Genomic DNA, 115,343 nt, shown 5'->3' with positions numbered 1-115,343 from the left:
GCGGGGGTCGAGGTGAGCGTGGGTGCCGACCGCCCCGGACAGTTGACCGACCCGAACGGTTTCACGTGCGATTTCAAGGCGGCGCTGGACGCGGCCGAATTCATCATACATCAACGCCATTTTGAGGCCGAAGGTGATTGGCTCAGCGTGTACGCCGTGAGACCGGCCAATCATCGGGGTGTATTTGTGCCGCCTCGCCTGAGCGGCGGCCGCTCTGCGCACGGCCTTCACGTCGCTGATCAGCAGGTCCGCCGCTTGCACCATCTGGACGGCCAGCGCGGTGTCAATGACGTCCGAGCTGGTGAGGCCCTTGTGAATGAAGCGGGCGGACGGTCCGACGTTTTCAGCCACACAGGTGAGAAACGCGATGACGTCATGGTTGACCTCGCGCTCGATTTCCTCGATGCGCGCGGTATCGAATCGTGCCTTTTTGACGATGTTCTGGAAATCCCGGTCGGGAATCTGGCCGAGCCGGTGCAGCGCCTCGCAGGCGAGCAGCTCGACCTTGAGCCATATCGAAAATTTGTGCTCGTCGGTCCAGATGCGGCTCATCTCGGGCCGCGAGTATCGAGGAATCATCGGCAGCAACCCCTTTTGGCGCTTGCAGTCCTATCAAACGCATCGCGACGCGGAAAAACAATTTTTCCGCGGCGGCTTGGCCGGCGGCCGATCATTCCACGAATTGCCCGTCTTTCTGAAACAGCCGCCCATCCACATAGATCGCGCCTCCTCGGCGGAGGTCTTTGATCATGTCCCAATGGAGACCCGATTTGTTTCGGCCGCCAGTCTCAGGGTAGGATTCCCCGAGGGCGAGGTGCACGGTGCCGCCGATTTTCTCGTCGAACAGAATATTCTTGATGAAACGCTGAATGTCGTAGTTGGTGCCGATCCCAAGTTCGCCGAGCCGCCGGGCGCCCGCGTCCATATCCAGCATTTTGAGCAGATATTCCTCATTCTTGGAGGCGGAGGCCTCCACGACGCGGCCTTTGCGAAAGACCAATCGGATGCCATCGATCTCTCGGCCCCCTTCGCAAACGGGAAAGTCGTACCGGATATGGCCCTCGACGGAATCTTCCACGGGACCGGTGAAGATTTCGCCGCTGGGTACGTTGTGGGTGGCCACCGAGGGGACAAAGGTTCGCCCCTTGACCGACATGCGAAGGTCCGTATCAGGGCCCACGATCCGGATTTCGTTCGCGTTGCGTAGACGGGCAATAAGCTTTTTCTGCTTTTTTTCCTCCTCTTGCCAGCCGCGAATAGGGTCCTCAAGGTGCAGGAGATTTGCCCGGAATACGAATTCAGCGAATTCCGACAGGCTCATTTCCGCATCTTGTGCATAAGCCTCGGTGGGGAAGAGCGTGAGCGACCACTTTTTTCTGAGAAGGATTCGGCGGACCGGTCGGCGGGCTTTTGTGAAACGCGCGATCCGCGAGGGGTCTACGCTGGAGAGCGCGCGGGTGTTCGTGCTGCCCATGATTCGGATGGTGCCGTCCACGGCTTTGGCATACGCGGTTTCGAACCGCGGCACGGTGTCAAAGTGCTCCGGCTGCCCGTGTTTGAAAAAAATTTCGGTGGCGGCGGCCGGTACCATCCGAATGACGGGAAAAGCGCCCGCTCTGAGAAGTTCTTCATATACGTCCTGAATGAGGGGCGCGGCGGTGTCGGGTCCCTCCACTCCAATGGTTTCGCCCTTGCGGGCATAAATGGAATAATGGACGAGCAGTTGCGCAAATTTTCGGATTCGCGGGTCGGAAATCATTCGGTTACTCCTTCATTTCGTTCAGAATATGAAAAAAGTTGGAAATTTCCACCGCAGACCTTCTTTTCGACGGGTCAGCTTCGAAAACGGGTCGACTTGTCCCGACTCGGAATGTCACGACCCCTCGGAGGTAGGTACCGGCATACGGCAGATTATTTATTGGGACCCAGAACGAATGCGAGAAAGCATGAACTCCCTATCGATTCCGGCAGGCCCCGACGCACTTCCTCGCCGCTACCGATACTCGATCAAGCTAGTGGCCATTAGGAGTGTTGTGTGTAATCTACGAGTACAAAAATCAGCTTGAGGGTCCACGCAACGGTTCGGATCCAGTTCGTTTGTATCAATTTTTCGATGGCTGTAAGAGCAAAACCTCTTTCAACGACTTGGTGCAGAGGAACTTGAATAAAAAAAGTTGAAAGCCACAGTATCGCGAGACAGCCGATCGCTCCGCATCGTGCGACAGAAAGGACCTCCGCTTGAATCCAGAGTGCAATGCCGGCGACAGCTTCCAGGAGCATCAGAGGGGCGACTAGGAAGGTGATCCGCCTCGTGTGGCGTCTGTGATAGAATTCCCACTTGTCAGACCTTACGTCGCGGAATGACGGATAGACTAGGAGTTGAACCATCCATATCACGCCAAACATGGCAGCTGAGGCTGTCAGCTCAATCGTATTTAACCAATGCTCGACCATTGACATGAGGGGGGATAAAAAGTATAAGTTCCTCTGACTATTTCGATTTTTTTTAACGAAATGCAGACAAAATTTGTCCGGAATTATGCTGTCGTTGACCAAACGGGTGGAATACGCGGTGATGGCGATCCTGCACATGGCTGAGGCGAAGCCATCCGAGTGGTGTTCGTCGAAGGGCATTGCCGAGCGCTATCAGATTCCTGCTGAATTGTTGGGCAAGGTTCTTCAGGCGCTGGCGCGGGCGTCGATTGTACAGTCCACGCCCGGCGTGCGCGGCGGTTATCGGCTGGCACGGCCGCTCGAGAGCCTAAACTTGGGAATGGTCATCGAAGCCGTGGAGGGTCCGATCCGATTGACGGACTGCCAGGCAAATCCGTCGGATTGCGATCAACTTTGTTATTGTACGATCCGAGAGCCGATGCAGGCGATGCAATCTCGGCTGCAGCAGTTCATCTATTCAATTCCGCTCGAGCAATTTCGTGGCTTTTCCAGTCAGGGAATGGTTCGATGACTGATCAACTTCAAGATTCCATATCGCCAGAGCAGACGGGCGCCCCGTCGGAGGGGGCTGGCATGCCCTCAAACGATGTGGTGTGGACGCCGGACCAGGTCCGCGAAATCCTTCGCGGCATTTTTGACCCGGAACTGCATATGAATATTGTCGACCTTGGTCTCGTTTACGATATCCGCATAAGTGGTCCGTCACTCGAGGTGGACATGACCTTGACGTCGCCCGGATGCCCCTACGGCCCTTACTTAATCCACCAGGTCAAGGACACGCTGAAAAGCTTGAAGGGCATCACTGACGCCAAGGTGAATGTGGTTTGGGACCCACCGTGGGGACCGGACAAAATGTCGGAAGAGGTGAGGCTTGAACTGGGATTTGATTTGTAAGGCTCAGGCGCCGGACGCGATGCAATAAATTCGCAGTCAGGCGGCACGTTGACGAGAGAGGAGATGAAATATGACGACCGATCAGACGCCATTCTTTGAAATTCGAAACCTTCGCGCGAGAACGGAAGAGAAGGAAATCCTCAAGGGCGTGGACCTCGTGATCAATCCCGGAGAAATCCATGCCCTGATGGGTCCTAACGGGTCGGGCAAAAGTACATTGTCCAGCGTGATTATGGGCCACCCGGCCTATGAAGTTACCGAAGGCGAGGTGATCTTTCGCGGGCGGAACATCCTCGAGCTGGAGCCGGACGAGCGCGCGCGTCTGGGCTTGTTCCTGGCCTTTCAGTATCCGGTGGCCATCCCCGGGATCAGCGTGGCCAAATTTCTCAAGAGCGCAGCCGAAGCCCGATTTGGGAAGGATGCGGTCAAGCCCGCTGAATTTTTGAAGGAGCTTCGGGAAAATCTGAAGTTCTTCGAAATGAATGAGGAGTTTTTGAACCGGTTTTTGAATGACGGGTTCTCGGGTGGCGAGAAGAAGCGAATGGAAATTCTTCAGATGCTGATGCTGAAGCCTTCGCTGGCGATCCTCGACGAGACCGATTCCGGTTTGGACATCGATGCGCTGCGGATTGTCGCCAAAGGAGTGAACCGGATGATCGGCCCGAATTTCGGGCTGTTGGTCATCACGCACTACGAGCGGATTCTGAATTATATCAAGCCTGATCATCTGCACGTCCTGATCGACGGCCGGATTGCGCTCTCCGGCGGCCCCGAACTAGTCAAGGAGGTCGAGCTCAACGGGTATGACTGGATTCGCGACCGATTTGGCAAAGAAGTCCTTGTCTAACGAGTCTGCGGAGGGAGATGGCATGAATACGGCGGAGACCGCTCACAAACTCGAAACCGATAGCAAGCTGGTTCAGGAGTATCAGTACGGCTTTGTCACCGACATCCCAACCGACGAGCTGCCCAAAGGCCTGAACGAGGACATCATTCGGGCCATTTCGGCGAAAAAGAATGAGCCGGAGTGGATGACCGAGTGGCGATTGAAGGCCTTCCGAAAGTGGCAGACGATGAAGGAGCCTCATTGGGCCAAGGTTAACTATCCGCCAATCGATTATCAGAACATTCGCTACTACTCGGCCCCCAAATCGGCGTCCGCGGGAGGTGTCGAGGCTGATCCCGAGCTGTTGAAAACCTTTGAGCGGCTCGGCGTGCCTCTCCATGAGCGAGAGCGACTGGCGGGCGTGGCGGTGGATGCGGTGTTCGACAGCGTGTCGGTTGCCACCACGCACCGCGAAATGCTCGCGGAGCTTGGAATCATTTTTTGTTCGATGTCCGAGGCAATCCAAAACCACCCAGAGCTAGTTCGTAAATATCTGGGCACCGTGGTGCCGCCCGGCGACAACTTCTTCGCCGCGCTCAACTCCGCGGTCTTCAGCGACGGTTCCTTCTGCTACATCCCCAAAGGCGTCCGGTGCCCCGTGGAACTCTCGACCTATTTCCGCATCAACGCGCGGGATACGGGGCAGTTCGAACGCACGTTGATCGTCGCAGAGGAGGGGGCCTACGTGTCCTACATTGAGGGCTGCACCGCGCCGATGCGCGATACGAACCAACTCCATGCGGCGGTCGTGGAGCTGATTGCGCTCGACCACGCGGAGATCAAATATTCGACTGTGCAGAACTGGTATTCCGGCGACGAGCAGGGCCAGGGCGGCATCTACAATTTTGTGACCAAGCGCGGGCACTGCCGCGGCCGCTATTCTAAAATCTCCTGGACGCAGGTCGAGGTCGGCGCCGCCATCACGTGGAAGTATCCGAGCGTAATCCTCGAGGGGGATCATTCCGTTGGTGAATTTTATTCCGTCGCTTTCACCAACAAGAAAATGCAGGCGGACACCGGCACGAAAATGATTCACATCGGGGCGCACACGAAGAGCACGATCATTTCCAAGGGAATTTCCGCCGGCGAATCGGTGAACACCTACCGGGGTCTCGTGCAAATTCTCCCCACCGCCCTGCACGCGCGAAATCACACCTGCTGCGACTCCATGCTCATCGGGAGCAAGTGCACGGCCAACACCTATCCCGTAATCGAGGCCGAGACCTCGACCGCGATCACGGAGCACGAGGCGACGACGTCGAAGATCAGCGAAGAACAATTATTCTACGTACAGAGCCGAGGGATCGATGAGGAGAGCGCCACCTCGCTCATCGTCAACGGCTTTTGCAAGGAGGTGTTTAAGGAGCTGCCGCTCGAGTTTTCCGTTGAAGCGGTCAAGCTTCTGGAGATCAAGCTGGAACACAGTGTCGGCTGATCGGAGGACTTTATGACCACGGCACAACTTGAGAGTCTTGCCCACGTCATCCCCGGCTTCAGCGAGGGTGCGCGTCCCCGCGTGGCCGAACCGCCGCTTCTAAAATCGAAGCGGGACGCCGCCTTCGCGGCCTATCTGGAACTTCCCGCGCCCACCGCGCGGGATGACGAATGGAGGCGGACTGACCCGTCCCTGTTTCCGTTTGAACAGTTCTCCCCAGCCCCGGTTCCCGCCCGCCAGGATAGCGCGTACGCGCCCGGACCTTGGGATGCGGAGTTTGATGTGGTGGTGAGTGTGGGCGACGAGGCCCTGTCTATCCTGGATGCCTCAGGCGCGATTGCCCGGGGCGAGATTGTGGTGACAACGCTCGCGGATGCGGCTGTTCAGCACCCGGAGCTGGTCAGTCGCTATCTGCAAGGGCCGGCCCGCGTCAAGGAGGCGCGGAAATTCAGCCTGCTTGCGGATGCCTTTTGGCAAATCGGGTTGTTCATCTACGTGCCGCCGAATCGCGGCGTCGATCGCGGTGTTTTCGTTCGGTACTCGCATGCTCATGCCGGCCGAGCTGTCGTGCCGCGTCTGCTCGCGATCGTTGACCGCGGCGGTCGCTTGACTCTCGCGGAACATTACGAATCGCCCGCCGACAAAGACTTGCTGGCAATCTCGTCCCGGGAACTGTATGCCTGCGCGGGCGCCTCGTTGCGCTCGGCATCGCTCCAGGAGTGGGGGGGCCAAACCTATCACATTGGGGAGGATTGGGTGCGAGCGGAACGCGACGCCCGTGTGGAATGGGTCACGCTGCTACTGGGGGGCCGGGTCAGCAAGATGATGGTCTCCTGCGACGTCCACGAGCCCAACGCGAATGCCTTCATGAGCGGATTGTTTTTCGCGAGCGGGAATCAGCGCGTCGACCAGAAAACTCTCCAACTTCACTCCGCCCCTCATACCTATAGCAACCTCCTCTACAAGGGGGCTGTCAAGGACAGCGGGCATTCCGTATATCAGGGCATCATCGAAGCCGCCCCGGGCGCGATCAAGGTCGACGCTTACCAGATGAACAACAATCTGATCCTCAGCGAGGGCGCGCGCGCCGATTCACTACCCGGTTTGCAGATTGACGCCGACGATCTCAAATGCAGCCACGGCGCCACGATCGGGAACATCGACCCGAATCAACTATTTTATCTGCGGGCGCGCGGCCTGTCCGACGCGGAGGCCCGCCAGATGCTCGTCATGGGCTTTTTCGAAGAGGTGATCGCGCGTGTGCCATACGAGTTCATGCGCGAGCGGGTCCGCGAAGACGTCCGCCGAAAGGTGGGAGATGCTGTATGAGCGAGTGGCAGGAAGTCGCCCGGGTGTCCGAATTCGACCAGACCGATCGGAAAATGGTCGATTTAGGAGGTAGCCACCAGATTGGTATTTTCCGCCGAAGCGACGGCTTTTACGCCATCAGCGTGTGGTGCAGTCACCAGAAGGCGTCGATGTTTCACGGCGAGGTGACCGACCATCAGATTGAATGTCCTCTGCACGGCGCTCGTTTTTGCCTGAAGACCGGACGAAATTTGAGCCTGCCGGCGGTTCGGCCGATCCGGCGTTATGACTTGAAGGTCGAAGGAGATCGGATTTTCCTGAAGGTCTGAGCCGCCCATGAATCTAGCGCCGCCAGCGCATGCAAGGGGCCTCGATGTCGCCGCGGTTCGGAGAGATTTCCCGATCCTGGACCGCGAGGTGTACCCCGGGCGGCGCCTCATATACCTGGACAATGCCGCCACGTCTCAGAAGCCGCGCGCCGTTCTCGACGCGATGCAACGCTTTTACCTCGAGTCGAATGCCAACGTGCATCGCGCCATTCACCGCCTCGCGGAGGAGGCGACTGACGCGTATGAGCAGGCGCGACGATCGGTGGCTCGCCTATTGAACGCGCCCGAAGAGCGCTGCGTCGTTTTCACGCGCGGAGCGACCGAGGCGATCAATCTGGTGGCTCACGCGTGGGGCGATCGCCACATTGGCGCCGGCGACGTCATTCTCGTAACTGAGATGGAGCACCACAGCAACCTCGTGCCCTGGCAGATGCTCGCCCGGCGAGTCGGCGCCTCTGTGGCGGCGGTGCCGGTCACGGATCGCGGTGAGCTGGACCTCGACGCGTTTGATCGGCTGCTCACCGGGCGCGTCAAATTGTTCGCCTTCACGCACGTCTCAAACGTGCTGGGGACGGTCAATCCGGTTCGGGAATTGAGTCGGCGCGCTCGTGCGGTCGGCGCCGCGGTTCTGGTCGACGGCGCCCAGAGCGTGCCGCACATGCCGGTCGATGTTCAGGCGCTCGATTGCGATTTTCTGGCCTTTTCCGGCCACAAAATGTGCGGGCCGACTGGGATCGGCGCCCTCTACATCAAAGCGGAGCGCCTCGACGAGATGGACCCTTTTCTCGGCGGCGGCGAGATGATCAGCCGGGTCACGATTCCGGAGTCAACATGGGCTGAGCCGCCCCACAAGTTCGAGGCGGGAACGCCGAATATTGCGGGCGCCGTCGGACTTGGGGCCGCGGCGGAGTATCTGCTGAATCTTGGGCTCGAGGCGGTTCACGAATACGAGCGCGAATTGGCTGCCCATGCGAGGATGCGACTCGCTGAGATTCCCGGCCTGACCATTTACGGGTGCGCGCCGGAGCGCGGTGGCGCGATCTCCTTTGAGATGGCAGGAATTCATCCCCATGACCTTGCGCATTTTGTCGACCGCGACGGCATCGCGATTCGCGCCGGACACATGTGCGCCCAGCCTCTGCTTCGGCGACTGGGCGTCCAAGCCCTGAGCCGCGCTTCGATGTACCTTTACAATACGACAGACGAAATTGACGCGCTGGCGCGATCGCTCTTGCGCGCGAGGGACTTTTTTGGCCGTGGAACTGGATGATCTGTACCAGGACATCATCCTGGATCATTATCGGCACCCTCGCCGAAGGCGACCCATCCCGGATGGAGAGGCGATTGTGGACGAGGAGAATCCCGTCTGCGGCGACCGCATCAAACTTATGGCCCGCCTCCGTGACCGGAAGGTGGAGGATATCGCTATTGACGTTCAGGGTTGTGCAATCTGCACCGCCTCCGCTTCGATGATGGCCGAACGGGCGTACGGCGCCACGGTGGACGAATGCAAGCGGTTCGCCGGCGACTTCATCCGGATGATGCGGGGCGGTCCTGAATTGCCAGAGAGCGAGCTCGGCGAACTCGCGGCCCTCCGTGGCGTGCGATCGTTTCCCATCCGCGTCAAATGCGCTACAATGCCCTGGCACGCGCTGGAAACTGCCCTGTCGCGACTGGAGCGCGAATCGGCCAGTTAGTGCGCGGTGCGCCACCTGTGCGGTTGCCTCCCTCACGAGGTGGTCCTAACATGGCTTGAGGCGTTTGATGCTTCCGTTCGTTTATCGGTTCACTTCGTGGATTCGGGACCCGCGTCGCGCGGGATACCTCAAGCCCGTGTCGGTGACCGTCGCTATCACAGCGCTGCTGATGCTGCTTTACAAGGGGTTGGAGGAACGGTTTTTCCCCACGATGCCGGTGTGGCAGTCGCGCCTCAACGCGGTGGTCGTGAGTTGCACCATCACCGGGGTCATGGCCTTCCTCGCGTTGCAAATCTACCGCCAGATGGCGCGAGACACGATCGAAGAATTGACCAAGCGCCTGCGGCTGAACGAGGAATTGATCAAGGAACGAAATCTCATCGAATCCTTGATGCAGAGTTCGGTCGACCGAATTTCGTTCAAGGATTTGGACAGCCGCTATATTCGCGCGAGTCGGTCCGTTGCAGAAACCTTCAAACTGTCTCGTCCGGACGAAGTGGTCGGTCGGAGTGATTTTGATTTTTACACCGAAGAATGCGCCCAGTTCCTCCGGCGAGAGGAACAAGCCGTCATCCGAAGCGGCAAACCGATCGTCGGCAGGGCCGTGCGGGAAGAGTGGCTGGACGGACGCGAGACGTGGGCCTCTGTCACAATCGTTCCGTTGAGGGAGCGTCAGGGCGCTGTTGTTGGCACGCTGAGTATCGCGCGCGACATCACGGAATCGCGGGCAAAGGAGGAGAGGATTCGGCAGCTCTCGCGAGCGGTGGAACAGAGCCCTCACATGGTGGTCATCACCGACCGCGCTGGTAAAATTGAATATGTCAATCCGAGATTTACCGAAATCACCGGCTATACGCTGGATGAGGCGATTGGGCAGACGCCGCGGATCCTCCGCTCGGGAGCGCACGGCCCTGCCTTCTATCAGCAGATGTGGGCCACCATTCTCGCGGGCAACGAATGGCGCGGCGAAATACTCAACCGGCGCAAGAACAGCGATCTCTTCTGGGTGCGGACAGTCATTTCGCCGATTCGCAACTCCGCGGGCGAAATAACCCATCTTGTCAGCGTTGCCGAGGACATCTCGCGCGAAAAGGAGCAGGCGGAGCAGATTCAGCGCGAACAGGCCCGCCGAAAAGAACTGGAACACATCATCTCGCGCGGTCCCGCGATAGTGTTTCTCTGGCGCAATGAGCCAGGATGGCCAGTCGAGTATGTCTCCGAAAATGTGGCGCAGTGGGGATACTCCGCCGAGGATTTGACCAGCGGCCGCATCCCCTACGCACAGGTTATCCACCCCGATGACCTGGCGCGTGTGGCGGACGAAGTGCGCCACTACACCGAGGGAGGGATCGACAACTACATCCAGGAATACCGAATCATCCAAAAGGGCGGCGAAGTGCGATGGGTCGAGGATCGCACCTGGACGCGGCGCGGAGCGGACGGAAAAGTGTCCCATTACCAAGGCGTTGTCCTCGACATCACCGAGCGCAAGCAGGCCGAACAGGCGCAGCAGGCGCTCCTGGAGGGGCTTCGCACGGTCCTGGCCATGGCAGACGACCTGTTCGCCTGCCCGACAGAAGACGCGCTCTACCTGCGGGCGGTCGAACTTGCCCGCGAACGGTTGCGCCTGGAACGCTGTGGCATTCTTGTTCTGGAGGGCGACCGACTGCATGGCACATACGGAACCGGACTCCAAGGCGAGACCACGGATGAACACAAGCTCGTGTTCGCCGTCGATGAGGTTTGGCGTGAACGGTTGAAACCCCGCGGCTCTCATGAGAAGCGATGGATATTGTCCGTCGAACCACATCGCGTCTGGCGGACAGACCACATTGAAGAACTTCCGCCCGGGTGGGTGGCGATTACCCCCATTCAGTCCAGCGCCCAAGAGGTGATTGGCGCCTTTTGCAACGACACGGCGATCAGCCGCGCCCCGCCGGATTCAATCGTCCAGGAAATCGTGGTGGTCTTCTGTTCGCTTCTGGCGAACATGGTGCTGCGCAAGAGGGCGGAGGAAGAACAGCTTCGAAGCCGAGCGGAGCAACGGGAAATCATGGAGCGGGCCGACCGTTTGAATTCCCTCGGCCTGCTTGCGGCGGGGATCGCCCACGAAATCAATAACCCGCTGCAGGGCATGTTGAGCCATGTGCGGGCGATCGGTCGGGCCCTGCCTGGGGAGTCGTCCGCGCAACACAACCTCCAAATGGTTGAACGCGGCATCGAATCCATCGCGTCGTTGGTGCGCAAGCTGCTCTACCTGGGGTCGAGCGAAAAATCGGTCGAGTCCGCCGATGCGCGCGAATGCGCCGAATTCGTTCTCCAGCTCCTCGCCGAGCCGATGAAAAAGTCGAAAATCCTTGTCGAAAGCCGTTTCCCTGCGTCGCGCATGATTCTTGCGATCCCTCGGCAGGAGCTGATCCAAGTGCTGCTGAATCTGCTGATCAATGCCCGGGACGCTATGCCCGACGGCGGGCAGATCACGTTGGTGGGCGAGGCCGGAGCCCGAACCGGCACGATCCGCATTTCGGATACGGGGCCGGGGATCCCGCCGGACATTCTGAGCCGTATCTTCCTTCCGTTCTTTACGACAAAGGGAACAAAAGGCACCGGCTTGGGTCTCAGCGTGGCCGAGTCGTTGATCCGCAGTAAAAATGGGAAAATCACGGTCGAAAGTCAGGTCGGCCGCGGGGCGACTTTCATCGTCGAGCTACCCTTGCGAGAGGTAAATCCATGAACTCCACCATACTCGTCATCGACGACGACGAACTCGTTCGCACCGGTCTCGCGGCTGATCTTTCGCGCGAGGGGTTCTCGGTGCTGGTTGCTTCCGGCGGACAGCAGGCGCTCGAGATGCTCAGAACCCGCCGTGCGGACCTGGTGCTCTGCGACCTTGTCCTTGGGGATATGGACGGCATCGACGTACTTCGCCGGATCAAGTCCGAATGGCCTGAGACGGCCGTTGTCATGATCACAGGTCACGCGAGCATCCGAAATGTGATGGACGCACTGCGCTCGGGCGCCTCGGACTACATCGCGAAACCGGCCGACCCCGACGAAGTCGCCCATCGACTAAAGACCGTCCTGGATGCGGAGCGCCTACGGCGCGCCCTTGCGGAGGAGCGCGGGCGAGTGGAGGCGCGACGCCGCGAGATGCAGGATTTGCTCATTCGATCCGAACGGATGGCCTCGCTGGCCACACTCGCGGTCGGCGCCGCCGAGGAGCTGAAAAAATTGCTGGATCCCGCCCTAGAGCACTTGGCCTCGATCCGGCATGTTCTGCCGGCAGAACACAGCGTGCTCGAGCCGCTGCGCACGGCGGTCGACCAGATCGAAAGGGCGCGTGCCGCCTTAGCCGATCTCGAGGCGATCGGCCGCGTGACATCCTACGAAAAGGCGGCAGTCTCCCTGAATGAATTGATCGAACGCTGCGTCCGCGATGCGCAAAATCGCGGAATGTTTGGGTACAGGACCAAGGCCCTCATTGAACTGCGCCTGGACCCCTTGCTGCCCGCCGTGTACGGGTCGCAAAAGGCGCTGGAGAAGTGCGTCTTCCACCTGCTGGCGCTTTGCGCCGACCGGGTGTCGCGCGGAGGCATCGTGAGCGTCGAGACAGCGGCCGAGCAGCTCGAGCATTCCATCGGTCGATATGGCTCCGGCAAACCGGGTGAATACGTGTCCATTGCATTCCGGGACACGGGGCCGGAATGGGAGAACCAGGACTTGGATCGGCTGATCGAACCGTTCTATCTGACGCGGCGTGGCGGCTGGCGTTTCATCAGCGGGCTGTCCATGGCCCTTGTGCACCGAATTGTGTCCGACCACGGCGGGTTCCTGGATGCCCGCGTGAACTCGGAAAAAGGGAGCCTCATCGCTGTTTATTTGCCGGTCGAGTCGGGTGCGGAAATTCTTTCTCTGCGTCCCGATTATACGGGGGCGGAACGGATTTTGGTCGTGGATGACAATGCCGAACACCGACGCGGTGCGTGTGAAATCCTGTCCAATCTCGGCTACGAGGTCATCGGGGCCTCGAGCGGCCGTGAAGCCGTCCGGCTGTTCGAAAGTTCGATCCGGGACGAGTCACAGCGCATCGATCTGGTGGTGATTGATCTGGTTCTGGGCGACGAGTTCGATGGCGTGGAGACGTTCAAGAAGTTGATCGAAATTCGCCCCGGCCAGCCGGCGGTCCTTGTCAGCGGATTTGCCGATTTGTCGAGGATCGTCGAGGCGCGCAAGCTCGGCATCCGGCAAACGATCCAGAAGCCCTACACCACCGAGGCCTTAGGCGCCGCCGTGCGCGCCGCGCTTGACCACTAACTGGGATCGAAATTCGCGGACCTGCTGGCGTCCCGCTCGGTCGACGGAGCAGCCAGCGGCTCTCGCCGGGCCGAAGCCTGCTATTCTCCACCCTCCAGGAAACCCTCGAGCTTGCGGAGCCGGGTGGGGTGCCGCAATTTGCGCAGCGCCTTGGCCTCGATCTGGCGGATTCGCTCGCGGGTGACCTGGAACTTGCGTCCGACTTCCTCGAGCGTGCGCGAGTAGCCGTCGTTGAGACCGAAACGCAAGGTCAGCACCTCCTGCTCGCGTTCGGTCAATGTTTTCAACACATCCTGGAGCCGTTCCTTGAGCAGGCTGAACGCGGTCATTTCCGACGGATTTTCCGCCGTCTTGTCCTCGATGAAATCGCCGAATGAGGTGTCGTCGCTGTCGCCAACGGGGCTCTGCAACGAAATAGGCTGCTGGGCCATCTTGAGGACAGATCGAACGCGCTCCACCGGCAGGTTCATTTCCTCGGCCACTTCTTCCGGCGTGGGTTCGCGGCCGAGCTCCTGGACAAGGGCCTTTTGGACGCGCATCAGCTTGTTAATCGTCTCGATCATGTGCACCGGAATGCGGATCGTCCGAGCCTGATCCGCGATCGAGCGGGTGATCGCCTGGCGGATCCACCATGTCGCGTAGGTCGAGAACTTGTAACCTCGGCGATATTCGAATTTCTCGACCGCTTTCATCAGCCCCATGTTTCCCTCCTGGATCAGGTCCAGGAAAGAGAGCCCGCGGTTGGTGTACTTTTTGGCAATGGAGATGACGAGCCGAAGGTTCGCCTCGACCATTTCCGTCTTCGCGCGAAGCCCCTTCCGAAGCCAGGTCTTGAGTTCCTTGTAATGGGCCTGGAACTCGTCGGCGGTCATGCGCTCCTCGAATTCAAACTGCTGAATCTTCTTGCGGATTTCCTTGATGACCTCCGGCGCGTTCTTCGCCTTGGACGAACTGTACTTTTTGAGCTCGTCGAGGAGGTTCTTCAAAATCTGGTACCGCTCGTCGGCGACAGTAACGAAGTCCTCGATGGCCTTCTGCTTGAAATGGAGCTGATCGAGCAACGAAGCCAATTTGTCGCGCGCCTGTTCAAAGGCTCGGCGCTTTCGGTCGCGCTCCTGCTTGGAAGGGCCGGCGCTTTGCCACTCGAGGAATTTTTTTCCGACGAGCTCGTGTTGCCGCTCCGTCTCCCTCCGGAGGCGGACAAGGGCTTTCATGTAGCGGTCTCGGCTTTCGACATGTTTGTCGCTGACGATCCGGTCGAACCGCTCGCGGCCGTCCTCGAGGCGCTGCACGACGGCATAGTAGGCGTCCTTGGCGAATCCAAAGAGGCCGAACAGCTTTCGCGCGTTGATCTCCGCCTCTTCAATGCGCATCGAAATTTCCACTTCTTGTTCGCGGGTCAACAGGGGCACCTGGCCCATCTGCCGGAGGTACATGCGAACGGGGTCGTCCAATGAATCCAGCCGCTGAGCGGCCCGCGCCTTCTCCTCCTGTTCCGCACGGAGTTTGACCGCCTCGTCGTCAGACTCAACAACTTCGATGTTCATGCCCCGGAGGAGGATGAGAATCGCGTCGAATTCCTCGGGGCTGACAACGGTCTCAGGGATAATCTCGTTAATATCGTCGTAGGTGATGAATCCTTGGTCCTGCGCCAGCTTGACCAACTGCTTGATCTTTGCCTGGCGTTCCTCGCGGTTGACTTGAATTTTTACATCGGGCACATCCGCGGGGGCGGACGCTTGCGCAGGAACTTGTTCGCCGTGAGCCGACTCTGTTTTGTTTGCTGTTTTGGACTTGGACGATGAGGATTTGGCCATTCCAGATTCCACGCTATGATAGAATTCACCTATTATACCTAAAAGGAGCAGCATAGTAGGGAGAACCGCGAATTCGTCAAGGGCTTGCGCGGAGTTTTTGAGCGGGTCACAACAAGTCCAAAATCTGGGAGGCCCGTTCCCAGCCGCCGCGCAGCGCGTGCAGTTGGTATTTGAAGCTGGCAATTTCCTCAGTGAGCTGTTCGCGCTCCGCCGCGCCCGCTCGCTCGCGCGCCCGCTGGGCGGCCAGTAGGGCTCGCTCCAGTGCTTTTCGCCGGATAGCTACAATAAGGTCCTGTGCGGCACGCTCAACGGCTTGTTCGTCGCTGTCCGGGCGTTTGGCGTCGGTGAGAATTTCGCTCGCCACGTCCACACAGTCGCGTCCCGCTGCGCGTGCCGCGGCGAGGAGATCGCCATGTTCCAACAACACCGGCAGCAGCGTGCGGGTCCGTTCGTCAGCGAGGTGCTCGGCCGAGACATAGCGCCGGATGAGGTCGGCCGTGTCCGGGCGGTGCGCCAGAAGCCATAATAGTTCCCACTCCTCCGGCGGCAGCGGAGTTGCGGTCTGCGGCGGCTCGGCCGATTTGGAATCATCCGTCCGCGTGCCGGATTCCAGCCGATCCAACTCTTCCATGAGTCGATGCTCGGGAATATTCAACCGCTCGGAAAGCCGGCGAACGAGCCGGGTTCGCATAATCGGACCGGCCGCCCTCCGGATCACGCGGAGCGAATTGCGAGCGGCTATTCCGATCCCGCGGTCGGTTGCAAGGTCCGTCTCTCGGGCGGCCACATCGACCAGGTAGTCCACCAGTCCCCGCGCCCGGTCCAACGACTCCTGCAGGGCGGCCCCGCCGCGCTTGACGATAAGGCTGTCCGGGTCTTCGCCGGGTGGAAGCGAGACAAATTCCACGTCCAGTTCGGCCTCCAGAAAGAGCTCCGCGGCGCGCAGCGCCGAGGCCTGCCCCGCGGCGTCGGCGTCCATCAGCAGGATGACGCGGTCCGTGTAGCGCTTGAGGAGGGAGGCGTGCTCCTGCGTCACGGCTGTGCCCAGAGCAGCCACCGCGTGCTGGAAGCCGGCGCTGTGGCAGCGGATCACGTCGATTTGCCCCTCGCAGAGCAGGCACGCGCCCCGCTCGATGATCGCCTTCCGGGCCCGGTCCAGCGCATACAGTGTGCGGTTTTTTCGGAACAGGGGCGTTTCGGGACTGTTGAGATATTTTGGCACCTTGTCATCCTCGGACAGCGTGCGCCCGCTGAAAGCAATCACCCGGCCGCCAGGGTCGCGGATTGGAAACATCAGCCGATTCCGAAACCGGTCGTAACGCCTGCCAGACTCGGTTCGGGCGAGTAGGCCGGACGCCTCCAGCGCGTCGAGCGGAAAACCATGCTTTTTGGCGAGCCGTTCCATGGTGTCGTAAGCGTCCGGCGCATAGCCGAGCCCGAAGCTGTCAACCATCTCCGGATCGAGCTGCCGCCGGCGCAAATATTCGCGGGCGGCGTCTGCCGTAGGACTCCTGAGCAGGATTTCGCGGAAAAACGCTGCCGCCGCGTCGTGGATCCGGAACAGCAAATCTTTATGACCGGCGGCAGCAGGTTCTTCGCCTCCGAATTCGACCGGGACACCCGCGCGCGCCGCGAGCAGCCGGACGGCCTCGGAAAACGAAACGTTGTCATGGAGCATGATGAATTTGAAGGCGTCGCCGCCTGCGCCGCATCCGAAACAATGGAAAATCTGGCGCGCGGGATTGACAATGAATGACGGCGTCTTTTCCTTGTGAAACGGGCAGAGCGCCTTGTAATTCGCGCCGGCTCTCTTTAGAGAGACATAGGAGCCGATCAGTTCCACGATGTCGATTCGTTGACGGATTTCCTCAACCGTCTTGCGCGAGATCGCCATGTCCGCGATTCAGTTTTTCGTCGGCCCTAGGGGCGCCGCATCCCAGGAAGTCCCGTCGTTTTCGAGCCAGTCAATGGGCGGGTCGTCGGGCAAGGTCTCGCGGCGCGGAAGGTTCAACTCCGGCACCTTCTCGGCCATTCGATCGAGCCATGGCGCCGTATATGCGTACAAAGCGCGTCCGATCTTTGATTCGACGGCCACATGGCGGTGAAGCGGCTCATGCGGCAACACGCTCAGAAGGGTCAGCACCAGTGCCGCCACCAGGGCGGAGCGAATCAGCCCACAGAGCGCGCCCCCAATTTTTTCAGCGCTGCCCTTGAACGCGAACTGAAAGACAGCCGCGGTTGCGAGCCTCAGGAGCGTCAACGAAAAATACGCGGCCAGAAGCACTGCTCCGGCCGCCGTCAAAAGGGCGGCCGAGCCTGTCCATCCAGTTTGAGTAGAGACCCAGTCGGCTGCGGGCCGCGAAAAACGCCAAACCGCGGCAACACAGCCGGCTGCGATCAACATCCGTGTAAGCTCGCCCGAGAGCCCTCGGCGGATGCCCCCTGTAAGACCGAAGATCATAAACGCGAGGACAAACCAGTCCGCCAAATTCAAGCCCATCCAGCTCATGATGACAACCTAGGCGCCGGTGAACCCGGCTTCAAGCCCGAACCCGTCCCCACGGCGGTCAGTTCGCCGGTAGGCGGCGATCACCGGCGTTCCGAATCGCGCGGAAACGCCCAGTCGCTCCGGAGCCCATTCCAAGGCTTTTGACACGCCGAGCCGGCCGATTGCCCGATGAAGGCCCATCGGCCAGAAAAACTGCCCCGTCCGCCGCTCCGGTTCGAATCCGAACTGCCGGAACGCCTCCGCGACCTCCCCATGCCGGAAATTTCGCCACCGCCGGGTGTTTTGCTCGATTTTTTTCTTCGCTTCGAACAGGAACGGCGCCAGCAAATTGAAGCCGCCGGCCACCGGATAGTCGACGATGACCACTCGCCGCGCCACCCGCGCGCATTCCCGGATCAGCATCCGCCAGCGTTCGCAATGCGCCAGGAGTCGGACCGTCACGACCGCGTCAAACGACCGATCGGCGAACGGAAGCGCGATGACGCTGCCCACGACAAAACGGCATCGGTTCGATTGAACGAGGTCCGCGATTCGGGCCGCGCATATCGACTCGCTTCCTAGAACCGTGACGTCGTATCCTGCGTCCGCGAGCGGCCGGGCGAGCTGTCCGTGGCCGCCACCCACATCGAGCACGCTCCGCGCACCGGCCCTCTGCAACGCCTCCAGCACCAGGCGCTCCTGCCGCTCCAGCATCCACCGGCCCACGTCACCGGCAAACCGCGCGGCATAGGACGCGGATGCGGTTTCCACATCCGCCAGCTCTGGGCCGCTCGAGAAAGTCTGCGATGCCATGGCAAAAGTATCTGGAAAGTTCCATCGTATGTAAAAAAATTCCGCGGCGATTCCATAGGATGGAAATTTCGCGCCGTATCTAAACCAAGGCTCAGCGCTTGTAGGGAGGCGGTCCGACCTCGACATCGACAATCTCGGGCCCCCGGCGGTTCGCTGGCGTCTGGAATACGCTCAAGGGATCAATAAACCCTGCAAACGGTGGATAGGGAGGCCGCTCCTGCATTTGAACCATGCGATACTCCGCCGAGGCCGCCTGCCAGACAACAAAAGCAATCACCACCAGCAACAGATTCGTTGAGAAAAGACCGACGATCGCAAACAGCACGGCAAAGATCCTGCCCAGGCGCACCGCTCGCCGCGTGGCCTCTAGCCGGCCGACTCGATTGGCCAGCCAGGCGCGATAAACACGTCCGCCATCCATCGGGAAACTCGGCAACATATTGAACACTGCCAGGGCAAGGTTGATCGATCCCAGGAAATGGATGGTGTTCGCAAGATGCGACGCGCCCGCGGCAAGAAACCACGGGGAGGCGGCCCAAGCAAGCACGGCAAGAGCGATGCTCACGACCGGTCCGGCGATTGCAATCACCAGTTCATCCGTCGGTCGGCGGGGCGACCGGGTGAGGAAAGCGACTCCGCCAATCGGCGTCAGCACGATGTCGCGAACCGGATAACCGCGCCCGCGCGCAACCAAGGAATGCCCTAGCTCATGCAGGGCAACACTCGCGAGGAGCCCCAGGGCCGCGAGCCAACCCCAGCCGGCCGACCGGACCCCCAGTGTCTCCGCCATGTTGAAGGCGATGAAGGGCAGAAAAATCAGCAGCGTCCAATGCAGCTTGATTGGAATCCCATAAGGACGCGCAATGGTCAGTCCGCCGAACATGACTTCACCATCGCGCAAACGCGCCCTGGCTTCAACTCGATACGAAAAGATGCCGATGGAGGCTTGATCGATGATTGCGAACTTGGTATTTGAATTTCAGGAGGTGTTATGAAAGCCGTCAATTATTTTCTCTTAGGCGCCATTTTTTCTCTGATTTCAGGTAATACCGCCTGCGCCATCTGGGGGACTGGGACCAAGACCGAGTCGGGCAACGCGCAGATGAATCTGGGGGAGTACAAGGGCCTCAAACATGCCATCGGAGTAAAAGGTTTTCGAAACGAGTCCGGCTGGCATGGGCAATGGAATCTTGGCGATAACCTTACGGTCATGCTGGAATCGGCGCTGTTCGATTCCGGACGTTTCGTGGTCGTTCAGCGCGAACAACTAAAAGACATCATTGAGGAGCAAGACCTCGCCGCGAGCGGGCGGATGGCCAAGGCTCAGAAAGTGGCGCAAACCGGGAAAATTCGACCGGCCAAATATATTGCTTCGGGTGCGATCGTCGAAGCGAGGGAAAACACGTCCGGCGGCGATGCGGGCATCAACATCGGCGGTTTTCGGGTCGGGGGTGCGAAAAGTTCAGCCACGCTCACGGTCATCATCACGCTGACCGATACCACGACCGGTGAGATTGTGGCCAAAGAGAGGGTGACCGGCAAGGCTGGCAGCATGGGGTTGCGAGTGGGCTACGCTGGAAGATTTGGCGGTGAACTGGGTGGATTTGCAAAAACACCCATGGGGGAGGCGGCCCAGGATGTTATCAATCAGGCCGTCGCGTTTTTGGCGGGGAAGATGAAGGAGATGCCCTTTGAAGGCAACGTGGTGCAGGTGGCGAAAAACGGCCAGATCATTATCAACCGCGGCAGCGAATTCGGCGTCGAAGTAGGGCAGGAGCTTGTGATGGTGGAGCAAGGCGAAGAGCTGATCGATCCGGCAACCGGTGAAATCCTCGGCGTCGAGGAAGGTGGGGAAATCGGCAGATTAAAAATCGTGCGCGTGTCCGAAAAGGTAAGTTACGCCGAGGTGATCGGCGACGGCGAGAAAAACCCTGCGCCCGGCACCATCGTGCGCGCGAAGTAACGAGCCCCGTACGGCTCTGTGTCTAATGTCAGTTAGCCATTAATTTTCAATGCGCTGCGCCTTGGAGTCAGCCAGAAGGTTCAAGCGCGAAAAATCGAAGAGCAGAATACTAGCGTGGCGTCCACTTGTTGAATGCAAACCTGCGAACCACTCGCCGAATTTCTTTTGAACGTTCGAGCGACGACGTCTCTAAAGATCTAATCTTTTGTAGAGGTTTTGAGGGGCTCGCAAGATCATGGAGGATGGTCTCTACAATCGATGATCGAATCCGTGTAGGCGTCCCATTCATTCCAGTCGAATTGTGGAGCGATCAAATACCGAGTAAGAGTCAAAGCTGGCCATACAAAAAAACGCTGTCGAATAAGATCGCATCTGCAGCGATTTCTCAGCTGTTTTCCGGTTTCTAGGCGATGGGACAACACGACCCGGGCGGGGTTGGAAATACTCTTTAGGTAAGCCTAATGTTGCCATCGGTTAGAAAATTGTTGGCGGTGGGAAATGATAATCTCGCGCGCGGCGAGGGGATCTCATCGTTTGGCGGTAGTAACTCAGATGTTGGCGATTTCAGTACAGCGGTTGGGTTCGGCAATGAAGCTTTAGGACTCTGCAGAATTGCTGTCGAATGGGTTTAGCTCGCTTAGTGCGATCGGCGCCGGCGCTGTGGCCGCGTCCTCAGTTGCCGTCGGGAATAACGCGCTGGCGGTTGGACAGCGGACGACGGCGTTGGGAGATAACGCGCTGGCGTTCGGCAATAACAGCGTGGCTGTGGGCGAAGACAGCGCGGCGCTTGCAGACAACAGCGTGGCGCTCGGCGCCAATAGCGTGGCGACCGAGCCGAACACGGTCAGCGTGGGTGCCCCTGGAATGGAGCGGCGAGTGACGAATGTGGACGACGGACGGAATGGTACCGATGCCGTGAATGTGCGGCAGTTGAGACGGACGGAGTCGCGCCTGAATGCGCGGATCGACCGCGTGAATCGGCGAGTCAGCGACCTGGAGAAGAAGGTGGAAAAGAACACGGCCGACATTGCCGAGCTGGGCCGAAGGCTGGAAAAGACGCAGGCGCGCGCCTATGCCGGAGTGGCTTCCGCGGCTGCGATTGTGAGTCCGATTCAGTCGTTGAAGACGGGAGACACGACGGTGACGGCTGGCGTCGCGTTGTATGAGGGCGAAAGCGCAGTCGGTGTAAATGTGGCGCACGCGCTGGATGCGAAGACCTTCGCGGAGGATGGTTTGTACGTCAGTGCGGGGATTGCCGTAAATTCGGAGAACAGCGTTTTGGCGCGACTAGCGGCCGAAGTGAAATTCTAGAGAGATTGCGGATGCGGGAGCGCCAGCGGATTCGCTCCGCTGGCGCTCTTCGCATTTTGAGTGGAGTTGGGCGCGGAGAGGGAAGTCCCTCCACTTCGAAGTTCCGAGCGAGAGGGTTGATGATGTGTGGGAAGGTGATGGCTGCATTATTCGCCGCGGTGATTCTGATGGGGTTTTGCGCGTCATCGCGTGGCGATGAAGCCGCATCCGGAGTGCCGCCGGCATATCGCATCAGGGACGTCTCGGTCAGCGGGGTGTGGCCGCTTCGGAAAAAATCAGCGAGGCAACTGGTAGAGCCCTTGCAGGGCAAGGCGTTCGAGCCCTCCGAAGTTCAGGCCGTTGCCGACCGGCTTCGGATCAAACTGGAAGAAAACTTTTATCCGGACGCGAGAGTCCGATGGAAGGCCCTGTCGAGTCCGGAGCCAGGCTGGATTGATATTGTTTTCGACACGGAACCTGGTCAACGCGGACGAATTCTGGAAATGGTTTTCTTGGGTGCGCGGGCGGTTGACGGTTCCACGCTCCGGCGGGCGGTGAAGTTGAGGGATTATGGAGGGGTATTCGATTTCAGCCGTTCGAGCATTTTGCGGCGCGGCGAATTGGGTGAGGACCAGAAACGGCTGGTTGCGCTTTATCAGGAGAGAGGTCACTGGGATGCGGTCGTGAGAGAGCCGCGCGTCGACTATCTCCCCGGCAAACGGGGCTACCGTATTGTCTGGCAGATCGAAGAGGGACCCGTTTACGCGGCGGGGCATGCCTCGATCAGCGGGGTGCCGTTGCGCGATCGAAGGGAAATTCTAGAACGTGCGAAATGGAGATCGGGTGAGGTTCTAAGCCGCAGTTTGATCGAGCGTCTGCACGCGACCGCACAGTTGTACTGTTACGATCAGGGATATCCCTTTGCGGAAGTCCGCCGATCGATCACATTTGATTCTCGGACGCGGACCGGAAATGTGGATTTGGAAATCGACATGGCGTCGCCCGCTCGACTTCGAGGCTTCGAGATCTCTGGTACGCGGCGGGTTTATCGCTCGGCGGTTCGCCGGGCGTTTCCGATCAATGAGGGGGATCGATTCAGTCGCAGGGGCATTGTCCGGGGGACACGCAACCTGGAAGAGAGCGGAATTTTTGAGTCCATGTTGGTGGAGTGGCGCAAAACGGAGTCCCCGTCGCTGTTCGATGTGTTTGTGCAGGTAGAGGAGAAACCGTCGGGCAGCGCGTCTGTGGGCATTCAGTACAACACGGATATGGGCGCGTCGCTGTTCGCGGAGTTGAGGGAACGCAATTTTGCGTTTGGACCGCCATGGAGGGGGCAACGGATTTATGCCAACGTGGGCGGCGCCGTGGGATCGGGGTGGTTCCGCGCGGAATCTACTCTGACCTACCCTCAAGTTTTGATGAATACCTGGGATGCCGAGGGGGGTGTCTTTTATGAAAAAAACGACAAATATACCGATAGTTTCGGTATCGATACCTTGAATGCGTCCTCGGCGATGGCCTATCCCCTTGTTGATCGCGGCCGTCTGTCGGCGGGGCCTGAAATTTTGATGTATGAATCCTACGCGACGTCCACCAATGCGGCTGAACTTCTTCAGAACATTCCGATGGATGCAACGTTGTTGCCGATCCGAATGGAGGCAAACCTTTATTCGGATCTTCTATTGGATCGCTATGCCTCGCCATTCTACTACGACTCGTTAACCACCCTGAAGATCGCTTCGGACGCCGTGGCCTCCGATCTTTCGTGGATCTATTTCGATACACGCTTGACTCTAGTGATTCCGTTGCCGAAAGGGATCGATCTGGAGTCCCGTCTGGGGTGGGCCACGTCCGATGGGGGTGTGGAGACCGAGAAGCTGCCGCTGCCCATTCGACTGTATCTTGGAGGGACCGACACGCTGAGGGCCTTTGCGTATCGAAGTGTGGGCGCTATTTATGAAAACGATGTCAATCTCGGTGCGGGCAGCATGATGTGGTCGGCAATGGAAGGGCGTTGGAGGCTGCGGGAGTGGCTCGCCCTGGCCTTGTTCTATGAATGGGGTGACGTCTCCATAAATTCTTGGGAGCTTGGTGGAGAGGGACCGGTTTCAGGATGGGGATTTGGTTTTCTCCTCGGACCCAAGACGACGCCGATCCGCGTTGACGTTGGGTTCCCTGTGGAGACGTTGCCGGATGATTCTGTAAACGAACGTGGTAAAGCGAGATTCTCCGTTTCCGGTCTGATTTATTTCTAATCGAGTGGCCGGAGCTCGTCGCCGCTTATCGCATCGAGGACCCGGAAGGCGCTCTGAACTCAGACCTTAGCGGTCTGACCGTCTAAGAGGAGAACGTTTTATTCCCCGTGATCTGTCGCCTCTCCGCGATTGGGCACGCCGCATCTGGCGTTCTTCGGAGCGGGATCTCTACTCGGGTTCGTCAGACCTACCTTACCAGATGGCCGCTGCAACATGAGGGTGAGCTATGGTTCGGAGCTTGCCCAGGGCTGAGCAGCGGAATTCCCAAATTGGATCCCCGGAGCACGAACCAAACGCCGAGAAGGGCTATGGTCGCAGGGAGCACAGCGCGAAAGCGCCCTCTGAGCCGGGCATGCAGCGAGGGTCCGGCCAGGCCGAGAGCAAAGATCAGGGGAGCCGTCCCAAGTCCAAACAAAAACATGAAGAGGGCGCCATGCCAGGAGGTACCGGTTGCGACCGCCCCCGCCAGAGCGATGTATACAAGCCCGCAGGGAAGAAGGCCATTGATCATGCCGATGACAAACAAATTGCCCAAAGATCCGCTCCGCAGGCGACTCACCATGATCTGTTGCAGAGGGGTCATCGCTCGGGTGATCCAGACGGAAAGCCCACGTGGGACAGCAGGCAGGAGGGCGCCTGATGCATAGAGCAGGAGAAGCACCCCGCACAGGATGGAAACAGCCCGCTGCAGTCCTGCCAGGTTCAATGAATGGCCGATTCCACCGAAAACGGCCCCTAGGGCCGCATAGGTCATGGCTCGTCCGACATTGTACAGCAGCCGCCCGAAGACAAGTTTACGCCGGCTCAACCCGTCCGCCCGTGGAAGCGCCAGCGCGAGCGGACCGCACATACCCGCGCAGTGAAGGCTGCCGGCCACTCCCAGAACAAGCGCGCTCATCCAGTATGCGTTCATTGCGCGAAATCCATCTCACTCCGGTATCGAAGGCCTTCCGCCTCCCATTCGAGAATCGCTCGCCAGCGGCCCGGCTCCAGACGTGGTGGATCCCAGCGGCCTTGACCCAGTTCGTCAACCTCGAGCCGGTTGGTGATGTCAAGCCTCGCATCAGAGGGACGATAGAGCGTCAACACCGGGTTGCTTGCGCCTGGTTGGATCCGAACCTCGAAGCTGCCGTCTTGCAAGCGGACCAGTGTGGGGTAACCGAGTTCCTGAGCTCGGGCTAGGCTGTCGATGGTCTCCTGATGGGTCAGGTCGCGCTCGTAGTAGTTTTCCGCCACTAAATCCTGCCGGTGGCCCAGGGACCAGACGACGAAGATAATCATGGACACAAAAAACGCGGCGAGGAACAGTCCGATGCCCCACGGCCATGGATTGCGCGGCGCGTTCATGGCGTCGCAGGGCCAACGAGGTTGGTTTTTCGCACGCGGACGCGCTCGCCGTTTTCATACACGCCGATTTCGATCGGTAGATTCCCGTCGATGAACCGCCCGCGCGGCGCGGAGATGACCGCGGCGGACTGCGCGAGACCCTCGCGCGGCGCAACGAGCGCACCACCGGCCAACGTCAATCTCGCGTCGGGCGGCGACTCGATGCGCAAATCGACTGGTATTTCGCGCGGCGTCTTGTTGACGACCTTGACCAAAAATAGGTTCCCGATCTCGCCGCCGGGCATTTCCTGAAACATCGAGCCGGGCGCGCGCAGGATTTGGGTCTCGACATTGTCGCGCGTGATTAGAATTCCCGCGAGCACACCCGTCAGCGCGAGCAAGAGAATCGTGTAGAGCGCCATTCGCGCATTCGGACGGAACGGGCGGCCCTCGGCAATATTTCGCTGCGAGGCGTAACGGATCAGCCCGCGAGGGAAGCGGAGCCGATCCATTACGCTGTCGCACGCATCGATACACGCGGTGCAGTGCACGCACTCCATCTGCAATCCGTTGCGGATGTCGATGCCGGTGGGGCAAACATCCACGCAAAGCCCGCAATCGATGCAGTCGCCAATGCCGGCCTCGCGGCGCTGCTCGCGCGTTTGTCCTTTGCTGAAGCGTCCCCGCGCCTCTCCGCGGCGGTGATCGTAGGCGACGATTAGCGAGTCGTTGTCGAGCAATACCGATTGCAAACGTCCGTAAGGGCAGATGAACGTGCAGGCCTGTTCACGAAAACGCGCGAAAATTCCGTAAAAGAGCAGCGTGAACAGGATCAGGGCGATCAGCGCGCCGGGCTGCTGGAAGGGAGTGCCCGAAATGAAGGCCCACCAATCATCCAGACCGACGAAGTAGGTGGACAGCCAATTGGCGGCGACCCACGAGACGAGAAGGAAAATCCCGTGCTTCAACGTTTTCTTCGCAATTTTTTGGGGTGTCCATGGCGAGGCGTCAAACGCGCGCTGTCGCGGCCCGTCCCCTTCGATGGCGTGTTCGATTTTGCGGAAGACCATTTCCATGAAAATCGTCTGCGGGCAGGCCCATCCACACCAGATCCGTCCGAAGACGGCGGTGAACAGCACAATCATTACAAAGATCGTCAATAGCAGTAGCGCGAAAATGTAGAGGTCCTGCGGCCAGAAAATCTGGCCAAACAGCGCAAATTTTCGCTCCGGGATGTCAAACAACAGCAGAGGGACGCCATCGATGCGGATGAAAGGGCCCGCCGCAAATATGCCGAGCAGCAGCCACGAAACCCAGGTGCGCCAGCGGTAAAAGCGCCCGGCGGGCTTGCGCGGGTAGATCCAAATGCGGCGGCCCAAGCGGTCCGCGGTCGGGATTTGGTTGCGGAAATCTCCGTAGTCGACGGCCGGAATCGCGCTGCTCATCGGACTTTGGATGCGGGTGGAAGAACGATGGTTCCCGCGTCGGAGCGAAAATTTCCATGGTCTGTAAAAAATTTTTTTGTGGCTTCCATCGTATGGAATTTACAGATTCTGTAAAAATTTGCTCCGGCGGACGGCTGCCTTATCCCTCCGCCTTCACACCTTCCGGCGCTTTCGGGTTCGCGGGCGCGGTGCCGCGTAGGCTGAAAATGTAGCTGGCCACGGCGTGGATGTCGGCCGGGCGCAACGTGTTTTTCCACGGAATCATGCCCTTGGCGGGGACGCCTTCCCGGATGATGTGTACCGAATCGGCGAAGGTCGGGCCGTGGATGAAGTAATCATCGCAGAGGTTGGGGCCGATGAGGCCGCCGCCGTCGGGCGCATGGCAGACGGCGCAATTGGCGACATAAATGCCCTTGCCCTTGGCGAGGATTTGCGGGTCGGCGGATGGCTCGTCGAGTGAGGCGGCGACAGCGGCGAGCGCGGGGGCTGGCGCGGCCTGCTGTTTCCGGGCGCGCGCCACCTCTTTTTCATACTGCGCGGCCTGTGAATCGCCGATTTTGAAGACGTCGAAGTAGAGCACGTAGATGACTGAAAATATGATCGTCAGGTTGAACAGCCAAACCCACCAGCGCGGTAGTTGATTATCGAGCTCGTTGATGCCGTCCACCTCGTGGCCGGCCATCGGCTTCTCTTCATAATCACGTTTCATGGCGGCGATCTCCTTCAGACGGCGAGCCATCTTCGAGAGGCAAGCGGCTGGCGTGCTCGACCTGTCGTCGGCTCATTGAGAACACCCAGCAAAGCAATCCCGCGAAGATGAGGACAAAAATGACGAGTGAAATGGCCGGAAACGCGCCAATTCCCGGGATGTGCTCCAACACATTTCGGATCATAGCGAGGCTCCGGCGAGATGTTTTTTCTCCGCTTCACGCTCGGCCTGGATGTCGGTGCCGAGGCGCTGCAGGTAGGCGATGAGCGCGATGATTTCGCGGTCCGGTTCGACCGGCACCATGTTTCGTTTGAGGTCTTCGGAGATCTCCTGGGCCTGCTTTTTCAGGTCAGCCATCGCCTGGTATTCGTAGCCGGGCGGGTAGGGGACGCCGAGCTTCCGCATGAGTTTAATCTTTGCTGCGGTAGAGCGGGTATCGAGCTTGTTCTTCAGCAGCCATGGATAGGGCGGCATCACGGAACCGGGCGAGGTGGAGCGTGGGTCTTCCATATGCCGGGCGTGCCACGCGTTCGGATATTTCTTGCCGATCCGGTGCAGGTCCGGTCCGGTTCGTTTCGAGCCCCACAGGAACGGATGGTCGTAGACGTATTCTCCGGATTTGGAATATTCGCCATAGCGCTCGGTTTCAGAGCGGAACGGGCGGACGAGCTGCGAGTGGCAGTTGACGCAGCCTTCGCGAATGTAGATGTCGCGGCCATGCAGCTCGAGCGGGGTATAGGGGCGAACGGAAGAAATGGTCGGAATATTTGAGCGGATGACGAACGTCGGGACAGCCTCGACGATGCCGCCGATCAGAATCGCGATGAGCGCAAGCACGGTGAACCAGAACGGTTTCCGCTCCAACCATCGGTGCCGGTACGGATGCGCGTCGTCTTCTTTGAGAACGGGCGCCATTTCGGCGGGCACCTGAACCTCGACGTCCGGCGCAAATTGGCCTTGTTTCGCAGTGCGGTAGAGATTGTAGGCCATCAAGATGGCGCCAAATAGATAAAGCGACCCGCCGATTGCGCGCAGGATGTACATCGGGATGAGTTGTAGCAGGGTTTCGAGGAAATTCGGGTACTGCAGAAAGCCGTCCGGCGTGAACTGCTTCCACATGAGCCCCTGCGTGACACCTGTCCAGTAGATTGGGATCAGGTAAAACATCATGCCGATCAGCCCGATCCAGAAGTGCCATGTGGCGAGTTTGTTGGACCAGAGCGATGTGTTGTAAAGCCGGGGAATCAGCCAGTAGAGCATGCCGAAGGTGAGGAACCCGTTCCACCCGAGCGCGCCGTTATGTGCGTGGGCGATCGTCCAATCCGTAAAATGCGAGAGGGCGTTGACGCTTTTGACGGACAGGATTGGGCCCTCGATCGTCGCCATACCGTAGGCGGTGACGGCCACGACGAGGAACTTGAGCACCGGATCCTGGCGCACCTTGTCCCACGCGCCGCGGAGCGTCAATAGCCCATTCAGCGTGCCGCCCCACGACGGCGCGACGAGCATGACGGAAAAGACCATGCCGAGCGATTGCGCCCAGTCGGGCGTCGCGGAATAGAGCAGATGATGCGGGCCGGCCCAGATGTAGATGAAAATCAGCGCCCAGAAGTGGATGATCGAGAGCCGGTAGGAAAAGACCGGGCGGCCGGACGCCTTCGGGATGAAATAGTACATGAGGCCCAAATAGGGCGTAGTCAGGAAAAAGGCCACCGCGTTATGGCCGTACCACCATTGGATGAGCGCGTCCTGTACGCCGGCGTAGATCGAATAGCTCTTGAGCCAGGAGAGGGGCAGCTCGAACGAATTAAAAATGTGCAGTACGGCCACCGTGACGACGGTGGAGATATAAAACCAGATCGCGACGTACATGTGCCTTTCGCGCCGCTTTGCGAGCGTGCCGAACAAGTTGATTGCGAAGACGACCCACACCAGTGTAATCGCGATATCGATCGGCCACTCAAGCTCGGCATATTCCTTTCCGGTCGTGTACCCCAGCGGCAGCGTGATCGCCGCGGCGACGATAATCAGTTGCCACCCCCAGAAGTGGATCCATCCCAGTGTATCGCTGAACATGCGCGTCTTGCATAGACGCTGCAGCGAATAATAGACGCCGGTGAAAATGCCGTTGCCGACAAAGGCAAAAATCACTGCATTGGTGTGCAGGGGACGAAGCCGCCCGAAGGTCGTCCACGGCAAGCCGAGGTTGGCCTCCGGAATAAAAATCTGAAGCGCAATAATGACCCCCGCGAGCATGCCGACGATGCCCCAGAACACCGTCGCAAAGGCGAAGGCCCGCACGAGGCGGTTGTCATAGCGGATGGTTTCCATATTCATGGCTGCTCTCTCCTCGTGGATTGCGATGGGATCGAGTCTTCTTCACCGAGCACACGCATCGGCGGCGTGCCGGTGTCGTCGAACTGGCCGGCTCGAACCGACCACAAAAAGGCCAGCAGAAAAACGATCGCGACGCCCAGACTCGCCATCATCAGCACAAACAGCACGCTCATCTTCGTTCCTCCCGAACCGCACCCCAACCCGATCTCGCCGCCACCCAACGGGTGCCCAACAGCGCGATCGAAATGACAGAGAAAGAGCTCATCGGCATCAAGATGGCGGAAATCATCGGCGTCAGCCGGCCGGATGCAGCGAACGACAGGCCCGCGATGTTGTAGGCAATCGAAATTACGAAACTCGCGTACACGACACCGACGGCCCGACGCGCAAACGTGAACAAATCAGGAAGTCGCCCGATATTTACGGCCTCCAGAATCACATCGCTTGCCGGCGAAAACGTAGAGGCGCGTTCCGTGACGGCGATGCCGACATCCGCCTGCTTAAGCGCGCCGGCGTCGTTCAATCCGTCGCCAACCATAACGACGCGCGCGCCGCGCGCCTGCTGTTCGCGAATGGCTTCCAACTTGTCGGTCGGCGTTTGGTGGAAACGCAGCTCGGCCGCATCGCCAAGCCACTCGGCGAATTTCAGCCGTTCCGTATCCCGATCGCCGCTGAGCAGCATTAGACGGAATCTGCGCGCGAGCGAACGAGCGAGTGCCGGAATATCGGTCCGCGGCGCGGCTTCGATCGCAAAATATCCGCGGTACACGCCGTTGACGGCGAGGCCCGCCGCGCCAGTCGGGATCAGATCGGAGGGCGGGATGTCATTTTCCACCAGCCAGTCGGCGGACCCGATCACGATGTTGAGGCCGAGCGCGCAGCCGCGAATGCCGCGGCCTTCGACTTCCGAGAAGTCATCCACCGACGAGAGCTCCATCAGATCCGCCGCAATCGCGCGGCTGATTGGATGTGTGGAGTAGGCGGCCACCGAGCGGGCGGCGAGCTGTTCCTTGGGAGAGAGCGATGCGCCGATGAAGCGCGCGAGGGGCCGCGCGTGAGTCAGCGTTCCGGTTTTATCGAGCACTACCGTGTTCGCCCTCGCCAAATTTTCGATCGTGTCCGTGTTTTTCACAAACACTCGATGGCGCGCCAACAGGCGCAGCGCGGCGCCCAGCGCAAAAGGCGCGGACAAGGCCAGCGCGCAAGGACAGGCGACGACGAGAATCGAGGCGAAGACCCGCGGCGCACTCGCGCGGTCATGGACCCACCACCACAAGCCGGCGGCGGCAGCGAACAACAGCACCGCGACTGTGAAGATGCGCCCGGCGCGGTTGGTCATGTTGTGCAGCGAAGTATCCCGAGTCTTTCGGAACGCCTCGTGATCCCATAGGGAGGCGAGATAGCTTCTTGAAGTTTCCTTGACCGTCTCCAACTCGATCGCGCCGCCAACCTGGCGCGCGCCGGCGTAGACCAAGTCTCCCGGCGCGCGCGCGACCGGCTCTGATTCACCGGTCACGAATGAATAGTCGAGCCGGGCGATTCCCTGAACGAGGCGGGCGTCCGCCGGCACGATCTCGCCGTTGCGCACCCGGATGCGATCCCCGACGCGCAAGTCGGTCAGCGGGATCGGGCGCGCGGCGCCGTTTTCGACGCGTAGGACGGAGAGCGGGAAATACGATTTATAATCGCGGTCGAACGAGAGCCAGTCGTAGCTTCGCTGTTGGAACCATCGGCCGCACAGCAGAAAGAACACGAGCCCCGCGAAGGAATCAAAGTAGCCCTCGGTGGCGCCGGTGGCGACATCGTAAGCGCTTTGCAAAAAGAGCGCGGCCAATCCGAGCGCGAGCGGGAAATCGATCGTCAACATGCGATGGCGCAGACCGCGCCATGCGCCGCGCCAGAACTCAGAGGCGCTAAACAGCAGCACCGGCAGCGCAAGGCCAAAACTCAACCAGCCGAAAAAGGGCCGGAAAGATTCTCCCTCTTTGAGGCCCAGATACGAGGGAAAACTCAGCAGCATGATGTTTCCAAACGCAAAGCCCGCCACGCCAATCCGGAGCCAGAGATTGCGCTGCAGCGTGGCGCCGCGGGCCTCTCGTTCCCTCAGCGCGCCGAGATTGATGTCCGGCTCATACCCCAGCGACGCCAGCAGGTGCGCCATGCGGCTGAAGGGCAGTCGGGTGTGATCGAAGGACAACGTCAGCTCTTTGCGCGGGAAATTCACTCGCGAGGCGCCGATGGCCGGCTCGAGTCGAAACAGGTTCTCGAGCAGCCACACGCAGGCGAGGCAATGAATAGCTGGAATGCGAAGCGTCACGCGCGTGACGCGTTCGTCGGCGTAATCAGCGAGCTGTTCGCGGAGCGTTCCTGCATCGAGAAAGGCGAACCGATCCGGCGGCGGCGTCTCACCGATCCTGATCCCCGGTTGATGCTCGAGCGCGTAGAATCGGCCGAGCCCGCTGGATTGCAGGATCTGGTAGACGGAGCGACATCCGGCGCAGCAGAACAGCAGGTCATCGCAGCGATAGCGGTCGTCGGAGCAGGGCGATCCGCAGTGTGCGCAGCACGCGCCGAGCGCCGTCGAGACGACGGATGGTGGGGACGTTTGTGGCGAGTGCGCCGCCATGACACCGCGACACTAGGCATCTCTGAGCTCGCGTTGCAAGCAAAAAATGTATAAATATGATCTTGAATATCCAAATTTTGCCATTTAGGCTAAATCGCATGCTGATGACCAAAACCACCGAGCTGGGCCTGCAAAGCGTGTTGTATATGGCGCAACAGCCCGAAGGGCATCGGGTTAACCCGCAGGAGGTTGCCGAGCGGCTCGAGGAATCGCCCAGTTATCTGGCCAAAGTATTTCGGCAACTTGCGCTGGCGGGCATCATTCGCGCCCACCGCGGCGCATCCGGCGGTTTTGAACTGGCCCGTGCGCCGAGCGACATCACGTTGCTGGACGTCGTCGAAGCCTGCCAGGGCGCTGTGCGCGGCAACTACTGCGCGGAGGTTCCTCCTGAGCGCGTGCCCCTAATGTGCGGCTGGCACCAGGCGATGTGGGAATTGAAAGAATCGTGCCGAGCGGTTTTGTCCCGATGGACGATCGCCCGAATTCTGGAGCGGCCTGTTGCGAAGGTGCCCTCGCCGGCGTGCCGGTACCGTCGGCTGCGAATCAAATTTGAACCTGTCCCCCGTGAAATTTGACGTCGATTTTGACCGGGCCCCGCTGTTGGTGATTTGGGAAGTCACCCGGGCCTGCGAACTGGCCTGCCGCCACTGTCGGGCTTCGGCCGAAAATCGGCGCGATCCCCGCGAGCTGACCTTGGATGAAGGGCGAGCGTTGCTTGACCAGGTCCGGGACATGGGTACGCCGTTGGTCGTATTTACCGGCGGCGACCCGTTGCAGCGAGATGACCTCGAAGAACTGATCCGCCATGCCAAACAGATCGGCCTCAGACCGGCCGCGATACCGGCGGCGACGCCACGCCTGACCCGCGAACGCATGTTCTCGCTGCGCAGGGCGGGTTTAGATCAGGTTGCGATCAGCATCGATGCGTCCACGGCCGAGCGGCACGACGCATTTCGCAAGGTCGAGGGCACGTTCGCAAAAGCAATGCAGGGGGTTATGTGGGCACATGAGGCCGGCATTCCGTTGCAGATCAATACCGTGTTTGGCGCGTGGAACTTCGATGAATTTGATGCGCTGGCCGAGCTGATGCGCAGGCTCGAGATTGTTTTTTGGGAGGTCTTTTTCCTTGTGCCCACCGGTCGCGGCGCGGAACTGGAGGGTTGCACGGCCGATCAAATGCGCGAATTGTTCCGCAAACTCTACGACCTTTCGTTGACAGCGCCATTCATCGTAAAGGTCACCGAGGCTCAACATTTTCGCTGTTATGCGGTAAGGCGCAGTCGCGATTTGCCGCCCGGTGTTCGCCCGCGATTGATGATGTCCGGCCAGCCGGTCAATGCGGGGTGCGGATTCTGTTTCGTGGACCACATCGGCAATATTTGTCCCAGCGGCTTCTTGCCGCTGGAACGCGGAAATGTCCGCCAGCAAAAATTGGCGGAGGTCTATCGCTACGACCCCGTATTCCGCGAACTGCGCGATTTCGCGCGGATCAAAGGTCGATGCGCAGAGTGCTCGGAATTGGCGATCTGCGGTGGCGGCTCGCGCGCTCGCGCCTACGCCCTTACAGGCGACTATCTCGCAGCGGATCCAACTTGTACCTTTTGAGCGCGCGAGCATGGAGGCGGCTGCCGCGAGCCCCGACGCCCATCCGGCCAGAAATACCGGCCACAGAAAGCGTTGGGGGATATACGATTGGAAAGCTGCCGCCGCAAGCGCCGCATGCCTCGAGCGATCCGGTTCACCGGAAATAGCTGTCGCGATGACGCGAAAAGGCTCTTCCATGAATGCGTACAAAACCAGACAAGCACTGACCGCCATCAGGAGGATTTCGCGGAGCCGCAGGGGAAGGCCGATGTCGGCCAGCCGCCACGCTCCCGCGCCGACTGCACTCATGGCGATGCAGTATAGAAGCGGCGCCGCAACGGGTCCGACCCAGGGAATCGGTATGAGAAAGAGGATGTCCCAGGTGAACAGCGACTCTGGCCAGTCTAGGGCCCATTTGAGCAACACGTAGTAGACCACATCCCACATCGCAAACGTCCACAAGAAGACGGCGAATTGACGGAGGAAGCCGCGGGCCGCCAGGGCAGCAACACCGGCCAGCATGACCAGGGTACACGCCTCGCGCAGAATCTCGATAGCGTAGATCCGTTCCGGCATGGCGCGCAGGGGAAATGAGAAACCGTCCGGGTAATACAGCTCGCGCAGATAGACCACCACGATCCCTTCCAAAGCCCCCATCGCCACCGAGAAGGCCACTAAGGCGAGCCACCACCGCGCTCTTTCCGATCCGGGTACACATCCCATGACATCCATTGTACACACCGGATGCGAGCGGATCCACCGCGGGAGCGAACGATACCATGCACGAATGAACCCTGACGCGCCGCCGGATAGTTAGGAGGTGCCTTGCGGCCGCTTTACATTCGCATGTTGCCGCTTCAATTCGTTGAATCAAAACACCGCTTGAGTCGGGATGGAGGGGCGCCAATAGTTTCAGCGTGTCTGAACGTTTGCCGCCAGCGATAGAGTTGGGCCGACCCGCTTTTCTATGCGGCTGGGGACGAGTGGGTAGGATGGGCCGCTGGCTCGAGTCGGCCGATTTGGAAAAAGTTTCGCCCCACGCGCGCCTCATGCGAGGGCTGGGCCGCAGTTACGGGGATTCGGCGGTGCCGGCCTCAGAACAGGACTTGGTTGTTGGCACGGCTCCGGCAGACCGCATTTTGTCGTTCGACCGACGGACCGGCCGACTCCGCGCCGAAGCCGGTTTGAGTCTGAAGGCCCTGAATGACTTGTTCCTCCGGGAGGGTTGGTTCGTTCCGGTGTCGCCGGGAACGCAGTATGTGACGTTGGGGGGGATGGTGGCGTCGGATGTGCATGGCAAAAATCACCATGTGGCGGGCACGTTCGGATCGCACGTTTTATCGTTGCGAATGCGGCTGCCAGACGGGCGCGTGATCGAATGCGGGCCTGATCGGGAATCCGAAATTTTCTGGGCGACCGTGGGGGGCATGGGCCTGACGGGCCATATTCTGGAAGTCGAATTCCCCCTGGTTCGTGTTCCTACCGCATGGATCTGGTGTGAATCCCGCCGCATTCCCTCCCTCGATGGATTTCTCGAGGGATTGCGAGATGCGGCTCGCCGATGGCCGTTTACCGTGGGATGGGTGGATTGTCTGGCCCGGGGTCGCTCCATGGGTCGGGGAATTTTGATTTGCGGGAGATGGGCCGAGCCTGACGAAGCGCGGGGTCGCCGTCTCCGGCAGCGGGGGAAGATCACGTTTCCCGTCGACCTGCCATCATCCCTGCTGTCGCCAGCGGCAGTGCGGGCGATGAACGAATTCATCTATCAAACTCATGTGCCCCTCGAGAGGTCTCGGCTCACAGACCCGATCAAATTTTTTTATCCGCTCGACTCGATCCTCGAGTGGAACCGCGCCTATGGTCCGGAAGGATTCACCCAGTATCAATGCGTTCTTCCGGTGGACGATGGCGGGAAGGGAGTGCGCACCTTTTTTGAAACGATGACCGGACTAGGGGGCAGTTCGTTTTTAAGCGTGATCAAGGATTGCGGAGCTGAAGGGAAGGGTGTGTTGTCATTTCCGAAGCCGGGGATTTCGATCGCACTCGATATTCCGATTCGGCGCGGAACCGGCGAGCTGGTTCGCACGCTGAATCGAAAGGTGATTGAACTGGGCGGTCGAATTTATTTGACGAAAGATCTATTTACGACGGCCGAGGAATTTCGGGATATGGAGCCCCGGCTCGAGCGTTGGCTGGCTGTTCGCCGCGCTCTGGACCCGGAGGGGCGCCTGCGGAGCGCTCAGTCCGTCCGCCTGTTTGGAGATCGACCATGAATGCGATGATTTTGGGAGCGACGCAGGGTATGGGTCAGGCGCTCGCCCGACTAATGGCCGCGCGCGGGCATTCGCTATTTCTTTTGGGCAGAAATCGAGAATCCCTCGAACGCTGCGCAAGTGACCTGGAGGCGCGATATGGCCGCGCTCCGGTGGGTTTCGAAATTTGCGACCTCCGGGAACCGGCAACCTTTGGACTGGCTCTCGATCAGGCGTGGTCGGTTCTGGGTCGCGTCGATGCCGTGGTCGTTACAGCGGGAATTTTCGATACGCAGGACCGGTTGGAGCAGAATCGCGAGAAACTATCCGAAATGCTTTCGGTCAATTTCACCAACACCATCCTGTTCTGCGAAGAGGCGAGGAGTCGGCTCAAAAAACAGGGGGGCGGGACCCTTTGCGTGTTCAGCTCCGTCGCAGGGGATCGGGGACGAAAGCCAGTCATCCTCTATGGGGCAACGAAGGCCGGTCTATCCTATTATTTGGAGGCACTGGATCATGCGGAGAGGCGGAATGGTTTGGTCGTGGTTTGTATCAAACCGGGCTTTGTAAAAACGGCGATGACCGCCGGTCTCAAGCCGCCGCCCTTCGCGGGAGAGCCGGAATCGGTGGCTCGGGATGTGTTGCGGGCGATTGAACGGGGGCAGCCCGTGGTCTACACACCGCGGCCGTGGGGCCTCGTGATGTGGGTGATCCGTCGTTTGCCCCGCTTTTTGATGCGCCGAATCAATTTTTAGTTGTTAGCTGCGAACATGTTCTGAGAATATTCGATCCGTGAATACAACGCCGGAACATCTTCATTTGGCGCTGAACCACCTGCCGTTCCTAGGGGCCCTGTTTGCCATATTCCCGCTGATCATCGGGTTGCTGACGAGGTCCCGACCCACGATCGTGTCAGGCCTTGCGATCGCGGCCTTTGCGGGGTGGACCACCCCTTTCGTCATGGCCACCGGCGAGGCGGCCTATGAGCGATATGAAAGAGGTGCGGTGGCCGGATGGCTGGACCCTGGGGCAGGCGAATTCCTCGAAATCCACGAGCAGCGCGCCCATCGCTGGTCCAAAATCCTCTATGCATCGGCTGGAATTTCGACGCTAGGACTCATCCTTGCGCTGCGTCGGGAAAAGTGGGTGGTGCTGGCAGCGGTCGTATCGCTCCTGTTTTGCGCTGCGTCAACTATGGCCGGAGTTTGGATTGCCGAGTCCGGAGGGAAGATCCGCCGACCGGATTTTAGGGCGGAACCGCTCATTAATGCAGAGCCGCAGGTTGAATTCGAAGAAGAGTAAGTCTCTTCAAATAGTATACTTCCGAAATTGTCGCTCGGATCCGATGATTGCGAGATCATTGTAATGTGCATGATCTACAAGGGGTTGTATCTCTGTCAAACCGCGACCTGTTGACTTACCAATAGCGGTGGCCGGACGGAGGCAACAGCGATAGGGTTGTGTAAAAGATTAACATATAAGGTAAAAAAATCTTATGTATTATTTACGCTCCTTCAATCGGCTCTGCATTGTTATCGCCACTGGTGCGATCTCCGTATTCGCTAGCGATCCTCCGACTGTCATGCTCGAAGGCTCTGTTATCCGGGCCGACCGTATCATCGCGAAACCGAAAGAATCCGTGTTGAAGACTAATCGCCTGAAACTTTCGCAGGCGGTTCGGTCAGTTGGTACGGTGCGCAAGGAAGTTGGCGAGGTTGGCGGCCTGCAAATCATACAGCTTGGGAAGGGCCAGTCCGTCACCTCCGCCATCGAGAGACTTCGCGCGAGCGGTTTGTACGAGTATGTTGAGCCCGATTACCAGGTGCGGATTTCGAGTCTCCACCCCAATGACCCGCTATATCTATCCGGCGCCTTGTGGGGCATGCACAACACGGGCCAGAGCAACGGCGTAGAGGACGCGGACATCGACGCGCCCGAGGGCTGGGCCATCCGAAACAGCGCATCGAACATCATCGTGGCCGTGATCGATACCGGGATTGATTACAACCATCCCGACTTGCGCGCGAACATGTGGTCCAACCCGCTGGAGTCGGTGAATGGACTGGACGACGACAACAACGGGTATGTGGACGACATTTACGGCATCAATTGCATCGTCACGAACGGGAATCCCATGGACGACCATTTTCACGGCACCCATGTGGCGGGCACCATCGGGGCCGTCGGGAACAACAACACCGGTGTTGTCGGCGTGGCGTGGCAGGTAAAGCTGATGGGCATCAAGTTTTTGAACAGCAACGGCGTCGGATTCGTGTCCGACGCGATCGCGGGCATTCTCTACGCCGTCTCCAATGGGGCGACGATTCTCAACAATAGCTGGGGTGGTCCCGAATACAGCTCCGCTCTGCTCAATACGATTAAATGGACCGCGAGCAATGGCGTGATGTTTGTTGCCGCGGCAGGCAACGATAATGTGGACACGCAGGAGGTCACCAACTATCCGTCGGGCTATCTTGTCGACAATGTTCTTTCGGTGATGGCCACGACACGAGAAGATAGGGGCGCGCCTTTTTCAAATTTCGGATTTGATACGGTTGACATTGGGGCGCCGGGAGCGGCCATCTGGAGCACGATGCCGACAACCATGACGCGAGCGATGTCGAATACGACGCGCTCGGTAAACTATGATAGCTTGAGCGGCACCTCGATGGCCACGCCAATGGTCGCCGGCATCCTCGCGCTGATGAAAGCCCATTTTCCCGGCGAGCATTACACCAATCTCTATCGCCGCTTGCTGACCAATGTCGATTTTCTCGAGGAGCTGGAGGATGCCTGTCTCTCGGAAGGCCGTGCGAATTTGCCGAATGCGCTGACCAACGCTCCGGGACCGCTGCCCAATTTTGTAGTCTACCCCTATTCGCAGGTCTTTTACCAGTCTTATCGTTTTACGGCCGGTGACCCGCCGCTGGCTGTGACCATCACGAATATTTCGAAGTGGACCGTCAGCAATCGCTGGATTTTAGCCGGTAGCCATACCAGCTACACTTTTCATACCAGCTATGTGTTTTCGAACATAGGGGTGCATGAGATTCAGTTCGATGCATGGAGCGCTAACGGCGAACGGCGAACGCGCACCCGAAAGATTCAGGTGGATCATAACTACCGTCTCATCACGGGTATCCCGTTTTCATGGGTTTCGCCCACCGGCCATACACCGATCGTGCTGGGCGATGAGGATTTCAAAGCCGTCCCCTTACCGTTCCCGTTTGAATTTTATGGGGTGACGTATACGCAGATTTTCATTGGCGCCAACGGTGTGCTGGGATTCATCAGCAATCGAATGGATAAAACGGCAGGTGGGTATCCGCCGGACCCCACGTATCAGAATGCTGTGATCGCGGTGTACTCGCGCGATCATGACCCATCAGCGCCGGGCGGGTCTGTGCGATATGGAGTGATCGGAACGGCCCCGGATCGTTGGTTCGTCGTCTCCTATACGAATATCAAATCGGCGGTGTTCAGCGCCCGCTTCACCTTCCAGGCGCTTCTGTCCGAGAAGACGGGTGATATCCGCATCAATTTGTTGGACCTGGCGCAAAATAACACCGAGCAGGGTGGCCAGGGCGCCGGAAAGTACGCGATGGTCTACGTTGAAAATGAACGCGGATGGATGTCGACCGAATTCATTTCCAACAATCAGCAGTTCTCACGTGTGCCGGACCGCACCTCGATCATGTTCGTCCGCCGCGAAGTGGCGATTCACACGAATACCGCGGTCATCGAGGTGGGCAACACCAACGTCTTTCTCGATCCCGGCGAGACCTGGCAGGAGTACTTTGTTCTGAAAAACGCCCTCAACACCACATTGACCGGTGTGACGGCGGTATTAAGCACGCCGACGCCGGGCGTGATGATTCTGACGCCCTCCAATGATTTCCCGAATACGGCGCCCTTTGCGATGTCGACCAATATCTCCCCCTTCCGCTACAAGGTGGGCAACGGCGTTGCGTGCGGCACTCCAATCGAATTCAAGCTCACCTACACGGCGAACGGCAAGTCATACGAATACTCCTTCTGGCGAACAGTGGGATATTTGGAGCCGCCGGTGACGAACGTCTTTTATGCGGTCGACACGCCGGTCGATATCAGGACGGGAAGCTGGCCGAATGTTGGCGTAACATTGTCGACCAATTTCGTGAATCTGCCGGGCCATGTCGTGCGGGATGTCAATATGCACGCGCGCGTGACCCACTGGAATATCGCCCAAATTGATCTCTTTCTGCGTAGCCCTAGCATGGCGACCCTCCACGTCGAAACCGTGGGCACAGGCATCAATTATGGGACAAACGAATGCCATGCGGGCGTGATTCCTACGACGTGGGACGACGAAGCGCCGGTGCAGATGTTTGCTAGTAACTGGCCGCCTTATATCGTCACGCCTTACAAGCCGTATCAATGTTGTTTCTCCATGTTCGATGGCTCGCCGGCGCATGGCCCATGGGTGATGCGCATCGAAAGCACCTGTCCGAACTGCCGCGGCACCAACATGTGCTGGTGGCTGACGATCGAAAGTCAGAATTCCAATTACTTGTGCCAGGCATATGCGGGTTGCGAAGATAACATTGCACCGGCGGTCAGCAATCTCTCCTTCACCGCCGTTGCGGGCGTAGCCACCGGCCTTCAGTTGACCGCGTATGATCCGGACAGCGGGGGTCTGAAATTCATATTGGCCTCATCGCCGTCCTACGGGACGATCAACAGTTTCGATACAAATACGGGCTCATTTGTCTATACCGCCCCCACGAATTATACGGGAACGGATAGCTTCCAGTTCCGGGTTAGCGACGGCTGCGTGACGAGCGGGCCGGCCACCGCCAGTATCAATGTTTTGCCTCCACCTCAATACACGAGGCGAATCTTTATTGCGGATTTGGCCGGAACAAGCAGCCGTGTCCGCGTCAGCGATGATGAGGGCGTAACGTGGGTGAATTTTGCGACCAATCTGAACACCGTTCGCGGAATCGCCCTGTCGGATGACGGCGAGTATCTCTTCGTCGTCACGATCGGGGACGATATAGTCCGACAGTATCGCATCAGCACAACCACGCTGGTAGGGCAGGCAACATTTGTTGACCAGACTGCCTTCAACCGCCGGCCCGTGGCAACGTTCCGAGATGGTCCGGTGCACCGTGTCTATGTAAGTTCGGAGGGGTCGACGAATTCCATTACCTTCCGGATGCAGGGATTTACAGCCACGGCATCGGGAATGACCACCAACTTTATGCTGGGTGAGAACTGGCAGGCCGGATATCTGGCGGTGGCGGTTCATGGCGGGGTGACCTACTTGCTTGCGCCGGGCCATGGCGCAAACGCCTCGGTGCGACGCTGGATGATCAATCCCGATGGGTCGCTGGGGGGATTCGGCGATACACTGGGCTTTTTCGCGCCCGGCGGCACGAACAAGCTCGATCCGCGCGGGATCTTCCCGATCTCCAACGGCGCGATCATCCCGAGCGCCCATTCGAATCAACCGAACGGATTTTATGTGGTGCCGATGTATCAACCCGCGGGCAACTACACCGCGGGCGTCGTGCGCGTCTACGATTTCGGCGCCGTTGGCAACAGCGCTTCAGATCCCGGTGAATGGTTCTTTGACGTCAGCCGGACGCGACGCCACGTGTATGGCATCAGCCGCGGCGGTTCCGTCGATTACCTCTACCGGTGGGAATTCGAACCGCTGACGACCAACTTCACATTCCTCGGCTCGGTCCAGCTTGACGGGACTGGCGGCAAAGGGTTCTCGGATGCGTACAGCATTGCGGTGCTTGAAATTGAGCAGTACAGCGCCCCGACCCTCACGCCATACCAGATCTGGGCCCAGCAGAACATTACCAACGGCCAGACGAACGAATTACAAGACGCCGACAATGACGGCATTCTGAATTGGGAGGAATGGGTGACCGATTCAAACCCGATGGCATCAAACGCGCCCTTTGCAGTTCAGTCAATAGCGGTTGGAACCAACGCCTGGGTCTTCTTCCCGAGTTCAACCGGGCGGCTGTACACCCTGCAGTGGACAGACAACCTGCCCGCTCATTGGTGGTCGAACGTTGCCGGACAGGTGGATAAATTCGGCTCCGGGACGATTACCAACCTGATCGATCTGCCTGCGACAAACGCCTTCTTCCGCGTGCGAGTGCGAGTCCCGTAATAAAAATGGGCCGCCGGCGTCCTCTATAAATTGCCGCGAGAGGAAGGCTCCGCAGTTGAGGGAATGCCCTCGCGGCGATTTCGAGGGTTGAGCGGAAAGTCTTCGAGCGACTCGAGATCCATTCGCAATCTCGGTTCGGGCGGATCAACAGGGGACGCGGTGTTGAGGCCTGTTGTTTATTTATCCCCCTGGAGATCCTTCGATATCTCGGACAAAGGAGACGATGAGTCTGCCGTTCCGTTGGAGCGGGAATGAAATTTCACGCTTCGAAAGGGTAATCCCAGACTCGGTCTTGAACTCTACCGTGTAGGATCGCAAATCCGCCGGGCAGGAGACGCGGGCAACCTGCAGATAGCGGGGAAGGGTTTCCCAGCGCCGTGTATCCGGCTTTTCCAGCAGTCCGATCAAAATCAGTCGGGCAAGGTCACCAAGCAGCGGATCTTCGCGCGAAAGCTGATGGGAAATCGCCTCTTTCGCAGCGATCCGAGCCGCTGTCTTGGCAATCTGGCGTGCAGCGTCTTTTTCATAAGATTTCGCGGCGAGCTCTGCCGTATCCGTGAGCGGATACGATCGGCCAAGCTTTTGGGAACCTGCGAAAATCTCGGCATAGGTCGGGATATCAGGCATGATCGCCGATTCGAAGCGCGGGGCTCGGCCCATCATCACAAAGACGAGGAGTTCCACACCGCCTGGCGGAGCGGCCCCGCCGCCGGGCCGTCCGCTGTCCGGTTCGATCCGTGCCGCCGGCGCCAACTCAGCGGCTTTCTGATATTGAAGCCTTGCATTTGATCGGTCGCCAGTAAGTTCGAAGGCAGCCCCTGCCACATATCTTGAGTAGGCATCATCGGGATAACCTCGGAGTGCATCCGGATCGAGCGACTGGAGCAGGCGTCGAGCCTCAACGGCGGCCTCCTCCCATTGCCCCAAGGCGAAATGGCATTTCGCCGCAAAGGCATGGAGGAGGGTCCGTTCATACGGAAACCCCCTGAAATCCTGAACCGTGTCATTGACTACGAATGAGGCGCCCCCCCGAGTAATACTGTACGTCTCCAGGTCGACGAGGCGGTCATAGGCATCGATGAAGTCGCGTACGGCGCGAGCGTATTCGCCTTGAAACATTCGGATGGTCCCGCGCTCCATCAGGTAGAGCACGCGATCCTGGTCCGGAAATCTGCGCTCCAGACGTCGCTCGGCCTCATCGAAATTGCCGCTGTAAAAATCACGGCGCGCCCTTTCAAGGGCCTGGGTGGCACAACCGATGCAAAAGGAAAACGCGGCAGCGACAGCCACCCCGCCGATCCCGAGTCGGAAGGCGGCTGTTCTCGTCACATTACCACCCAATTAGAGGCTGTCGCTCGGCTCGTGCAAATTCGTATTGAGTAGTCCAAGCGATCAGGCCCGTTTGCAGGTCGGTGACTTCGACAGTCAGTTGATAGAATCGCTCGCGCCGCTGGCTCAGGCGCACCTGACGAGGAGACCGCTGGGTCATTTCTATGATCGATCCCGTCATCATATAGCGTGCAGCCGCCTGCTGACCGATTGCGACGGCCGTGCCCGGCGCCGCGTTAGCCGCCTGATAACCCTGCTCCTTTGCCAGATCCTCTCGCCGCTCGACGTTTACGAATTGAACGCGGCCGGACTGGATCAGGCGCGTCCGCATGGTGTCTGTGATGGCTTTTGTGTCTAGATAGTCCGTGGTGCGGTTCTCTAGGCCGCGGATGGCGATGGTGGGCGGCTCGTCATGTTTGGCGAGGAAATCGGAGGTAAGGAAACGGTCGACAACCTCGGCGGAAATAGTCCGAAGATCCCTGAAATCGAACTCCGAGCGCATGTGCGGGCTGCGGTCCAGGTCGACATCAGAGACCTTGGCCCGGAAGGCGGCACAACCGCCCCCGGTGATCGCCAAGCTTACCAATCCCGCTGCCAGCATAACTCGACGCATGTTAGACCTCCTGACAACCAACAATTCATACCTGCTCTTTCATCCGTTCGCAAGTCGCCGGCAAATGGCGGCCTGCTGTCACCTCTGACGATTCGGTCTTTCCTTTTATTCAATCGGCCCGAAGATGGTGGCACTGAATGGAAATTGTTCGGAACCGCTTTTAGATCCCAAACTGTCTCATGCGAATCACATCCGGGCTGTTACGGGGTCGCCAAATTCAGGTCCCTCGGGGCATACGGCCGACCCAGGATAGGGTCCGGCAGGCCATCTTCTCCGCTCTTGGCGAATCTGTGGTCGGCGCTCGAGTGCTGGATTTGTTTGCGGGTAGCGGCTCGTTGGGGCTGGAGGCGATTAGCCGGGGCGCGGCCCGTGTGATCTGGGTAGAGGTCGACCCGGCCGCAGCATCGATCATCCGCAGAAACGTGGCCGGGCTCTGTACGGGGGCGGGCTCCGTAGTCTGTGCGGATGTCTTCCTTTGGCTCAGGCGCGCCCATCTGGAACCGTTCGATTTGGTGTTTGCAGATCCCCCGTACGATCCGCACCGATCCTATCGCTGGCTGGAAAAGACCTTGCCCCTGCTGGAGGAGCGGTCTATCGTCAGAAATGGCGGCTTGCTGATTTTCGAGATGAGCGCCTCGGAAAAGGCGGAAGGACGGCCGGGTTGGGACCTCATCTGGGATCGCCGATATGGAGGAACTCGGGTCAGCATGTTCCGCCGACAACAAATCGAATGAAACATCGTGCCATATATCCCGGAACCTTTGATCCCATCACACTCGGCCACCTCGACGTGATCCGCCGGGCCGCGACGCTGTTCGATGAGCTGGTTGTCGCCGTCGCTGAATCCACGCGGAAGAAAACATGGTTTTCGGTCGAGGACCGGGTCGCGTTGGTCCGGTCTGCCGTCCGGAGCCTTCGAAATGTTGATGTGGAACCCTTTTCGGGGCTGCTGATCGACTACGTTCGCCGGCGAGGCAGTCGGATTGTCGTTCGAGGCCTGCGGGCCTTTACGGATTTCGAATACGAGTTCCAGATGGCCTTGACAAACCGCAAACTAGCTCCGGACATCGAGACCGTTTTCTTGATGACCTCGGAGTCGCACAGCTATATTAGTTCCACAATGGTGCGGGAGGTGGCCGAGCTTGGCGGCGAAACAGCTCCGCTGGTTCCGGCGGCTGTGAACCGGGCGCTGAAAAAACGATTGGGCGCGACGAGGGGCGTGCCGACGTGAAGGACGGTACGTTTTCAATGTAGGGCAGCCGGATGAGACGGATCTCGACATGATCATCGACATTCCCAAATTGCGCCCGGAGGGCGAGTGGTTCGAAGGCCAAGAATCTCAGGAGATTTTGAGCATTCACGAGTCCGGGTTTCGCCCATGCGGGCCGGTGCGCTACCGGCTGTTCGCTCAGGCGGTCTCCGGCCAGTTGATCGTTCGCGGCTCCGTGCGGGCTTTCTTCGAACTTCAGTGCGTGAGGTGCACCGAATTTTACTCGACAACCATAGAGGAAATGTCATTTTTACGCACTTATCAACTTTCGGACGCGTCCGAGGCCGTGGATGTCACGCCCGATCTGCGGGAGGATATCCTGCTCCGGTTGCCGCACCACCCGGTGTGTTCGTCCGCCTGCAAAGGACTGTGTCCGTATTGCGGGGCGAACCTGAACCTGGGGCCCTGTTCCTGTAAGCCGCCGGGCGATCATCGGTGGTCGGCATTGGACAACGTCAAGCTGGGATGAAGGAGCGAGGTCGGTTGCGGCGTCCGATCAAGGAGAGACCATGGGTGTTCCGAAGAGAAAAACGTCCAAGATGAAGCGCCGGCAACGCCAGGCGTCGCACCGAAAGCCGATGGCCGGTATGTCGCGCGATCCGAAAACCGGCTCTTGGCATCAACCGCACCGGGTGGACCCCGTGACGGGAATGTACAAGGGCCGAAAGGTCCTGTCAGTTTCGGCGGACGAATAAGCTGGTTTCGAGGAATGCCTGTCCTCGTATGAGAATTGCCGTTGACGCGATGGGCGGCGATTACGCCCCGGCGGCCATCGTCGAGGGGGCTGTCCGCGCCGCCCGGGAGCTAAAGTCGATCAGCGAACTTATTCTAGTCGGTGACGAATCCCGGATACGTGAAGAACTCCGGCGGCACGGCGAAACTCCGCATACCATACGAATCCGTCACTGCACCGAAGTTGTTGAAATGGGGGAAACCCCCGCCGTCGCGGTCCGCAAGAAAAAAGATTCCTCTATTAATCGCGCGGTGGACCTCGTCAAGGAAGGGGAGGCGGATGCCATTTTTTCCGCGGGGAGCACCGGGGCGCAGGTTGCCGCAAGCATGCTGAAGCTGCGCACCCTCGAGGGTGTCCAGCGTCCTGCCATCGCGACCGTCTTTCCATCGCCAACCAAGCCGTTCGTTCTTTTGGACGCCGGGGCAAACACCGATTGCACGCCGGACATGTTGCTTGAGTTTGCGGTCATGGGAATGGTGTATTCGCGGGAGATTTTGAAGGCTCGCAACCCCCGCATTGGATTGATGAGCATCGGCGAGGAGGACGCCAAGGGCAATGCGACAACAAAGGAGGCCTTTCGCCTGCTGGAAAGTTCGGGTCTGAACTTCGCGGGGAACATCGAGGGCCACGACCTGTTCGAAGGCGAAATTGATGTCGTGGTCTGCGACGGATTTGTTGGAAATGTCATCCTCAAAACCAGCGAGAGCGTGGCTCACGCCATGAGCGTCTGGCTCAAACAAGCGTTCAAAGCAAACCCGATCCGAATGTTCGGCGCCTTATGTCTGCGAGGCGCCCTGATCGGTCTCAAGCAAAAAACCGATCCCGCCCAGTACGGCGGGGCCCCACTCCTGGGTGTGCGCGGCGTTAGCATCATCGGCCACGGTTCTTCCAACGCGACGGCCGTGTTTAACGGCATCCGCGTTTCAGGCGAGGCGGTCAAGCAGGATATCAACCACCTGATCACCGAGGAGATTTCTCGCGTTAAGCAGAGAGTATCCCCCGGAGTAAAAAACGGATGAGATCGACCGACGCGCATGCGACGTGGGCCGGGATCCCCCGGGCCTCGATAGTCGCCACCGGCGCCTACGTGCCCGCCCGCGTTTTGACGAACGCCGACCTGGAGAAAATGGTCGACACGACGGACGAATGGATTGTCACGCGAACGGGCATTCGAGAGCGGCGAATCGCCGCTCCGGAAGAGGCAACCTCCGACATGGCCGCGGCCGCTGCCCGGCGCGCGTTGAGCGATGCGGGAGTGTCGCCCGAGGAAGTCGACCTGATCATCGTCGCCACGATCACGCCGGACATGGGATTCCCGAACACGGCCTGTTTTGTGCAGGCCAAGATCGGGGCGGTCAATGCCTTCTGCTTCGACATTGAAGCCGCGTGTTCCGGATTTGTTTATGCGCTCGACATTGCGCGCCAGTATATCGGCACCGGTTCGGCCAGGACCGTGCTGGTGATCGGGGCTGAAAAAATCTCCTGTATCACCGATTGGAGCGACCGGTCTCTCTGCGTCCTGTTTGGCGACGGCGCTGGCGCGGCCGTGGTGCAGTCTGTTCCCGGCCGAAAGGGGATTCTTGCCTCGGTCATGCGGTCCGACGGCACCCTGTCCGACCTTCTCAAATTGCCGGGCGGCGGATCACGGCATCCCACCAGCCCCGAAACGATCGCCCAAGGCCTTCATTATATGAAAATGGAAGGACGCGAAGTTTTTAAACACGCGGTGACATGCATGACGGACGTCGCCAAACGCGCCCTTGATCGCGCTGGCCTGACCGTGGATGACATCGCGCTGATTATTCCCCACCAGGCCAACCATCGGATCATCACGGCGATCGGCGAACGGTTGGGCGGAACGCCGGAAAAATACTACGTGAATCTCGATCGATACGGGAATACCTCTGCCGCGTCGGTGATTCTCGCCCTCGACGAGGCGCAGAGGGCTGGCCGGATTCGGCGGGGCGATCTTGTGTTGCTTGTGGCGTTCGGCGGCGGCTTTACATGGGGCGCCACCGTCCTGGAATGGTGATGTTTCGCCCGCTGCCGGGCGGGCCGATGGAGGAAACGATCGATGGCAAAAAACGCGTTGCTGTGTCCGGGGCAGGGGGCTCAGTTCGTCGGCATGGGCAAAGAGCTGGCGGAGTCGATTCCGGCCTGCGGGGAGCTGTATCGCCGCGCATCGGAAGTGCTCGGCTTTGACCTGGCCGACGTCAGTTTTCACGGACCGATCGAAAAATTAACCGTTTCCGCAAACGCCCAACCGGCAATTTTTGTGCACAGCGTGGCGGCCTGGACGGCGTGGACCCAGCGGCATCCCGAATGGGCTTGCGATTGCGCCGCCGGCCTAAGTTCTGGCGAATGGACTGCCCTTTACCTTGCCGGCGTGGTTTCGTTTGAGGATGCTCTTCGCATCCTCGAAGCTCGGGGCCGCTTCATGACGGAAGCCTGCAACCGGCGGCCTGGCGGCATGATCAGCATCATCGGCGCAACCCCGGAACAGATAGACCGTCTGTGTGCGGAAAGCGGGTTGGAAAAAGCCAATCTCAATTCGCAGGAGCAGATTGTGTTAAGCGGGCCCATTGAAGGCGTCCAACGCGCCGAGACCCTCGCCCGTGACATGGGGATCCGCAAGGCGATCCGCCTGAATGTAGCCGGCGCCTTCCATTCCACGCTCATGCGCGAAGCGGCAGATCGCCTTGCCGAGACGCTCAACAGCATCGAATTTCGCGAGCCGGCATTTCCCGTCTACTCCAATGTCACCGCACGGCCCCACACCACGCCCGAGGAAATTCGGCGGCTGATGGTGGCCCAAGTGTACTCCCCCGTGCGGTGGCTCGACTCGATTGAGGCCATGAAGGCCGACGGCGTGACCCATTATCTCGAGTGCGGTCCGGGCAAGGTCCTCAGCGGTCTGGTCAAACGAATTGACAAGGGAGCTATCCTCCATAGCATACAGGATCTCTCAGGATTAAATGGTGCCTCATGATGATCCGCGCTGTGCCTCGAGATTGGGTACGGTAGCCATGGCGAGATTGGCAGGCAAAACAGCCATCGTGACGGGCGCCAGCGGCGGCATTGGCCGCTCGGTTGCCGTACGCCTCGCCACCGAGGGGGCGGATGTCGCGTGTTTTGGCCAAAATTTGGAAAGGCTCCAGGAAACCGCCCAGGCCGTGGCTGCCGTCGGCCGCCGTGCCTTGATCCATCAGGTTGACGTCAAGGATGCGGATGCCATCGTGGCCTCGGTTGCCCAAGTTGAGCAAGCCTGGGGGCGCGTCGATATTCTTGTCAATAATGCGGGAATTACTCGAGACGGGCTTTTGATCCGGATGTCTGCGGCCGACTGGGATGAAGTGATGGCCGTCAACCTGCGCGCCGTCTTTTTGTTCACAAAATCTGTCGCCCGCCTAATGATGAAACAACGGGCGGGATCGATCGTGAATATTTCCTCAATCATCGGACTGATTGGAAATCCTGGGCAGGCAAACTATGCCGCCTCCAAGGCTGGCATTATTGCCTTTACCAAAAGCGTCGCCAAAGAGCTTGCCTCTCGCGGTATCCGCGCCAACGCGATCGCGCCCGGCTTCATCACCACGCGGATGACCGAACAGCTCAATGGCGAACTGCAGAAGAAGATGCTGGAAATGATCCCTTTAGGACGGTACGGTAGCCCTGACGACGTCGCGGCGACGGCGGCCTTCCTCGCAAGCGACGATGCATCCTATATCACCGGGCAGGTCATTCAGGTCTGCGGCGGCATGGTCATGTAACTTTTTGGAAGGAGAGCAACCATGGCACTGGAAGACAAAGTGAAGGAAATCATCGTGGAGCAACTCGGTGTCAATGCCGACCAGGTCACCCCCGAGGCCTCGTTTATTGAAGACCTCGGAGCGGATTCGCTCGACACGGTCGAACTGGTGATGGCGTTTGAAGAGGAATTCGGCGCCGAGATTCCGGACGAAGACGCTGAAAAGTTGACCACCGTCGGCGCCGTGATCAACTATCTCAAGGAGAAAGGCTACGGGGATAAATAGCGCTCGGCGCCTAGCCGCACTCGGGCGGCGTTGAAATTCGGTCCCAACCTTAGAGAAACCTTTATGAGCCGCCGTCGTGTCGTAGTGACGGGTTTGGGGGTTGTGTCCCCGCTGGGGTCCGACCTGAAATTGTTTTTGGACCGCCTCCTCGCGGGGAAATCCGGCATCCGGAGAATTCAGTCGTTTGACGTCTCCGGCTACGCCTCACAGATCGCCGGGGAGGTCGTGGAATTCAACCCGGACCCCTACATTCCCAAAAAAGAGCAGCGACGGATGGATCCCTTTTGCTTGTATGGCATGGTTGCCTCCAAAATGGCGGTCGCCGACGCCGGGCTGGATTTTTCCAAAGAGGATCCTTCCCGGTGCGGGGCGCTCGTCGGCTCTGGCATCGGCGGCTTGCTCATCCTGCAGGATCAAATGCGCGTTCTGATCGAAAAAGGACCCTCCCGTTTCTCTCCCTTCATGATCCCGCAGATGATCACGAATATTCTCCCGGGATATCTGGCGATCGAATACGGTCTGCAGGGACCGAATTTCTGCATCACCTCCGCCTGCGCCACCGCAACGCACTGCCTGGGCGAGGCAATGCGGATGATTCGCAATGGAGAGGCCGACGTCATGATTGCCGGCGGGGCCGAGGGGAGCATTTGCGAACTGGGCGTTGGTGGCTTCTGTGCCATGCGCGCCCTCAGCACCCGGAATGACGAACCTGAAAAGGCCTCGCGTCCGTTCGACCGCGCGCGCGATGGCTTCGTCATCGCCGAAGGCGCCGGCATCATGGTGCTCGAGGACTATGAACACGCGAAGGCCCGCGGCGCGAGGATCTATTGCGAACTGGCGGGATACGGCCGAACCTGCGATGCCTTCCACATCACCGCTCCGCACGAGGAGGGCGCCGGCGCCTCGCGGGCCATGTCCCTGGCCATCCAGGACGCCGGCTTGTCGCCGGAGCAGATCAACTACATCAACCCGCACGCCACGAGCACGCAACTCGGCGATCTCTGTGAGGTCAAGGCCATCAAGATCGCCTTGGGTGAGCACGCCAAATCAATCCCGGTGAGCGCCACAAAGTCTATGATCGGACACGGGCTCGGCGCGGCCGGCGGACTTGAATCGGTCGCTGTGGCGCTGATGATCCATCGCGGCGCGGTCCACCCGACAATCAACCTCGACGACCCCGACGATGGGTGTGATCTGGATTTTGTGCCGCATACAGCGCGCGAACATCGGATCACGGCGGCTCTCAAAAATTCATTCGGTTTCGGCGGCCATAACGCGACGCTCTGTTTTACTGCCGCGCCCTGATCCCTCGCCTGCGGGTCGGCATGTCCCGCAGAACCCCTGAGCAGCCATGGAAACGCCGCCGTCGGAACCGAGCTCGTCGAGACTGGATTCGCTCCGTCGGGCGCTGCCATCGAATCGGCGCATACTGATCGTCCCCCACGATTTCCCCGATCCGGATGCCATCGCTTCAGCCGCGGCCATCCATTGGCTGCTCGACAAGCATTTTGGAATTCAGAGCCAAATCGCATTCAGCGGTGATGTGTCGCGCGCGGAGAACAAGGAATTGTTGCGTCGACTCAAATGCCGCTGGCACCGCCTTGAGGACCTCAATCTCCGCGGCGTCTCGGAACACGATTGCATCCTGGTGGACACTGCGCCGTGGTCGCGGAATGTCACATTGCCGCCGGGTGCCGTCGCCCGAGTGGTGATCGACCACCATGAACACAAGTCCATCCCGGATCTCAGCGGCGCCCACATTGACATCCGAGGCGAGGCCGGCGCCACTGCAACGCTTGCGCTGGAATATCTGGAAGCGGCGGGCGTCGATATCCCGCGCTGGCTGGCGGCGGTGATGGCCTACGCCATCGTTTCGGAAACCCTTGACCTGACGCGGGAGGTGTCGGCGCCGGATTTGAAGGCCTACCTTTCCCTGGTTGCCAAAGCGGATCTGCGGATCATCGGGCGGATTCGGCATGCTCCGCTGTCCCGTGTGTACTTCGTCCGGCTTCAGGAGGCGCTCTCTCGAGCGCGGGTGCTGCGCGACGTCGCCTGGACCCATTTGAGCGCCATTGAACAGCCGGAAATGGCCGCCGAGGTCGCTGATTTGCTACTGCGAATGGAGGGTATCCGATGGTCGTTCTGCACGGCTGAACTGCCCGGGCGGCTGTTCGTATCCCTTCGCAGCAGCCGGCGGGCCGCGTCATGCAATCGGATCATCCGCGCCGCCATCGGCCGAAACGGCGCGGCGGGCGGCCATGACAAGATGGCTGCCGGCTATCTCGAGACGGGCGGCGCAGCCGGACTGGAACTCGAAGAGCGGCGAATTGCGCTGGTTCGCCAATTGTTGCGCCGGATGGGGATCCGAAACGGGGCCGGTCCAATCGAGGAGGCCGCCGAGCGGCTGATCGGCTAGATCGGGCCCGTCCCTGCACGAGGTCCTCGCACCAAGTCCAACGCCCATCGGTTGAGATGGGGGCGTCCCTACAAGATTTTGAATTTTGGAAGGTCCTGAATGTCGATGCAGCCGGCCAGCCGGTCGCTGTCGTCGACCACGATGAGGTCGTCGATGTTATGCTTCTCAAATATTGCGAGGGCTTCGACCGCGAGCCGTCCTATGCGGATGCGGATCGGGTTCCGAGTCATCAGCTCGTCAATAACTCGGTTCGGCAGGTCGGCCAGGTCCAGGTGCCGTCGCAAATCTCCGTCAGTGAAAATCCCGGCGACTTTTCGGTCGCCGTCGATGATCACCACGGACCCGGCTCGCGCGCTGGACATCGCAACCACGGCGTCCTTGACGCGCGCGCCGCGCGGCACAGTTGCCAGCCTCGGCCCCGTGCGCATGATGTCTTCGACCTTCAGCAGAAGTGTCCGGCCGATGGCCCCGCCGGGATGTAACTCGGCATAATCCTCTTTGCGAAATCCCCGCGCTTCGAGAAGCACCATGGCCAGTGCGTCGCCAACAGCTAGCGCGGCAGTGGTACTGGCGGTGGGCGCCATGTTGAAGGGGCAGGCCTCGGCATCCACTGCGGCGACAATCACTTCATCACTGACGCGCGCCAGCGCATTCTCTCGCGAGCCGGTGATCGCGACGATCGGAAGCTTGCGGCGTTTGATGGCCGGGAGAAGATTCAGAAGCTCCTCGGATTCACCGCTATAGCTTAAGGCGACGACGACGTCGCCGTCGGAGAGGATTCCGAGCTCGCCGTGCATGGCGTCGGACGGATGGAGGAAGACAGCGGGGCTTCCCGTGCTGGTGAGGGTTGCGGCAATTTTTTGGCCGATCGGGATGTTTTTGCCAACGCCGCAGACCACGATCTTCCCGCCGGCGCCCAGAGCAGTAAGAATTCGCTCCACCGCTTTCACGAAGGCTTCGTCGAGGGCGTCTCGAACGCGGCGGAGCCCCTCGATTTCAGTGTCGATCACTTCCCGCGCCCGAGCCAGGTAGCGGTGGGTCATGGCCGCCCTCCTGATTTCCATCGTATGTAAAAATGGCGCGGAGTGGTTTCCATAGAATGTAAATTCCGTCCCATGGGATCCAAGTGGACGCCGCTCATTCGCGCACAATTTTTTTTAGCGGATTGGCTTCCGACTGCAGTCGATCGATCCAGAGGATGAGGACAAAGCCAGCGATGCATAGGAGGATCGAAAGCGCCACCTCGGCGGTGAACTGATCGGGCCAGACCACCGTCTCGCGGATCGGGATCCATTCGCCGGGTTTTTTTTCGACGGTTTCGATCACCTTGCGAAACGGCCAGATTTTCCAGAGCGAACCGATCATGAACCCGACCAGCAGCGTGATGGTCAGCCGGCGGTAGTGGTTGAGCAGCCACGTCAGAACACGGGAGAAGGCCATTAGGCCCGACGCGGCGCCGAGGGCGAATGGCAGGAGCGTGAGGACGTCGAGGGATTTCACCGCCTCCATCACGAATCGGTACTGACCAAGGATGAAGAGGATAAAGGATCCAGAGATACCCGGCAGAATCATCGCCATGATCGCGACGGCCGCGCACCAGAATAGCGTGAACGGATCATTCGGCATGGTCACGGGGACGAGCCGAACGATTTTGTAGGCAGCAAACGCGCCGAGGGCGCAAGCCGCCGCCATCGCAAAGTTCCATTTTACGTGGGTGGCGACAGAGACGATTGAGGCGAGAATCAACCCGAAGAAGAACGCGAAGAGCGGCACGGGGTGGTGATCCAGCAAATAGGTGATGGCGTGCGCGAGCGTCACGAGGGTCGTCCCCAGGCCGAGGACGAGGGAGAGAAGGAACTTCCAGTTGACATGCTCAAGCGCCGCCTTCAGCCGAAAGCGCACCAGCAACTTGAGGAACTCGAGGTTGAAGGATTTGACCGTCGCCAGCAGCTCATCGTAGATGCCCAGAATGAACGCCATGGTTCCGCCCGAAACGCCAGGCACGACATCCGCCGCGCCCATAGCAGCGCCGATCCCGGCGATTCCGAGGTAGTCCTTCAGCGTGCGGTCGGGAACAGGTGAGCTGGACATGAGAGATCTCCGGAGAGCCGTCTGAGAGGCCTACTTATTTGCGGGCGGGACCTGGTCCGCCAGCGTATCGCCCGCCTTGCCGGCCGGTTTGGCGGGCGGCGACACAACGTAACCACCGGGCGGCGCTCCTTCGGAGAATCGGCCCATGGCTCGGAATTTGGCGTATCGGGCGGCGAGGCGTTGCTCGTCCGACATCATTTTGATCTCTTTGAGATTGCGCAGGATTGCGATTTTGAGCGTATCGGCCATGGCCTTGTGGTCGCTGTGGGCCCCCCCTACTGGTTCCGGTACGACCTCGTCCGCGAATCCCATCGCAATCAGATCCGACGACGTCAGCTTCAGAGCCTCGGCGGCGCGGTCGGCGTATTTTCGATCCTTCCAAAGGATGGCGGCGCAGCCCTCTGGGGATATCACCGAGTAGTAGGCGTGCTCCAACACCAGCACGCGGTCCCCTACGCCGATTCCGAGGGCGCCTCCGCTGCCACCCTCGCCGATGATGGTGACCACGATGGGAACCGGCATCATAAACATTTCCCGCAAATTGACGGCGATGGCCTCGGCGATGTGGCGCTCTTCCGATTCGATGCCGGGGTAGGCTCCGGGGGTGTCGATCAACACAACGATCGGCAGCCGAAACTTCGACGCCAATTTCATGAGCCGCAGCGCCTTGCGATATCCCTCGGGGTAGGCGCAACCGAAGTTGCATTCGAGGTTGCTTTTTGTGTCCCTGCCTTTCTGGGTCCCGATAAGCATGACCCGCTCGTCTTCAATGGTCGCGAAGCCGCCGATGATCGCCCGATCATCGCGGTAATTCCGATCGCCATGCAGCTCCATCCAATCCGACGCCATGTGTTGCACGTAATCCAGCGTGTACGGGCGGAGGGGATGGCGCGCGACCTGGACTTTTTGCCAGGGGGTGAGTTCGCTGTAAATTTTCTTCCGGGTTTCGTGGATTCGGCGCTTCATCCGCTCGATTTCGGCGGAGACGTCGATTTTCTGGTTTTCGCTGAATTGCGCGAGGTCGCGAAGTTTGTTTTCGAGCTCGAGGATCGGTTTCTCAAATGGAAGCGAGAAAGCGGGCATGGCCATCCTCCGCGCTAGTCTTCAATGATCACGCGCGTGCCGACCGGCACCAACGTGAAGAGTTCCTCAATGTCTTCGTTGACGAGTCGAACGCACCCCATGCTGGACTGCCGGCCAATGGTTTCCGGCTCCCATGTGCCGTGCAGCCCGTACCCTTTGATATCCAGCGCGAGCCAGTGCGTGCCCAACAAATTCTCCGGGTGTCCGTAGGGGATGGTGCGCCCGTCGGGGTGCCACCACGTCGGTTGGGGGATTCGGTCGGTGATCCTGAATTCGCCCGTGGGCGTTGTGGCATATTCGCCCGTTCCCACGCGATATCGTTTGAAAAAACGGTCATTCAATGAGAGGACCAAATCATTGCGTGTTTTGTTCACGCGGATGGACCAGGTGCCGGTCAGGACACGAAGCCGGTCCCCGGGTCGAATCACTCTGGATTTTAGCCGGTTGCTTTTCTCAAGAAGTTCGATAGTGGTCCCGTAGGTTCGCGCGATTCGGCCCAGCGAATCGCCCGGCTGGACTACGTAGTCAATTTTCTCGGGCATGGGCCGGGGTGTCGTGACCAGGGCGATCCCGACCTCGCCCAAGAGCGACTCCAAGGCTTGGAGCGTGGACGCGTCCGGGTTCTGATCAAGCGCCCTGAGCGCCGTTTCTCGTGCGTCCTGCAACCGGTCCTCGCCCTTGAGCTGTTTCGCTTCCCGAAGAAGGACTATCGCAGGGTGCTCTCCCGTCTTGATCGGAGATTCCGCCACTACATTCGTTTCCGTCGGCGTCAAGCTGGCCGATTCATTCACGGGGCCGGGAACAGAAGGGCTGGCCGGCGGCGCGGGATCCGAAGGCGGTTCGTTTGCGATTGCGCCAGGGAGGAGTGATGGTCCCTCAATTCCGACGTCACTGTGATCGGCTGTGAGTTCGTCCACCCGGACGCCCGAGTGCCGGGCATAGAGACTTATGAGGAAGGCAGCCGCGCATACGGCGACCAAAAGTCCGACTGCGAGGAGGCGGGCGGAGCGGCCTCCTTTTGTATCTGCCTTTTCGACAACGAATTGCGTCATACCATGGTCTCAAGGTCTCGAAGGACCAGAGACATGGAAGGGTATCGGTCGCTTTGCCGGTATGCAAGGCACTTGTAAATAAGGTTTTCCATGGGGGCCGGGAGGTTGACGTTGTGGAAGCGGAACCGGGTCGGCTTTCCGTTGGGGTCAAGTTGATTTTTTTTGGCGTCTTCCAAGGTCACGCCCTCAAACGGTTTGTGGCCCGTGAACATTTCGTAGGCTGTAACGCCGAACGCGTAAATATCGGTTTGTTCATCGACAAGGTTTTTGAGCAGGGTCTCGGGCGGCAGGTACGCGAACGTGCCTGGCAGCGGGGATATTTTGACGGGTTTAGGTTTGCGTTCGGTCGCGAGGTCGAAGTCGATCAGCACGACGAGCGCATCATTCCGCACGATGAAATTTTCGGGTTTTATGTCGAGGTGGAGGAAGCCGGACAAATGTACATAGGCGATGGCGGACGCCATTTGCCTCAAAATGGTGAGTGTGTTTTGGTAAATCAGCGGGTCTTTTCGCAGAATGAGATCGCGGAGATTTCGGGACTCGATGTATTCCAGCGCCATAAACGGCTCGTCCTGGTAAATACCGGCCTTGATGAGCCGGATCACGTTCGGATGGTGCAGATGCCCGAGAATTTCGGCGCCGTGTAAAAAGGAATTTCGGATCCTCTTGTCCCGAAGGTAATCCGGTTTCAGCCGACGGATTACAACACGGTTCTGTTGCGAATCGACCGCCACATAGAGGTAGGTCATTCCTCCTGCCGCGAGGCGACGGGTAATTGCAAAACCCGCGAACTCTTGACCAACGGCCAGCATCCGGAGCGATCAATCCGTATCACTGGGCAGAGTAGGGCCGGCTGATTGAGCTTGTCAATGAAGTTGGCAGGGGGTCGCAAGGAGGGTTGCCGACTTGTCGGACTTGTGGATAGGTTGGCGAGGTGATGGCGACCGCTACCGAATGGATTTGGGCGACGCTGGATCTGATGTACCCGCGGTGTTGTGGAGCATGCGGAGCGCCCATCGCCGAAGGTCCGGGATTTCTCTGCTGGCCCTGCCGGGAATCGCTGCGGCCCATCGGAGAACCCTGCTGTTCCCGATGCGGGAATCCGATCGAGGGTCGCGCCGACCACGAATTCGTCTGCGCGCATTGCGACGAAATGAAACCCTATTTTGACCTGGCGCGGTCGGCTGTTCGGTTCGAGGGCGCGGCAGTCGGGGCCGTGTACACGTTCAAATATCGGGGCGGAATCTGGCTTCAGGAGGAGCTGATTCAATGGCTTGAAGCGTGCTGGACGGTATGGTTTTGCGACGGACCCCGGCCGGATTTTGTTTGCCCGGTGCCTCTTCATCCCGCTCGTGAGCGGGCCCGTGGGTTCAATCAGGCGACGCTGCTTTCCGCGGGGCTGGCCCGTCGTATCGGGTGTCCGCACCTGCCAGGGGCGCTGGTCCGGGTTCGCCCGACGGAAACGCAAACGCATTTGACAGCGAAACAACGCCTTTCTAACGTTCAGGAAGCATTCAAGGCGCCCTCACCGGCTCGGATTCGCGGCCAGCGGGCGCTCCTGGTGGATGACGTGATGACAACGGGGGCAACGGTCAGCGCCTGTGCGCGCGCTCTCAAGGCGGCTGGGTGCATTTCTGTTTCGGTGCTGACACTGGCGCGCGGCCAGTGAGGTGGAGAAACATTCTGCCATGGCTTTGTTTAGCAAGAAAAATTACTCAACGGTCAAGGTTAGGAAACGGGATATCCCGGACGGCCTCTGGCTGAAATGTCCGGGGTGCCAGGAAATCGTCTTCAAGCAGGAGCTCGAAGAGAACGCGTCCGTCTGCCCGAAGTGCGGCCATCATTTTCAGATGAGCCGTGCGGACCGGATAAAATTGCTGATAGAAGAAGGGACCTTCGAAGAATGGGATGCCAATCTTTACAGTGTTGACACACTGGGCTTCACCGGGACGGCCTCTTACACCAGCAAGCTGGAGGAAAACATTCGCAAGACCGGCTATAATGACGCGATCACCATCGGGCGTGGACGCATGGCGCACCATGAGATCGGACTGGGCGTCATGGACTTCTCATTTCTGGGGGCCAGCATGGGATCGGTTGTCGGCGAAAAGGTGACGCGGCTGATTGAGAAATCGACCGCGCTCCGTTTGCCCGTGATCATCGTTTGCGCGTCTGGGGGAGCGCGCATGTACGAGGGGATGTTCAGCCTGATGCAGATGGCGAAGACCAGCGCCGCACTCGCAAAGCATGCTCAGGCGGGGCTTCCCTACATTCCCGTGCTTACGCACCCCACGACAGCCGGGGTGATGGCCAGCTTTGCGACGCTGGGGGATCTGATCATTGCCGAACCCGGCGCGCTGATCGGCTTTGCCGGGCCTCGCGTCATCAAGGAAACGACGCAGCAAGACCTTCCTGAAGGTTTTCAGCGGTCGGAATTCCTTCTGAAAAAAGGACTCCTCGACAAGGTTGTCAATCGGAAAGCGCTCAAGCAGACGCTCGTCACGGCGCTCGACTACCTGACAGGCCGACCTGCGAGGCCGGCGCCCGCCCAACCGTAGCTGCGGGGCCTTAAGTGGCGCACCCCGAGAAGCTACCGCTCAGCGACGTCCTTGAGCGGCTTTACCGGCGCAACCTCCACGTCATCAAACTTGGCCTGGAGCCGATGCGGCGGCTCGCGCGAGAGCTTGGCGACCCGCATCTTGCCTTTCCCAACGTCCATGTGGCGGGCACGAATGGCAAGGGTTCGGTTTGTGCCATCGCGGCTTCCATTTTTCGGGCGGCCGGTTTGCGAACGGGCCTGTATACCTCTCCCCACTTGGAGCGATTTCATGAGCGGATCCAAGTGGATGGCGCTCCGATTGGTGATGCCGAACTCTCCGATGGGATTGACGCCGTTGAGGCGGCCGCGGCGCGTGTACGCGAAGACGGCGAGCGGGATGTGACGTTTTTCGAATTCACCACGGGATTGGCGTTCCGCCATTTTCAGCGGGCCGGCGTACAGCTTGCCGTGATCGAAACGGGCATGGGAGGTCGGCTGGACGCCACAAACATAGTTGAACCTCTGGCCTGTGCGATCACGACGATCGGCTTTGACCACCAAAAGTGGTTGGGAGACACGCTGGAGAAAATTGCTGCGGAAAAAGCCGGAATCATCAAGTCGAGCCGGCCAGTTGTTGTTGGCCATTTACTGCCCGCGGCGGATGAGGTGATTGAAAGGGTCGCTCGCGAGCGGCGGGCCCACCTTGTGCGCGCGTCTGACGTATGCAGCGTGGAACGTATCAGCCAAAGCGTAGAGTGGCAGGACGTCCGTGTCGAAACCGCTGGAGGCCTGAGCGTTCGCGCCCGTTGCCCGCTGATCGGACGCCATCAACTGGCAAATATTTCCATCGCCGTCGCGATGTCCGAGATTGCTCTGGAGCAACTTGGCCGACCCTTGAGCGGCGCCGTGCTTCGGGCAGGCTTACAAGAGGTGGTGTGGCCGGCTCGGGCGCAATTGATTGAGCGAGACCCGACAACGATTCTCGATGGAGCGCACAATCCCCAGGCGATGGAAGCGCTTCGCCGCACGATAGATGAGGTGCGTGGGGACAGGCCCATCGGCTTGGTGGCCGGCTTTCTCGAGGACAAAGATGCGGTTCAATGCCTGGCCGCCTGGCGTGGCGCGGCGCAAAAGGTCTGGCTCGTCCGGTTGGAAGACGCCAGGGCCATGGAGTCCGGGGAGTTGGAGCGAGCCGCCGTTCTCGCCGGCATCGTAAATTCTGAACCGCCTCGTCCGCTCGATGAGGCGTGGGACCTTGCTCGGGCTTGGTGTCGCGAACAGGGCGCTCTACTGGTCATAACTGGCTCACTTCATCTGGCGGGGGCCGTACTCGCGCACCTCCGATCATCCCGACAGCGCGGCCGATCATGTTGAGCCGGATTCGACCCCGGGTAGCATAGATTCAGAGCCGTCCGCGCCGGTCTTCTCGGGAGTGGGGTGTTGTCCCCACCTGCGGGGGATGGGAGCATCGGCTGCCGGGGTATAATCGCGAATCCAACCCTCGGTTGCCCAAAGCTCGACCGGCTGGCGGTCCGGCATGATGAGAACGTCTGCCTCGGGGAAAGACGGAAGAATCCGGGCGCCCTCCTCCATACCGAGGACGATCAGAGCGTGCGCGAGCACATGCGCCATCAGGCAGGTTGGAGCCCGGACAGCCGCCAGGCAGGTTCCCTGGGCCGGACGCAGGGATCTCGGGTCGATGATGCCTCCATAGGTTTCACCGGCAATCGTCACAGTCTGGTCCCGCAATCCGATGACCGCCAACCCGTGGTTAGGGGGCAGTCGGAGGGTTCCAAGCGGAGGTCCGTCGAAGGGATTTCGGATGGGAAGAGACCAGTAGTTGTTTGGATCTTGGCGGCCTAGGGCGCGCGCGTAGCGATCCCATTCGAACAACACGGCGTTGAAACCGGATCGGCGGGCTTCCACAAGAGCCAGATCAACACCGTAGGCATATTGCAATCCCATCGGCGCAAGCCGCGCCGCCGGGGATAGGAGCGCGACGCCGCCGGGATCAAAAAATTGAATCAGGTGAGGCCCGATGTGTTCCCGGAGGACGGCGAGCTCTTCATCTGTGGGCGGTTCGGGCGGGGGCGTTGCCGAGCCGATCCCCCAAGCTTCGAGCGCGCCGAGTAACGCGAGGTCATATCCGCCCTGGGTCAGTTGGGAATAGTAGTGGACGAGGTCCAGTGCGCGAAACGTGTTGAAGGAGACCTGCATGCGAAATGAACCGGCGACGCGATTGATTTTTGACAGGTCGCTCTGGCGGTCTGAAAGGTCGAATTCCGCTGCTGCGGCGCCGTACTGAATCTCCGCGAGGCCGGATAGCGCAGCCAGCCGGTCCGCATCCGCCTTCGGGACCGTGACCGCGCCATCCCGGCCGGCGATGTGGAATGCTCGGCGGACCGGTGGAGTTTCTGCGCAGCCTGCAGCGATCGCACAACCCAGAGCGAGGCTTACGGCCCGGGCGCTAGGCATCATGCGTGTAGTAATACGCCTCGGTAAAAATCGCATGGGGGGAGATTCCCCGTTCCGTCAAAATCTCGCGCATCTCATAGAACATTTCATTGGCGCCACACAGGTAAAAATCGGCATCGGGGGGAAAATTGAACGATCTAGCGAATTCGGTGACGCGCCCGCGAAACCAAGGGGACGATTCTCCGCTGACACAAGGGAAATAATGGTATGCCTCGAGTTCACTGCGGAAAAAAAGATCTTCGACCCTGCGGACGCCGTGGAGGATAGTCAGGTCCAACCCGGGGTGGGTCCTCGCATAGGCGCGGCAGGGGGCGATGCCCGTACCTGTCGCGACAAAAACGAGAGGCCTGCCGAGGTCACGAATGACAAATTCGCCATAAGGACCCGACACGTCAATCGAGTCGCCTTCGGCAAGCCTGACGAGGCGGGGCGTCAGCACGCCGTCCGGAATCAAACGATAGAGAACGGTCAAGGCGTCATCGTTTTCGCCAGACGCGATCGAGTAATTCCGGTCTTCGGTGATGTCCCGGCCGTGAATCGTTATCAACTGGCCAGCGCGAAATTGCAGGCCATCTCGGCTCAGGGTCAACTCATAGGCCGTTGATGAGACCTGCCTGTGTCGGAAAACTTTTGCCGTCCAGCGATTCATGGCGAACGGGTCAGCCGCCATAAAGGAGGCAAGACCACGACCGTTGCGTTCGCGGAGGAGGAAACGCAATCGATGCCAACCGCGCGCCATTCGGTCCAGTCAGAAGCAATTGGGAGAGCGATGTTGCCGATCGATTGAAAGTCCCCGGTGACCGTCGAAGGAATCGAGGCAAAGGTTTCATGATGGCGAAGCGTAAGGGGTGAGACGCATTCGTGCCAAGCGAGCAGGCAAGCTGAGTTTCGTCCCGTGAAAATTCACACGATGCGTCGGCTACGTCGCAATCTCCATACAACAGGTCATGAGTGAGATAGATAGGCAGTGGCGCCGGCTTTCATTTCAAGTTTCCATCCTGATCGGGATGGGAGAATCACTCAGAGAAGGTGAGACCCAAGTTCCTCCGCGAAAGTGTTTGCACTCCTGAAGTGGACAATATTTCCGGCAACACAAAGAGCCGCCGGCAATATGCACACGCCCCAGTGCTGTTTTTCACGGACGACATCCATCGTTCGTCGCTGCAGAAGTCAATACGGCTTTCGTCGGACGGTCAAGCGGGTGGAGGCGGAAGGTCCAGCGTCTGACGTATGGTGTGCAGTAGGGTCTGGAGGGGATACGGTTTTTGAAGGAAGGGGTATCCGCGCTCGCGAATGAGCGGCCAGCGCGACTTGTCGTCGGTGTAACCACTGGTGAGGAGAACGCGCAGTTCGGACTTTTTTCGTCGCAATGCTTCGGCCAGTTCCAGACCCGTGCGGTCGGGTAGCACCACATCCGTAAACAGCAGAGAAAGCGAGCCGTCGTTTTCGTCAAACAACTTTTCTGCTTCATCGGCCCGGCCCGCAAGAATGGGTTGGTAGCCGTATTGCCGCAAAGCGTTTGATACGAATTCCCGGATGCCCGCCTCGTCTTCGACGACCAGGATCTTTTCATTTCGACCCCGCGGCAGCGCGGTCAACCGCTGCCTGTCCTCGAGGGCGCTCGTTTCCACGGCGGACCCATCGCCGCAGACGGGCAGATAGATTCGAAAGGTCGTCCCCTGGCCCGGCTCGCTGTAGACGTGAATCATCCCCTCATGTTGCTGAATGATGCCATACACGACCGAGAGGCCCAATCCCGTCCCGCGTCCCGGTCCTTTTGTCGTAAAGAACGGTTCGAAAATCCGCTCGCGAACCTCGGGCGTCATACCGACCCCAGTATCCGTCACGTCAAGCACAACGAACCGGCCATGTCGTTTTTCCGGCATCATCAGGGCGTCCTCTTTGAGCAGCACGATGCCGACGGTTGAAATCGTGAGGCGGCCACCGGACGGCATGGCGTCGCGCGCATTGAGCGTCAAATTGACGAGCACCTGCTCGATCTGGCCCGGATCGACGCGGACAGGGTCGAGATTGGGTTCGAGTCGCACCTCCAACTCGATATCTTCCCCGATCAGCCGCTGAAGCATCTTCCGGGTGCCCTCGACAAGCGCATTGATGTCGACCGCCCGCGGTTCCAGCATCTGCCTGCGCCCAAAGGCCAGCAACTGGCGGGTCAGCTCGGCGGCTCGTCGTGCGGCCTTATCGATTTCGATGACATCGGCGCGGAGCGGATCTCGCGGGTCCATGCTCTCCAGCAACAGATGGCTGAAACCGGTGATAGCCTGCAAAATGTTATTAAAGTCGTGTGCGATGCCCCCGGCCAGTCGTCCGATGGTCTCCATCTTTTGAGCCTCCATCAGGCGCTGCTGGAGAGAGCGGCGCTCCGTAATGTCCTGCTTGATGGCGACAAAGTGCGAGGGTCGACCCTGAGCGTCCAACACGGGCGTGATGATCAGCTCCTCGAGATAGAGTGATCCGTCTTTTCGGCGATTGATGACTTCACCGCGCCAAAGCTGACCGGAGAGGATCGTATCCCACAATTGCTTGTAGAAGTTCGGAGGATGCCGGCCCGACTTCAGGATGTTGGGGCTCTTTCCAAGGACTTCCTCTCGGCTGTAACCGGTCAGGGTCGTGAACGCGGAATTCACCCACGTGATAACACCCTCCCGGTCGACAATCATGATCGCGTTTGCCGAGGACTCAAGCGCGGCTCCCTGTAGACGGACGATGTCCATCGCGCGTCGCTGCTCGGTGACGTCGATGAAATTCACAGCGAATTGCCCCCGGCGGGGACTGAACGCAATCACTGAGAAATATTTCTGGAGGTCAGCCGAATACTCCTCGAACGCAATCGGGCGCCCCGTAAGCGCCACCTTGCCATATCGTTCGATCCAAACCGGTTCGATGTCCGGAAAAATTTCCCGAACACGCCTGCCCAGCACCTCGTCGCGGCGGAGGCCCGTCATCGCGGTGAAGGCCGGATTGACATCGATGAAGCGGTAATCAACGGGCCGGCCCTGCTCATCGCAGATGATTTCATGCAGGGCGAAGCCGGTGATCATCGTGTTGAAAAGGGTGTGATACCGCAACTCGCTTTCCCGGAGAAGTTCTTCGTGTTGTTTCCTGGCGCTGATGTCCATCGCCGTGACGATGATGCGGCGTCGTCCCTCCGGTAGAGTGATGCCGCGTTCACGGATTTCAACGAAACGCGTTCTGCCGTCCCGATTTCGCAGAGACACCTCGCGGACGACGGAATCATCGGGGGATGTGTCGCGGATTTTTGATCCAGCCTCCGAGCGGACGGGCGGCTCGAACACCTCCGCGGCCAGCCGACCCGCGAGTTCATCGCGAGAAAAGCCGGTCAGTTCGCTGAACGCTCGGTTGGCATCGAGGATGTTGCCCGCCGCATCCTGTAGGATGACCCCAATCGGCAAGGTGTCGAGTAGGGCGCGATACAGCCGTTCCTTTTCCGCATGCTCGCGGTCGTCCTGGATCCGTTTGAGGGATAGTTCGGCGAGCGATTTGCGGGCCTCATCTCGCTCCGACGTCCGCTGCTGAAGACCTTCCTCAAGCTCGGCATTTTCGCGCCGTAACCGAATGATTTCCTCGGTTAACTGATCAAACGCGTTTGAGATTTCGACCTCCCAGGGTTCGCCGGAGGATCGACTGGGTGCGGTCTCCGCCCGGGGAGGTTCGCCGAGGTAGGACACCTGTTGAGCACGGTCCCTCAACCTCTGGATGCGTTTACGAAGACCGTGGACATACCCGAGAAAACTGGCGAGCGTCAGTGCAACGGCGACGACCGTTGCCGCAAGGGTCGTTTTCGATGCGGGCAGCAGACCGAGAGCGAGGGCGCAAACGAGGGTGCTGCCGAAGATGAGGCCGACTACAGAACCGGCGAGGGCCAACTGGGAAAGGCGAAATCGCGTCATGAGGAGCTTCCCAAGAGAGGAGAATTAGCCGGTTCCCCCCGCGGCGAAATCGTCTGCTTCATGCGGCGCTGGAGAAGCAGGCGATGAACGGTCTGGACTAGTTCCTGGGCACGGTACGGCTTGGACAGTGAGGCGGAGAATCCGTACCGCTCAAATTCTTCGTGATGGAGTTCGGCGGTGTAACCACTGGACGCCACCACGGGGAGGTCCGGATTCGCATCCCGCAGAGGTCCGATGGTCTCTTTGCCGCCCATGCCGCCGGGAATCGTCATATCGAGAATCGCAATGTCGATTACGCGGCCGGCTCGCCGTTCAGAATCAACCAGCCGAATGGCTTCATCCCCGTTTTCGGCTGTAATGACCTCGAATCCCTGCATTTCCAGGGTTCTTCGCGCGAACGCCAGGATTGACTTCTCATCATCCATGACCAGCACGCGGCCGCGGATGACGGAATCGGGCAGCGAATCCAATTCCTCGGACTTGTCAGGACGGCGATCCGGAGCCGCGGGAAGAAGGACCGTGAAAGTGGATCCTTTTCCTTCCACGGAGGAGACCGAAATGTGTCCGCCGTGTTTGCGCACGATCGAATAACAGATCGTGAGACCCAGGCCGGTTCCCTGAGCTTTGGTTGTAAAGTATGGATCAAAAATGCGGTTCCGGATTCGTTCTGGGATCCCCACTCCCGTATCCGATACCTCAATCTGGACGTACGCGCCACCCGGCAGGTCCGCCACCTCGCCGGCCTGCAGCATTCGATTAGAGGTGCGCACCGTAATCGTCCCCCCGTGGGGCATCGCTTGATCGGCGTTGATGACGAGGTTTTGGATGACCTGGCTGAACTGGCCGGCATCCAGTTCGGCGTTCCATGTGTCGGCTGCAAACTCAAAGACACACCGGCTTGCTGAGCCGCGCAGTGAGAAGTCGGCAGCTTCTCGGATCAGCCCCGGCACATTGTGAAGCGCTTTCTGCGGCGCGCCGCCCTTCGTGAAGGCTAAAAGCTGCCGGGTCAGGTCGCGTGCGCGGAGGGCGGCGCGCTCAGCGTCATGGAGCATTTCCTCGAAGGGCGTTTGCGAGGGCAGAATGGCTCGAATTAGGGAAAGATTGCCCAAGATCGAAGTGAGAATGTTGTTGAAATCATGCGCGATACCGCCAGCCATGACGGCCAGAGATTCGAGTTTTTGCGTGCGCATTCGTTCCTCCTCCGCTCGTCGCCGATCGCTCAAATCCTCCACAATCGCGACGCCCCCTGTAACGGCGTGCTTGGCGCCGACCAGAGGCAGAGTTCGTATGCCCAGCCAGATGTCCGCCGGCGCCCCCACAAATCCGCCGGCAATCTCCATATAGCTTTCTCCGCCTCGAAGCGCGGTCGCCAGGGCTTGGTTGAGTTCCTCTGAACCGATGAGGGAGTGAAGGTCGGCTCCCGCCAGACTCTCCCGTGTCAAACCCACCAATGAAGCGAACCGTTGATTCGCATCCGTGATCCGCAAATTCAGATCATAATGAAAAATGCCGATGGGCGAACGTTCGAACAACTGGCGATACCGCTCGCCGGCTTCCCGCAGTCGCGCTTCGCGCTCTACTTCCTCGGTAAGATCGATCATCGCGCCATTAACCACGGCCGGCTTTCCATCCACGTGGTGTTCATAGGTCATGATGGCGCGGAGATGGCGGTAATTGCCCGAAGCGGCTGCCATGCGGAAATCAATGCTGAAGGAAGTGCCGCGTTGGTCGGCTTCCTTTAGAGCGGCCAGGACGCGATCGCGGTCCTCCGGATGTAAGACCCTTTTCCACATGTCCGGATCGGCGAGCCATTCTGCGGGGCTGTATCCCAAAATATCCTGAAGCCTGGGGCTAACATACGTCGTAACCGGACGCGGAATGAGATCGACACGAAATGTAATAGCCGGCAGTCGTTCGGTCAGGGAGCGATATTTGTTCTCCAGTTCGCGATAGCGCGCCATTTCGAGCATGAGGGCCTGGTTGGCGTCCGCAAGCTGGCCGGTGCGCTCAGCGACCCGGCGCTCCAGCTCTTCGCTGAGCGCCCGCTGTGAGCGCTCAGCTTCGGCCATCTTTTGCGCAAACCACCAAAGACGCTGATGCCTCAAGAAGAGATCCAGCAACAGCGAGATGACCAAGGCGCCGATGCCCAGCGCCACCAGCCGCCAGCGGCCAATTTCACGTTCGAAGACATTAGCCGGCATGTCGAGTCCGGCAACCATGCGCACGGGCGGATCGGCTTTCGGGTCGATCAGCGCAGGGGCAAGCGCGCTGACCCAGCGGCCCCATCGGTCCTGAAACGGTCCTATCGTATAGGGCACCCCGTTTTCGAAGATTTCATAATCCTCGGGAAAAACATCCCCTTCGAAAATTTCGCCGGGCCGGACTCGCGTCTCGGGCCGATTCGATTCGGACGAGGCATAGAAAACAAATTTACCGTCCTGAAGAGTGTAGAGGTAAATTTGTTCGATGTCGGGAAAGGCCTGTTTGGCCAGCGTCAATTCCCTCTCCAGCGACCGAATGAGGGGGTTGGTTTCGGCTGGAGATTCTCGCACAACCGCTTCGAGCATGGATTGATCCAAAAGCGCGGCCACAGCGCGAATTTTTTGAATCATCTCGTCCCGAATCTGCGACGCCGACAAGCGGTCGACCATGAATGCCGACAAAACTGTCAGAACAGAAAGAGCTGCGACGCTGGCCAGAGTTGCGTGTAATGACAAATTGAACCGGCGTTCAGAGGCGATGATTCCTTGCGAGGCGGGGTTCAGTGACAATTTCCAGATGGCCGCGGCAAGGGTCAGAGCACAGGCGGCTCTCAGCAGTTCGACCGGAAATCCCAGAAGCGACGCCCAAGCCGCGGTGTTCCAGACCCGCGCGGGAAGAAATGCCGAAGGCGGGGGGGTCGCGCCAGCGGCAATGGCATACACGGCAAACGCACAAGCGGCCATCCGGAGCGAGCGGGTACCGGAGGCTGGCGACCCCTCGCTGGCCATTCGGATCATCGCGTAGGCGGAAAGCAGCGACGCGGGAAAGCCGATGAAGAATCGGGCGGCGCCATCCGCCGTTTCGAGAGCCACGAAAGTCGGTGCGATTCCACAAGTCACTACGGAAGCAGCGGGCGCGTAGACTCGCCATGCAAACCCCGCTTTCCCCGCCCCGCGGCGGCCAAATTCAAACAGCAGGGCGTACGATGAACCCAGGAAAAAGAGCCCCAAAAACCTTAGCGCTCTGGAATCGAGCGAAAAGTTGACCATCACGAGCCACTCGTGCACCGCGTGCACAGAGGCAAAAAAACTCAACCAAAACCAGGGCAAACGAACCGATGACGGTCGATTGGCCTCCTGCGCCGCTCCTGAAAGGGCCGCAAGCAGAGCGAACGAGGCCCCATATAGAAAGTAAATCAGGTCAAGGTGGCTGGTGATCCATGTCATGATTGCGGTGCGGCGTCAAGCGCTGCGCGAATTTCGCGGAGAAGCGCAAACGGGTGATAGGGCTTGGGCAAAAACCCATCAAAACGTTCGCGTTGACGCATCCATGTCTCCTGCTGGTTCGCATAGCCGCTGGAAAGCAGCACTTTGAGGGCGGGGCGCACTTGCCGAAACTCCCTCGCCAGATCCACGCCGCTACCATCGGGCAGGACGACATCGCTGAAGAACAAATCAAACGTGGAATTCGATCGGTAAAAACAGGCGCGCGCCTCTGCGGCGGTCCTCGCGAGGGTGACGCGATAACGGTTTGAACTCAGAATGCGAAGACAAAATTGCCCGACACCCGGCTCGTCCTCCACAACAAGGATGTGCTCGCCGCGTCCGCCCGCCGGCTCAACCGACTCGTTGCGTTTTGCCGTTCCGTCCTCTTGCTGCCCCTGAGGATCAGCCGGCGCCGCGGGGAAATAAATGCGAAAGACCGACCCCTCGTGAAGCCGACTTTTGACCTCGATATGTCCATGGTGCTGGCGGACGATTCCGTAAACGACGGACAGGCCAAGCCCGATCCCATGTCCGGGCTCCTTCGTTGTGAAGAAGGGCTCGAAAATTTTTTCCATGACTTCGGGCGCGATGCCCACCCCCGTGTCCGAAACTTCGAGAAGTGCCGCCGGTTGCCCTTCCTCCACGCTTCCGGCGGCCGCCGCATCCATCGGGAAAACCGTCTTTCGCGTCGACAACCGCAAACGGCCGCCTTCGGGCATTGCGTCGCCGGCATTCACGCAAAGATTCACCAGAATTTGCGCGATCTGGCCGGAGTCTCCCAAAATCAGCGGAAGATCGGGATCCAGGTCGGTTTCGATGGAGATGTTCTCCCGGATCAGGCGGCGCAACATTTTCAGGCCCGATTGGATGGTTTCGTTCAACTGAATCCGGTCCCAAGAGGGAGGGCTCCTCCGTCCAAACATCAGCAGCTGACGGGTCAGGTCCGTCGCCAGGTGGGCGGCCTGCAGAATCTCGAGCACGTCCTCACGCCTTGGATCATCGTGACTGAGGTTCGTCAGCAACATGGAGCTGAAGCCCGTGATGGCCTGAAGAAGATTGTTGAAATCATGAGCAATACCGCCGGCGAGACGGCCAAGGCTCTCCATTTTTTGGATTTGCGCGAGATGCTGCTGGAAGATTTTGCGCTCGGTAATGTCCTGTTTGATCGCGATGTAGTTCCGAATTTTGCCGGTCGCGTCGCGCATCGGAGTGATGGTCATTTCCTCCGTGCACAGGGACCCATCCTTTTTGCGGTTCGTGATCTCGCCCTCCCAGACCATTCCGCGACCGATAGTCTCCCACATCTTGCGAAAGAATTCGGGAGGGTGCCTGCCCGAGTTGAAGAGCGCGGGCGTCCTACCGACCATCTCGTCGGCCGTATATCCGGTCAGGCGACATAGCGCGTCGTTCACCCACAAAATGCCCCCGGTCGGGTCCGTGATGAGAACACCGTTGGCCACCGCCCCCAGCGCGGCTCGTTGTAATTCGAATTGTTCATAGACCCGCTCCCGAAGTATGGCCTGAGCAAAAACCGTCGCAACGAGCCGGAGCGACTCCCGCTCGGCAATCGACCACGCGCGCGGCATGACGCAATCATCAAAACCGAGAAACCCCCACCATTCCCCATCGACATGGATGGGTGCGATATGCAGCGACAAAATGCCCTGGGATCGAAGCAGCGGCTGCTCCGTCAAGGGCATCTGCGCCACGGGCCCGCTGATCGGGTCGCCCTTCACGAGGTAATCGATCCATCTCTGAAATCCCGCAGCCGCCAGATCAAGTCGTTGCAAGAGGGGGTTGTCGATCTCGGGATGAATTCCCTCGGCAGTCCATTCGAAGAGCTGATCTGCAAGGAACCGGCCATCCGCCATTTTCTCAACCCGAAAGAGGTAGGACCGGCTGACGTCGGCCGCACGACCCACGAGGCTCAGCGCCTCTTTCGCATGGCTTGCCCAAGCTATGTCGCGCAGAAAATAGAGGCTGATGTCCGCCGCCGCCCGGAGCAGCGCGTCACGACGGTCTCGACGATAACCGATTTGTTGGGCGAATATCGCCATCGACAGTGTTGGCGCCAGATGCACGAGAAGGTCTGCATGACGCGGTTCGAGCGCTGGATCACCGTCGTAGGCTTGAACGGCAAACACGCCAAAGGTCTCGCCCCGACGAATCAGAGGAATGCCGACCCAATAACGGGGGCGCGTACCCAGCACGCGACAATCCCCCAGCCGTTCAAGTTCTTCAAGACGCTCGGCATCTGCAAACAGAGCCACCCCCTTCCGCAGCACATACTCGGTTAGGCCGACGTTTGGCGTTTTGATTCCGGGCGGTGGGTCAAAGCGGTCCATCCAGTAGGGGAATCGAATCAGCGATTCACTGGCGTCGTAGACCGCGATATACACATTGACCGCGGGTATAAATTCGGTCAGCAACTGATGGATCGCACGACCCAGAGAAGAGGTTGATGCGCATCGCATCGCGAGCTCGCTGATCCGGTTGGCCAGATCGAAATGAAATTCGGCCGGCACTCGGTCGTTGGGCGTCGATGCAGTCGGGCCCATGGCGGACTCCAAACAAAGAGTTTACACAATTTCGGCCAATTTAGACAAAAAAACGCGGCCGCAAAAGCGGCCGCGTCCGAATGTCATCCGGCTATTTGCAAGTATCAGCCGACCAAACGCTCATACGCGGCCGCGACGGCGTTCCAGTCGATGACATTCCAAAACGCCGCCACGTAGTCGGGCCGCCGATTTTGATACTTCAAGTAGTACGCATGCTCCCACACGTCCAACCCCAAGATTGGCGTCCCCGGACACTCCGTGACGCCCAGCATCAAAGGATTATCCTGGTTCGGGGTGGAGCAGACACAGAGGGAGTGGTCAGATCTGACGCAAAGCCATGCCCAACCGGATCCAAAGCGGCCCAGCGCCGCCTTCGTGAATTGATCCTTGAAGCCGTCGAATGAACCGAACTGCCGGTTGATCGCATCTGCGAGTTTTCCGGCGGGGCCGGCCCCTTCGTTCTTCTTCAGCAGGTTCCAGAAAAAGGTGTGGTTCCAATGGCCGCCCCCGTTATTTCGAACCGCAGCGCGTATGTCCGCGGGCACGCTGTTGAGGTCGGAAAGCAGCTCCTCGATTGTTTTGGACTGTAAATGCGGGTACTTTTCCAATGCGGCATTTAGGTTGTTCACATAGGCCGCATGGTGCTTACCATGATGAATCATCATGGTTTGCTCATCAATATAAGGTTCTAGACTATTCGCAGGGTATGGAAGTGGAGGTAACGCATGAGGCATGGTGATTTACTCCTTGGTATTTGGCATAAACTATACTTGCGAACCAGCCGCTGTCCAGTGAGGCTTCAACAGACTGGGATTCGCCGCGTGGCGAAGGGGACGGTTTCTTTCCTTGCCGCGCTCATTGCCGTCGCCTGGCTGGTGGGCGCAGCGGGTTGCGCCACGGTAGAGGAAGCCGGTCGAGCCGTTGACGGCCCGGCAGCAGCGGACAGAGATCTGTCGGCGATGATTCGCCATAGGATCGAGATGGATTCCGGGCTTCGCGGTCAAATGATCGGAATCGATGTGGCGGGCGGGGAGGTCACCGTCCGCGGGAATGTGCGCAATGAAGCCGAGCGGTTGAGGCTGCTCGGGATCATACGCGGGACCCCCGGTGTCGCAGTGGTTCACGACCAGCTCCGCGTCGTGCGGTAACGCCTTCGGTTCGACGCGATTTGCAGCGGCTCTGTGCGCCCTGGCGTTGCTGGGGTGCACGGGCCCCGGAGCCTCCAAAAAGCCGTCGCCGAATGCGGATGCGGATTTACCGCCGCAGGCCGACTTCCACAGCCGTCGATCCGATGACGGCCGCTGGCTCGTCGACGTGCTTTTGCGCGAGTGGCGTTCACCAGTGCTGCCGAGTGAGTTGCTGCGAGAGTTGGATAAGGAGACGGGATCGGACCGATCGATCGAGGAGGCTCTGTTGGCCTCTCTGCCGAGCGCCGGTTTGTGGACCTTCGCGATGTACGGAACATGGGAAGACCTCGCGCGTCGCGTGGATGCGAGGGTACCGGTTGTCGTTCAACTCGCATCGGCATCGGGTCGGCGCCGTATTCGGAGCTTTGCAGTGATCCGCTCTCTGAGCAAAGAAAAGGATTTCGTTGTCGGCGAAGTCGCCGGCAGAAAGCCGTTCAGGTTGGGCGGAGCTGAGTTTCGACGGCGTTGGCACTTATACCGAAACTGGATGCTAGTCGCCTGTCCGCCGGAGAAGGTTGCCTGGCCTTTGAGCGCTTCGGAACGACTTAGCTGGATCCGGTACCATGACGCGATCGGCCGTGAGCAGGTGGCGGACGATCTCGTCCGCGAATGGCTCGCAGAAGGTCTGAAAAACCCGGATGTGCTGTCTGTGCTCGGCAGTCGAAGCATCGCGCGGGGAAATGCCCAGGAGGCGGAACAACTCCTCCGGCGATCGCTCGAGCTCGACGCTCAACAACCCCGCGCTGCCAACAACCTCGCATTCCTCCTCGCGCATGAGCGCCGAAATCTGGATGATGCGCTCAAACTCGCCAAACGGGCCCTCGAATCGGAACCGTCCAACCCCAGATTTTTGCACACCCTTGGTTTTGTCTACGCCCGACGAGAAGACTGGCCCAACGCGGTCCGCGCGCTCGAACAGGCGTGGCAACGCTCCGGGCTGCTCCCCTTGGAGGCTCGAAAGGAAGTCGGGTTATGCCTGATGAGGGCCTACCTCCAATTGGATCGTACCGATGAAGCCCGCACCATCGCCGCCTCGCTCTGTACGGCGGACCCCAATATCGGGTGGCCGCCCGAATTGCAGCGCCAGCTTGACCTACCCTCAAACTGCCATTAGTTCTTCCCCATGGATGCGGGCGGCAAATGGGCGCCGTGGTCGGCGGATTCGATCTCGCCTTCTCGCCGCGCGGCGAATTCTGTCCATGGTGACGAAGGCATAACGATCGGATCGCCCCGTTCGCCCTTACGGCAACGTCGGCGGGGCGAGCACAACGCTCGAAGTTTCGCTTTCAACCGTCTGTTCTGGCTGATCATGTTTGCCTTGGCCTGCGCCTACGCCGCTTTTCTAGGTTATACTCGCTACGCCAAGCCTTTTGCCGTCCAGCCGCCGACTGCGGACAAAAAGCCTGTCGCTGCGCAAAAAGAAGAAGCCCCCCCTTCCGAAGAAGCTTCTGAACCAATCGAATCGAGCATTCATGCCTGGAAGCGTGGTCTGAACCTGGCGCAAGAGGGCGCTGTCCTGGCCGAGATGGGTAAAACCGAACAAGCCCTTGCCAAACTACGGGAGTCCGTCGATGTCGCGCCCGACCTCACCCGCAGCCGCGCCGAGCTCGCGCGCCTGCACGAGCGGGAGCGCAATTTCGCAGAGGCGGAGCGCGAGTGGCGTGCCGTGCTAGCGCGCGACCCTGAAAATCTAACCGCCCGCATCCGGCTCGCCGTGGTCTTTCTGGCTGCGGGCCGGTATGAAGCCGCCCTCGCTACGGCCCAGTGGGCCCTGGAAGCCGATCCCTATGCGCAGGAAGCCCTCGATGTCGCCGCCTCGGCGCTAGCTGGCCTGCGCCGCCACCGAGAGGCGCTGGATTATCTCCGCCGCCTCGCCGCGATTGACCGCGAAAATGCGGCGGTAAAAATTCGCATGGGGCTTTCGTTTGCCGCCCTCGGCGACCTGAAGAATGCCGAGGCCTCGTTCTACGATGTGCTGAGGTCCGACCCGGCGAATTCTGTTGCCGCCTACAACCTGGCCGTAATCTGCGCGCGCAGAGGTGACGCCGCTGGGGCGGTGGACCTCCTCAGAGAGGCTGCGCAGCGCCACGGTTCGCCGTTTGTTCTCGCATGGACGCGAAGCGCAGATTTCGACCCCATTCGGAACGACCCTGCATTTGAGGCCTTTGCCAACGCTCCGGCACAAGAGCCGGAATCCAATCCGTCCTCCGCCACGACCACCCCGTGACGGCGCGAGCACTGGTGCGCGATGGGGAAAATTGCCCGTTCCGTGACGGCCGTGCGTGCGGCCGCGATCATGCGTCGTCGCCGAACTTCAGGCGCTGCGCGACGCGTCGTCAGAGGACGAACGGGATTTTTGCGCTTCCTCCGGTTTCGCCCCTTCCTCGCGGCCCTTTTTGAATTCACCGATGCTTTTGCCGAGCGCCCGGGCAAGGTCCGGGATCTTCTTAGACCCGAACAGCAGAATCAGCACGATCAGAATCAACAGCAATTGGGTCATGCCGATGTTCTGAACGAATTGCGCGAGCGGCAGCATCATCTTCAGCTCTCCCACATTCATGCTCGTCAAAGGCCACAATCCGTCTTTTCGCCGCCCAACGCAAGCCCCAAACGCATTTCGAAGCGGACCTCGGCGGGGTCGCGGCGGTTGCCTATCGCGCCAGTCGATGGATGGATCGCTCTGCCGTTTCCTCGAACGAAGGCCCCGGCAGCCATCTGCGTAGCGGACAGTCGGCGCACCGTGGCCTCGCGCGGCAGAAGGTTTTTCCAAGGGCGACAATTAGTGCGTGGTACTCATTGTATAGCGCAGGATCTTTCGGGAGATTGGCCTCAAAAAGCGCAGCCGTTTGCTCATACGAGGCCTTCTGCGGGAGCCACCCATGCCGAGACAGAAAACGGCGCGTGTATGCGTCCACCACAAAAATCGGATGTCCGGCAGCATAGAGCAGGATGCTGTCCGCCGTTTCCGGGCCGATCCCTTTCACCCCTAGAAGCTCGGCGCGCAGGCGGTCCGGAGGTTCGCGGAGCATCCGGCGCACCGACCCGTCATATCGGTCTACGAGCCATGTCGTGAATGCACGCAGCCGCCGAGCCTTCACGTTAAAATATCCCGCCGGCCGGATCCACTCGGCCACCCTCTCCAGCGGCGCCTCATGGAGCCGTTTCGGATCCAGCGCGCCGGCCGCACGCAGCCGAGCAATGGCCTTCTCCACATTGGACCAGGCAGTGTTCTGGGTTAGAATGGCGCCGACCATCATTTCAAATTTCGTTCGGGCGGGCCACCAGCGCTGCGGGCCGAAATGCCGCAATAACGCATCGAAAACCTCCATCAAGGGAGCGCCGCGCCGGGGGGTTGGCGACTGTTGCATGTTGCACTATCCTCTCGCCGCCAGTCCAATGACCGACGAACCGACTTCATTAGACAACGCTGCGAACGCGCCGGCAACCCCCACCACGCGCGCTGGCGTAGTCGCGCTGATCGGCCGCGCCAACGTCGGCAAATCGTCGTTGCTCAATGCGATTCTTGGAGAAAAAGTCAGCATCGTGTCGCCGGTCGCGCAAACCACCCGCAACATCGTTCGGGGTATTCTCACCGATCCGCGCGGCCAGCTCGTCTTTCATGACACGCCCGGCATCCATAAGGCGGTCGGCCCCCTCGGTCGCGTGATGAACCGGCTCGCCCGAAGCGCCGCCGAGGGAGCGGATGTCGCGCTGCTTGTCCTCGACGCCCACGCCCCGCCTCGCGAGGAGGACCTTGGCTGGATGAAGAAGCTCCACAAGGAAACCCTCCCCATCGTCGCGGCGCTCAACAAAATGGACCTCGGCGGCCGCTATGCCGGTGAGCTGCGCGCGTCGTGGGCCGCCGCCAAACCGTTCGATGCCGTGGAGAGGCCCTCGCCGATCTGGGTCGAGGTCTCCGCCGTCACCGGACAGGGACTCGATGAACTGGTCGCTACGCTGTTCCGCTCCGTGCCGGAGGGGCCCTTGCTGTTTCCCGAGGACATCTTGACCGACTATCCGAGAAAGCTCGCCATCGCCGACATCATCCGCGAGAAACTCTTCGCAGAGCTGCGCGATGAGCTGCCGCATGCCGTCGCCGTCTGGGTTGAAGAGCTGGACGACAGCTCGGACCCCTGGCGTGTCCGCGCGCTGATTTATGTGAGAAAGAATTCCCAGAAGGGCATTGTGATCGGCGAAAAAGGTCGTCTGCTGCGCAAAGTGCGACGCGCGGCGGAGACCGAGTTGCAGGCGATCTATGATCACCCCGTTTCCCTCGACCTGTGGGTCAAGGTTGAACCGAAGTGGGACCAGAATTACTGGCTCCTCAAACAATTCGGGTATGTCAAATGACGCCCGCGCGGGCACGGTTCGCCGCCGGCCTCGTTGCGGTGGTTGCCTTCGCGGCCTACGCGTCCGGCCTTTTTCACGGCTTTGTTTATGACGATCATGGCGCCCTTGTCGAAAATCGGTTCTGGGATTCGCCGGATGCCTGGCGCCAAACACTGACGCTGCGCACGATGTTCGACCCGCGCGTGCTCGACGGCCAGCGGCCGACGCTGCTTCTGTCGATCCTTTTGGACCGTGCGCTCGGCGCCCGCGAAGCGTGGCGCTATCGCCTGACCAACCTCATCGTCCATGCCGCGTCGGCGGCCCTGCTTTTTGCCTGGCTACGCGGCGTCCTCCATCGTCAGGGCGACGCGCGCGCGGACGCGCGGGCCTTTGCGGCCGCGCTGCTTTTCGCCGTACATCCTCTCGCCTCCGAGGGTGTGCAATCGCCCGCGTTCCGAGAGGACGCCCTCGCGCTATTCGGAATGCTCGCTGCGCTAGCGTCGGGCGGCATCCGCCAAGCCGGGATCCGTGTCGCGCTCCAGATGGCGTCGCTGGTCTTTGCGCTGGGCGCCAAGGAGAGCGCGGCCGCGCTGCCGTTCCTCGCCGCGCTGGTGTGGTGGCTATTTCCGTCGGAAAGGCCGAGTCGCGGACGGATGGCGGCTGAGTTTGCCGTCGCGCTCGCGCTAGCTGCGGCGTGGTTCGCGACGGCCTACGCCTACCGCCCCGCGCAGGCGACGGGGACCGAATGGAACGGCCTGTCGCTTCGTTGGCCGCAAAATCTCCTCACGGCGCCAGATCTGTTTCTTCGCTACCTCGGCCTGATGGCAGTCCCGTGGCCGCTTTGCGTCGACCGGGTCATCGAGCCGGTCGCCGCGATCATGTCCCCGCGATTTCTTATGGCCGTCGGCGTCGCGGTCGCTTGGGCCAGCGCAGCCGTAGCGATGCGTCGACGGGTCCCGCTGGCAGCGCTTGGGATGGGTTGGATCGCCCTGCAGTTCGGGCCGGTCTCGAACCTCGTGCCGCTCTTCAACCCGTTTGCCGAGCGGTATGCCTACGCGATGATCCCTGGTTTCGCGATGCTGGCGGCTTCTCTGCCTCTGAGCCGGTCGTGGGTCCGCGTGGGGCTGACGCTACTTGCTGTGACCTTCTTGGCCCTGCTCCAGCTCCGACTGCAGGACTGGCGAGATGACGAAACTCTCTGGCGCGCGACCCTGCGCGTCGAACCGCGCAGCGCTCGCGCGCACACCTGGCTCGGATTGGCCGCGCTCGAGCGCGGCGACCTGGAGTCGGCCGCCCTCTGGTTTGCGCGGGCGGATCTGCTCAACCCGCAGGACGTCACCGCACTGATCAACCTTGCCATTCTCGACGGACGCCGAGGCGACCTCGACTCCGCCTCGGCGCGGCTGGAAGAGGCGGTGCGCCGCCGGCCCGGCAAGTCGGAAGCCTGGGCAAATCTGGCAGTGGTCCGCGAATTGCAGGGTCGCCCGGCGGCAGCCCAGCAGGCGCGCGAACGGGCACAGGCGCTAGACCTTCTTCGCCGCTACGCGCCATGACTCGGCTCAATCGCTGCGCCCTCCACGGCCGGGCGGCGCGAGTTGCGGCTTCCCACCGCCCGCTGTTCGTGGTTTGATCGCCCCCGATGATTTCATTCCTGCAAGGCGTCCTCGAGGAAAAGCAGCCGGGCCGAATCGTGGTCAACGTCGGCGGGGTCGGCTACGAGGCGTGGATTCCGCTCTCCAGCTACGATCGGCTACCGCCCGAGGGCGCCTCGTGCAAGGTCCTCACCGTGCTGCACATCCGCGAGGACGCGCACGAGCTTTACGCCTTCGCCGCCGAGGAGGAGCGTCGGATTTTCCGGCTGCTGTGCACGGTGGCAGGGGTCGGCCCCAAAACGGCGCTCGGCGTGCTCGGCGGCCTGTCCGTGCGCGAGATCAAGGCGGCGATCGCCGAGCAGGACGTCCGCCGACTCGCTTCCGTCAAAGGGATCGGGCGCAAGACGGCGGAAAAAATCATCGTGGAACTCAAAGACAAGCTGACCGAAGGGGAAATGCTCGAGGCCGTGTCCGGCGCGGCCACGCCCTCTGCGGAGGACCTGCGCGCCCGCGACGCGGTGCTCGCCCTTGTATCCCTCGGCTACAAGCAGGCCGAGGCGCTCGCCATGGTTCGGGCCGCGCTGTCGGAGTCGGGGCCCGCCGCGACGGTCGAGGACCTCGTCCGTAAGGCGCTCTCGCGCGCGAGCTGACCCGAACGGCCCGCCGCGCGGCGCGTCGCCGGCGGCGATTTGCCGGGCCTTCCGAAAAGATGCGTTGATGATCGCCCCTCCATTCCGAAACGAGGCCCGGAAATTTTCCATCGTATGGAAAATCGCCGGAGAAAATTTCCATGCCATGGAAAATCGCTGAAAAAATTTTCCATGCCATGGAAAAACTCGCGCGAAAATTTCCATGCGATGGAAAAATTTTCGCGGAAATTTCCATGCCATGGAAAAATTTCGGGAAGAATTTCCATGGAATGGAAAAATCGGCGCCGGCCGGCAGGCCGACGGACTCGCCGCGCGCTTGAGGAGCAGCGGAAACCGATGAAGGGCCGCAAAAACGGTGTCCAAACGGGGCGGTCCGTGTAGAATCCGCGGGCTGAACGTATGGCGGATCGCTTCATCACCAACACGCTGAACCGCGCGGACACGGAGTTTGACGTCTCGCTGCGGCCCTCGAAGTTTTCGGATTTCATTGGGCAGGCGAAGGTGAGGGAGCGGCTGGAGCTGTTTGTGGCGGCCGCGCGCGGGCGGGGCGACGTACTGGACCACATTCTGCTCTTCGGGCCGCCGGGGCTGGGGAAGACGACGCTCGCCTTCATCATCGGTGAGGCGATGGGCGTGAACGTCAAGGCGACGTCCGGCCCGGTGATCACGAAGGCCGGCGAGCTGGCGGGCCTGCTAACAAATCTGCAGAAGGGGGACATCCTCTTCATCGACGAGATTCACCGGCTGCCAAAGGCGGTGGAGGAATATCTCTACTCGGCGATGGAGGATTATGTGCTGGATATCGTGATTGACCAGGGCCCGAACGCGCGGTCGGTCCGCCTGACGCTGCCGAAATTCACGCTGGTCGGCGCGACGACGCGCAGCGGGCTGATCTCCGCGCCGCTCCGCTCCCGATTTGGGCTGGCGAACCGGCTCGATTACTACACGCCGGAGGAGCTGATGCAGATCGTGACGCGGTCGGCGCGGATCCTGAACGTGGACATCGATGAGGCCGGCGCGCGGGAAATCGCGCAGCGGGCGCGCGGGACTCCGCGAATCGCGAACAATCTGCTGCGATGGGTTCGCGATTATGCTCAGGTCCGCGCCGGGAACCGGATCACGCGCGAGGTGGCGGACCAGGCGCTGTCGATGCTCGACATCGACGAGCACGGTCTCGACGAGATGGACAAACGGATTCTGGAGACGATCGTCCACAAGTTCGGCGGAGGGCCCGTGGGCGTGAATTCGCTGGCCGTCTCGGTGGGCGAAGAGGCGGGCACGATTGAGGAGGTATACGAGCCGTATTTGATCCAGGAGGGCTATTTGAAGCGGACGCCGCAAGGTCGGGTGGCCACCGATCTCTGCTACAAGAAATTTGGACTTCCTCCGCGCGCGAGGCAGCCGGAGCTTTTCTAGGCAGTGCGTCAGCGGGCTGCGCGGCGAGTCGGCACATGGACCGTTTGAGTTATTTGATTCGGCGACTGATCCTGGTGGTTCCGACATTCGTCGGGATCACGTTTGTGTGTTTTGCCCTCTGCCAGTTCGTGCCGGGTGGGCCGGTCGAGCAGGCGATCATCCGAATGCGGGGGTTGGACGGCGCGAGGGGGGCGAGCGGCGCGGCAGCGATCAGCCCCGAACACCGCCGCGCGATCGAGGCGCATTTCGGTTTCGACAAGCCGATCCTGCAGCGGTACTGGAAGTGGCTCTGGACCGACCGAATGGGTCTGGCCGTCGAATCGTACAAATATCCGAACAAAACCGTTTGGCAGTTGATCCTTGAGCGGTTTCCGGTTTCGCTGATCTTTGGCGTCACGGGGTTCGTTCTCACGTATCTGGTTTGCATCCCGCTCGGGATCGCGAAGGCCATGCGGCACGGCAGCGGGTTTGACCTGGTGTCGAGCGTGGTGGTGTTTGTCGGCTATGCGATTCCGGCGTTCGCGTTCGGCATGTTGCTGAAAAGTCTTTTTGCGGGCACGACGGATTTTGCGTTCGACTGGTTTCCCGCGGGCGGGTTCCACTCGATGCATTTCCACACGCTCGATGGGTGGGGGAAAGTCCTGGACATCGCGCGCCACATGTTCCTGCCGGTGCTGTGCTACGTGATCGGAAATTTTGCGGTGTTGACGCTACTGATGAAGAATTCGCTGCTCGAACAAATCAGTCAGGATTACGTGCGTACGGTCCTGGCCAAAGGCGGCAGTTTCCGGCGCGCGGTCTGGCGGCACGCACTGCGCAACGCGCTGATTCCAATTGCGACGGGCTTCGGCAGTGTGTTGACGCTGATGTTCGCGGGGTCTGTCCTGATTGAGCGCGTATTTGAAATTCCCGGAATGGGGCTGCTGAGTCTCGAGGCGATCATCAGCCGCGATTACATGCTGTTCATGGGGATCCTGAGTCTGACGTCCGTCTTGGGTCTGGTGGGCCGCGTGCTGTCGGATTTCTGTTATGTGTTGATCGACCCGCGGATCCATTTCCACGCATGAGCCCGCTGGCGCGATTGCATCCGATCACGCGGCGGCGGATCCGCCGTTTTTGGGAGATGCGGCGGGCGCGCTGGTCCCTGATCCTGCTCGCGGGGGCCTATGGGCTGAGCCTGGCGGCGGAGCTGTTTTGCAATTCAAACCCGTTGTATTTGCGGTTTGAGGGACGTCACTTTTTCCCCGTTTTTCGTTTCTACACCGAGCGGGCGCTTCTCGGCGAGGGCCCTGACACGCGGGTGGATTACAAATTGTTTGTGCGCTCCGAGCGATTCGCGGGCAACCCGTCGAACCGCGTGATCTGGGCATGGCACCCCTACGGCCCGTATGAAATCGTGCGGCCCGAACGAATCCAACTTCCGGACCGGGTTGTGCTCCGGGTCGCGCCGCGGGCGCGCGTCGGCAGCGTAAACGTCGCACCGGACGGCATGGTGACCCGGGGGACGTCCGCCGGCTACTTCTTCGGCGGGGAGGATGGGGCCGAGGAAGGCCAGCGGCTTGCGGACTGGTGGGTGGTTCCGGAGGCGGTCCTGAAGGCGATGGAGAGGCGTTTTGCGAACCAGCCGGATGCCGCGATTTCGGCGCCCGCGCGGCGCAAGGACGGACTTGAGTGCGAAATCTCGATGCCCGCGTACACACCTCGCGCGACGCCGCCGCGGACCGTCCGCCTGACCTTTCGCGAGGAGCCCTCGCGCCGCAGCGAGGTGCGCTGGGCGTTGACCCGGGAGCTGGCGCCCGAATCTGGAGAATGGCCGCCGATCTGGCGATCGATCGGGGAGTCCGATCGTGCGCGGATTTTGGATCTTGCGGAGAGGCGCTTTTCGGGTCCGGTGGATCCGCTGGAGATCTCGATCGAAGGGCGACCCTATGCGGCGAGGGCGGAGCGCGAGGATATCCGATTTCCATTTCGCCCGGTTGCGGGGCATCCGCTTGGGCTGGACAGCGCGGGGCGCGACCTCCTCGCGCGGCTGATCTATGGATTCCGGATCTCGATGACCTTCTCCATGTTGCTGGTGGCCGCTTCGATGGCCGTGGGGACTCTGGTGGGTGCGCTGCAGGGATACCGGGGCGGGGTCACGGATCTGGTGGGACAGCGGCTCGTCGAAATCTGGGATTCGTTGCCGTTTTTGTACATTTTGATCCTGATGGGGTCTATCTACGGCCGGAGTTTCGAGCTACTGCTGTTCTGTTACGCGCTCTTCAATTGGATTGGGATTTCCTACTACATGCGGGCGGAGTTTCTGCGCTTGCGCCACTGGCCGTTCGTCGAAGCGGCAAGGGCCCAGGGACTGCCCGCGTGGCGCATCATGTTCCGGCACATCCTTCCGAACGCGCTGGTTCCCCTCGTCACCTTTTTCCCCTTCTCGCTGGTCAGCGCGATTGGGACGCTGGCCGCTTTGGATTTCCTCGGCTTCGGATTGCCGCCTCCCACGCCTAGTTGGGGTGAGGCGCTGTCCCAGGCGCAGGAATATCCGTGGGCATGGTGGCTGACGCTCTATCCCTCTTTGGCCCTCTTTGTCGTCATGCTTCTTGGCGTTTTCATCGGGGAAGGCGTGCGGCAGGCGTTTGATCCCAAGCCCTATTCGAGGCTCGAATGAGGGATCATGCCCATCCAGAGAGTGGACCCGCCGAGGCGCCGCTCCCTGCCGGCCCGCCGCACGCTGCCTCGCCAAGTCGCGAGCCCTTGCTCCGCGTCCGAGATTTAGTGGTCGAATTTGATACGGATGCCGGACCGCTTCGCGCGGTGGATGGCGTGTCGTTTGACATTTACCCCGGCGAGACCGTGGGTCTGGTAGGCGAATCGGGGTGCGGCAAGACGGTGACGGCGCTGTCGTTGTTGCGGCTGCTTCCATCACCGCCGGCGCGGATTCAGGGCGGCGGCGCGGTGTTTGAGGGGCGCGACCTGCTCCGCCTGCCCATCCGCGAGCTCCGTTCATTGCGCGGCAAGCGAATTGGCTTCATTTTCCAGGATCCGATGACGGCGCTTTCCCCGCTGCGGCGGGTGGGCGACCAGTTGATGGAGGTGGTCCTGCTGCATGAGCCGATATCCAAGCCGGAGGCGCGCGCTCTTGCGCGGGAATGGCTCGCCCGCGTGGGCATCCCCGACCCCGACCAGCGGATGCGCGCGTGGCCGCACGAATTGTCGGGCGGCATGCGCCAGCGCGTGATGATTGCGATGGCCTTGATGCTGCACCCGAGCCTGGTAATTGCCGACGAGCCGACGACGGCGCTAGACGTCACCATACAGGCGCAAATCTTTGACCTGATGCGGGCCCTGAAGGACAGACAGACGGCTATTCTTTTGATCACGCACGATCTCGGGATCGTGTGGGATATGTGCGACCGCGCGATCGTGATGTATGCGGGGCGAATTGCGGAGGTGGGGCCCGTCCGCTCGCTTTTCGCGCAGCCGAGGCACCCCTACACGGCGGGCTTGCTTCGTTCGCTCCCGCGCGGGACGAGCCGCGGCGGCCGGCTTCAAGCGATTCCGGGGCAGGTTCCCCCATTGAGCGAGTATGCGTCAGGCTGCCGATTTGCGGATCGCTGTCCCCACGCCATGCCCCGATGCCGGGCCGCCCCTCCGCTGCTGACGCCGGTGGGAGAGGGCCACGCGGCAGCCTGTGTCCTCGTTTCGGAGGGTCGGCTGCCGTGAGCGCGCCCTTGCTGGAGGTCCGGGGGTTGACCACGTGGTATCCGATCCGCCGCGGCGTGTGGTCGAGGACGGTCGGCTTCATTCAGGCGCTGACCGACGTCGATCTCGTGATTCGGGAGGGGGAGACGCTGGCGGTGGTCGGCGAGTCCGGCTGCGGCAAAACGACGCTTGGCCGGACGATCGCCGGGCTGGAAATTCCGAGAGCGGGTGAGATGTTCTGGCGCGGGACGCCGCTGCCCGCCGGGATCCGGGAGCCGGTCCTGCAGCGCAAGATCCAGATGGTTTTTCAAGACCCCGCTGCGTCGCTCAATCCCCGGTTGCCGATTGTCGATCTGTTGACAGAGGCGCTGGCCCATCATGGCCTTCTGGAGACATCGCGCGAGGAGACCGCGCGCAAGCTGCTGGAGGACGTGGGGATGGACGCCAGCGCGCTGCACCGGTACCCCTTTGAGTTCTCCGGCGGGCAGCGGCAACGCATCAGCATCGCAAGGGCGCTGGCACTGAAGCCGGAGCTGGTCATCTGCGACGAGCCGGTCAGTGCGCTCGACGTGTCGGTGCAGGCGCAAGTGCTTAACTTGCTGATTGACCTGAGAGAGCGCTACCGACTTTCGTACCTGTTCATCACGCACGACATCAACGTTGTGCGTTTTCTGGCGGATCGCATCGCGGTCATGTACCTCGGCCGGATCGTCGAGGAGGGGCCGGCCGAGGCGGTTCTCGAGCAACCAGCACATCCCTACACGCGCTCGCTCATTTCGGCCGTTCCGGTGCCCGGTCGGGAGAGACGAGAGCGTTTGGCGCTTCGCGGCGAGACGCCTTCGCCGGCGAATCCGCCGGGGGGCTGTGCCTTCCACCCGCGTTGTCCGCTCGCGATGGACCGCTGCCCCCGTGAGCGGCCGGTCCTGTCGGTCGTCAGCAGGATGCCGCAAAAGGTGAGTTGCCACCTATATGGCGGAGCGTTATCATCTGCGCAGGAGAATTGATCCATGGGCAAAGTGCCGACTGTTCGGGATTTTATGGTCACCAATTTGGTGACCTTGCGGCCCAGGATGCCGATCCGGGAGGCCATCGACATCCTTTTGAAGCACCGCATTTCCGGCGCGCCTGTAGTGGACGACAACGGAAAACTGATCGGCACGCTCTCGGAAAAAGACTGTTTGCGAGTTTTCGCGAATGCGGCGTTTTACCATTCGGACCCGGGCGACGTTGAGGACTATATGAACACCAACGTGGTCACCATCAGCCCGGATGCGGATATCTTTCACGCCGCTCAAGTTTTTCTCAACAACACCTTTCGGCGGCTCCCGGTTTTGGAAAACGGTCGCCTGGTGGGGCAGATCAGCCGGCGCGACGTGTTGAACGCGAGCCGCAAAATGGCCGATGCGCCGCCGTTCCCCCCGCCGTTTACCGACGCGAAATATCTGACCGACGAGGTCAAGGCCGCCCTCGCCGACAAGCCGCCGCCTCATTAGGCTGCCGCTCCGCTGTCCGACCCCGCGAGGGCGCCGAGTGCCGGCTCCTGTTCACGAATCGCGGGCGGCGGCCATATTGAACTGCATGTCATAGAGCCGCCGGTATAGTCCTCCGGCCGCGATCAGTTCGGCATGGGTTCCCCGTTCCGCGATGCGGCCCTGCTCCAGCACAAGGATCAGGTCGGCATGCTGGATGGTCGAGAGCCGATGGGCGATGGCGAACACGGTGCGACCGGACATCAGGCGATCGAGCGCCGCTTGCACGAGTCGCTCGCTTTCCGTGTCCAGCGCGCTCGTCGCTTCATCGAGGATCAAAACCGGCGCGTCGCGCAGCAGGGCCCGGGCGATCGCGAGGCGCTGGCGCTGGCCGCCCGACAATCGGCTGCCCCTGTCTCCGATGACCGTGTCGTATCCCTCCGGCAGCTCCAAAATGAATTCATGCGCGTGCGCGCGCCGGGCCGCGTCCTCGATCTGCGCGCGCGAGGCGGAAGGCGATCCGTAGGCGATGTTGTTGGCCACGCTATCGTTGAAGAGAACCGTTTCCTGGGTGACGAGGCTGATGTGCCGGCGTAGAGACTCGAGCGTGAACTCGCGGATGTCCGTTCCGTTGATGGTGATGCGGCCGCCGGTCACGTCGTAGAAGCGAGGCAACAGGCTCACGAGCGTCGTTTTGCCGGAACCGGAGGCGCCGACCAGCGCGATACATGCGCCGCGCCGCGCCTCAAATTCGATGTCCTGCAGCACGAGTTTGTCGCCGTAGGCAAAACTGACGCGCTCGAAAGCGATTCGTTCGATCGGCTCCGCAAGCGGGCGGGCGCCCGGCTTTTCTCGGACGAGGACCGGCTGGTCCAGCAGCTCGAAAATGCGGTCGGCCGCCGCCGAGCTCTGCTGGATGTTCAAATGAATCCGGCTGAGTTTTTTGACCGGCTCATACATTGCGACCAGTGCGGCGCCGAACGTGAAGAACTCCTCGAATCGCATCTCGCGCCATCGCGCATACAGGAGGATCAGGCCGAACCCGACGAGCGAGATCAGCACAATGATCGGTTCGATCGCCGCACGCGCGCGCGTCACGCGCATGGCCCGCGAAAAGACGCCGCGGCTACGCTCGACAAATCGCGCAATTTCCCGCTGCTCCATGCCGAACGCCTTGACGATTCGCGCGCCCGCAATCGTCTCCTCGAGGATGGAAACGAGGTCCGCCATGCGCTCTTGGCCTTCCCGCGACGCCCGGCGTACGCGGCGCCCGAACAGCGCGACCGGAAGGATGCAGATCGGAAACAACGCGAGGCTGATCACCGCCAATTTCCAGTCCAGCCACAGCAAAAATCCGACCAGTCCGAGAAAGGTGAAAGGCTGTCGCGCGAGGTCGGCGAGCACGGTTGACACGGCGCGCTCGACCATCTGCGTGTCGTTGGTCGTTCGCGAGATCAGGTCGCCCGCGCGGTTTGCGCCGTAGAAGGCGATCGAAAGCTCCTGAAGCCGGGCAAACATCGCAGCCCGCAGGTCGAACACGACGCGATTGCCCACCCATTCCAGCAAATAGGTGCTCGCGTAGAATCCCAGCCCGCGGGCAAGCCCGATCATCGGCAGCGATACGGCTACGGCGAAAGCCGCCGCGAGAGAGTATTCATCGGGATTGAAAACGCGGGCGAGCGTGTTCTTCAGCGCCACGAGCAGCGCGGTGGTGGATCCGCCAAACACCACGCCAAAAAAACCGCCGGCCACAATGCGGAACCAGTACGGCCGTGCAAACGCCAGCAGACGCCGATACGTCGCCCATTCGCGGCCGGTCGTCATCGGCTTCAATGGCCGAGGGCCTCCAGGTAGCGCTCGGCCTCCAGGGCGGCCATGCAGCCGGAGCCCGCGGCCGTAACGGCCTGCCGATAGACGGGGTCCTGCACGTCTCCCGCAGCGAACACGCCCGGGATGTTGGTCCGAGTATTCCGCGTGATCAGATAGCCGCGCTCATCCATCTCCAACTGGCCGCGGAAGGGCGCCGTGTTCGGCGTGTGGCCAATCGCGACGAACAGCGCTTTGACGTCCAGATCGGAGGTCTCGCCCGTCACGACATTTTTCAATCGGAGGCCGGTGACTTCATTCCGCGAGACGTCGTACACGTCCTCGATTACGGTATTGAAGATCGGCTTGATCTTCGGGTTGGACAGCGCGCGCTGGGCCATGATCTTCGACGCGCGAAACTGGTCGCGGCGATGGATCAGGTAAACGATGGAGGCAAATCGCGTCAGGAACGTCGATTCCTCCATGGCCGAGTCGCCGCCGCCTACCACGGCGACGGGGACGTTCTTGTAGAAAGCGCCGTCGCAGGTGGCGCACGAGGTGACGCCGCGCCCAATCAGTTTCTGTTCGTTGGGCAGGCCGAGATACTTGGCGCTCGCGCCGGTGGCGATGATTAGAGTTTTTGTTTCCAGAGTGGATCCGTCATCGAGTGTCACGCGTAACGGCGAGCCGGTCAGCTCGGCGCGCTCCACCACGTTGAAGCGAAAGCGCGCGCCGAAGCGCTCGGCTTGGGCGCGCATGCGGTTCATCAGGTCCGGGCCGAGGATGCCGTCGGGGAATCCCGGAAAATTTTCGACCTCGGTCGTCGTCGTCAATTGCCCGCCCGGTTGGAGGCCGTCAATGACCAGCGGGTTCAGGTTGGCCCGCGCCGCATAAATCGCCGCGGTCAGGCCCGCCGCGCCAGTGCCCAAAATGATCAGATTTTCCATCGCTGATTCCTCACGTTTGTTGTGTAGCAGATTCAAGGCGCGATGCCAGACCTCAATTGACGGCCCGCATGGGCGGCCCTATTCTGCGCCCCGTGGTGGAAGAAGGAGAGCGTGCAATGGCGGACCCCGACATGTTGCGTGAGATGTTCCGGCTGCAGGAGGCGCTCAACGCGCGAATCGGCGTCCGCCCCGTGGGCGAAATGACGCCGGAGGAGCAACAGCAATGGGTGCTGAACTACTGCCGCGCGATGTCGCAGGAAATCGCTGAATTGACGGACAGCATCCCGTGGAAATGGTGGGCCCGCTACCAGAAATTTGACCTTCAGAACGCGCGCGTTGAGGTGGTCGATCTGTTTCATTTCCTGATCTCAACCGCGCAGGTCCTTGGCATGACCGCGGATGACGTCTTCGCATATTACAAGGACAAAAACAGAATCAATCTGAACCGCCAGGAGACAGGCTACGCCGTCAAGGATGAATCGGACAACCGCGCAGTCGGTCTGCCGTCCAATCCGGATACCGCGTCAGGCTGACGGTTCGAGGCGCGTCATGCCGCCCATGTACGGCGCGAGGGCAGGGGGCAGTTCCACCGCGCCGTCGGCCTGTTGCCCGTTCTCCAGCAGCGCGACGACAAGCCGTGCGAGGGCGACCCCGGAACCATTCAGCGTGTGCACATGCAAGGGCTTCCCGTCGGGGCCGCGGTAACGAATCCCCGCCCGCCGCGCCTGGAAATCCTCGAAATTGCTGCACGAGGACACCTCCAGCCAGGCGCCCTGACCCGGGGCCCAGATTTCGATGTCGTAACACTTCGCCGCGGCGAAGCTCAGATCGCCAGCGCAGAGTTGGACCACGCGGTAAGGAATGCCGAGTCGCTGGAGAACGGCCTCTGCATGGCCGACCAGCTTCTCTAGTTCATCATACGAAGAGGCTGGTTCGCAGAATCGCACCAACTCGACCTTGTCGAACTGGTGAACGCGGATGAGTCCCTTCGTCTCGCGGCCTGCCGAGCCGGCCTCGCGGCGAAAACATGGCGTGTACGCGCAAAACCCAATCGGCAGCGGACGCTCGAGAATTTCCTCGCGGAAATAATTCGTGACAGGCACCTCGGCCGTGGGAATCAGCCAGAGGCCGTCGGCCGGGATCGAATACATGTCATCCTTCATCTTCGGCAGTTGGCCGGTGCCCGTCATCGACGCGGTGTTCACGAGAAACGGCGGCGACATCTCGATGTAGCCGTGTTCTCTGGTATGAAGGTCGAGCATGAATTGGATGAGCGCGCGCTCCAGCCTTGCCCCGGCGCCCAGATAGAGCGGAAATCCAGCTCCGGTCATGCGCGCCGCTCGCTCGAAGTCGAAAATCCCCAGCCGGTCACCCAACTCGACGTGATTTCTCGGCGGGAAATCGAATGATCGTGGCTCGCCCCATGTGCGTACGACTTTGTTTTCGGATGAATCGGCCCCGTCGGGTACGCTCGAGTGGGGCAGATTCGGCACCGTCAACCAGAGCGCTTCGAGTCGCGACTCGACGTCTCGAACCTGCTGGTCGAGCCGGGCAATCTGGTCGCCCAGCTCCCGCATCTCGGTCTTGACCGCTTCGATGTCCTCGCCCCGCTGCTTGCGGAGGCCAATCTCTTTGGACACCGTGTTGCGGCGATTTTTGAGGGCCTCAACCTCTGTGAGAAGTCGCCGGCGTTCCCGGTCGAGCTCGAGAATGGCATCCAGGTCCACTGTCGCGCGCTTGCGCGCCAAACCGGCGCGGAGAGCGGCTTCATCGTCTCGCAGGCGTTTGAGGTCGAGCACGAGCTACTCCTCCGAAAATTCGCGGAACATGTTGTAGGGGTTGTCGGGATCCAGCGGGATGCCCATGTCTCGAGCTTTCTCCTGCAGCTCTAACAGCCAAGGCGGATCCAGGTTCCGGCCGATCTCATCAAGCTCTTCAAGCGTCGAGTAATACGTCATCGCGCTTTCCGGATTGGGGCTGTATTCCATGCCCATTAGCGAACAGATCCCGCGGATCACCTGGCGCTCCAGTCGGCGGCCGATTCGCTCCTCGTCGGGATTGTCCTTCAACAGCTCGCGGACATTCACTACCACCACGCGCAAATCCGGTCGATAAATACCGTGATTGGTCGAATCGGGTTCACCACGGTACAGGACAACGGCGCCCACGGCGTCTTCGGGCAGTTTTCTCGCGGCCAGCTCGGCGACCTCGTGGAGGGATGCCGTGGGCGAGGAAATATCCAGGGATCCCGCATATGGAACGGGGATCGCGAGGTTTTCCTCCGCCCATCGACGCGCGCGCTCGACCAGAGCGGGATCCACATCGCCCGCCGCCATCACGCTGGCTGGCTGAGCAGCGTGAGACAGCGCTACCAGGGCACACCATGCGGCAACCACAACCAAACCAAATCGCATCATCCAGAACTCCTTCGCCTTGAGCATCTTCGATTTGTGCATCTAAATCTTTGGACGCCGCGCAGTGTACGCAAAGGCTCTTCGGGATCAAGCAGGCCGGCGACGCGCCCCCGGCAGGATTCGAACCTGCGACCGCCGGATTAGAAATCCGATGCTCTGTCCAACTGAGCTACGGGGGCATTTGGTTCATGCAGCATAGCGGAGTCCGTTCGAGTTGCAACAGACGGCTGAGCGGAAAACCGAATCCCGAATCTACCAGTAGCGGGTGGCCCGCCAGATGTGGGATTGCGCAAGCCGGACCGTTCGGGCGAAGATTATTTGCCGATGTCGATTTCAGGAATCATTTTCGACATGGACGGCGTCCTCTGCCTGTCGGAGCCGTTCATCGCGGAGGCGGCCTGTCGAATGTTTCTCGAAACCTACGGTATTCGCGTCCAGCCGGAAGAATTCGAGCCTTTCGTCGGAGCTGGGGAGGACCGCTATCTGGCCGGGGTGGCGGAGCAGCGCGGCATCCGGCTCATGCTGCCGCGGGACAAGATTCGAACGTATGAGTTGTACCTGGAGGTGATCCGAGGCCGGTTGCAACCGGTCCCAGGTTTGCATGAATTCCTAAACGAGGCGCGGTCGAAGGGGCATCGATTGGCGATCGCCACAAGCGCCGATGAAGTCAAGCTCGATGGCAATTTGCGCGAACTCGGGCTGCGCCGCGGCGATTTTGATGCGATCATTACCGGCGACCGCGTGCAGCGCAAGAAACCCGCTCCGGACATCTTTTTGGCGGCGGCCGCGGCGCTGGGCCTCGAACCAAGCTCGTGTCTCGTTGTCGAAGACGCGGTTCTGGGGGTTCGTGCAGCCCGAGAGGCAGGCGCGCGCTGCCTAGGCCTGTCGACTAGCTTCTCCGGCGCCGAGCTGACAAAGGCGGGCGCGGACTGGACCGCGCCCGATTTTGAAACCCTTCCAGCCGATCTGTACAAGGCATTGTCCCATGAGTGACCGCAGATACCTCCTTGACCTCGTCCACCATAACCCCGGCGAGCCTCCCCTCCAGACACGGTTTACCGACCCATCGTATCTCGCCGCACTGGGCTACAACGGGCAGGTGCTCAAGCACCTGAACGCGTCGGTGGCCCTAGACCCCTTTCCGGCCGACGCAGCCGAGGCGGATTGGCTTGCCCAAGCGCAGTCGGCCCGAGACGCCGAAATCTCCGCGGCGCGACGAGCGGGCCTGTCGGTGTATTACCACGTCGACCTCTTTCTGCTGCCGAAGCGCGTGGTCGAGGCGCGTCGTGGCGAGATTTGCGACGAGAAGGGCCGGATCGACCTGACAAAACCGGCCACGCTTGAACTCCACCGCACGCTGTTCGACGCGATGTTCGCTCGCTTCCCCGACGTGAACGGGCTCGTGATCCGTGTGGGCGAGTGTTATCTATTCGATACGCCGCACCACGCTGGGAATACGGCGGTGCCGCTGCATGATCCCCAAATTGGGCGCGAGGAGCAGATCGCGCGGTTCCGGAAGCTTGTTGCGTTTTTGCGGGACGAAATATGCGTGCGCCGGGGAAAACAACTGATCTACCGGACCTGGGATTATTTCGGCGACCGGTTTCATGCCGACCCGACGTTCTATCTCGCGGTGACTGATTCCATCGAGCCGCATCCGAACCTTGTGTTTTCGATCAAACACACGGCGGGCGACTTTTTCCGAGGATGCGTGCCGAACGCCTGCATCGGGATCGGTCGCCATCCTCAAATCGTGGAGGTGCAATGCCAGCGCGAATACGAGGGGAAAGGCGCTTTCCCCAACTATGTCATCCGCGGCGTGGTGGATGGGTTCACGGAGGTGCCGAATCCCAAAGGGCTTCGCGAATGGGTTCGATCTCCACAGTTTTGCGGGCTGTGGACCTGGTCGCGCGGAGGCGGGTGGTTCGGGCCGTATTTGAAGCACGAATTTTGGCCCGAGCTCAATGTGCGCGCGCTGCTGGAGTGGTATCGCAACCCGGCGGAGGGCGAAGCCGCCGCGTTTGAACGGGTGTGCGCTGAGCGGTTCGGCATGAAAGAAGCCGATCGAAAAGCCTTCCGCGAACTTTGTCGTCTTGCGGAAGAGGCGGTTTGGCTCGGGCGCTCCATCCCGGCCCTTGCCCGCCTGCGGAAATTTACGGAGGCGGATTGCGGCCGCTTGTGGATGCGCGATGACCGGCTAGGCGGCATTGAAAGACTCAAGACCGCTTTCGAGGAGCTGGAGAACGCCGGCATGCTGGACGACGCGGTGGACGAGAAACGACGGGCCGCGGCGCTGTTCCAGCAGGTCGCCAAAATGAGCGCCGGAATTTCCTGTGCGAATGCTTTTGATACGGACGCCTTGCGCGCGTCGGCCGTTTACGGGGCTAGGCTGTTCGAGGCAATCGCAATCGGATGGGACATCATGGTCCGGCGTTGGCGCGCGGCCCGCGGCAAGCCGGTTCGCGTGGGCGATGAGGACGTTGCAGCATTCCAGGCCGCATGGCGCCGGTATGAGGAGGTGGCCAAGGAGCATCCGTTGTCCGCTTCGCTGTACATCCCCAAAGGCTGGGCATGGCCGGGGCAGCCGCCCTCACCCGGCATGATGGATTCTGTCCTCAGTGCGCTGGTCGAGAAACCATGATCTCAAAGCTGTACGTTGAAGTTTCGCATTATGAGGGCGCGGAGCTTCAGAAGCGCCTGCGGGCCCTTCGATCCGGCGACTCGGGCCCGGAGTTCCGGATCGATCAAGGCTGGGCCGGTCGCTGGATCGAGGACCCGAAAGGGCGCCTGGAGGTCGAGTTCCGGTCCGAATGCGGAGCAGCGGCTGCTGCAACCGGTGTCGCGTGGGAGTGGGAAGGGTGGTCGAGCGAAGTCTATGTCCTGATGCCCGCGGGAGCCTATGCGGGCAACCGCTTCCGGTCGATCCGCGTTCCCTATTCGCCTCGCGTCCCTGAAGAACTTGTGCGGGGAGTCGACACACCGGAACTGATCACCGACGTTCCCCGCTTGTCTCTTGAGCCTGGTCCTTCCCGCATCCAACTGAAGAGCGGCGATCTCGCGTTTCCAGGTTTTGGATGGTTCGAATCGCGGTCACGTCGTGGTTGGTTTGTGTTGGCGGCCAACCCTGCAGAGGCAGCCGATTGGCTGTGGGAAATCGAGGAATCGGATGATCGCCGCCGCGCGGTTTTTCGGCTCGCCAGCCCCGGCATTCGCCAGAGTCCGGTGTACCGGCTGCCGATGATGTGCGCCGATTCACCGGATTGCGCAGTTCCGTGGCGGGAGGGGGAATCGCGCACCCTGCGGCTCCAGGTGTTCGAATGGCATTGCGATGACCTAGCGCAATTTTTCGGCCGCGTCGCGGCGTGCCGCGCCAGCCTTTCCGGCGATGGGACCGTCCCGGCCGTTTTGCCATTTAGCGCCGCCTTCCGGCTCATTGAGGAACACTACAACCGGGACTGTTGGCGTGAGGCCTTCGGTTTTTACGCGACGGATTGCAATCCCGGATCGCATTACGCGTTCCAGACCGGCTGGTGCGGGGGCATGATCGCGACCCTGCCGCTCTGGATGATGGGGTTGCCCGAGACGGCGGCCCGCGCGCGAAAAACCGTTGAGACCTTTTTTCGGAATGCGCCCCGGCCCTGCGGCCTTTTCTGGGGGAAGTGCACCCGCGAGGGCGTGTGGACCGCGGATTTTACACACGACAAAGCCCGGCCCTATACCCACTCCTGGACGCTCACCCGTCGACAGGCGGACGCGCTGTGGTATCTGCTGAAGCACCTCGAGTGGTTAGAGACGGAAGATCCCGCTTTTCGAGCGCCGCCAGACTGGGATCGCGCGCTGCGGGCGGCGACGGACGTATTCGTGCGCCTATGGCGGAAAAACCGGCAATTTGGCCAATTCCTTCATCAGGAGACCGGCGAGATCTTGGTCGGCGGCTCCACATCCGGCGCGCTGGTCCCGGCCGCGCTCGCCGCTGCCTGGCGCCGATTCCGTGAGGAGGAATACCTTCGCGTGGCACGCGAGTCTGGCAGGGCATTCGCGGATCATCTGCTGCGTGCCGGCTACACCAATGGCGGGCCGGGCGATGCGCTTCAAAATCCCGACAGCGAGTCGTGCGCCGCCCTCGTCGAGAGCTTCGCCGAGCTTCTCGCCGCAGATGGCGATCCTGCCTGGGTCGAGGCGGGCCGTTGTGCCGCCGCGCTGCTCTCGACGTGGGTGATGCCGTATGATTTCCCGTTTCCCGAGGGGACCGAATTCGCCCGCCTGAACATCCGCTCGAGGGGCAGTGTGTTTGCCAACACGCAGAACAAGCACTCCGCGCCGGGAATTTGCACCCACGCGGGCGTCGGTCTGCTGCATCTGTTTCGGGCCACCGGTGACGTCCGGTGGATGGACTTGTTGCGCGATATCGCGCGGTTCCTCCCGCAGGTGGTGTCCCGGCCGGGTTGCGAGATTCGCGCGAAAGACGGGCGCGTCCTGCCGTCCGGCTGGATCAATGAGCGCGTCAATACAAGTGACTGGGACGATAATATTGGGGGCGTGTTCCACGGTTCGACGTGGAGCGAGGTCGCACTGCTCCTGACGGTCGCCGAACTGCCAGGTGTCTATGCGCGGCCGGACATCGGGCGGGTGTGGTGCCTGGACCATGTCGAAGCCGAGATCGCCGGCGATTCGCTGATTCTCAAAAACCCGACCGGGCACGATGCCGAGGTCCGGGTGCTCGTGGAATCTCGTCCATCGAAGCTTCTGGCGCGGGCGGACCTCTGGCGTTTGCCCCGCACGCGAGTTCCCGCTGGCGGCGAGGCGCGCGTGCCGCTCAGCTAGATTCGAACTGATTAGAACGCGGGGCGCCTCCCTTTGTTCAGCTTTCCGGCCGGATACAGATCACGCACGGTTTGGGCACCGCGCCGAGCTGATTCGCCGGGAAATTGCTGCCGATCGGGACGATGCGTTTCTGAACAAATACTTTGCCGTCGCGCCCGGCAATATGCACCTCGCGCTCAACCTCCGGCGGCAGGCGGCCTGGCGCACCGCGAGTTCCATTGGCCTCGCCCGGGTGCTGGACGGCGATCAGCATGAACCCCTCCGGCGTGAAACACGGGCCGGTGAATTCGCAATCCATCGGGCCGGTGGCGAAACAGCGGGGGACGCCGGCCTCAGGGCCCGCGGTCGGAATCATGAACATGGCGTTATTTCCGAAAATGCCGGGAAATTTTTTCGAACCCGGCGCGGTTTTTCCCGACCGATTCACCGGAAAATTTTGGGCGCTGGTCGTGATGTCCGTGACCATCCATAAGTTTCCTTCCGGATCAAACGCCAGGTTGTCCGCGCATGCAAAACCACCGCCGCCATCGGCGCATTCGCCGGAGGACACAAATTTGCCCCACGTAAATGTTTCGGCCGCAGGACCGCCGTCGCCTTCCACGATCCGGTAGATCGCGCCATACTGCCGGGAATTGAGCCGCTTGGAATCCGGAAAGATGCGCGCGTCTGGCGAGCCGTCGTCGTCGCCCGTCGAATCTGTAAAGGCGATATAAACGCTTTGGTCGACAGGATGCACTTCGAGGTCTTCCGGCCGGGCGCACGGTGTGCCTCCGGCGGCATTCGCCATCAGGAAGGCGTCCAACAGTAACACCGCCTCGGCGGGAGCGGCGCGGGAAACCAGATCGCCCAGCGTGCATTCGGCCAGCGGCCGCCCGGTGAATCGTTCGATGGCCGTCCGCCAATCGTCGAGAGACAGATCCGCGCCCACGCGGATGCTCCCGCCCTCAGGGCGGCGGGGCAGGCTCACGACGCCGTCGGCGCAATCCTGCGGGTCTACCGGCGCCAAGGGCGTCTCGGGCCGGAGAGCGATCCAGCGGCCGGTGAAATCCTCGTTGAATTGTGCCACGTACAGCGTGCCGCGCTCGAACAGCGTCCGATTGGCGGGATCCCGCGGGTCTCGCACCGGTTCCGCGCTCACGAACTTCCATATGTGCCCGCCTCGCCGGTCGTCGCCCATGTAGGCGGCGAGCGGCCTGCCCGCCTCGACCCGAAGCGCCACGTTCTCATGGCGGAAACGCCCGAGCGCGGAGTGTTTCCAGAGGGCGCCGCTGCGCGGATCCACCTCGCAGACCCATCCGTAGCTGCGCGGGTCGGGCACCGGTGATAATCCGGTCGTCAGCCCGTAAAATTCGATCGGCAATGGCGAGTCGTCCTCGAGGCATTCGCCCCAGAACAAAGGGCAGTTTTCCATCAACGGTTGTCCAGACGGCGACACGGCTTCGGCGGTCTGATCCTGAAAGTTTTCCTCGCAACTCAGGGCCGTGCCCCAGGGAGTGACGCCCCCGGAACAATTTGCGAAGGTTCCAACCGGACTGACGCCGAGCGCGGCGACCGGCCCGGTCATTTCGAGGGGCGTAGAAGCATCGATGTTCACGCGGCCGGCCCCATGGATCCGCCGGTGATCCCGCGCGTCGGCAACGACGACATACCCTTGGTCCGGATCACGCCGCACGCGAAGGATCGAAATCCCGAGGTCCTCCATGGCCGCTTTGCACAGCCTGCGGATGGCGCGTGCCGTCTCGAGCCGATCCGGCGTGGCATTCGCGAGGTCGAAAACATCACGCGCCAGGTGCATGTCGCCCACCCGGCCGTCGCGGTGAAGCGCGACGCCAAACACCGCCTCATAGCCCTCCAACCAGGGCGTCGCCGAAATGTATTCGTGATTGACGAACAGCCAGTACTCGCCATCCGTTTCGGTCGGAAACAACGCGACAAAATCGGCGTTGTAACCGAAAACAACTTGCCGTTCGGGCTCGTCTTCAGGCCCGAACCGGTCGCCCCATTTTGCGATTACGTCGTACCGAAAGCCCCGCGGAACAACGACATCATCCACGATTTCAAATGCAGCAAGCCGTGCTGCATCGTCTTCGGCGCTTCCCAGGTCCCCGGGGAGCGGAATGGGGTAGGGCACGGGATTCCACGTGAGCCACCCGTTGCCCGCCGGCGCAGCTCGCACTCTGAATAAAGGCCCCAGGCCCGGACCCAACGCGGTTGCTACAGCGCCGGCGCCAACGTATTTCAGAAACTGACGGCGGGTCAGATCTGACATTGCCATAATTTACACCTCAGGCTTGCAAGCGCCGTGTTTGCGATCGGTTAGAATTGCGCGCTCTCACGAGGGGCCCTCATAAAAAAATCGGCCCAGCCCCATCGTGAACGCGATCTGGCCGTAGAGCGCATGTTCGATCCAGACCAGCGTCAGATTCCGGCTTCTTGAGTAGGTCAGCGCAAAAAAGACGCCTGCGATGGCGCTCAACACAAACGCGGGCCAGTTTTCGTACATCACATGCAGCCAGGCGAACAGCAGGGCGTTCGCTGCGATCATCAGCGTGGCTTTTCCGAAAAGCGGCCCGTATCGCCAGAAGAAAAAGCGCCGGTACAGAAACTCCTGCGGCCACGCCGACAGGAACGGATAGAGCGCCATCACAATCCCCCAAATCAAGGGGCGCTCCCGCGGGAATGCAAGCCACCACTCCGGAGCGAGCCAGAGGGTGACCGCGGCCATCACAGGAACCGCGGCAGCCATCCGAACCAGCGCGCCCTTCCAGCCGGACCACGAGGGTAGTGGGAGAGCGGGCCGCACGATCCAATAGACGGCGCCTGCATATAAAAAAGGAATCGCAAACAACAGAAACTTGGAAACGCCTTCGATGAAAATGGCCGCGCCGGGCCACAGCACAAATAGGAAAACGGCTTCGGCCCACAACCAGCGGGGCGAGGCGGTAGGGCTTCGATTCATTTGCACGCGCAAAAACTAGCACGCAACAACCGATTCGCAACGCGTCGGCTTTCCATCCTGAGGACAGACGGCTATAAACCCGGTCATGAAGCCGCCAGGTCGATTTGGAGGATTTGTGTGGGTGCTCGTCGGGCTACCCTTTATCGTCATGGGCTACTTCTTCCTGCAGACGGCGGGAAAGGTCGAAGAAAAATATCAGCGGTCCGCTGCCTGGCCTGTCGTCCGAGCCACTCTGCTCCACGTGGAGCTCCAGACAAATTTTTCAAAATCGGGGACGCCCATGTATCGTGTGGCCGCCCGATATTCGTACAGCGTCGACGATTCGGATTACGAAAGCGATCGGGTCTCGTGGGAAGAGGGGTGGGATAGCGACGAGTCCTGGCACCGGTCTACCTACGAACGATTTCGAACGGCGATGGAAGCCGGCGAGCCCGTGAACGCTTTCGTGAATCCAGACAACCCGTCCGAGTCGGTCCTGCTCGCAGAATCGCGGCTGCCGGTCCAGGCGATTATGTTTGGCGTGGGCGGGCTTTTTGCAGCCGTCGGTTTTGGACTGGTGATCGGGGGCGTGCGGTCCCTTTTCGGAGGAGGGGCCCTGCGGCGCCTGCGTCAACAGTTCCCGGATGAACCGTGGAAATGGCGGGAGGACTGGGCGGCCGGGTTCGCCCGCTGTGAAAGCCGCCAGCGCGCTTCCAGCTCGCTTCTGTTCGCTATTGTATGGACTGCCGTCACCTTCGTGGCCGTCCTTGCAGCGCTGTTCGGCGGTCGCCGAGTCGAATGGCCGGCCATCCTCATCCTGGTCGCGTTCGCTGTGGCCGGCGTTTGGATGCTGGCAACCGCCCTCCGCTCCTTGCGGATCGCCCGGCTGTATGGCGACGCCGATTTCGTCCTCGCAAAAGGGCCCGGCATTCTCGGTGGAGCCCTGAGCGGCGTCGTGCGCATCAAGCGCTACATCGAGCCGGAGGGTCCCGTCCACGTGGAGCTTCGATGCAGTCGATTCATTCGGCGGCGGAAAGCCGCGCGGCGCGTCACGGAATGGATGTTCGAGATGGATATCGATTCAAAAACGTTCACCCCAAACAAAGACGGACTGCTGATTCCTCTGCGCTTTCTCATTCCTTATGATCTTCCCCCTACCGGCGATCCGTTTGAATGGAGCTTGCGCGTATCGGTGAAGCAACGGGATTCGACCGTGGATTTGCACTTCACCGTTCCTGTTTTTCGAACGCCGGAAAGCAACCCGGATCTAACACTCGAGCGAGTAGCTGGCCAAATGTTTGAGTCGCAGGGATCCGCCCAACCATGAAACGGACTTGTTTCCTCGCCATGATTGTGCTGGCCGGCCTTGCCGCCTCGTCGAGAGCCGACTCGATCATGGCCCATCTCTTCGACTACCGCGCGGGTGGGCCGGGAATGGACCGACTCGCCGTGGCGCCCGGACCGAACTATGTCCTAGTGGCCGCCCCGTCAGCCCGCGAAATCCACCTCCTGCGTCCTGATTGGGATTCCTCCCGTTTCGAAAAAATCGATGCCTTTCCCCCAACGGATCCCACGGCAGCCATCCCCGTTCCCGGAAGGGCAGTCGCTGTGGCCGTCCACCCCTTTCATCCGCTGGCGATCGCCCTGAGTCGCCCCAACGACGCCGCATCTCGCGGGGAGGCTCTTTTTTTGGACCTACGCGAGCGGTCTCCCGGCCGCCTGTTGCGGTCTCAACTTGTGGGGTTCGCCCCAGCCCATGTTGCGATTACGCCGGATGGGGCGTGGGCCATCGTCGCAAACAGCGGAGCCGACAATCGCCGCACCGAGGGCTCCGTCGGCGTGTTTGATCTTAGAAACCTTGAGGGCTGGGAACAAAATCGCCTCCAGGAAATCCCGTATCGGGAATTATCCGGTCTTGCCTCGATGCTGGGACAGTCGCTTAGCCGACACGAACCGGAATTCGTCGCAGTCGACCCGCTGGGCCGGCTCGCCGCGGTCTCCGTCCCCACGGCCGATACTATCGTATGGATGAATTTCGATAAAAGCGGACCTCAGTGGGCCGGGATCTTGCGGCTGCCGAAAGGCAGCGGGCCTACTGGAATGGCGCTGGTAAACCTACCAGATAACTCGCTCTTGCTGGGCGTCGCCGAACAGAAGGCCCAGATGGTCAGCTTTTACCGTGTGACCCTCGCTGGAGGCATTCCGGCGGCGGAACGCGCCGCGAGGGTGGACATTCGGCCGCTGGTTCGGGAAAATCGGCCGCGCAAAGACCGGGACCCGCATACCTTGGCTTTGCTGCGCAGCGGCTCTCGCGTATGGGCCTGGGTCGCCTGCGCAAGGACGGACCGTATCGTCATGCTGGATGTGACTGACCCGTCAAAGCCGGCTCTTCTCGATCGATTGCTGGTGTCGGCGCCTCCAAACGACCTCGTTGTTTTTCAGACGCCAGCCGGTTTGCGGCTGCTCACCGCGAATTCGGACGGCAATGTGACCCTTGCCGGGGTCGTCGGCGGGGCGGACAATTAGCTCGGCGCAGTCCGATTCAAAAATTCGGCCCGCCTGCGATTGGATCGGCTTTCGAGTCTCGCCGCCTTGTCCTTGGGCGTGGTGCGCCGCCACTTCCATGAAGCGAAATTTACACAGCATGGAAGCCCTAAAAATTTTTTTTACAGGGAATGGAAATTGGCGAACGGTCCCTGAGTTAGAACCGCTGACATCTGGCCGCTAAACCGGGGAAAGAAAGATGCGGCGCGCCGCGCCCAGCCCCATTGTGGAGGTACCGCGACCCTCGACGTCCACGGTTACCGCATCGGCGGGCAAGTCGGCGCGCAGGATTCGCACGTGGGCCCCGGGCACAAGCCCGGCTCGCTCCGCGAATTGGAGAAACTCCGATTCCGCATCGCATACACGGTCGATGCGATAGCGCTGCCCCTCTACTGCGGACGCGAGTGAAAACGTATGTTCCGGCGCGACCTCGCCATCGGCAGTAGGGATGGGCGACCCATGCGGATCGCAGTCCGGAAACCCAAGAAGGGCATCGATGCGTTCGAGCACTTTTTCTGAAATCGCATGCTCGAGCGTTTCCGCCTCGGCATGAACCTCCGACCAATCCAACCCGAGGGTGCGCACGAGGAAAAGTTCCACCAACCGATGGCGGCGAAGGACATGCAAGGCGAGCCGCTCGCCTTGTGGCGTGAGTCGAACGCCGGCGCGCGGCTCGTATTCGACGAGTCCAGAGTCCGAGAGCGCCTTAATCATGGTCGTCACTGTGCCGGGCACCACGGCCATGACTTCCGCGAGCCGGCCCATGGGAACCAGCTCGCCCGGCGTCTTCTTTTGCTCGGTATAGAGCCGCTTTATGTAATCCTCTACGGTGCTGCTCGGCATCGCTCAGGTTTCACCGGTCGCGCTTTGAAAGTAGCATAAAAAAGTCCGATTGACATGAACAGCGCAACACGTATTTTGAATATTCAAAATCATAAATTTGAAAGTGCAAAATTTGCGGTCATTGTTTGGATCCCTTTTGTTTTTTCTTGCGGCAACGGTGGTTGCGTCGGAAGACGTTCCGCGGCTGCGAGTGGTGGCCACAGTGGGGATGGTCGCGGATCTCGTTCGGCAGATAGGGGGAGAGGACGTTGAAGTAACGCAACTGATCGGAAGCGGCATTGACCCGCACCTCTATCGGCCTACGCGGAGCGATATTGCCGCGCTGATGGCGGCGGAGGCTGTCTTCTACTGCGGCTTCAAATTGGAAGGCCGACTCGCCGATGTGCTGGAGCGAATGGCGCGCGACGGTCGGAACGTGATTGCCGTGGTCGAGACGCTGCTGCCGGAGCGGATGTTGGTTCACGAAGGGGTTCCGGATCCTCACGCGTGGATGGACGTGTCCTTATGGATGGAGGCGGCAGGGGTCGTCGAGCGTAGTCTGTCGAGGTTTGATCCAGCGCGGGCGCCAAGGTACGCGGAACGCGCAGCCGCCTATCATGAGCAGTTGAGAGAACTCGATGAATATGCACAGGAGGTGCTCTCCACAGTGCCGTCCTCGGCCCGTCTGCTGGTTACCGCGCACGATGCCTTCCATTACTTTGGGCGCGCATACGGATTCGAGGTGGTTGGCATACAAGGCGTGTCGACGGAATCCGAGGCAGGGTTGGAACGGATCGGAAAGCTGGTGGACACGTTGGTCGAGCGGCGCGTTCCGGCCGTGTTTGTAGAGACGAGCGTTTCCGATCGAAATGTTCTGGCCCTCATTGAAGGGGCGTCGGCCCGAGGGCACGCGGTTGCGCTCGGTCCGGCCCTATACTCCGATGCGATGGGGCCGGATGGAACCTACGAGGGGACGTACATCGGCATGATCGACCACAATGTTACATCGATTGCGCGCGCGCTGGGCGGAGCGCCGCCGCCGAGCGGTTTTCGCGGTTGGAAGGAGGGGCGCCCTTGATCGGGCCCTGGAGACGAGCTTCGGCTCCGGCCGGGCCGGAACATTCTCGTGATGCGGCGGTTTGCATCCATGATCTGACCGTGGCGTACCACCGAAAACCGGTGCTCTGGGATGTGGATCTCGATATTCCGCCGCAAAAAATGGTTGCGATTGTCGGACCCAACGGCGCGGGCAAGAGCACCCTGATGAAGGCGATCCTCGAGCTCGTGCCAGTCGCCTCGGGTGAAATCCGGATTTTCGGCCGACCGCTGGCTGAGCAGCGGGGGATCATTGGGTACGTGCCCCAGCGTGAAACGGTCGATTGGGACTTTCCCGTGAGCGCGCTCGACGTGGTGGCGATGGGCCTCTATCGCGAGATCGGTTGGTTTCGGAGGGTCCGGAAAATCCACCGCGACCGCGCGATGGAGGCTTTGGCGCGAGTGGGGATGGAGGCCTTTGCGAAACGGCATATCAGCCGACTTTCTGGCGGGCAGCAACAGCGGGTGTTTCTGGCTCGCGCCCTCGTTCAGGACGCCCGGATTTATTTCATGGACGAGCCGATGGCGGGCGTCGACGCCGCCACCGAGGAAATGGTGTTTCGCCTGATGCGCGATTTGCGGGATGCGGGCAGGACGTTGGTCGTAGTGCATCATGACCTGCAGACGGTTCAGGAGTATTTCGATGAGGTGATCCTCTTGAACACTCGGGTGGTCGCGGCCGGGCCGGTCAGCGACGTGCTGACGCGCGAGAACCTGCACAGCACATATGGCGGGCGGCTGACGCTGCTGGAAGAGGCGGCACAGGCGGTCGCGAGATCGGCAGAACGTGAACCATGAATCAAGCCACAGCCCATTTCAGGTGGAGCCTCCGACGAGCGACGGGCGTGGTGGTTCTCTTCGCGGCGGCAGCGGGTTGCCTCGCATTTGCCGTTTGCGGGGCGGCGTTCGGCGCGCCTGCGATCTTGGGCGATGCCGGGAATGAACCTGGTCGCCTGTTGACTTATAACGTTCGCGTGGTGACGGCGGGCGTCGCGGCCCTCGGCGCCGCGTGCGGGACGGTGGGCGCTTTCCTTGTCTTGCGGCGCAAGGCGCTTTTGGGTGATGCGCTCAGCCACGCCACCTTGCCGGGAATCGCCGGGGCGTTTCTGTTGGGAACGGCGATGGGTTGGGGCGGAAAGAGCGCGCCGCTGTTGACTGCCGGGGCGGCGCTCGCGGCTTTGGCGGGGGCAGGTCTTATTCAGAGCATACGGCGGCTGACGCCGCTTTCGGATGATGCGGCGCTGGCGATCGTCCTCAGTGTGTTTTTCGGGTTGGGCGTGTCGATGTTGGGACTGATCCAGCAGATGGACGGAGCCTCCGCAGCAGGTTTGGAGTCGTACATTCTGGGACGGGCGGCGGCGATGCGGGCGGCTGATGGTTGGCGGATCGCCGCGACGGCGGCCGCGATCGCAGGGGTCGTTGCCCTCGTGTTCAAGGAGCTGCGGGCCCTTTGCTTCGACCCCAATTTCGCGCACGTCCAAGGGTGGCCGGTGCGCCTGTTGGACGCTCTGCTCATGACGGCGGCTGCCGCGGTTACTATTGTCGGATTGCAGGCGGTAGGGCTGATTCTGGTGGTGGCGCTCCTCGTCATTCCGGCCGCGGCGGCGCGATGTTGGAGCGATTCTCTTGCGCCGATGGTATGGATTTCCGCGGGATTTGGCGCCGTTTCCGGCGCGGCGGGGGCGCTGTGGAGTGCGGTTGCCCCCGATTGGCCGACGGGCGCAGTTGTTGTTCTCGCGGCGGCCGCCATTTTTTTTGCGAGTCTGGTTTGTGGCGCCTCGCGCGGGCTTCTGGTCCGCGCCCTGCAACAGATGCGCTTCGAGCGACGGATTTGGCAGGAACACGCGCTTCGCACGCTGTGGGAGGCGGAAGAGCATGCAGGCGGCGCGGTGCGCATGGCCGTCTCGGACTTTCGAGAGATTCGCGGCGGATCGAGCCGCCGGATTCGTTCAGTTCTGGAGCGGCTCGGCCGGGAGGGGGCGGTCGAGCGTATTGGAGATCGATGGGGGTTGACGCCGGCGGGCCGGCGCTCGGCAGAGCGGGTCGTGCGCCTGCACCGCCTCTGGGAATATTTTTTAGTGCGCCACGCGTCCGTCGCCCCTGACCATGCCGACCGCACAGCCGATGAACTGGAGCATCTCCTGTCGCCCGACATGGCAAGTGAGCTCGAGCATGCTCTGGAGAACCGGCAACACGGCGCAACGCCGCCAAGCCCCCATCCCTTGAAACCGGGCGCGAGACAGGAATGACGCCCTGGCAATCCATCGACTTTTGGATGGCGTCGACTGCCACGCTGACGGCGATTTCGTGCGCCATGGTTGGTTCGCTGCTGCTCGTCCGGCGAATGGCGATGCTGGGGGACGCTATTACACATGCCGCCCTCCCGGGCCTTGCGGTGGCGTTCCTTATAACGGGCAGCCGGGACACCTTCCCGATGTTGCTAGGCGCGGTCCTCGCCGCCCTGGCGACGTCAGTTCTCGCCCGATGGATTTCGGCTGTCGGTCGGGTCGAGGAACATGCGTCGCTGGGGATCGTTTTTACGACGTTGTTCGCGTTCGGACTCGTTCTGATGGTCCGGGTGGCCGATCGCGTCGATCTGGATCCCTCCTGCGTTTTGTATGGCGCGCTGGAATTGACGCCGCTCGAGACGGTGAAGGTCGGCGGAGTTGCCGTGCCTCGTGCCTTTTTGGTCAACGCCGGCGCCGCGGTGATGGTCGCGGGCGTCTGTGCGCTGTTGCACAAGGAATTTCTAATCAGCGCGTTTGACCCGACCACCGCGGCGATTCAAGGGTTCCGCCCGCGTGTCATGGATCAGGTCGTGGCGGCCCTTGGAGCCTTGGTTGCGGTTGCCGGTTTCGAGACGGTGGGCAGCATCCTGGTTGTTGCCCTGTTGGTCGTGCCCGCGGCAACCGCCCGGCTTATCACCTCGCGTTTTGGGCCCATGATGGGCCTCAGCGTGTTGCTCGCGGCGGCCTCGGTATGGCTGGGGCATCTGGGTGCGCTGGAGCTGCCCAAACTCGCGGGCTTTCGCGACACCAACTCGGCCGGGATGGCTGCCGTCGCCGCCGGCCTCCTGTTTGGTCTGGCTCTGTTCTTTTCGCCAGAGTATGGGCTGGTGGTCCGATCAGTGCGCGCGGCACGCCTGAGATATCGGATCGGCTTGGAGGACGCGCTGGCATCGCTGTACCGGCGAGAAGAGCGGGGTGCGCATGCTGCGCAAGCACCTTCCGCATTTTGGCTGGGTCGGCTGCGCCGGCGAGGGTGGATTTCGCAGGATGCCCGCGGTTGGCGTTTGACGGAAGAAGGGTTGATTCAGGCGCGGGCGCTGATTCGTTCGCACCGATTGTGGGAGACCTTCCTCGTGAACCGCGCGAAGGTTCCAACGGACCAGGCGCACATTGCTTCGGAACGGTTGGAACATGTGACGCCGCCTGGGCTTCGCGAATCGCTTGACCGTGACCTATCTCATCCCTCGCGTGATCCGCAGGGGCGGGAAATTCCCCGCGATCATCTTCACGGTTGAATCGGCCGGCCGAAACGTGTATTTAGCGCCCTCTTCAACGCGATTCGAGGAACGCACCATGCCGGTCAAACACATACGGAACAAGCACCTTCGACGGAAGCGCAAGAGCGAGGGCGAAAAGCGGCGCCGTCGCAAAGTGCACATCAAGCGCGTCGTCGCGCTTGGCGTGCCGCCGGAACAAGCAGCCAAGATGGATTCAAAAGCGTTGCGCACCCTGCTGCGCCATCCGAAGAAGACGGCGAAGCGTTTTGCCCCGAAATCCGCCTAATTCAGGGCGGCCGGCATGGCGGTCCGATTTCGACACCGCCTCGAGTACGCATTTTTCCGGTCATTCGAGGCCGTCCTAAACGCCCTGCCCCTGTGGGCAGCATATGCCGCGGCGGCCGCTGTGGCCGCGATCGCCTACAGGCTCTTCCCCGCTCGGCCACGCGAAGCCCGGCGCCGGATCGCGCAGGTCTTTCCGGAAAAATCGCCCCGCGAAATCGACCGGATCGCGCGCCTCAGTTTACGAAATTTGTTTTTCAACGCCGTCGAACTGGCCCGGGCACCGACGCTGGATGCCCGCTGGATTGAACGGCACGTCGACTACCAATCGTTCGTGCAAACGGTCCAGCCTCATTTGACGCCGGGGCGGGGCGCCATTTTCGTCATTCCTCATATGGGAAATTGGGATCTGACGGGAATCGTCGGAGCCCGCCGATTCCGCTTCCCGATGTTTTTCATCGTAGGACGGCAACGGAATCCGCTCACGGACGCGAGACTTCATAGACTTCGAAGCGCTACCGGCCTCGAGTTCCTGTATCGGGAAGACGACAATGTCAGGACGATTCTGCGGAATCTGAAGCAGGGCAAGATTTTTGGCGTGGTGCCCGATGTCCGCATGCCGATGCCGGGCATTCCGGTCACCCTCTTCGGATTCCCGGCGGACCTGCCGGCGGGACCGGCAGTCTTCGCTCGGCGCGCGAATGTTCCGATCATCATTGGATACGCCCGGCGCGTCGGCTGGTCCCGGCATGTCTGGCATTTCGAACCGCCCATTTTCCCCGACGAAGAACGGCCCGCCGATGACGAGGCAAAAGCGCTGACCCAGAGAATGGCGGATGTGTTCACCCGCGCCGTTCAGGCGCATCCGGACCAGTATTTCTGGTATAATCGGCGTTGGGTCTTGGAACCGCGCGAAGGCTAGCGAAGCGGAGGGTAAACACTCCGCACGTGAGAGAGGCGTTCCCCTGGAGGACTGTTCACATCGGGTTCGGCCTTCGGGCTTTGGAGTGCCGCTCCTTCTGATTCCCGGAATCCGCGGCTATTTTCGCAAATTGCGAATCCTGTATTCCAAGAGCGCATCCCACCACGCCCCAGGAAGCATGGTGCGAAGCAGAGGGCCTATCTTTGCGGGAACAGTGATGGTATAGCGGCGACGTGGACAGCGCGATTCGAGTGCCTTCAAGATGGCTTTTGCGACGGACTCAGGCTTCATCGCAAATCGTCGATCCGCCTCGACCAGCAGAGCATATCTCTCAAGGTCGAATCGCGGGGAGCCGGGGAGCATGGATTCGGCAGCGGTCCGAGCATTTCGATGAAACGCCGTTTCGATGGGGCCGGGCTCGATGAGGATCACGCCGACGCCCGTGTTCCGGAGCTCAATGCGTTGGGCGTCGGCGAGCGCTTCGACTGCGTGTTTAGTTGCGCAATACGCGCCCATCAGCGGTATTGCGAGCCGCCCCAACACCGAGCTCACGTGAACGATTCGCCCCGCACCGGCCTTAATCATCGCGGGCAAAATCCGATTGGTCAGGTCCTGCAGCCCGAAGACATTCACTTCAAACTGCCGGCGCAACGCCTCCCGCGAGACGTCCTCGAGCGCGCCAGGCTGCCCGTACCCCGCGTTGTTGACCAGCGCGCCAATCCGGCCATTCGTACGGTTCAACGCCGTTTTCGCCCCTTCAGCCACAGAACGGTCGTCGGCAAGATCGAGCGGAAACGACTCGAAACCCTCGGAGGCCAATGAATCGACATCTTTCAATTGGCGCGCGGTTGCGAGGACGCGCCACCCATGGTCACGGAGCAGCCGCGCCGTGGCACGGCCGATCCCGGTGGAGCAGCCGGTGATTAAGACGGTTTTGTGTTCAACGGCGGGCAAACGCATGCCTCATCAGTAGGGAAGACCTCGCTCCAAGTCAAATGGCAGCGGGTCAGACTCTGCAAAATTGTTGCGGCAACCGCGGCGAAGACCCTTCGGAGGCGCGTGAAATTTATCCTTACATCGCGTTGTGGTATATTTTGGCCGTGAATGCGATGAAATGGTGGTTGATCGTTCTGGCGGCACTTCTCGCGGTGGGCTGTTCCACCGTCGACCCGGTGACAGGCCAGCAGGTTAACAACCTCTACACGATTGAAGATGACATCCAATTGGGGCGCCAGGTCCTCGGCGACATCATCAAAAAGATGCGGGAGGAAAACGTACCCATCAATGCCGACCGTGAAAAAGTGGCCAAGCTTCAAGAAATGGTCCGGCGAATTACCGCCGTCTCCCACATGCCGGATCTACCCTACGAGATTTATTTGTTCGAGACCAACATTGTGAACGCCTTCGCAGCGCCAGGCGGGCAAATGGGTGTGTTTTCGGGTTTGTATCATCCGGAGCAGGGACTGGTTCGGGACGACGATGAATTGGCGGCTGTCATCGCGCACGAAGTTGCTCATGTAACATGCCGGCATGTCACTGAAGCGCTGACCCGCGAGCTGCCGGTCCGCCTGGCGCTTCTGGGCGGAATGATTTACGCGGAAGTCAAAGGCAAAGAGGAACTCGCCGCTGGCCTTGCAGTCGGATTTCTCGTCTATGAAGGGTTGATACTTCCCAAGTATTCCCGCGAAAATGAATTCGAGGCGGATCGGGTCGGAACCATGTACATGGCAAAAGCTGGATATGATCCGCGGGCGGCCGTGCGGATTTGGGAGCGCGCCGCAGCCCGGTCGAAAGACCCGAAACTGTTTGCGTTCCTGTCTTCCCATCCCACCGACAGCCAACGCGCGGAAGCGCTGAAGAAGATTTTGCCGGAAGCGATCGCGGAATATGAGCGCGCCCGCGCAGCCGGTCGTCCCCAGTGATGCGGCAGCTGACGGTCACGGGCTGAGTTTTAGAAGGCGATACCAGGCCGACGGCGCGTCGATAGAATTCGTGACCGCCAAATCTCCGCCGTTTCCATAAATCGGCGGGCCCTGATTCGTCCAGACGTCGAACGGGGAGATCGCGCGCTGAAGCTGATACTGCACGCCGGTATCGGTCAACCACCGCAAGGCAACTCCGGTCTCTTCCAAGGTCGCAGTGACAAACTTTACAGGAGCCGTCGACAGAATCGAAACCGACCAGTTGTCGATAGCGAATTGGGAAAAGTTCGAGGGAGCTGTCGTCGAGGTGAAGGTGAAGAACCCGAATTGGATGGGTGGCGCTGTTTCGGAAAAATCCGGTTTCACAAAGCAATTCCCGATTTTGCAAAACGAGGACCACGTCAGACCCGTGTGGACACGCAGCTCCCAAGTATTCGTTTGGAAAATCGTATTTGTCAGATTGACCGTGAAGACGTTGCCGCTTTGGACCAGCAGCGGGCGAAAGAGTATGCCCCCGGCCGAACCTAATTGATAGGCCCGAACGTCATACGAAAACGAAATCGTGGTGATCGGGCCGCGGACCGCGGGGTCGTACACCGCCCAGGCACAGAGGTGCGCAAAACCCAGTTGGTTCTGTGAGTGCGCATGCTCCATCGTCCGGCAGGCCCCCGGATTGCCGGCGGAGCCGGCCTGATAAACCGTGCAGGTGCCCGTCTGCCCCGCCGTGGTGTCGATGACCTTGATGGCAATCCATTCCGCGGGATTGAATTCCCCGTCGGAATAACTTGTTTGGAGGGCGTCGGCCGTTGGGCAGACAACGGCCATGAGCCCCCAAAAGATCGCTGAGCGGCAGATCGCCAGTCGCATGGAATTCACCGCGGTTTTTCGAGTGTACACGAAATAGGGTCTGGCGGAAAGCGGCGGGGAGGGGCGTTAGGAGGCAGGTTTCGTCACCTGCATCAGCAGTTCGTAAGGGTAGATCGAGGACGAATGGCCGTCGCTCCACGTGATGGCGACGGCATAATTGCCCATCGGCGTGATGCTCCGAGGATGGATGGATTCCGGAATGCTTGCGGGATCAAGCAGCGGCTTTCCCGAGAACTCCTCCACGCAGTGGGCGCAACGACATGCGCGCCGAAGTTCGGCGGGCGTGCAAACTCGTTGCTCGCCGTTCGGCAGGGTCAACACGATCCCGCGATCCGCCGAAAAAGAAACTCTAGGCCTCGCAAAACCGGAATGGGCTAGTTTTTCAATTTCGCGCACCACCGCCGATGCGATTTCACGGTAACGACGCGAGCTGGGACCCTCGGGATCGGCCAACACCACGGGTGTCCCTGCGTCGCTCAAGCGCGAAATTTCCGGATCGATCGGCATCTCGAATGAATTCCGGATGCCGAACTGCTCGACCAGTTTTCGCCTCGCACCCTGTCCGAACAGGTAATAGGTCTTTCCATTGTCTGGACATACGAAATAGCTCATGTTTTCGACCACGGCGACGGTGGGAACTTTCAGCTTGTCGAACATCTGGATCCCTTTGACCACATCGACAAAGCTAAGTTGTTGTGGTGTTGTTACAATCACGGCCGCAGTGATTGGAATGATCTGGGTTAGAGTTAACTGAACATCACCGGTTCCCGGGGGCATGTCGATCACAAGATAATCCAGCTCGCCCCAATCCGTGCCAGTAAGAAGCTGGTTGATCACCTGAGTGACCATCGGCCCTCTCATAATGGCCGCCCCTCCGCCGGAGGCCGATGGAACGAATCCAAACGACATCAGCCGGACGCCCTCAAACTCCAGCGGCTGGATCAGGTCATTGCGCATAAACAATTCCCGTTCGACGGGCGAGACCAGGGTAGGCAGGCTCGGCCCGTATACATCCGCGTCGAAGAGACCCGTCTTCGCGCCGAGTTGGTGAAGGCAGTAGGCCAGATTGACGGCCGTGGTCGATTTGCCGACGCCGCCCTTGCAACTCGAAACCGCAATAATGTGCCACACGCGCTCGAGGCCCCTCGAGCGCGCAAGCAGCGGATTCGACTCGCCCGTTCGGCTTCGGGCGCTTAGGGAAACCGAAACGGACGTCACCCAGGGCAGCCGACGGACCGCATCCTCACACTGTTGCCGGAACTGCTCCTTGATGGGGCAGGCTGGTGTCGTCAATTCCAGCGTAAATGAGACATGCCCCGACCCGTCGATGGCAAGATTCTTGATGAACCCGAGCGATACGATATCCTGCCCCAGATCGGGATCAACGATATGCCGGAGGCTGTCGAGCACTTCAGTTTGGCGGTCCATGGATCGTCCTTTTGGCAGGACAACATAATCTCGCATGTTTCGGGCGCAAGCCTGCGGATGGAGGCGCATCATGTCGGTGGAAGTGATGGTTGAGTACGAAGGCAACCTCCGTTGCCGGGCCTTTCACGGCCCCTCGGGCACGAGGATTGAGACAGATGCTCCGGTTGACAATTTCGGCAAGGGCGAGCGTTTTTCGCCCACGGATCTTGTGGCGACGGCGCTGGCCTCATGCATCGTCACGACGATAGGCATTTTGGCTCAGCGTAAAGGATGGGACGTCTCGGGGATGCGCGCGAAGGTCGTGAAGGAAATGAGCCGGGAGGGGCCTCGCCGGATAGCGCGACTTCCGGTTGAATTGTGGATACCGGCTTCGCTGCCGCCCGAGGCCCGCCAGCAAATCGAACACGCGGCGAGGGCGTGTCCGGTCCACAAAAGCATCCATCCGGAAATCGAGGCGCCGGTCACGATCCACTGGCCCCCGTCCGCCGCCTAAAGGCGCGGATTGCCATTAATTCCACCGCGTCGCAATTTTTGCTTGCGGCGCCGCGCTCTTTGAATACGCTGCAGACGTCGCGCGACGTCTCGCGCGTTGCCTGACCATGGGAAAGGAGGTCATCGTCACCTCATGAATTTCTGGCAACGCAAACTTCTCGCCTTTCTCCACGACCCCCCGCACAAGGCTTTGGATATTCAGGGCCACGAGGAACAAGCGAAAGAATTTATCCGCCGGGCTGGTTTTGATCCCGAGGAAGCTCTCCAAGAATTTCAACGATACGCGGATTATTGGGCCGCAGCAGCTGATCGTTATCCGTTGTTCGACTCTTCGTTGAGGTCCGAATTTGGCGGCGAAGAACGCCCTTTCCTTCATCCAATGGGCGGTTCAGAGTTGCCGCTGAAGCAATTCCCAAACGCTGCGCTCCTCGCGGAGTGGTTGCAAGTCACTCAGCCGGTTTGGGACAGAATGTTGGACAATATTTCTGAAGAAGACCGCGATCGGGTCCGTTTCTTTCTTCACTGGCGTCGCTGGCCCGTGGAAGTCTGTCGAGATCCGGAAAACAAAATGGAGCACCGCTGGCGATCAGCCTATCAGGTCGCCGATACGCGGATGCCGGACCATCCGATTTGGCTGCACAATAGTATTACGTCCGCCCTGCAGGGTTGCGATGGGAAGCCCGCCTTCCTGATTTTTCAACTCGGCCCTGTGCAGGAATTCATTGCCCAGGCCCGTTCCACGCGCGATCTCTGGAGCGGCAGCTACCTGCTTTCCTGGCTCATGGCCCATGCCATCAAAGCCGTTACCGATGTCTGCGGCCCTGACGCCGTCATTTACCCATTCCTTCGCGCCCAGCCGCTATTCGACCTGCTTCACCGCGACGAGATTTATGACAAGATTCCTCTCAAAGACGTTACGCATCAAACAATCTGGGACCGGCTTAAACTGCACGAAAACGAAATATTAGTCCCGAACTTGCCGAATAAGTTTCTCGCCGTTGTCCCTGCGTCGAACGCGGAACATTTAGCGGAGAAGGCAGAGAAAGCGGCTCGAAATGAGTTGGAGAACATCGCGAATGTTTGTTGGGATTGGCTCGATCGGCGCCACCCGTTGAAGTCGAATTGGAAAGAGCGATTCTTCGGTCAGGTCAGATCGTTTCTGCAAATTACCTGGCAGACGTTGGCGTGGAATCAATCGCCGCCGCCCGAGTACATCAAAAAGATTTTCGGCTGCGACGTCAGCAAATTTAAGCTGACGCCCAATCCTGGCCACTGGTGGTCATACTACTACCAGGAACTCGACCGGCTCCATGCTGGGCGCCGAAACACTCGCGACTTTCAACCTTGGATGCTTGACGACGATAAGAAGCAGGGCGCATCGAAGGATATGTTGTCCGGTAAGGAGGAAATCGTTTTCGATATGGACTGGTGGATCAATAAACCGGACGATGAACGATTTCTTTCGCTCTTCCGGACCGAGGATCGCCTGGGCGCGATCAACGTTATCAAGCGTGTATGGCATGAAGCGTATCTGCGCGATGTCTGGCATCTGAAACCCGAAAAGACCTTAAGATTCCAGTCCGTTCCCGATATCGCCGCTGCGGAGTGGCTCAATCACATCCGCAGGGAAGCAGTCCGTGCCTTGGCCGAGTCGCGGCAAGAATTTGATCGGATCTACGGCCTATGTGAGGCGATGCAGAGACATGCCGGAGAGTATCGTGTCCGAATCAGCAAACAACCTCTATCCGAAAGGAATCTAGATACTTGGCTGCGAGAAACCGCGCCGGATGCGTTCATGGCGGACTCGTGGGAGCGAAAAGAAAGAATCCCCGAGGGTAAAATCGTTACTAAGCGTTGTGATAATGTAATTGCGGAACTCCGAAAACTTTATGAGGATAAGAAATTCGGCCCTCCGCCATCCTACGTAGCGATTATCGCGCTGGATGGCGACAGCATGGGCAAGTGGATCAGCGGTGAGTTGACCCCGCCTCTACTCGAGCAATTCTCAAAAGAAGCGAAGGATGCCCTAGCGGCGCAAGTAGAGGAGGGAACCAAACGAACCCTCTCTCCTTCTTATCATTTGCAGTTCAGCGAGGCTCTCGCGAATTTCGCGCTCTATTTGGTTCGTCCCATTGTAGAGTACTTCCTTGGGCAGGTTATTTACGCAGGCGGCGACGATGTCCTCGCCATGGTTCCGGCGTCGAAAGGACTTG

The 115,343-nt window shown here is 60.4% G+C and carries 98 protein-coding genes, 1 tRNA gene and 1 pseudogene (1 of these 100 running past the window's edge); 60 read left to right on the top strand and 40 right to left on the bottom strand.

The window, feature by feature from the left end:
- Both purB and NZ740_04480 read right to left on the bottom strand, forming a co-directional pair.
- Positions 1–579: the 5' end (the start) of an adenylosuccinate lyase gene (gene purB / locus NZ740_04485; GenBank protein MCS6771264.1), read on the bottom strand. Its footprint begins 714 nt before the window's first position; only the first 579 of its 1,293 coding nucleotides appear in the window; the start codon lies at positions 577–579; its stop codon lies off the left edge, out of view.
- A gap of 91 nt (positions 580–670) precedes the next feature.
- Positions 671–1,759, bottom strand: a complete 1,089-nt coding sequence (locus tag NZ740_04480) for an aminopeptidase (GenBank protein ID MCS6771263.1) — start codon at positions 1,757–1,759, stop codon at positions 671–673.
- A gap of 780 nt (positions 1,760–2,539) precedes the next feature.
- Here NZ740_04480 and NZ740_04475 point away from each other — a divergent pair.
- From NZ740_04475 to NZ740_04430, 10 genes are all read left to right on the top strand, one after another.
- Positions 2,540–2,965 carry an Rrf2 family transcriptional regulator gene (locus NZ740_04475; protein ID MCS6771262.1) on the top strand — a complete coding sequence of 142 codons (426 nt, stop codon included), beginning with the start codon at positions 2,540–2,542 and terminating at the stop codon, positions 2,963–2,965.
- Entirely contained in the window at positions 2,962–3,348 is a 387-nt protein-coding gene (locus NZ740_04470) for a metal-sulfur cluster assembly factor (GenBank protein MCS6771261.1), read from the top strand. Before NZ740_04475 ends, NZ740_04470 begins: the two co-directional genes overlap by 4 nt.
- A 70-nt stretch (positions 3,349–3,418) precedes the next feature.
- The gene (sufC, locus tag NZ740_04465) at positions 3,419–4,195 is read left to right on the top strand and encodes a Fe-S cluster assembly ATPase SufC (GenBank protein ID MCS6771260.1); all 777 of its coding nucleotides are present in this window, start codon (positions 3,419–3,421) and stop codon (positions 4,193–4,195) included.
- Between the two features lie 22 nt (positions 4,196–4,217).
- Complete coding sequence (gene sufB / locus NZ740_04460) at positions 4,218–5,669, top strand: Fe-S cluster assembly protein SufB (GenBank protein ID MCS6771259.1); 1,452 nt, start codon at positions 4,218–4,220, stop codon at positions 5,667–5,669.
- 12 nt (positions 5,670–5,681) lie between these two features.
- A complete protein-coding gene (gene sufD / locus NZ740_04455) occupies positions 5,682–6,998 on the top strand; it encodes a Fe-S cluster assembly protein SufD (protein MCS6771258.1) in 1,317 nt (438 codons plus the stop codon).
- A complete protein-coding gene (locus NZ740_04450) occupies positions 6,995–7,306 on the top strand; it encodes a non-heme iron oxygenase ferredoxin subunit (protein MCS6771257.1) in 312 nt (103 codons plus the stop codon). The genes sufD and NZ740_04450 overlap by 4 nt, the downstream gene beginning before the upstream one ends.
- Positions 7,307–7,313: 7 nt before the next feature.
- Positions 7,314–8,576, top strand: a complete 1,263-nt coding sequence (locus NZ740_04445) for a cysteine desulfurase (GenBank protein MCS6771256.1) — start codon at positions 7,314–7,316, stop codon at positions 8,574–8,576.
- Positions 8,563–9,003 carry an SUF system NifU family Fe-S cluster assembly protein gene (locus NZ740_04440; GenBank protein ID MCS6771255.1) on the top strand — a complete coding sequence of 147 codons (441 nt, stop codon included), beginning with the start codon at positions 8,563–8,565 and terminating at the stop codon, positions 9,001–9,003. Before NZ740_04445 ends, NZ740_04440 begins: the two co-directional genes overlap by 14 nt.
- Positions 9,004–9,070: 67 nt before the next feature.
- Complete coding sequence (locus tag NZ740_04435) at positions 9,071–11,737, top strand: PAS domain S-box protein (GenBank protein ID MCS6771254.1); 2,667 nt, start codon at positions 9,071–9,073, stop codon at positions 11,735–11,737.
- On the top strand, positions 11,734–13,317 hold the full coding sequence (locus NZ740_04430; protein ID MCS6771253.1) for a response regulator: 1,584 nt from the start codon (positions 11,734–11,736) through the stop codon (positions 13,315–13,317). Before NZ740_04435 ends, NZ740_04430 begins: the two co-directional genes overlap by 4 nt.
- An 80-nt stretch (positions 13,318–13,397) precedes the next feature.
- On the opposite strand, the gene rpoD is transcribed toward NZ740_04430, so the two are convergent.
- The 5 genes from rpoD to NZ740_04405 all read right to left on the bottom strand — a co-directional run bounded on the left by rpoD (position 13,398) and on the right by NZ740_04405 (position 19,336).
- Positions 13,398–15,134, bottom strand: a complete 1,737-nt coding sequence (rpoD, locus tag NZ740_04425) for an RNA polymerase sigma factor RpoD (GenBank protein MCS6771252.1) — start codon at positions 15,132–15,134, stop codon at positions 13,398–13,400.
- A gap of 106 nt (positions 15,135–15,240) precedes the next feature.
- The gene (gene dnaG / locus NZ740_04420) at positions 15,241–17,028 is read right to left on the bottom strand and encodes a DNA primase (protein MCS6771251.1); all 1,788 of its coding nucleotides are present in this window, start codon (positions 17,026–17,028) and stop codon (positions 15,241–15,243) included.
- A 9-nt stretch (positions 17,029–17,037) separates the two neighbouring features.
- A complete protein-coding gene (locus NZ740_04415; protein ID MCS6771250.1) occupies positions 17,038–17,643 on the bottom strand; it encodes a CvpA family protein in 606 nt (201 codons plus the stop codon).
- A 9-nt stretch (positions 17,644–17,652) separates the two neighbouring features.
- Positions 17,653–18,435, bottom strand: coding sequence for a class I SAM-dependent methyltransferase (locus tag NZ740_04410; protein ID MCS6771249.1), 783 nt, complete (start codon positions 18,433–18,435; stop codon positions 17,653–17,655).
- A 91-nt stretch (positions 18,436–18,526) separates the two neighbouring features.
- A complete protein-coding gene (locus NZ740_04405) occupies positions 18,527–19,336 on the bottom strand; it encodes a site-2 protease family protein (GenBank protein MCS6771248.1) in 810 nt (269 codons plus the stop codon).
- Between the two features lie 90 nt (positions 19,337–19,426).
- On the opposite strand from NZ740_04405, the gene NZ740_04400 reads away from it, so the two are divergent.
- From NZ740_04400 to NZ740_04390, 3 genes and pseudogenes are all read left to right on the top strand, one after another.
- Positions 19,427–20,398 (top strand): CsgG/HfaB family protein, encoded by a 972-nt coding sequence (locus tag NZ740_04400; GenBank protein ID MCS6771247.1) that lies wholly within the window; start codon positions 19,427–19,429, stop codon positions 20,396–20,398.
- Between the two features lie 630 nt (positions 20,399–21,028).
- Positions 21,029–21,343: pseudogene (locus NZ740_04395) on the top strand (hypothetical protein).
- 485 nt (positions 21,344–21,828) lie between these two features.
- Positions 21,829–23,943, top strand: coding sequence for a BamA/TamA family outer membrane protein (locus tag NZ740_04390; protein MCS6771246.1), 2,115 nt, complete (start codon positions 21,829–21,831; stop codon positions 23,941–23,943).
- 187 nt (positions 23,944–24,130) lie between these two features.
- On the opposite strand, the gene NZ740_04385 is transcribed toward NZ740_04390, so the two are convergent.
- From NZ740_04385 to NZ740_04355, 7 genes are all read right to left on the bottom strand, one after another.
- Positions 24,131–24,841, bottom strand: coding sequence for a sulfite exporter TauE/SafE family protein (locus tag NZ740_04385; protein MCS6771245.1), 711 nt, complete (start codon positions 24,839–24,841; stop codon positions 24,131–24,133).
- Between the two features lie 11 nt (positions 24,842–24,852).
- On the bottom strand, positions 24,853–25,290 hold the full coding sequence (locus tag NZ740_04380; GenBank protein MCS6771244.1) for a FixH family protein: 438 nt from the start codon (positions 25,288–25,290) through the stop codon (positions 24,853–24,855).
- Positions 25,287–26,714, bottom strand: a complete 1,428-nt coding sequence (ccoG, locus tag NZ740_04375) for a cytochrome c oxidase accessory protein CcoG (protein MCS6771243.1) — start codon at positions 26,712–26,714, stop codon at positions 25,287–25,289. Before ccoG ends, NZ740_04380 begins: the two co-directional genes overlap by 4 nt.
- A 139-nt stretch (positions 26,715–26,853) precedes the next feature.
- A complete protein-coding gene (locus NZ740_04370) occupies positions 26,854–27,453 on the bottom strand; it encodes a c-type cytochrome (protein ID MCS6771242.1) in 600 nt (199 codons plus the stop codon).
- A gap of 150 nt (positions 27,454–27,603) precedes the next feature.
- The gene (gene ccoN / locus NZ740_04365) at positions 27,604–29,760 is read right to left on the bottom strand and encodes a cytochrome-c oxidase, cbb3-type subunit I (protein ID MCS6771241.1); all 2,157 of its coding nucleotides are present in this window, start codon (positions 29,758–29,760) and stop codon (positions 27,604–27,606) included.
- Positions 29,757–29,933: a cbb3-type cytochrome oxidase assembly protein CcoS gene (gene ccoS / locus NZ740_04360; GenBank protein MCS6771240.1), complete on the bottom strand. Its 177-nt coding sequence runs from the start codon at positions 29,931–29,933 to the stop codon at positions 29,757–29,759. The genes ccoN and ccoS overlap by 4 nt, the downstream gene beginning before the upstream one ends.
- Entirely contained in the window at positions 29,930–32,386 is a 2,457-nt protein-coding gene (locus NZ740_04355; protein ID MCS6771239.1) for a heavy metal translocating P-type ATPase metal-binding domain-containing protein, read from the bottom strand. The genes ccoS and NZ740_04355 overlap by 4 nt, the downstream gene beginning before the upstream one ends.
- A 98-nt stretch (positions 32,387–32,484) precedes the next feature.
- On the opposite strand from NZ740_04355, the gene NZ740_04350 reads away from it, so the two are divergent.
- From NZ740_04350 to NZ740_04325, 6 genes are all read left to right on the top strand, one after another.
- Positions 32,485–32,961 (top strand): Rrf2 family transcriptional regulator, encoded by a 477-nt coding sequence (locus NZ740_04350; protein MCS6771238.1) that lies wholly within the window; start codon positions 32,485–32,487, stop codon positions 32,959–32,961.
- Positions 32,962–32,989: 28 nt separating this feature from the next.
- Positions 32,990–33,991, top strand: coding sequence for a radical SAM protein (locus NZ740_04345; GenBank protein MCS6771237.1), 1,002 nt, complete (start codon positions 32,990–32,992; stop codon positions 33,989–33,991).
- 971 nt (positions 33,992–34,962) lie between these two features.
- Complete coding sequence (locus NZ740_04340; protein ID MCS6771236.1) at positions 34,963–36,243, top strand: FAD-binding oxidoreductase; 1,281 nt, start codon at positions 34,963–34,965, stop codon at positions 36,241–36,243.
- Positions 36,240–36,977 carry an SDR family NAD(P)-dependent oxidoreductase gene (locus NZ740_04335; GenBank protein ID MCS6771235.1) on the top strand — a complete coding sequence of 246 codons (738 nt, stop codon included), beginning with the start codon at positions 36,240–36,242 and terminating at the stop codon, positions 36,975–36,977. The genes NZ740_04340 and NZ740_04335 overlap by 4 nt, the downstream gene beginning before the upstream one ends.
- Positions 36,978–37,014: 37 nt before the next feature.
- Positions 37,015–37,524 carry a hypothetical protein gene (locus tag NZ740_04330; GenBank protein MCS6771234.1) on the top strand — a complete coding sequence of 170 codons (510 nt, stop codon included), beginning with the start codon at positions 37,015–37,017 and terminating at the stop codon, positions 37,522–37,524.
- Between the two features lie 193 nt (positions 37,525–37,717).
- Positions 37,718–42,394, top strand: a complete 4,677-nt coding sequence (locus NZ740_04325; GenBank protein MCS6771233.1) for a S8 family serine peptidase — start codon at positions 37,718–37,720, stop codon at positions 42,392–42,394.
- A gap of 180 nt (positions 42,395–42,574) precedes the next feature.
- Here NZ740_04325 and NZ740_04320 read toward each other — a convergent pair whose 3' ends face one another.
- Complete coding sequence (locus NZ740_04320; protein ID MCS6771232.1) at positions 42,575–43,723, bottom strand: hypothetical protein; 1,149 nt, start codon at positions 43,721–43,723, stop codon at positions 42,575–42,577.
- Between the two features lies 1 nt (position 43,724).
- Complete coding sequence (locus tag NZ740_04315; GenBank protein ID MCS6771231.1) at positions 43,725–44,336, bottom strand: penicillin-binding protein activator LpoB; 612 nt, start codon at positions 44,334–44,336, stop codon at positions 43,725–43,727.
- 179 nt (positions 44,337–44,515) lie between these two features.
- Here NZ740_04315 and rsmD point away from each other — a divergent pair, with 179 nt between their 5' ends.
- From rsmD to NZ740_04260, 11 genes are all read left to right on the top strand, one after another.
- Positions 44,516–45,070, top strand: a complete 555-nt coding sequence (gene rsmD / locus NZ740_04310; GenBank protein MCS6771230.1) for a 16S rRNA (guanine(966)-N(2))-methyltransferase RsmD — start codon at positions 44,516–44,518, stop codon at positions 45,068–45,070.
- Positions 45,067–45,567 (top strand): pantetheine-phosphate adenylyltransferase, encoded by a 501-nt coding sequence (coaD, locus tag NZ740_04305; GenBank protein MCS6771229.1) that lies wholly within the window; start codon positions 45,067–45,069, stop codon positions 45,565–45,567. Before rsmD ends, coaD begins: the two co-directional genes overlap by 4 nt.
- A gap of 49 nt (positions 45,568–45,616) precedes the next feature.
- Entirely contained in the window at positions 45,617–46,075 is a 459-nt protein-coding gene (locus tag NZ740_04300; protein ID MCS6771228.1) for a DUF177 domain-containing protein, read from the top strand.
- Between the two features lie 40 nt (positions 46,076–46,115).
- Complete coding sequence (rpmF, locus tag NZ740_04295) at positions 46,116–46,301, top strand: 50S ribosomal protein L32 (protein ID MCS6771227.1); 186 nt, start codon at positions 46,116–46,118, stop codon at positions 46,299–46,301.
- Between the two features lie 28 nt (positions 46,302–46,329).
- Positions 46,330–47,358, top strand: a complete 1,029-nt coding sequence (plsX, locus tag NZ740_04290) for a phosphate acyltransferase PlsX (GenBank protein ID MCS6771226.1) — start codon at positions 46,330–46,332, stop codon at positions 47,356–47,358.
- Positions 47,355–48,371 (top strand): ketoacyl-ACP synthase III, encoded by a 1,017-nt coding sequence (locus NZ740_04285; protein ID MCS6771225.1) that lies wholly within the window; start codon positions 47,355–47,357, stop codon positions 48,369–48,371. Before plsX ends, NZ740_04285 begins: the two co-directional genes overlap by 4 nt.
- 42 nt (positions 48,372–48,413) lie before the next feature.
- Positions 48,414–49,328, top strand: a complete 915-nt coding sequence (gene fabD / locus NZ740_04280) for an ACP S-malonyltransferase (GenBank protein MCS6771224.1) — start codon at positions 48,414–48,416, stop codon at positions 49,326–49,328.
- Positions 49,329–49,365: 37 nt separating this feature from the next.
- The gene (fabG, locus tag NZ740_04275) at positions 49,366–50,109 is read left to right on the top strand and encodes a 3-oxoacyl-[acyl-carrier-protein] reductase (protein MCS6771223.1); all 744 of its coding nucleotides are present in this window, start codon (positions 49,366–49,368) and stop codon (positions 50,107–50,109) included.
- A 21-nt stretch (positions 50,110–50,130) separates the two neighbouring features.
- Positions 50,131–50,373, top strand: a complete 243-nt coding sequence (gene acpP, locus NZ740_04270) for an acyl carrier protein (GenBank protein MCS6771222.1) — start codon at positions 50,131–50,133, stop codon at positions 50,371–50,373.
- Positions 50,374–50,436: 63 nt separating this feature from the next.
- A complete protein-coding gene (gene fabF, locus NZ740_04265; GenBank protein MCS6771221.1) occupies positions 50,437–51,678 on the top strand; it encodes a beta-ketoacyl-ACP synthase II in 1,242 nt (413 codons plus the stop codon).
- Between the two features lie 46 nt (positions 51,679–51,724).
- Positions 51,725–52,789 (top strand): DHH family phosphoesterase, encoded by a 1,065-nt coding sequence (locus tag NZ740_04260; GenBank protein ID MCS6771220.1) that lies wholly within the window; start codon positions 51,725–51,727, stop codon positions 52,787–52,789.
- Between the two features lie 68 nt (positions 52,790–52,857).
- Here NZ740_04260 and NZ740_04255 read toward each other — a convergent pair whose 3' ends face one another.
- The 5 genes from NZ740_04255 to NZ740_04235 all read right to left on the bottom strand — a co-directional run bounded on the left by NZ740_04255 (position 52,858) and on the right by NZ740_04235 (position 57,827).
- Complete coding sequence (locus NZ740_04255; protein ID MCS6771219.1) at positions 52,858–53,832, bottom strand: KpsF/GutQ family sugar-phosphate isomerase; 975 nt, start codon at positions 53,830–53,832, stop codon at positions 52,858–52,860.
- Between the two features lie 94 nt (positions 53,833–53,926).
- The gene (locus NZ740_04250; GenBank protein ID MCS6771218.1) at positions 53,927–54,880 is read right to left on the bottom strand and encodes a DUF368 domain-containing protein; all 954 of its coding nucleotides are present in this window, start codon (positions 54,878–54,880) and stop codon (positions 53,927–53,929) included.
- 30 nt (positions 54,881–54,910) lie between these two features.
- Positions 54,911–55,969, bottom strand: coding sequence for an acetyl-CoA carboxylase carboxyltransferase subunit alpha (locus tag NZ740_04245; protein MCS6771217.1), 1,059 nt, complete (start codon positions 55,967–55,969; stop codon positions 54,911–54,913).
- A gap of 8 nt (positions 55,970–55,977) precedes the next feature.
- Positions 55,978–57,015: a L,D-transpeptidase family protein gene (locus NZ740_04240; GenBank protein ID MCS6771216.1), complete on the bottom strand. Its 1,038-nt coding sequence runs from the start codon at positions 57,013–57,015 to the stop codon at positions 55,978–55,980.
- On the bottom strand, positions 57,012–57,827 hold the full coding sequence (locus NZ740_04235) for a serine/threonine protein kinase (GenBank protein ID MCS6771215.1): 816 nt from the start codon (positions 57,825–57,827) through the stop codon (positions 57,012–57,014). The genes NZ740_04240 and NZ740_04235 overlap by 4 nt, the downstream gene beginning before the upstream one ends.
- Positions 57,828–57,952: 125 nt before the next feature.
- Between NZ740_04235 and NZ740_04230 the strand changes: the two genes are divergently transcribed.
- Genes NZ740_04230 through NZ740_04220 form a run of 3 tightly spaced genes read left to right on the top strand, consistent with a single transcriptional unit; the run spans position 57,953 to position 60,928 of the window.
- Positions 57,953–58,684, top strand: coding sequence for a ComF family protein (locus tag NZ740_04230; GenBank protein MCS6771214.1), 732 nt, complete (start codon positions 57,953–57,955; stop codon positions 58,682–58,684).
- Positions 58,685–58,703: 19 nt separating this feature from the next.
- A complete protein-coding gene (gene accD / locus NZ740_04225) occupies positions 58,704–59,573 on the top strand; it encodes an acetyl-CoA carboxylase, carboxyltransferase subunit beta (protein ID MCS6771213.1) in 870 nt (289 codons plus the stop codon).
- Positions 59,574–59,587: 14 nt separating this feature from the next.
- A complete protein-coding gene (locus NZ740_04220) occupies positions 59,588–60,928 on the top strand; it encodes a bifunctional folylpolyglutamate synthase/dihydrofolate synthase (GenBank protein ID MCS6771212.1) in 1,341 nt (446 codons plus the stop codon).
- Here the strand turns inward: NZ740_04220 and NZ740_04215 are convergent.
- The 6 genes from NZ740_04215 to NZ740_04190 all read right to left on the bottom strand — a co-directional run bounded on the left by NZ740_04215 (position 60,920) and on the right by NZ740_04190 (position 72,720).
- Positions 60,920–62,032 carry an FAD:protein FMN transferase gene (locus NZ740_04215; protein MCS6771211.1) on the bottom strand — a complete coding sequence of 371 codons (1,113 nt, stop codon included), beginning with the start codon at positions 62,030–62,032 and terminating at the stop codon, positions 60,920–60,922. The genes NZ740_04220 and NZ740_04215 overlap by 9 nt on opposite strands.
- Positions 62,022–62,768 (bottom strand): FAD-binding oxidoreductase, encoded by a 747-nt coding sequence (locus NZ740_04210; GenBank protein ID MCS6771210.1) that lies wholly within the window; start codon positions 62,766–62,768, stop codon positions 62,022–62,024. The genes NZ740_04215 and NZ740_04210 overlap by 11 nt, the downstream gene beginning before the upstream one ends.
- Positions 62,769–63,222: 454 nt before the next feature.
- Positions 63,223–65,961 carry a PAS domain S-box protein gene (locus tag NZ740_04205; protein ID MCS6771209.1) on the bottom strand — a complete coding sequence of 913 codons (2,739 nt, stop codon included), beginning with the start codon at positions 65,959–65,961 and terminating at the stop codon, positions 63,223–63,225.
- The gene (locus NZ740_04200) at positions 65,958–69,389 is read right to left on the bottom strand and encodes a PAS domain S-box protein (protein MCS6771208.1); all 3,432 of its coding nucleotides are present in this window, start codon (positions 69,387–69,389) and stop codon (positions 65,958–65,960) included. Before NZ740_04200 ends, NZ740_04205 begins: the two co-directional genes overlap by 4 nt.
- Positions 69,386–71,986: a PAS domain S-box protein gene (locus NZ740_04195; protein MCS6771207.1), complete on the bottom strand. Its 2,601-nt coding sequence runs from the start codon at positions 71,984–71,986 to the stop codon at positions 69,386–69,388. Before NZ740_04195 ends, NZ740_04200 begins: the two co-directional genes overlap by 4 nt.
- Before the next feature lie 104 nt (positions 71,987–72,090).
- Positions 72,091–72,720, bottom strand: a complete 630-nt coding sequence (locus NZ740_04190) for a superoxide dismutase (protein MCS6771206.1) — start codon at positions 72,718–72,720, stop codon at positions 72,091–72,093.
- A gap of 87 nt (positions 72,721–72,807) precedes the next feature.
- Between NZ740_04190 and NZ740_04185 the strand changes: the two genes are divergently transcribed.
- The 3 genes from NZ740_04185 to NZ740_04175 all read left to right on the top strand — a co-directional run bounded on the left by NZ740_04185 (position 72,808) and on the right by NZ740_04175 (position 75,400).
- Positions 72,808–73,134, top strand: a complete 327-nt coding sequence (locus tag NZ740_04185) for a BON domain-containing protein (GenBank protein ID MCS6771205.1) — start codon at positions 72,808–72,810, stop codon at positions 73,132–73,134.
- Positions 73,094–74,287, top strand: a complete 1,194-nt coding sequence (locus NZ740_04180) for a tetratricopeptide repeat protein (GenBank protein ID MCS6771204.1) — start codon at positions 73,094–73,096, stop codon at positions 74,285–74,287. The genes NZ740_04185 and NZ740_04180 overlap by 41 nt, the downstream gene beginning before the upstream one ends.
- Before the next feature lie 195 nt (positions 74,288–74,482).
- Positions 74,483–75,400, top strand: coding sequence for a tetratricopeptide repeat protein (locus NZ740_04175; GenBank protein MCS6771203.1), 918 nt, complete (start codon positions 74,483–74,485; stop codon positions 75,398–75,400).
- Between the two features lie 87 nt (positions 75,401–75,487).
- Here the strand turns inward: NZ740_04175 and tatA are convergent, their stop codons facing one another.
- Positions 75,488–75,712 (bottom strand): twin-arginine translocase TatA/TatE family subunit, encoded by a 225-nt coding sequence (tatA, locus tag NZ740_04170; GenBank protein ID MCS6771202.1) that lies wholly within the window; start codon positions 75,710–75,712, stop codon positions 75,488–75,490.
- Positions 75,713–75,824: 112 nt separating this feature from the next.
- Entirely contained in the window at positions 75,825–76,541 is a 717-nt protein-coding gene (locus NZ740_04165) for an endonuclease III domain-containing protein (protein ID MCS6771201.1), read from the bottom strand.
- A 28-nt stretch (positions 76,542–76,569) separates the two neighbouring features.
- On the opposite strand from NZ740_04165, the gene era reads away from it, so the two are divergent.
- The 9 genes from era (at position 76,570) to NZ740_04120 (ending at position 86,346) form a co-directional block, all read left to right on the top strand.
- Complete coding sequence (gene era, locus NZ740_04160; protein ID MCS6771200.1) at positions 76,570–77,523, top strand: GTPase Era; 954 nt, start codon at positions 76,570–76,572, stop codon at positions 77,521–77,523.
- On the top strand, positions 77,520–79,055 hold the full coding sequence (locus NZ740_04155) for a tetratricopeptide repeat protein (protein ID MCS6771199.1): 1,536 nt from the start codon (positions 77,520–77,522) through the stop codon (positions 79,053–79,055). Before era ends, NZ740_04155 begins: the two co-directional genes overlap by 4 nt.
- Positions 79,056–79,141: 86 nt before the next feature.
- Positions 79,142–79,744 (top strand): Holliday junction branch migration protein RuvA, encoded by a 603-nt coding sequence (gene ruvA, locus NZ740_04150; GenBank protein MCS6771198.1) that lies wholly within the window; start codon positions 79,142–79,144, stop codon positions 79,742–79,744.
- A 399-nt stretch (positions 79,745–80,143) separates the two neighbouring features.
- Entirely contained in the window at positions 80,144–81,160 is a 1,017-nt protein-coding gene (gene ruvB / locus NZ740_04145; GenBank protein MCS6771197.1) for a Holliday junction branch migration DNA helicase RuvB, read from the top strand.
- Between the two features lie 35 nt (positions 81,161–81,195).
- On the top strand, positions 81,196–82,227 hold the full coding sequence (locus NZ740_04140) for an ABC transporter permease subunit (protein MCS6771196.1): 1,032 nt from the start codon (positions 81,196–81,198) through the stop codon (positions 82,225–82,227).
- A complete protein-coding gene (locus NZ740_04135; GenBank protein ID MCS6771195.1) occupies positions 82,224–83,819 on the top strand; it encodes an ABC transporter permease subunit in 1,596 nt (531 codons plus the stop codon). The genes NZ740_04140 and NZ740_04135 overlap by 4 nt, the downstream gene beginning before the upstream one ends.
- On the top strand, positions 83,816–84,874 hold the full coding sequence (locus NZ740_04130) for an ABC transporter ATP-binding protein (GenBank protein ID MCS6771194.1): 1,059 nt from the start codon (positions 83,816–83,818) through the stop codon (positions 84,872–84,874). Before NZ740_04135 ends, NZ740_04130 begins: the two co-directional genes overlap by 4 nt.
- Positions 84,871–85,857, top strand: coding sequence for an ABC transporter ATP-binding protein (locus NZ740_04125; GenBank protein ID MCS6771193.1), 987 nt, complete (start codon positions 84,871–84,873; stop codon positions 85,855–85,857). The genes NZ740_04130 and NZ740_04125 overlap by 4 nt, the downstream gene beginning before the upstream one ends.
- Positions 85,858–85,860: 3 nt before the next feature.
- Positions 85,861–86,346 carry a CBS domain-containing protein gene (locus tag NZ740_04120; GenBank protein ID MCS6771192.1) on the top strand — a complete coding sequence of 162 codons (486 nt, stop codon included), beginning with the start codon at positions 85,861–85,863 and terminating at the stop codon, positions 86,344–86,346.
- 51 nt (positions 86,347–86,397) lie between these two features.
- Here NZ740_04120 and NZ740_04115 read toward each other — a convergent pair whose 3' ends face one another.
- Together NZ740_04115 and trxB are read right to left on the bottom strand one after the other, a co-directional pair.
- On the bottom strand, positions 86,398–88,146 hold the full coding sequence (locus NZ740_04115) for an ABC transporter transmembrane domain-containing protein (protein MCS6771191.1): 1,749 nt from the start codon (positions 88,144–88,146) through the stop codon (positions 86,398–86,400).
- Positions 88,147–88,151: 5 nt separating this feature from the next.
- The gene (gene trxB / locus NZ740_04110; GenBank protein MCS6771190.1) at positions 88,152–89,075 is read right to left on the bottom strand and encodes a thioredoxin-disulfide reductase; all 924 of its coding nucleotides are present in this window, start codon (positions 89,073–89,075) and stop codon (positions 88,152–88,154) included.
- Between the two features lie 68 nt (positions 89,076–89,143).
- Between trxB and NZ740_04105 the strand changes: the two genes are divergently transcribed.
- Positions 89,144–89,608, top strand: a complete 465-nt coding sequence (locus NZ740_04105; GenBank protein ID MCS6771189.1) for a dUTPase — start codon at positions 89,144–89,146, stop codon at positions 89,606–89,608.
- On the opposite strand, the gene serS is transcribed toward NZ740_04105, so the two are convergent.
- From serS to NZ740_04090, 3 genes are all read right to left on the bottom strand, one after another.
- Entirely contained in the window at positions 89,600–90,874 is a 1,275-nt protein-coding gene (gene serS, locus NZ740_04100) for a serine--tRNA ligase (protein ID MCS6771188.1), read from the bottom strand. The two genes, NZ740_04105 and serS, sit on opposite strands and share 9 nt — an antisense overlap.
- Positions 90,875–90,877: 3 nt before the next feature.
- Entirely contained in the window at positions 90,878–91,492 is a 615-nt protein-coding gene (locus NZ740_04095; protein ID MCS6771187.1) for a hypothetical protein, read from the bottom strand.
- Between the two features lie 102 nt (positions 91,493–91,594).
- Positions 91,595–91,668, bottom strand: a tRNA-Arg gene (locus tag NZ740_04090).
- A gap of 145 nt (positions 91,669–91,813) precedes the next feature.
- Here NZ740_04090 and NZ740_04085 point away from each other — a divergent pair.
- From NZ740_04085 to NZ740_04075, 3 genes are read left to right on the top strand one after another with little or no spacing between them, the layout of a single operon-like run.
- The gene (locus tag NZ740_04085; protein ID MCS6771186.1) at positions 91,814–92,482 is read left to right on the top strand and encodes an HAD-IA family hydrolase; all 669 of its coding nucleotides are present in this window, start codon (positions 91,814–91,816) and stop codon (positions 92,480–92,482) included.
- The gene (locus NZ740_04080; GenBank protein MCS6771185.1) at positions 92,475–94,130 is read left to right on the top strand and encodes a hypothetical protein; all 1,656 of its coding nucleotides are present in this window, start codon (positions 92,475–92,477) and stop codon (positions 94,128–94,130) included. The genes NZ740_04085 and NZ740_04080 overlap by 8 nt, the downstream gene beginning before the upstream one ends.
- On the top strand, positions 94,127–96,313 hold the full coding sequence (locus tag NZ740_04075) for a hypothetical protein (GenBank protein ID MCS6771184.1): 2,187 nt from the start codon (positions 94,127–94,129) through the stop codon (positions 96,311–96,313). Before NZ740_04080 ends, NZ740_04075 begins: the two co-directional genes overlap by 4 nt.
- 37 nt (positions 96,314–96,350) lie before the next feature.
- Here the strand turns inward: NZ740_04075 and NZ740_04070 are convergent, their stop codons facing one another.
- On the bottom strand, positions 96,351–98,588 hold the full coding sequence (locus tag NZ740_04070) for a DUF839 domain-containing protein (GenBank protein MCS6771183.1): 2,238 nt from the start codon (positions 98,586–98,588) through the stop codon (positions 96,351–96,353).
- Positions 98,589–98,645: 57 nt separating this feature from the next.
- Positions 98,646–99,272, bottom strand: a complete 627-nt coding sequence (locus NZ740_04065; GenBank protein MCS6771182.1) for a CPBP family intramembrane metalloprotease — start codon at positions 99,270–99,272, stop codon at positions 98,646–98,648.
- Between the two features lie 85 nt (positions 99,273–99,357).
- On the opposite strand from NZ740_04065, the gene NZ740_04060 reads away from it, so the two are divergent.
- Positions 99,358–100,578, top strand: a complete 1,221-nt coding sequence (locus NZ740_04060; protein MCS6771181.1) for a DUF3592 domain-containing protein — start codon at positions 99,358–99,360, stop codon at positions 100,576–100,578.
- A complete protein-coding gene (locus NZ740_04055; GenBank protein MCS6771180.1) occupies positions 100,575–101,777 on the top strand; it encodes a DUF1513 domain-containing protein in 1,203 nt (400 codons plus the stop codon). The genes NZ740_04060 and NZ740_04055 overlap by 4 nt, the downstream gene beginning before the upstream one ends.
- Positions 101,778–101,975: 198 nt before the next feature.
- Here NZ740_04055 and NZ740_04050 read toward each other — a convergent pair whose 3' ends face one another.
- Positions 101,976–102,638 (bottom strand): metal-dependent transcriptional regulator, encoded by a 663-nt coding sequence (locus NZ740_04050; GenBank protein MCS6771179.1) that lies wholly within the window; start codon positions 102,636–102,638, stop codon positions 101,976–101,978.
- A 157-nt stretch (positions 102,639–102,795) separates the two neighbouring features.
- Between NZ740_04050 and NZ740_04045 the strand changes: the two genes are divergently transcribed.
- From NZ740_04045 to NZ740_04020, 6 genes are read left to right on the top strand one after another with little or no spacing between them, the layout of a single operon-like run.
- Positions 102,796–103,695: a zinc ABC transporter substrate-binding protein gene (locus NZ740_04045; protein MCS6771178.1), complete on the top strand. Its 900-nt coding sequence runs from the start codon at positions 102,796–102,798 to the stop codon at positions 103,693–103,695.
- The gene (locus NZ740_04040; protein ID MCS6771177.1) at positions 103,695–104,510 is read left to right on the top strand and encodes an ABC transporter ATP-binding protein; all 816 of its coding nucleotides are present in this window, start codon (positions 103,695–103,697) and stop codon (positions 104,508–104,510) included. The genes NZ740_04045 and NZ740_04040 overlap by 1 nt, the downstream gene beginning before the upstream one ends.
- Positions 104,507–105,961, top strand: coding sequence for a metal ABC transporter permease (locus NZ740_04035; protein MCS6771176.1), 1,455 nt, complete (start codon positions 104,507–104,509; stop codon positions 105,959–105,961). Before NZ740_04040 ends, NZ740_04035 begins: the two co-directional genes overlap by 4 nt.
- A gap of 26 nt (positions 105,962–105,987) precedes the next feature.
- The gene (locus NZ740_04030) at positions 105,988–107,235 is read left to right on the top strand and encodes a metal ABC transporter permease (GenBank protein MCS6771175.1); all 1,248 of its coding nucleotides are present in this window, start codon (positions 105,988–105,990) and stop codon (positions 107,233–107,235) included.
- 58 nt (positions 107,236–107,293) lie between these two features.
- Positions 107,294–107,503 (top strand): hypothetical protein, encoded by a 210-nt coding sequence (locus NZ740_04025; GenBank protein MCS6771174.1) that lies wholly within the window; start codon positions 107,294–107,296, stop codon positions 107,501–107,503.
- Between the two features lie 15 nt (positions 107,504–107,518).
- Positions 107,519–108,421 (top strand): lysophospholipid acyltransferase family protein, encoded by a 903-nt coding sequence (locus tag NZ740_04020; GenBank protein MCS6771173.1) that lies wholly within the window; start codon positions 107,519–107,521, stop codon positions 108,419–108,421.
- Between the two features lie 117 nt (positions 108,422–108,538).
- On the opposite strand, the gene NZ740_04015 is transcribed toward NZ740_04020, so the two are convergent.
- Positions 108,539–109,381, bottom strand: coding sequence for an SDR family NAD(P)-dependent oxidoreductase (locus tag NZ740_04015; GenBank protein MCS6771172.1), 843 nt, complete (start codon positions 109,379–109,381; stop codon positions 108,539–108,541).
- Between the two features lie 149 nt (positions 109,382–109,530).
- On the opposite strand from NZ740_04015, the gene NZ740_04010 reads away from it, so the two are divergent.
- Positions 109,531–110,343, top strand: a complete 813-nt coding sequence (locus NZ740_04010) for a M48 family metallopeptidase (GenBank protein ID MCS6771171.1) — start codon at positions 109,531–109,533, stop codon at positions 110,341–110,343.
- Positions 110,344–110,358: 15 nt separating this feature from the next.
- Here the strand turns inward: NZ740_04010 and NZ740_04005 are convergent, their stop codons facing one another.
- Positions 110,359–111,210: a hypothetical protein gene (locus NZ740_04005; GenBank protein ID MCS6771170.1), complete on the bottom strand. Its 852-nt coding sequence runs from the start codon at positions 111,208–111,210 to the stop codon at positions 110,359–110,361.
- A 66-nt stretch (positions 111,211–111,276) separates the two neighbouring features.
- Positions 111,277–112,638: a P-loop NTPase gene (locus tag NZ740_04000; GenBank protein MCS6771169.1), complete on the bottom strand. Its 1,362-nt coding sequence runs from the start codon at positions 112,636–112,638 to the stop codon at positions 111,277–111,279.
- 70 nt (positions 112,639–112,708) lie between these two features.
- On the opposite strand from NZ740_04000, the gene NZ740_03995 reads away from it, so the two are divergent.
- Positions 112,709–113,131, top strand: coding sequence for an OsmC family protein (locus NZ740_03995; GenBank protein MCS6771168.1), 423 nt, complete (start codon positions 112,709–112,711; stop codon positions 113,129–113,131).
- Positions 113,132–113,263: 132 nt separating this feature from the next.
- A partial coding sequence (cas10, locus tag NZ740_03990) for a type III-B CRISPR-associated protein Cas10/Cmr2 (GenBank protein MCS6771167.1) occupies positions 113,264–115,343 on the top strand: 2,080 nt, incomplete at its 3' end.

This window comes from Kiritimatiellia bacterium (genome assembly GCA_025054615.1).
GTDB lineage: Bacteria > Verrucomicrobiota > Kiritimatiellia > CAIVKH01 > CAIVKH01 > JANWZO01.
This window is presented reverse-complemented; position numbering and strand designations above follow the sequence as displayed.

Excerpts from the sequence above, each read along its gene's own strand:
- NZ740_04335 (MCS6771235.1), top strand. The coding sequence starts at position 36,240 with ATGAATGCGATGATTTTGGGAGCGACGCAGGGTATGGGTCAGGCGCTC.
- NZ740_04115 (MCS6771191.1), bottom strand. The coding sequence starts at position 88,146 with ATGACGACCGGCCGCGAATGGGCGACGTATCGGCGTCTGCTGGCGTTT.
- NZ740_04410 (MCS6771249.1), bottom strand. The coding sequence starts at position 18,435 with ATGGCATCGCAGACTTTCTCGAGCGGCCCAGAGCTGGCGGATGTGGAA.
- NZ740_04175 (MCS6771203.1), top strand. The coding sequence starts at position 74,483 with ATGTTTGCCTTGGCCTGCGCCTACGCCGCTTTTCTAGGTTATACTCGC.
- NZ740_04315 (MCS6771231.1), bottom strand. The coding sequence starts at position 44,336 with ATGCGTCGAGTTATGCTGGCAGCGGGATTGGTAAGCTTGGCGATCACC.
- NZ740_04470 (MCS6771261.1), top strand. The coding sequence starts at position 2,962 with ATGACTGATCAACTTCAAGATTCCATATCGCCAGAGCAGACGGGCGCC.
- NZ740_04260 (MCS6771220.1), top strand. The coding sequence starts at position 51,725 with ATGGAAACGCCGCCGTCGGAACCGAGCTCGTCGAGACTGGATTCGCTC.
- NZ740_04130 (MCS6771194.1), top strand. The coding sequence starts at position 83,816 with ATGAGGGATCATGCCCATCCAGAGAGTGGACCCGCCGAGGCGCCGCTC.
- sufD (MCS6771258.1), top strand. The coding sequence starts at position 5,682 with ATGACCACGGCACAACTTGAGAGTCTTGCCCACGTCATCCCCGGCTTC.
- ccoS (MCS6771240.1), bottom strand. The coding sequence starts at position 29,933 with ATGAGCGTGCTGTTTGTGCTGATGATGGCGAGTCTGGGCGTCGCGATC.
- plsX (MCS6771226.1), top strand. The coding sequence starts at position 46,330 with ATGAGAATTGCCGTTGACGCGATGGGCGGCGATTACGCCCCGGCGGCC.
- NZ740_04245 (MCS6771217.1), bottom strand. The coding sequence starts at position 55,969 with ATGGCCATGCCCGCTTTCTCGCTTCCATTTGAGAAACCGATCCTCGAG.
- NZ740_04340 (MCS6771236.1), top strand. The coding sequence starts at position 34,963 with ATGGGCCGCTGGCTCGAGTCGGCCGATTTGGAAAAAGTTTCGCCCCAC.
- NZ740_04075 (MCS6771184.1), top strand. The coding sequence starts at position 94,127 with ATGATCTCAAAGCTGTACGTTGAAGTTTCGCATTATGAGGGCGCGGAG.
- NZ740_04230 (MCS6771214.1), top strand. The coding sequence starts at position 57,953 with ATGGCGACCGCTACCGAATGGATTTGGGCGACGCTGGATCTGATGTAC.
- NZ740_04155 (MCS6771199.1), top strand. The coding sequence starts at position 77,520 with ATGACGCCCGCGCGGGCACGGTTCGCCGCCGGCCTCGTTGCGGTGGTT.
- NZ740_04445 (MCS6771256.1), top strand. The coding sequence starts at position 7,314 with ATGAATCTAGCGCCGCCAGCGCATGCAAGGGGCCTCGATGTCGCCGCG.
- NZ740_04205 (MCS6771209.1), bottom strand. The coding sequence starts at position 65,961 with ATGACGCGATTTCGCCTTTCCCAGTTGGCCCTCGCCGGTTCTGTAGTC.
- ruvA (MCS6771198.1), top strand. The coding sequence starts at position 79,142 with ATGATTTCATTCCTGCAAGGCGTCCTCGAGGAAAAGCAGCCGGGCCGA.
- NZ740_04165 (MCS6771201.1), bottom strand. The coding sequence starts at position 76,541 with ATGCAACAGTCGCCAACCCCCCGGCGCGGCGCTCCCTTGATGGAGGTT.
- NZ740_04025 (MCS6771174.1), top strand. The coding sequence starts at position 107,294 with ATGCCGGTCAAACACATACGGAACAAGCACCTTCGACGGAAGCGCAAG.
- NZ740_04105 (MCS6771189.1), top strand. The coding sequence starts at position 89,144 with ATGGGCGGCCCTATTCTGCGCCCCGTGGTGGAAGAAGGAGAGCGTGCA.
- NZ740_04085 (MCS6771186.1), top strand. The coding sequence starts at position 91,814 with ATGTCGATTTCAGGAATCATTTTCGACATGGACGGCGTCCTCTGCCTG.
- ruvB (MCS6771197.1), top strand. The coding sequence starts at position 80,144 with ATGGCGGATCGCTTCATCACCAACACGCTGAACCGCGCGGACACGGAG.
- NZ740_04215 (MCS6771211.1), bottom strand. The coding sequence starts at position 62,032 with ATGATGCCTAGCGCCCGGGCCGTAAGCCTCGCTCTGGGTTGTGCGATC.
- NZ740_04450 (MCS6771257.1), top strand. The coding sequence starts at position 6,995 with ATGAGCGAGTGGCAGGAAGTCGCCCGGGTGTCCGAATTCGACCAGACC.
- NZ740_04430 (MCS6771253.1), top strand. The coding sequence starts at position 11,734 with ATGAACTCCACCATACTCGTCATCGACGACGACGAACTCGTTCGCACC.
- NZ740_04135 (MCS6771195.1), top strand. The coding sequence starts at position 82,224 with ATGAGCCCGCTGGCGCGATTGCATCCGATCACGCGGCGGCGGATCCGC.
- rsmD (MCS6771230.1), top strand. The coding sequence starts at position 44,516 with ATGCGAATCACATCCGGGCTGTTACGGGGTCGCCAAATTCAGGTCCCT.
- era (MCS6771200.1), top strand. The coding sequence starts at position 76,570 with ATGACCGACGAACCGACTTCATTAGACAACGCTGCGAACGCGCCGGCA.
- NZ740_03995 (MCS6771168.1), top strand. The coding sequence starts at position 112,709 with ATGTCGGTGGAAGTGATGGTTGAGTACGAAGGCAACCTCCGTTGCCGG.
- NZ740_04480 (MCS6771263.1), bottom strand. The coding sequence starts at position 1,759 with ATGATTTCCGACCCGCGAATCCGAAAATTTGCGCAACTGCTCGTCCAT.
- NZ740_04000 (MCS6771169.1), bottom strand. The coding sequence starts at position 112,638 with ATGGACCGCCAAACTGAAGTGCTCGACAGCCTCCGGCATATCGTTGAT.
- NZ740_04285 (MCS6771225.1), top strand. The coding sequence starts at position 47,355 with ATGAGATCGACCGACGCGCATGCGACGTGGGCCGGGATCCCCCGGGCC.
- NZ740_04200 (MCS6771208.1), bottom strand. The coding sequence starts at position 69,389 with ATGACATGGATCACCAGCCACCTTGACCTGATTTACTTTCTATATGGG.
- NZ740_04080 (MCS6771185.1), top strand. The coding sequence starts at position 92,475 with ATGAGTGACCGCAGATACCTCCTTGACCTCGTCCACCATAACCCCGGC.
- NZ740_04035 (MCS6771176.1), top strand. The coding sequence starts at position 104,507 with ATGAATCAAGCCACAGCCCATTTCAGGTGGAGCCTCCGACGAGCGACG.
- tatA (MCS6771202.1), bottom strand. The coding sequence starts at position 75,712 with ATGATGCTGCCGCTCGCGCAATTCGTTCAGAACATCGGCATGACCCAA.
- NZ740_04005 (MCS6771170.1), bottom strand. The coding sequence starts at position 111,210 with ATGCGACTGGCGATCTGCCGCTCAGCGATCTTTTGGGGGCTCATGGCC.
- NZ740_04120 (MCS6771192.1), top strand. The coding sequence starts at position 85,861 with ATGGGCAAAGTGCCGACTGTTCGGGATTTTATGGTCACCAATTTGGTG.
- NZ740_04020 (MCS6771173.1), top strand. The coding sequence starts at position 107,519 with ATGGCGGTCCGATTTCGACACCGCCTCGAGTACGCATTTTTCCGGTCA.
- NZ740_04385 (MCS6771245.1), bottom strand. The coding sequence starts at position 24,841 with ATGAGCGCGCTTGTTCTGGGAGTGGCCGGCAGCCTTCACTGCGCGGGT.
- NZ740_04065 (MCS6771182.1), bottom strand. The coding sequence starts at position 99,272 with ATGAATCGAAGCCCTACCGCCTCGCCCCGCTGGTTGTGGGCCGAAGCC.
- fabF (MCS6771221.1), top strand. The coding sequence starts at position 50,437 with ATGAGCCGCCGTCGTGTCGTAGTGACGGGTTTGGGGGTTGTGTCCCCG.
- NZ740_04050 (MCS6771179.1), bottom strand. The coding sequence starts at position 102,638 with ATGCCGAGCAGCACCGTAGAGGATTACATAAAGCGGCTCTATACCGAG.
- NZ740_04415 (MCS6771250.1), bottom strand. The coding sequence starts at position 17,643 with ATGAGCTGGATGGGCTTGAATTTGGCGGACTGGTTTGTCCTCGCGTTT.
- fabD (MCS6771224.1), top strand. The coding sequence starts at position 48,414 with ATGGCAAAAAACGCGTTGCTGTGTCCGGGGCAGGGGGCTCAGTTCGTC.
- NZ740_04400 (MCS6771247.1), top strand. The coding sequence starts at position 19,427 with ATGAAAGCCGTCAATTATTTTCTCTTAGGCGCCATTTTTTCTCTGATT.
- rpmF (MCS6771227.1), top strand. The coding sequence starts at position 46,116 with ATGGGTGTTCCGAAGAGAAAAACGTCCAAGATGAAGCGCCGGCAACGC.
- NZ740_04140 (MCS6771196.1), top strand. The coding sequence starts at position 81,196 with ATGGACCGTTTGAGTTATTTGATTCGGCGACTGATCCTGGTGGTTCCG.
- NZ740_04250 (MCS6771218.1), bottom strand. The coding sequence starts at position 54,880 with ATGTCCAGCTCACCTGTTCCCGACCGCACGCTGAAGGACTACCTCGGA.
- NZ740_04210 (MCS6771210.1), bottom strand. The coding sequence starts at position 62,768 with ATGGCGCGCGGTTGGCATCGATTGCGTTTCCTCCTCCGCGAACGCAAC.
- NZ740_04015 (MCS6771172.1), bottom strand. The coding sequence starts at position 109,381 with ATGCGTTTGCCCGCCGTTGAACACAAAACCGTCTTAATCACCGGCTGC.
- coaD (MCS6771229.1), top strand. The coding sequence starts at position 45,067 with ATGAAACATCGTGCCATATATCCCGGAACCTTTGATCCCATCACACTC.
- NZ740_04070 (MCS6771183.1), bottom strand. The coding sequence starts at position 98,588 with ATGGCAATGTCAGATCTGACCCGCCGTCAGTTTCTGAAATACGTTGGC.
- NZ740_04390 (MCS6771246.1), top strand. The coding sequence starts at position 21,829 with ATGATGTGTGGGAAGGTGATGGCTGCATTATTCGCCGCGGTGATTCTG.
- acpP (MCS6771222.1), top strand. The coding sequence starts at position 50,131 with ATGGCACTGGAAGACAAAGTGAAGGAAATCATCGTGGAGCAACTCGGT.
- NZ740_04255 (MCS6771219.1), bottom strand. The coding sequence starts at position 53,832 with ATGACCCACCGCTACCTGGCTCGGGCGCGGGAAGTGATCGACACTGAA.
- NZ740_04235 (MCS6771215.1), bottom strand. The coding sequence starts at position 57,827 with ATGCTGGCCGTTGGTCAAGAGTTCGCGGGTTTTGCAATTACCCGTCGC.
- NZ740_04350 (MCS6771238.1), top strand. The coding sequence starts at position 32,485 with ATGCTGATGACCAAAACCACCGAGCTGGGCCTGCAAAGCGTGTTGTAT.
- NZ740_04240 (MCS6771216.1), bottom strand. The coding sequence starts at position 57,015 with ATGACGCAATTCGTTGTCGAAAAGGCAGATACAAAAGGAGGCCGCTCC.
- NZ740_04055 (MCS6771180.1), top strand. The coding sequence starts at position 100,575 with ATGAAACGGACTTGTTTCCTCGCCATGATTGTGCTGGCCGGCCTTGCC.
- NZ740_04325 (MCS6771233.1), top strand. The coding sequence starts at position 37,718 with ATGTATTATTTACGCTCCTTCAATCGGCTCTGCATTGTTATCGCCACT.
- sufC (MCS6771260.1), top strand. The coding sequence starts at position 3,419 with ATGACGACCGATCAGACGCCATTCTTTGAAATTCGAAACCTTCGCGCG.
- NZ740_04195 (MCS6771207.1), bottom strand. The coding sequence starts at position 71,986 with ATGGGCCCGACTGCATCGACGCCCAACGACCGAGTGCCGGCCGAATTT.
- NZ740_04475 (MCS6771262.1), top strand. The coding sequence starts at position 2,540 with ATGCTGTCGTTGACCAAACGGGTGGAATACGCGGTGATGGCGATCCTG.
- ccoG (MCS6771243.1), bottom strand. The coding sequence starts at position 26,714 with ATGAGCAGCGCGATTCCGGCCGTCGACTACGGAGATTTCCGCAACCAA.
- NZ740_04355 (MCS6771239.1), bottom strand. The coding sequence starts at position 32,386 with ATGGCGGCGCACTCGCCACAAACGTCCCCACCATCCGTCGTCTCGACG.
- ccoN (MCS6771241.1), bottom strand. The coding sequence starts at position 29,760 with ATGAATATGGAAACCATCCGCTATGACAACCGCCTCGTGCGGGCCTTC.
- NZ740_04435 (MCS6771254.1), top strand. The coding sequence starts at position 9,071 with ATGCTTCCGTTCGTTTATCGGTTCACTTCGTGGATTCGGGACCCGCGT.
- NZ740_04380 (MCS6771244.1), bottom strand. The coding sequence starts at position 25,290 with ATGAACGCGCCGCGCAATCCATGGCCGTGGGGCATCGGACTGTTCCTC.
- trxB (MCS6771190.1), bottom strand. The coding sequence starts at position 89,075 with ATGGAAAATCTGATCATTTTGGGCACTGGCGCGGCGGGCCTGACCGCG.
- NZ740_04060 (MCS6771181.1), top strand. The coding sequence starts at position 99,358 with ATGAAGCCGCCAGGTCGATTTGGAGGATTTGTGTGGGTGCTCGTCGGG.
- NZ740_04030 (MCS6771175.1), top strand. The coding sequence starts at position 105,988 with ATGGCGTCGACTGCCACGCTGACGGCGATTTCGTGCGCCATGGTTGGT.
- rpoD (MCS6771252.1), bottom strand. The coding sequence starts at position 15,134 with ATGGCCAAATCCTCATCGTCCAAGTCCAAAACAGCAAACAAAACAGAG.
- dnaG (MCS6771251.1), bottom strand. The coding sequence starts at position 17,028 with ATGGCGATCTCGCGCAAGACGGTTGAGGAAATCCGTCAACGAATCGAC.
- NZ740_04095 (MCS6771187.1), bottom strand. The coding sequence starts at position 91,492 with ATGATGCGATTTGGTTTGGTTGTGGTTGCCGCATGGTGTGCCCTGGTA.
- NZ740_04190 (MCS6771206.1), bottom strand. The coding sequence starts at position 72,720 with ATGCCTCATGCGTTACCTCCACTTCCATACCCTGCGAATAGTCTAGAA.
- accD (MCS6771213.1), top strand. The coding sequence starts at position 58,704 with ATGGCTTTGTTTAGCAAGAAAAATTACTCAACGGTCAAGGTTAGGAAA.
- sufB (MCS6771259.1), top strand. The coding sequence starts at position 4,218 with ATGAATACGGCGGAGACCGCTCACAAACTCGAAACCGATAGCAAGCTG.
- NZ740_04010 (MCS6771171.1), top strand. The coding sequence starts at position 109,531 with ATGAAATGGTGGTTGATCGTTCTGGCGGCACTTCTCGCGGTGGGCTGT.
- fabG (MCS6771223.1), top strand. The coding sequence starts at position 49,366 with ATGGCGAGATTGGCAGGCAAAACAGCCATCGTGACGGGCGCCAGCGGC.
- NZ740_04300 (MCS6771228.1), top strand. The coding sequence starts at position 45,617 with ATGATCATCGACATTCCCAAATTGCGCCCGGAGGGCGAGTGGTTCGAA.
- NZ740_04370 (MCS6771242.1), bottom strand. The coding sequence starts at position 27,453 with ATGGCTCGCCGTCTGAAGGAGATCGCCGCCATGAAACGTGATTATGAA.